At 59.8% G+C, this 115343-nt stretch carries 110 protein-coding genes, 6 tRNA genes and 1 pseudogene (1 of these 117 running past the window's edge); 33 read left to right on the forward strand and 84 right to left on the reverse strand.

Annotated elements, in window-relative coordinates; all coding sequences use genetic code 11:
- Positions 1–158 precede the first annotated feature (158 nt).
- From GTU76_RS23205 to GTU76_RS23325, 25 genes are all read right to left on the reverse strand, one after another.
- Positions 159–1157, reverse strand: coding sequence for an ADP-ribosylglycohydrolase family protein (locus GTU76_RS23205; RefSeq protein WP_180699700.1), 999 nt, complete (start codon positions 1155–1157; stop codon positions 159–161).
- The gene (locus tag GTU76_RS23210) at positions 1154–1867 is read right to left on the reverse strand and encodes a GntR family transcriptional regulator (protein ID WP_175553513.1); all 714 of its coding nucleotides are present in this window, start codon (positions 1865–1867) and stop codon (positions 1154–1156) included. The genes GTU76_RS23205 and GTU76_RS23210 overlap by 4 nt, the downstream gene beginning before the upstream one ends.
- 245 nt (positions 1868–2112) lie before the next feature.
- Positions 2113–3081 (reverse strand): L-arabinose ABC transporter permease AraH, encoded by a 969-nt coding sequence (araH, locus tag GTU76_RS23215; protein ID WP_026000669.1) that lies wholly within the window; start codon positions 3079–3081, stop codon positions 2113–2115.
- Positions 3082–3093: 12 nt separating this feature from the next.
- Positions 3094–4641, reverse strand: coding sequence for an L-arabinose ABC transporter ATP-binding protein AraG (gene araG / locus GTU76_RS23220; RefSeq protein WP_180699701.1), 1548 nt, complete (start codon positions 4639–4641; stop codon positions 3094–3096).
- Between the two features lie 53 nt (positions 4642–4694).
- Entirely contained in the window at positions 4695–5699 is a 1005-nt protein-coding gene (locus GTU76_RS23225) for a substrate-binding domain-containing protein (RefSeq protein WP_016986016.1), read from the reverse strand.
- Between the two features lie 136 nt (positions 5700–5835).
- Positions 5836–6654, reverse strand: coding sequence for an SDR family oxidoreductase (locus tag GTU76_RS23230; RefSeq protein ID WP_180699702.1), 819 nt, complete (start codon positions 6652–6654; stop codon positions 5836–5838).
- A gap of 271 nt (positions 6655–6925) precedes the next feature.
- On the reverse strand, positions 6926–7801 hold the full coding sequence (locus tag GTU76_RS23235; protein ID WP_180699703.1) for an SMP-30/gluconolactonase/LRE family protein: 876 nt from the start codon (positions 7799–7801) through the stop codon (positions 6926–6928).
- Between the two features lie 131 nt (positions 7802–7932).
- Positions 7933–8649: a FadR/GntR family transcriptional regulator gene (locus GTU76_RS23240; RefSeq protein WP_180699704.1), complete on the reverse strand. Its 717-nt coding sequence runs from the start codon at positions 8647–8649 to the stop codon at positions 7933–7935.
- Positions 8650–8842: 193 nt separating this feature from the next.
- The gene (locus tag GTU76_RS23245; RefSeq protein ID WP_175553509.1) at positions 8843–9403 is read right to left on the reverse strand and encodes a DUF1285 domain-containing protein; all 561 of its coding nucleotides are present in this window, start codon (positions 9401–9403) and stop codon (positions 8843–8845) included.
- Between the two features lie 15 nt (positions 9404–9418).
- Entirely contained in the window at positions 9419–10024 is a 606-nt protein-coding gene (locus GTU76_RS23250; protein ID WP_007908280.1) for a DUF4823 domain-containing protein, read from the reverse strand.
- 171 nt (positions 10025–10195) lie between these two features.
- The gene (locus tag GTU76_RS23255) at positions 10196–11164 is read right to left on the reverse strand and encodes a GTP 3',8-cyclase MoaA (protein ID WP_016986021.1); all 969 of its coding nucleotides are present in this window, start codon (positions 11162–11164) and stop codon (positions 10196–10198) included.
- A gap of 137 nt (positions 11165–11301) precedes the next feature.
- A complete protein-coding gene (locus GTU76_RS23260; protein WP_016986022.1) occupies positions 11302–11940 on the reverse strand; it encodes a TetR/AcrR family transcriptional regulator in 639 nt (212 codons plus the stop codon).
- A gap of 350 nt (positions 11941–12290) precedes the next feature.
- On the reverse strand, positions 12291–13082 hold the full coding sequence (locus tag GTU76_RS23265) for a TatD family hydrolase (RefSeq protein WP_180699705.1): 792 nt from the start codon (positions 13080–13082) through the stop codon (positions 12291–12293).
- 15 nt (positions 13083–13097) lie between these two features.
- The gene (locus GTU76_RS23270; RefSeq protein WP_007950801.1) at positions 13098–13454 is read right to left on the reverse strand and encodes a PilZ domain-containing protein; all 357 of its coding nucleotides are present in this window, start codon (positions 13452–13454) and stop codon (positions 13098–13100) included.
- 42 nt (positions 13455–13496) lie between these two features.
- On the reverse strand, positions 13497–14480 hold the full coding sequence (locus GTU76_RS23275; RefSeq protein WP_180699706.1) for a DNA polymerase III subunit delta': 984 nt from the start codon (positions 14478–14480) through the stop codon (positions 13497–13499).
- Positions 14473–15105 carry a dTMP kinase gene (tmk, locus tag GTU76_RS23280; RefSeq protein ID WP_180699707.1) on the reverse strand — a complete coding sequence of 211 codons (633 nt, stop codon included), beginning with the start codon at positions 15103–15105 and terminating at the stop codon, positions 14473–14475. Before tmk ends, GTU76_RS23275 begins: the two co-directional genes overlap by 8 nt.
- A gap of 19 nt (positions 15106–15124) precedes the next feature.
- A complete protein-coding gene (gene mltG, locus GTU76_RS23285) occupies positions 15125–16300 on the reverse strand; it encodes an endolytic transglycosylase MltG (protein WP_180699708.1) in 1176 nt (391 codons plus the stop codon).
- A gap of 3 nt (positions 16301–16303) precedes the next feature.
- The gene (pabC, locus tag GTU76_RS23290; protein ID WP_180699709.1) at positions 16304–17119 is read right to left on the reverse strand and encodes an aminodeoxychorismate lyase; all 816 of its coding nucleotides are present in this window, start codon (positions 17117–17119) and stop codon (positions 16304–16306) included.
- The gene (gene fabF, locus GTU76_RS23295; protein WP_175553503.1) at positions 17119–18363 is read right to left on the reverse strand and encodes a beta-ketoacyl-ACP synthase II; all 1245 of its coding nucleotides are present in this window, start codon (positions 18361–18363) and stop codon (positions 17119–17121) included. Before fabF ends, pabC begins: the two co-directional genes overlap by 1 nt.
- A 111-nt stretch (positions 18364–18474) precedes the next feature.
- Positions 18475–18711: an acyl carrier protein gene (gene acpP / locus GTU76_RS23300; RefSeq protein WP_003442511.1), complete on the reverse strand. Its 237-nt coding sequence runs from the start codon at positions 18709–18711 to the stop codon at positions 18475–18477.
- A 196-nt stretch (positions 18712–18907) separates the two neighbouring features.
- Positions 18908–19651, reverse strand: coding sequence for a 3-oxoacyl-ACP reductase FabG (gene fabG, locus GTU76_RS23305; protein ID WP_007908254.1), 744 nt, complete (start codon positions 19649–19651; stop codon positions 18908–18910).
- 16 nt (positions 19652–19667) lie between these two features.
- A complete protein-coding gene (fabD, locus tag GTU76_RS23310) occupies positions 19668–20606 on the reverse strand; it encodes an ACP S-malonyltransferase (RefSeq protein ID WP_016986029.1) in 939 nt (312 codons plus the stop codon).
- Between the two features lie 122 nt (positions 20607–20728).
- Positions 20729–21739, reverse strand: a complete 1011-nt coding sequence (plsX, locus tag GTU76_RS23315; protein WP_180699710.1) for a phosphate acyltransferase PlsX — start codon at positions 21737–21739, stop codon at positions 20729–20731.
- Between the two features lie 4 nt (positions 21740–21743).
- Positions 21744–21926: a 50S ribosomal protein L32 gene (gene rpmF, locus GTU76_RS23320; RefSeq protein WP_003179396.1), complete on the reverse strand. Its 183-nt coding sequence runs from the start codon at positions 21924–21926 to the stop codon at positions 21744–21746.
- A gap of 13 nt (positions 21927–21939) precedes the next feature.
- Positions 21940–22467, reverse strand: a complete 528-nt coding sequence (locus tag GTU76_RS23325; protein ID WP_008086273.1) for a YceD family protein — start codon at positions 22465–22467, stop codon at positions 21940–21942.
- A gap of 105 nt (positions 22468–22572) precedes the next feature.
- Between GTU76_RS23325 and GTU76_RS23330 the strand changes: the two genes are divergently transcribed.
- Positions 22573–23151 (forward strand): Maf family protein, encoded by a 579-nt coding sequence (locus GTU76_RS23330; protein ID WP_175553502.1) that lies wholly within the window; start codon positions 22573–22575, stop codon positions 23149–23151.
- Positions 23152–23201: 50 nt separating this feature from the next.
- On the opposite strand, the gene sppA is transcribed toward GTU76_RS23330, so the two are convergent.
- The 3 genes from sppA to rluC are packed head-to-tail and all read right to left on the reverse strand — an operon-like array spanning position 23202 to position 25824.
- On the reverse strand, positions 23202–24191 hold the full coding sequence (sppA, locus tag GTU76_RS23335) for a signal peptide peptidase SppA (RefSeq protein WP_016986032.1): 990 nt from the start codon (positions 24189–24191) through the stop codon (positions 23202–23204).
- Positions 24192–24215: 24 nt separating this feature from the next.
- Complete coding sequence (locus tag GTU76_RS23340) at positions 24216–24878, reverse strand: HAD-IA family hydrolase (RefSeq protein ID WP_016986033.1); 663 nt, start codon at positions 24876–24878, stop codon at positions 24216–24218.
- Complete coding sequence (gene rluC / locus GTU76_RS23345) at positions 24865–25824, reverse strand: 23S rRNA pseudouridine(955/2504/2580) synthase RluC (RefSeq protein WP_034155359.1); 960 nt, start codon at positions 25822–25824, stop codon at positions 24865–24867. The genes GTU76_RS23340 and rluC overlap by 14 nt, the downstream gene beginning before the upstream one ends.
- A 699-nt stretch (positions 25825–26523) precedes the next feature.
- On the opposite strand from rluC, the gene rne reads away from it, so the two are divergent.
- Positions 26524–29766 carry a ribonuclease E gene (gene rne / locus GTU76_RS23350; protein ID WP_180699711.1) on the forward strand — a complete coding sequence of 1081 codons (3243 nt, stop codon included), beginning with the start codon at positions 26524–26526 and terminating at the stop codon, positions 29764–29766.
- Positions 29767–30048: 282 nt separating this feature from the next.
- On the opposite strand, the gene GTU76_RS23355 is transcribed toward rne, so the two are convergent.
- The 12 genes from GTU76_RS23355 to GTU76_RS23410 form a co-directional block, all read right to left on the reverse strand.
- Entirely contained in the window at positions 30049–30645 is a 597-nt protein-coding gene (locus GTU76_RS23355) for a nucleotidyltransferase family protein (RefSeq protein WP_175553499.1), read from the reverse strand.
- Positions 30642–31622, reverse strand: coding sequence for an XdhC family protein (locus tag GTU76_RS23360; protein ID WP_180699712.1), 981 nt, complete (start codon positions 31620–31622; stop codon positions 30642–30644). Before GTU76_RS23360 ends, GTU76_RS23355 begins: the two co-directional genes overlap by 4 nt.
- Positions 31622–33943, reverse strand: coding sequence for a xanthine dehydrogenase family protein molybdopterin-binding subunit (locus tag GTU76_RS23365; RefSeq protein WP_180699713.1), 2322 nt, complete (start codon positions 33941–33943; stop codon positions 31622–31624). Before GTU76_RS23365 ends, GTU76_RS23360 begins: the two co-directional genes overlap by 1 nt.
- Positions 33940–34410, reverse strand: a complete 471-nt coding sequence (locus GTU76_RS23370; RefSeq protein WP_180699714.1) for a (2Fe-2S)-binding protein — start codon at positions 34408–34410, stop codon at positions 33940–33942. The genes GTU76_RS23365 and GTU76_RS23370 overlap by 4 nt, the downstream gene beginning before the upstream one ends.
- 245 nt (positions 34411–34655) lie before the next feature.
- Positions 34656–35675: a UDP-N-acetylmuramate dehydrogenase gene (gene murB / locus GTU76_RS23375; RefSeq protein WP_180699715.1), complete on the reverse strand. Its 1020-nt coding sequence runs from the start codon at positions 35673–35675 to the stop codon at positions 34656–34658.
- On the reverse strand, positions 35672–36136 hold the full coding sequence (locus tag GTU76_RS23380; RefSeq protein WP_016986041.1) for a low molecular weight protein-tyrosine-phosphatase: 465 nt from the start codon (positions 36134–36136) through the stop codon (positions 35672–35674). The genes murB and GTU76_RS23380 overlap by 4 nt, the downstream gene beginning before the upstream one ends.
- Positions 36136–36900: a 3-deoxy-manno-octulosonate cytidylyltransferase gene (gene kdsB / locus GTU76_RS23385; protein ID WP_180699716.1), complete on the reverse strand. Its 765-nt coding sequence runs from the start codon at positions 36898–36900 to the stop codon at positions 36136–36138. Before kdsB ends, GTU76_RS23380 begins: the two co-directional genes overlap by 1 nt.
- Entirely contained in the window at positions 36897–37082 is a 186-nt protein-coding gene (locus GTU76_RS23390) for a Trm112 family protein (RefSeq protein ID WP_003174668.1), read from the reverse strand. Before GTU76_RS23390 ends, kdsB begins: the two co-directional genes overlap by 4 nt.
- A gap of 21 nt (positions 37083–37103) precedes the next feature.
- The gene (gene lpxK / locus GTU76_RS23395; protein WP_016986043.1) at positions 37104–38114 is read right to left on the reverse strand and encodes a tetraacyldisaccharide 4'-kinase; all 1011 of its coding nucleotides are present in this window, start codon (positions 38112–38114) and stop codon (positions 37104–37106) included.
- On the reverse strand, positions 38114–38542 hold the full coding sequence (locus GTU76_RS23400; RefSeq protein ID WP_007908223.1) for an ExbD/TolR family protein: 429 nt from the start codon (positions 38540–38542) through the stop codon (positions 38114–38116). The genes lpxK and GTU76_RS23400 overlap by 1 nt, the downstream gene beginning before the upstream one ends.
- Positions 38539–39174: a MotA/TolQ/ExbB proton channel family protein gene (locus GTU76_RS23405; RefSeq protein WP_007908216.1), complete on the reverse strand. Its 636-nt coding sequence runs from the start codon at positions 39172–39174 to the stop codon at positions 38539–38541. The genes GTU76_RS23400 and GTU76_RS23405 overlap by 4 nt, the downstream gene beginning before the upstream one ends.
- 101 nt (positions 39175–39275) lie before the next feature.
- A complete protein-coding gene (locus tag GTU76_RS23410) occupies positions 39276–41510 on the reverse strand; it encodes a DNA internalization-related competence protein ComEC/Rec2 (RefSeq protein ID WP_180699717.1) in 2235 nt (744 codons plus the stop codon).
- Positions 41511–41646: 136 nt separating this feature from the next.
- Here GTU76_RS23410 and GTU76_RS23415 point away from each other — a divergent pair, with 136 nt between their 5' ends.
- Positions 41647–42165 (forward strand): DUF2062 domain-containing protein, encoded by a 519-nt coding sequence (locus GTU76_RS23415; protein ID WP_175553492.1) that lies wholly within the window; start codon positions 41647–41649, stop codon positions 42163–42165.
- A 91-nt stretch (positions 42166–42256) separates the two neighbouring features.
- On the opposite strand, the gene GTU76_RS23420 is transcribed toward GTU76_RS23415, so the two are convergent.
- The 4 genes from GTU76_RS23420 to GTU76_RS23435 all read right to left on the reverse strand — a co-directional run bounded on the left by GTU76_RS23420 (position 42257) and on the right by GTU76_RS23435 (position 45415).
- Entirely contained in the window at positions 42257–43036 is a 780-nt protein-coding gene (locus tag GTU76_RS23420; RefSeq protein ID WP_008087860.1) for an ABC transporter permease, read from the reverse strand.
- Positions 43033–43965, reverse strand: coding sequence for an ABC transporter ATP-binding protein (locus GTU76_RS23425; RefSeq protein ID WP_180699718.1), 933 nt, complete (start codon positions 43963–43965; stop codon positions 43033–43035). The genes GTU76_RS23420 and GTU76_RS23425 overlap by 4 nt, the downstream gene beginning before the upstream one ends.
- Before the next feature lie 123 nt (positions 43966–44088).
- On the reverse strand, positions 44089–44712 hold the full coding sequence (locus tag GTU76_RS23430) for a glutathione S-transferase family protein (RefSeq protein ID WP_016986046.1): 624 nt from the start codon (positions 44710–44712) through the stop codon (positions 44089–44091).
- A 43-nt stretch (positions 44713–44755) separates the two neighbouring features.
- Positions 44756–45415: a transglutaminase-like domain-containing protein gene (locus GTU76_RS23435; RefSeq protein ID WP_180699719.1), complete on the reverse strand. Its 660-nt coding sequence runs from the start codon at positions 45413–45415 to the stop codon at positions 44756–44758.
- Between the two features lie 248 nt (positions 45416–45663).
- Between GTU76_RS23435 and GTU76_RS23440 the strand changes: the two genes are divergently transcribed.
- Positions 45664–48111, forward strand: a complete 2448-nt coding sequence (locus GTU76_RS23440) for an acyl-CoA dehydrogenase (RefSeq protein ID WP_180699720.1) — start codon at positions 45664–45666, stop codon at positions 48109–48111.
- Between the two features lie 74 nt (positions 48112–48185).
- Positions 48186–48593 carry a PA2817 family protein gene (locus tag GTU76_RS23445; protein WP_016986049.1) on the forward strand — a complete coding sequence of 136 codons (408 nt, stop codon included), beginning with the start codon at positions 48186–48188 and terminating at the stop codon, positions 48591–48593.
- Positions 48594–48655: 62 nt separating this feature from the next.
- On the opposite strand, the gene GTU76_RS23450 is transcribed toward GTU76_RS23445, so the two are convergent.
- Positions 48656–49654: a LysR substrate-binding domain-containing protein gene (locus tag GTU76_RS23450; RefSeq protein ID WP_180699721.1), complete on the reverse strand. Its 999-nt coding sequence runs from the start codon at positions 49652–49654 to the stop codon at positions 48656–48658.
- Between the two features lie 90 nt (positions 49655–49744).
- Between GTU76_RS23450 and GTU76_RS23455 the strand changes: the two genes are divergently transcribed.
- The 3 genes from GTU76_RS23455 to GTU76_RS23465 all read left to right on the forward strand — a co-directional run bounded on the left by GTU76_RS23455 (position 49745) and on the right by GTU76_RS23465 (position 51872).
- The gene (locus GTU76_RS23455) at positions 49745–50371 is read left to right on the forward strand and encodes an alanyl-tRNA editing protein (protein ID WP_175553488.1); all 627 of its coding nucleotides are present in this window, start codon (positions 49745–49747) and stop codon (positions 50369–50371) included.
- A gap of 90 nt (positions 50372–50461) precedes the next feature.
- The gene (locus tag GTU76_RS23460) at positions 50462–51232 is read left to right on the forward strand and encodes a 2OG-Fe(II) oxygenase (RefSeq protein ID WP_016986052.1); all 771 of its coding nucleotides are present in this window, start codon (positions 50462–50464) and stop codon (positions 51230–51232) included.
- Position 51233: 1 nt separating this feature from the next.
- Positions 51234–51872: a LysE family translocator gene (locus tag GTU76_RS23465; RefSeq protein WP_016986053.1), complete on the forward strand. Its 639-nt coding sequence runs from the start codon at positions 51234–51236 to the stop codon at positions 51870–51872.
- Positions 51873–52000: 128 nt separating this feature from the next.
- Here GTU76_RS23465 and GTU76_RS23470 read toward each other — a convergent pair.
- From GTU76_RS23470 to GTU76_RS23495, 6 genes are all read right to left on the reverse strand, one after another.
- A tRNA-Gly gene (locus GTU76_RS23470) sits at positions 52001–52076 on the reverse strand.
- Positions 52077–52078: 2 nt separating this feature from the next.
- A tRNA-Glu gene (locus tag GTU76_RS23475) sits at positions 52079–52154 on the reverse strand.
- A 57-nt stretch (positions 52155–52211) separates the two neighbouring features.
- Positions 52212–52287: transfer RNA gene (locus tag GTU76_RS23480), tRNA-Gly, on the reverse strand.
- A gap of 3 nt (positions 52288–52290) precedes the next feature.
- Positions 52291–52366, reverse strand: a tRNA-Glu gene (locus tag GTU76_RS23485).
- A gap of 104 nt (positions 52367–52470) precedes the next feature.
- Positions 52471–52546 (reverse strand) — tRNA-Gly (locus GTU76_RS23490).
- A gap of 2 nt (positions 52547–52548) precedes the next feature.
- Positions 52549–52624 (reverse strand) — tRNA-Glu (locus GTU76_RS23495).
- Between the two features lie 384 nt (positions 52625–53008).
- Between GTU76_RS23495 and GTU76_RS23500 the strand changes: the two genes are divergently transcribed.
- Positions 53009–53767: a hypothetical protein gene (locus GTU76_RS23500; protein WP_016986536.1), complete on the forward strand. Its 759-nt coding sequence runs from the start codon at positions 53009–53011 to the stop codon at positions 53765–53767.
- A gap of 894 nt (positions 53768–54661) precedes the next feature.
- Here the strand turns inward: GTU76_RS23500 and GTU76_RS30645 are convergent.
- The 4 genes and pseudogenes from GTU76_RS30645 to GTU76_RS23515 all read right to left on the reverse strand — a co-directional run bounded on the left by GTU76_RS30645 (position 54662) and on the right by GTU76_RS23515 (position 59091).
- Positions 54662–55543: a methyl-accepting chemotaxis protein gene (locus GTU76_RS30645; RefSeq protein ID WP_409077501.1), complete on the reverse strand. Its 882-nt coding sequence runs from the start codon at positions 55541–55543 to the stop codon at positions 54662–54664.
- A 27-nt stretch (positions 55544–55570) separates the two neighbouring features.
- A pseudogene (locus GTU76_RS30650) lies at positions 55571–56680 on the reverse strand (HAMP domain-containing protein); the annotation flags it as partial.
- Positions 56681–56738: 58 nt separating this feature from the next.
- The gene (locus GTU76_RS23510; RefSeq protein WP_016983634.1) at positions 56739–58139 is read right to left on the reverse strand and encodes an aminotransferase-like domain-containing protein; all 1401 of its coding nucleotides are present in this window, start codon (positions 58137–58139) and stop codon (positions 56739–56741) included.
- A gap of 190 nt (positions 58140–58329) precedes the next feature.
- Positions 58330–59091: an SDR family oxidoreductase gene (locus tag GTU76_RS23515; RefSeq protein WP_016983635.1), complete on the reverse strand. Its 762-nt coding sequence runs from the start codon at positions 59089–59091 to the stop codon at positions 58330–58332.
- A gap of 95 nt (positions 59092–59186) precedes the next feature.
- Here GTU76_RS23515 and GTU76_RS23520 point away from each other — a divergent pair, with 95 nt between their 5' ends.
- Complete coding sequence (locus tag GTU76_RS23520; RefSeq protein WP_016983636.1) at positions 59187–59324, forward strand: hypothetical protein; 138 nt, start codon at positions 59187–59189, stop codon at positions 59322–59324.
- Entirely contained in the window at positions 59321–60325 is a 1005-nt protein-coding gene (locus GTU76_RS23525; RefSeq protein ID WP_175553486.1) for an NADP-dependent oxidoreductase, read from the forward strand. The genes GTU76_RS23520 and GTU76_RS23525 overlap by 4 nt, the downstream gene beginning before the upstream one ends.
- 125 nt (positions 60326–60450) lie before the next feature.
- Here the strand turns inward: GTU76_RS23525 and pyrF are convergent, their stop codons facing one another.
- Positions 60451–61149 (reverse strand): orotidine-5'-phosphate decarboxylase, encoded by a 699-nt coding sequence (gene pyrF, locus GTU76_RS23530; RefSeq protein ID WP_175553485.1) that lies wholly within the window; start codon positions 61147–61149, stop codon positions 60451–60453.
- Between the two features lie 296 nt (positions 61150–61445).
- Between pyrF and GTU76_RS23535 the strand changes: the two genes are divergently transcribed.
- The 3 genes from GTU76_RS23535 (at position 61446) to xopAW (ending at position 64332) form a co-directional block, all read left to right on the forward strand.
- Positions 61446–62195 (forward strand): response regulator, encoded by a 750-nt coding sequence (locus GTU76_RS23535; RefSeq protein WP_016983639.1) that lies wholly within the window; start codon positions 61446–61448, stop codon positions 62193–62195.
- Positions 62195–63244 (forward strand): sensor histidine kinase, encoded by a 1050-nt coding sequence (locus tag GTU76_RS23540; RefSeq protein ID WP_180699723.1) that lies wholly within the window; start codon positions 62195–62197, stop codon positions 63242–63244. The genes GTU76_RS23535 and GTU76_RS23540 overlap by 1 nt, the downstream gene beginning before the upstream one ends.
- A 236-nt stretch (positions 63245–63480) precedes the next feature.
- The gene (gene xopAW, locus GTU76_RS23545) at positions 63481–64332 is read left to right on the forward strand and encodes a XopAW family type III secretion system calcium-binding effector (RefSeq protein WP_016983640.1); all 852 of its coding nucleotides are present in this window, start codon (positions 63481–63483) and stop codon (positions 64330–64332) included.
- A gap of 651 nt (positions 64333–64983) precedes the next feature.
- Here xopAW and GTU76_RS23550 read toward each other — a convergent pair.
- The 4 genes from GTU76_RS23550 to GTU76_RS23565 all read right to left on the reverse strand — a co-directional run bounded on the left by GTU76_RS23550 (position 64984) and on the right by GTU76_RS23565 (position 68685).
- Positions 64984–66036, reverse strand: coding sequence for an AI-2E family transporter (locus GTU76_RS23550; protein WP_016987468.1), 1053 nt, complete (start codon positions 66034–66036; stop codon positions 64984–64986).
- 69 nt (positions 66037–66105) lie between these two features.
- A complete protein-coding gene (locus GTU76_RS23555) occupies positions 66106–66912 on the reverse strand; it encodes a DUF4892 domain-containing protein (protein ID WP_016987467.1) in 807 nt (268 codons plus the stop codon).
- Between the two features lie 115 nt (positions 66913–67027).
- Positions 67028–67882, reverse strand: a complete 855-nt coding sequence (locus tag GTU76_RS23560) for an alpha/beta hydrolase (RefSeq protein ID WP_180699724.1) — start codon at positions 67880–67882, stop codon at positions 67028–67030.
- Entirely contained in the window at positions 67879–68685 is an 807-nt protein-coding gene (locus tag GTU76_RS23565; RefSeq protein ID WP_038367530.1) for an alpha/beta fold hydrolase, read from the reverse strand. The genes GTU76_RS23560 and GTU76_RS23565 overlap by 4 nt, the downstream gene beginning before the upstream one ends.
- Before the next feature lie 220 nt (positions 68686–68905).
- Between GTU76_RS23565 and GTU76_RS23570 the strand changes: the two genes are divergently transcribed.
- Entirely contained in the window at positions 68906–71884 is a 2979-nt protein-coding gene (locus GTU76_RS23570; RefSeq protein ID WP_175553483.1) for an RHS repeat-associated core domain-containing protein, read from the forward strand.
- A gap of 1 nt (position 71885) precedes the next feature.
- Here the strand turns inward: GTU76_RS23570 and GTU76_RS23575 are convergent, their stop codons facing one another.
- From GTU76_RS23575 to GTU76_RS23595, 5 genes are all read right to left on the reverse strand, one after another.
- Positions 71886–72329, reverse strand: coding sequence for a hotdog fold thioesterase (locus tag GTU76_RS23575; protein ID WP_180699725.1), 444 nt, complete (start codon positions 72327–72329; stop codon positions 71886–71888).
- Positions 72330–72360: 31 nt separating this feature from the next.
- Positions 72361–74016 (reverse strand): AMP-binding protein, encoded by a 1656-nt coding sequence (locus GTU76_RS23580; RefSeq protein ID WP_016987462.1) that lies wholly within the window; start codon positions 74014–74016, stop codon positions 72361–72363.
- A gap of 203 nt (positions 74017–74219) precedes the next feature.
- Positions 74220–74672 (reverse strand): phosphohistidine phosphatase SixA, encoded by a 453-nt coding sequence (gene sixA / locus GTU76_RS23585; RefSeq protein WP_016987461.1) that lies wholly within the window; start codon positions 74670–74672, stop codon positions 74220–74222.
- Positions 74669–75016: a DUF4389 domain-containing protein gene (locus GTU76_RS23590; protein ID WP_180699726.1), complete on the reverse strand. Its 348-nt coding sequence runs from the start codon at positions 75014–75016 to the stop codon at positions 74669–74671. Before GTU76_RS23590 ends, sixA begins: the two co-directional genes overlap by 4 nt.
- Before the next feature lie 21 nt (positions 75017–75037).
- A complete protein-coding gene (locus GTU76_RS23595; protein ID WP_064391581.1) occupies positions 75038–76063 on the reverse strand; it encodes an NAD(P)H-dependent glycerol-3-phosphate dehydrogenase in 1026 nt (341 codons plus the stop codon).
- Between the two features lie 196 nt (positions 76064–76259).
- Between GTU76_RS23595 and GTU76_RS23600 the strand changes: the two genes are divergently transcribed.
- The 6 genes from GTU76_RS23600 to GTU76_RS23625 all read left to right on the forward strand — a co-directional run bounded on the left by GTU76_RS23600 (position 76260) and on the right by GTU76_RS23625 (position 83793).
- Complete coding sequence (locus tag GTU76_RS23600) at positions 76260–78383, forward strand: TonB-dependent receptor domain-containing protein (RefSeq protein WP_180699727.1); 2124 nt, start codon at positions 76260–76262, stop codon at positions 78381–78383.
- A 1-nt stretch (position 78384) separates the two neighbouring features.
- Complete coding sequence (locus GTU76_RS23605; RefSeq protein ID WP_180699728.1) at positions 78385–79317, forward strand: ABC transporter substrate-binding protein; 933 nt, start codon at positions 78385–78387, stop codon at positions 79315–79317.
- The gene (locus GTU76_RS23610) at positions 79314–81218 is read left to right on the forward strand and encodes an ATP-binding protein (RefSeq protein ID WP_180699729.1); all 1905 of its coding nucleotides are present in this window, start codon (positions 79314–79316) and stop codon (positions 81216–81218) included. Before GTU76_RS23605 ends, GTU76_RS23610 begins: the two co-directional genes overlap by 4 nt.
- Before the next feature lie 247 nt (positions 81219–81465).
- The gene (fabA, locus tag GTU76_RS23615) at positions 81466–81981 is read left to right on the forward strand and encodes a 3-hydroxyacyl-[acyl-carrier-protein] dehydratase FabA (protein WP_003227150.1); all 516 of its coding nucleotides are present in this window, start codon (positions 81466–81468) and stop codon (positions 81979–81981) included.
- 11 nt (positions 81982–81992) lie between these two features.
- Complete coding sequence (fabB, locus tag GTU76_RS23620; protein ID WP_008087472.1) at positions 81993–83213, forward strand: beta-ketoacyl-ACP synthase I; 1221 nt, start codon at positions 81993–81995, stop codon at positions 83211–83213.
- A 391-nt stretch (positions 83214–83604) separates the two neighbouring features.
- Positions 83605–83793 carry a hypothetical protein gene (locus tag GTU76_RS23625; RefSeq protein ID WP_007917473.1) on the forward strand — a complete coding sequence of 63 codons (189 nt, stop codon included), beginning with the start codon at positions 83605–83607 and terminating at the stop codon, positions 83791–83793.
- Positions 83794–83863: 70 nt separating this feature from the next.
- Here GTU76_RS23625 and GTU76_RS23630 read toward each other — a convergent pair whose 3' ends face one another.
- The 8 genes from GTU76_RS23630 to GTU76_RS23665 form a co-directional block, all read right to left on the reverse strand.
- On the reverse strand, positions 83864–84406 hold the full coding sequence (locus tag GTU76_RS23630) for a DUF2058 domain-containing protein (RefSeq protein ID WP_016987455.1): 543 nt from the start codon (positions 84404–84406) through the stop codon (positions 83864–83866).
- 25 nt (positions 84407–84431) lie between these two features.
- The gene (gene mazG / locus GTU76_RS23635; protein WP_180699743.1) at positions 84432–85265 is read right to left on the reverse strand and encodes a nucleoside triphosphate pyrophosphohydrolase; all 834 of its coding nucleotides are present in this window, start codon (positions 85263–85265) and stop codon (positions 84432–84434) included.
- A 147-nt stretch (positions 85266–85412) separates the two neighbouring features.
- Complete coding sequence (relA, locus tag GTU76_RS23640) at positions 85413–87656, reverse strand: GTP diphosphokinase (protein ID WP_007917476.1); 2244 nt, start codon at positions 87654–87656, stop codon at positions 85413–85415.
- A 101-nt stretch (positions 87657–87757) separates the two neighbouring features.
- Positions 87758–89134 (reverse strand): 23S rRNA (uracil(1939)-C(5))-methyltransferase RlmD, encoded by a 1377-nt coding sequence (rlmD, locus tag GTU76_RS23645; RefSeq protein ID WP_180699730.1) that lies wholly within the window; start codon positions 89132–89134, stop codon positions 87758–87760.
- On the reverse strand, positions 89134–90036 hold the full coding sequence (gene cysM / locus GTU76_RS23650) for a cysteine synthase CysM (protein ID WP_180699744.1): 903 nt from the start codon (positions 90034–90036) through the stop codon (positions 89134–89136). The genes rlmD and cysM overlap by 1 nt, the downstream gene beginning before the upstream one ends.
- 107 nt (positions 90037–90143) lie before the next feature.
- Positions 90144–91169, reverse strand: coding sequence for a PDDEXK nuclease domain-containing protein (locus GTU76_RS23655; protein ID WP_016987450.1), 1026 nt, complete (start codon positions 91167–91169; stop codon positions 90144–90146).
- A 185-nt stretch (positions 91170–91354) separates the two neighbouring features.
- On the reverse strand, positions 91355–92779 hold the full coding sequence (locus GTU76_RS23660) for a sensor histidine kinase (protein ID WP_180699731.1): 1425 nt from the start codon (positions 92777–92779) through the stop codon (positions 91355–91357).
- On the reverse strand, positions 92766–93488 hold the full coding sequence (locus tag GTU76_RS23665; protein ID WP_180699732.1) for a response regulator transcription factor: 723 nt from the start codon (positions 93486–93488) through the stop codon (positions 92766–92768). The genes GTU76_RS23660 and GTU76_RS23665 overlap by 14 nt, the downstream gene beginning before the upstream one ends.
- Positions 93489–93707: 219 nt before the next feature.
- Here GTU76_RS23665 and GTU76_RS23670 point away from each other — a divergent pair, with 219 nt between their 5' ends.
- Together GTU76_RS23670 and GTU76_RS23675 are read left to right on the forward strand one after the other, a co-directional pair.
- Entirely contained in the window at positions 93708–96458 is a 2751-nt protein-coding gene (locus GTU76_RS23670) for a response regulator (protein ID WP_026000779.1), read from the forward strand.
- 82 nt (positions 96459–96540) lie between these two features.
- Entirely contained in the window at positions 96541–97530 is a 990-nt protein-coding gene (locus GTU76_RS23675; RefSeq protein WP_016987446.1) for a 2-hydroxyacid dehydrogenase, read from the forward strand.
- Between the two features lie 12 nt (positions 97531–97542).
- Here the strand turns inward: GTU76_RS23675 and GTU76_RS23680 are convergent, their stop codons facing one another.
- Positions 97543–97995, reverse strand: a complete 453-nt coding sequence (locus GTU76_RS23680) for a hypothetical protein (RefSeq protein ID WP_016987445.1) — start codon at positions 97993–97995, stop codon at positions 97543–97545.
- A gap of 133 nt (positions 97996–98128) precedes the next feature.
- On the opposite strand from GTU76_RS23680, the gene GTU76_RS23685 reads away from it, so the two are divergent.
- Both GTU76_RS23685 and GTU76_RS23690 read left to right on the forward strand, forming a co-directional pair.
- The gene (locus tag GTU76_RS23685; protein WP_016987444.1) at positions 98129–98563 is read left to right on the forward strand and encodes a hypothetical protein; all 435 of its coding nucleotides are present in this window, start codon (positions 98129–98131) and stop codon (positions 98561–98563) included.
- On the forward strand, positions 98563–98967 hold the full coding sequence (locus GTU76_RS23690; protein ID WP_175553475.1) for an META domain-containing protein: 405 nt from the start codon (positions 98563–98565) through the stop codon (positions 98965–98967). Before GTU76_RS23685 ends, GTU76_RS23690 begins: the two co-directional genes overlap by 1 nt.
- A gap of 252 nt (positions 98968–99219) precedes the next feature.
- Here the strand turns inward: GTU76_RS23690 and GTU76_RS23695 are convergent, their stop codons facing one another.
- Positions 99220–99687: a TlpA disulfide reductase family protein gene (locus GTU76_RS23695; protein WP_016987442.1), complete on the reverse strand. Its 468-nt coding sequence runs from the start codon at positions 99685–99687 to the stop codon at positions 99220–99222.
- A 113-nt stretch (positions 99688–99800) separates the two neighbouring features.
- Between GTU76_RS23695 and arsC the strand changes: the two genes are divergently transcribed.
- The 3 genes from arsC to GTU76_RS23710 are packed head-to-tail and all read left to right on the forward strand — an operon-like array spanning position 99801 to position 101175.
- Positions 99801–100154: an arsenate reductase (glutaredoxin) gene (gene arsC, locus GTU76_RS23700; protein ID WP_180699733.1), complete on the forward strand. Its 354-nt coding sequence runs from the start codon at positions 99801–99803 to the stop codon at positions 100152–100154.
- A complete protein-coding gene (gene wrbA / locus GTU76_RS23705) occupies positions 100151–100747 on the forward strand; it encodes an NAD(P)H:quinone oxidoreductase (protein WP_016987440.1) in 597 nt (198 codons plus the stop codon). Before arsC ends, wrbA begins: the two co-directional genes overlap by 4 nt.
- 2 nt (positions 100748–100749) lie before the next feature.
- Entirely contained in the window at positions 100750–101175 is a 426-nt protein-coding gene (locus GTU76_RS23710; protein ID WP_180699734.1) for a DUF2069 domain-containing protein, read from the forward strand.
- A gap of 90 nt (positions 101176–101265) precedes the next feature.
- Here the strand turns inward: GTU76_RS23710 and GTU76_RS23715 are convergent, their stop codons facing one another.
- Positions 101266–101940 carry a DNA-3-methyladenine glycosylase I gene (locus GTU76_RS23715; protein WP_180699735.1) on the reverse strand — a complete coding sequence of 225 codons (675 nt, stop codon included), beginning with the start codon at positions 101938–101940 and terminating at the stop codon, positions 101266–101268.
- A 150-nt stretch (positions 101941–102090) separates the two neighbouring features.
- A complete protein-coding gene (gene ttcA, locus GTU76_RS23720; RefSeq protein WP_123453360.1) occupies positions 102091–102915 on the reverse strand; it encodes a tRNA 2-thiocytidine(32) synthetase TtcA in 825 nt (274 codons plus the stop codon).
- Between the two features lie 289 nt (positions 102916–103204).
- Here ttcA and GTU76_RS23725 point away from each other — a divergent pair, with 289 nt between their 5' ends.
- Both GTU76_RS23725 and GTU76_RS23730 read left to right on the forward strand, forming a co-directional pair.
- On the forward strand, positions 103205–103807 hold the full coding sequence (locus tag GTU76_RS23725; protein ID WP_007917515.1) for a Yip1 family protein: 603 nt from the start codon (positions 103205–103207) through the stop codon (positions 103805–103807).
- A 127-nt stretch (positions 103808–103934) separates the two neighbouring features.
- Positions 103935–104429, forward strand: a complete 495-nt coding sequence (locus GTU76_RS23730; protein WP_180699736.1) for a SprT family zinc-dependent metalloprotease — start codon at positions 103935–103937, stop codon at positions 104427–104429.
- 108 nt (positions 104430–104537) lie between these two features.
- On the opposite strand, the gene GTU76_RS23735 is transcribed toward GTU76_RS23730, so the two are convergent.
- Together GTU76_RS23735 and GTU76_RS23740 are read right to left on the reverse strand one after the other, a co-directional pair.
- On the reverse strand, positions 104538–105719 hold the full coding sequence (locus tag GTU76_RS23735; protein ID WP_180699737.1) for a CaiB/BaiF CoA transferase family protein: 1182 nt from the start codon (positions 105717–105719) through the stop codon (positions 104538–104540).
- A 143-nt stretch (positions 105720–105862) separates the two neighbouring features.
- Positions 105863–107197: a dicarboxylate/amino acid:cation symporter gene (locus GTU76_RS23740; protein ID WP_175553469.1), complete on the reverse strand. Its 1335-nt coding sequence runs from the start codon at positions 107195–107197 to the stop codon at positions 105863–105865.
- Positions 107198–107548: 351 nt separating this feature from the next.
- Here GTU76_RS23740 and GTU76_RS23745 point away from each other — a divergent pair, with 351 nt between their 5' ends.
- Positions 107549–108547: an AraC family transcriptional regulator gene (locus tag GTU76_RS23745; protein ID WP_180699738.1), complete on the forward strand. Its 999-nt coding sequence runs from the start codon at positions 107549–107551 to the stop codon at positions 108545–108547.
- A 315-nt stretch (positions 108548–108862) separates the two neighbouring features.
- Here GTU76_RS23745 and GTU76_RS23750 read toward each other — a convergent pair whose 3' ends face one another.
- The 3 genes from GTU76_RS23750 to GTU76_RS23760 form a co-directional block, all read right to left on the reverse strand.
- Positions 108863–110209 carry an ATP-binding protein gene (locus GTU76_RS23750; RefSeq protein WP_016987433.1) on the reverse strand — a complete coding sequence of 449 codons (1347 nt, stop codon included), beginning with the start codon at positions 110207–110209 and terminating at the stop codon, positions 108863–108865.
- Positions 110206–110883 (reverse strand): response regulator transcription factor, encoded by a 678-nt coding sequence (locus GTU76_RS23755; protein ID WP_016987432.1) that lies wholly within the window; start codon positions 110881–110883, stop codon positions 110206–110208. Before GTU76_RS23755 ends, GTU76_RS23750 begins: the two co-directional genes overlap by 4 nt.
- A gap of 147 nt (positions 110884–111030) precedes the next feature.
- Positions 111031–111633: a hypothetical protein gene (locus GTU76_RS23760; RefSeq protein WP_180699739.1), complete on the reverse strand. Its 603-nt coding sequence runs from the start codon at positions 111631–111633 to the stop codon at positions 111031–111033.
- A gap of 143 nt (positions 111634–111776) precedes the next feature.
- On the opposite strand from GTU76_RS23760, the gene GTU76_RS23765 reads away from it, so the two are divergent.
- The gene (locus tag GTU76_RS23765) at positions 111777–112568 is read left to right on the forward strand and encodes a dienelactone hydrolase family protein (protein WP_016987430.1); all 792 of its coding nucleotides are present in this window, start codon (positions 111777–111779) and stop codon (positions 112566–112568) included.
- Between the two features lie 150 nt (positions 112569–112718).
- Positions 112719–113444, forward strand: coding sequence for a 4'-phosphopantetheinyl transferase family protein (locus GTU76_RS23770; protein ID WP_219342237.1), 726 nt, complete (start codon positions 112719–112721; stop codon positions 113442–113444).
- 116 nt (positions 113445–113560) lie between these two features.
- Here GTU76_RS23770 and GTU76_RS23775 read toward each other — a convergent pair whose 3' ends face one another.
- Together GTU76_RS23775 and GTU76_RS23780 are read right to left on the reverse strand one after the other, a co-directional pair.
- Entirely contained in the window at positions 113561–115171 is a 1611-nt protein-coding gene (locus tag GTU76_RS23775; RefSeq protein WP_180699741.1) for an ATP-binding protein, read from the reverse strand.
- On the reverse strand, positions 115168–115343 hold the 3' portion of the coding sequence (locus tag GTU76_RS23780) for a response regulator (RefSeq protein WP_016987427.1). The gene runs 547 nt beyond the window's last position; only the last 176 of its 723 coding nucleotides appear in the window; its start codon lies off the right edge, out of view; it ends in the stop codon at positions 115168–115170. Before GTU76_RS23780 ends, GTU76_RS23775 begins: the two co-directional genes overlap by 4 nt.

Raw genomic sequence — 115343 nt, forward strand, 5'->3', positions numbered from 1 at the left:
TAGCCCGCAAGCTTGCCCGGGTGGTATTTGCTCTGCTGAAAAATCAGAGCGAATACTCACCTAAAGCCGTTTAGGGGCTAGGCATGAACCATAGAATCTCCCACAGGGATCACGCCGTATCTGTGGGAGCGAGCTTGCTCGCGAAGGCGTCAGCCCAATCAGCGCAAAGCCAACAGCCCCTGCACCAACGGCTCAAGCTCCAGATGATTGACGACCTTCACCGTGTCGATCATCGGCGCCGGCCAGCTCTCAAGACCCAGGCAGGCCCCAAGCATCGCGCCAAGAATCGCCGCGATGGTGTCAGTGTCACCGCCAAGACTGGCGGCCATGCACAGCGCCTCGAACGCGCTCATCTCACCGACCGCCACTTGCTGTGCCAGTGCGAACGAAACCACCACCGACTCCTGCGACGCCACCGAAGTACCGATCACGTCGTAGAGCAGATCCGCGAGCAAAGCCTTGTCGCTGTCGACACTGATGGTGCGCGCCCAACTGATGCGCGAGGCAATGCGCCCACCGGCCACCCAGTGCCCGTGTGATTCCGCTTGTTGAGCGATTTGCTGACCGAGGTTCAACGCCTCACCCAGGTCCATGCCATTGATGCCAGCGGATACCACCGCCGCCACCGCCGCCGCACTGGAAATCCCCAGTGTGGTGTTGTGCGTGACCTGGCAGGCCTGCACGACCGCTGCGATGAATCGCTGAGGGTCGGCAACATCCGCCGCGATTCCCACTGGCGTAATGCGCATCGCTGCGCCGTTAGTAGTGCCGTAGCGCCCGGCCTCTTCCGGCGAGTGCCCGGCGAGGATCATTTCGATGGCGCGTTTGGTCGACGGCCCGAGCAAGTCCTGCGAGCCCTTGGCCTGCATCTCGGCTTCCCACTCGATCAAGCGTTGCGCGAGGATCGCCGGTTCGATGCGGCCCTTGCCTTCGACCAGCAACTCGCCGACCAGAATCGCCTGCTCGGTGTCGTCGGTGATTGAGCCTTTGGGCATGTTCGCTGCGATCGGTTGCAGGGGGCCGGCTTCCTGCAGATCGGTAATCTGGCCGAAGCGGGTCTTGATCGTTTCGCGGTTCAGCGATTGCGTCGGCATGCCCAGCGCATCACCGAGGGCCAGGCCATAGAAAGCGCCGAGAGCACGGTTGAGCGCAGTCATTTCGATTCTCCAAATTGCAGGTGCAGACGGAAATGCACCGGGTCGAGTAGGCTTTCGACCTGCTCCATGAAGCGGTTCTGGCGGTCGTAGGTGGTGCGCAGCGCTTTGAGGAATACCGTGCCTTCAGGCCGGCCGAGCAGTGCGGCGTCTTCGGCATTCAGCGGTTCGGCGCCGATCCATTGATCGCCACGCTCACCGATGTAGCCGTAGGCGGCCAGAGTGATGGTCAGGGAGTTGTCGATCAGACCGACGCGCGGCAGGCTTTCCAGGCCGCCGGTCGCTGGCATCAAAGAGCGTTCGAGGGACACCAGCGTACCGTCGTTGGAGCGGCGGCGACGGTCGAGGGTGATGAATTGGTCTGTACCGAAACGCGAGAACAGATCCGGACGGGTCACGGCTTCCAGACGCAGCACTTCGGTGTTGATCAACACGCCGCTGTCGGCCAAGGCCTGCGCCCATCCGCTGCGCTGGTCGAGCACCACCCCGTCGAAGGTGACGATGGAGCCGACGCCGCTTTGCGTGGCGATGTATTTGCGCCGTTTCAGTTCGGCCAGCGCTTCACGCAACGTGCCTCGGCTGACTTGGAATTCTTGAGCCAACTGATGCTCGCCAGGCAACAGAAAGCCGTCCTCCATGAGGCCGCTTTCGATGCGCCGGACGAGTTCGTCGACCACCCGTTGTTTCTTGTCAAATCGTACCTGTCTAATCATGTACAAATTGATAACCGAAACGGGTGAGGGTGAGCAAGGGAAATTTAGGGGAAGAGACAGAAGGTTGAAAGTCAAAGGCACCCTCACCCTAGCCCTCTCCCGGAGGGAGAGGGGACTGATCGAGGTGTTTATTCGAATTACATCGACCTGAAATATCCAGTCGAACTCAGGTTTGAAAAGCTAGGAGATCTGCTCCCTTTCCCCCTCTCCCTCTGGGAGAGGGCTGGGGTGAGGGGCTCTTGATCTTAGCGTTGCTTCAGACGGTCAATCACAACGGCCAGCAGCAGGATCGAACCACGAATCACATACTGATAAAACGTATCGATATTCTTCAAGTTCATCGCATTCTCAATAATCGCCAAAATCAACACCCCGGCAATCACATGCCGAATCATGCCGATCCCGCCACTCAACGACACCCCGCCCAACACACAAGCCGAGATCACCGTCAGCTCAAATCCCTGACCAATCATCGGCTGCCCCGAGGTCATCCGCGACGCCAATATCACCCCGGCCAACGCACCAATCACACCATGCACGGCAAAGATAATGATCTTGGTCCGGTCAACGTTCACACCCGCCAGCAACGCCGCTTCCTGGTTGCCACCGATGGCCATGGTGTTGCGCCCGTAGGTGGTGTAATTCAGCAGCCAGCCAAAAAACAGAAAGCAGACGATGGTGATCAGAATCGGCACCGGCACACCAAACAACTGGCCGTTACCAAAAACGAAGAACGATTCCTGCGACACACCCACCGCTTTGCCATTGGCAAAAATGTAAGCCAGACCGCGAACAATCTGCATGGTCGCCAACGTCGTGATCAAGGCATTGACGCGCAGCTTGGCAATCACAATCCCGTTGATCAACCCGACAATCAGGCCCATCACCAACGCCGCACTGACACCCAGAAACACGCTATTGGTGTCACGCATCACCACCGCCGCAACCACCCCGGCGCAGGCAATCACCGAGCCCACCGACAAGTCGAAATGCCCCGACGCCAGGCAGTACAACATGGTGCACGCGGCGATCCCGGTGGTGGAAATCGCCAGGCCCAGACCACGCATGTTCAGCGGCGAGAGGAAGTTATCGATCAGCAGCGTACAGGCTACGAAAATGCCCACAGCCGCCAGCAGCATGACCCAGTCATCAAGGAAGCGCCGCATGTCCAGCGGCTTGCGCTCTTTGGGCAGGGTTTCGTTTTGGGTTGTCATCATAGTCACCTCTCAGTTCGCCACGCCGTCAGCGCGGTGGCGCGGCAAAGCCAGTTGCAGCAGGTTGGATTCATTGGCCTGGTCGCGGCTGATTTCGCCGCGCAGGGCGCCTTCGCAGAGCACCAGAATGCGGTCGGAAATGCCCATCACTTCCATCAGGTCGCTGGACACCACAATCACCGAAATGCCCTCGGCGGCGAGGTTATGGATGATCTGGTAGATCTCGGCCTTGGCGCCGATATCGATGCCGCGCGTCGGTTCGTCGAGCAGCAAAACTTTCATCGGCATCGACAACCAACGACCGAGAATGGCCTTCTGCTGATTGCCGCCGGAAAGGAATTTGATCTGTTGCCCGGCGTGTGGCGTTTTCACCTTCAGCGCCTTGATCTGTTTGTCGGCGTTGCCCTTTTCCCACAAGCCGCGAATCAGGCAACCGAGGCCAGAATTGGCCCCACGTGCACTGATGTTGATGTTCTCGGCAACGCTGGCCAGCGGGATGATGCCTTCCTTCTTGCGATCCTCCGGACAGAGCAAAATGCCCGCCGCAATCGCGTCGCGCGGTGAGCGCAGTTTCAGTTCATGACCGCGCAATTCGAGGCGTCCAGCGGTGTTGCGTTCCAGCCCGCTGAGCAGCCGAAACAGCTCGGTGCGCCCCGCCCCGACCAGTCCGAACAAACCAAGGATTTCACCTTTGTGTGCCTCGAAACTGATCGGCTCGCGCAGACCCGGGCCGAGCAGGCCGGAGACCTTCAGGGCCACTGCGCCGCGTGGACGATGGCGGTAATCGTAGATGTCCTGAATGTCGCGCCCGACCATGCAGGTCACCAGTTGATCGTGGCTCAACTGGCTCATGTCTTCGAAGGTGCGCACGTAGCGACCGTCCTTGAACACCGTCACGGCGTCGCAGATGCGGAACACTTCTTCCATGCGATGCGAGACGTAGAGCACCACTTTGCCCTCGTCGCGCAGGCGGCCGATGATCGCCATCAAGCGGTCGATTTCGCGGGCCGAAAGGCTGCTGGTCGGTTCATCGAAAGCGATCACATGGGCGCCGCGCGACAGCGCTTTGGCGATTTCCACCAGTTGCCGCTGACCGAGGGACAAGCGCCCGACCTTGGTTTGCGGGTCGATTTCGTCGGCCAGGCCTTTCAGGCAATTCAGCGCTTGCTGGCGCAGTGTGCTGCGATTGATCAAGCCGAAACTGGCCGGCAAATGGCCGAGAAACAGGTTTTCAGCGACGGTCATTTCCGGCACCAGATGCAGCTCCTGGTGAATCACCGCGACGCCGCTGCCGATGCTGTCAGCGGTCGACTTGAACGCCATGGTCTGCTCGCCGATCTGCAACTCGCCGCTGCTCGGAATGTAGGCACCGCCGAGGATTTTCAGCAGGGTCGATTTGCCGGCGCCGTTCTCGCCCATCAAGGCATGAACCTGGCCCGGATGCGCGACGAAGCTGATGGCGTCCAGTGCCTTCACACCGGGAAAGGTTTTGCCGATCCCGTTGAAGCGCAGGCTGCCGCTGGAGCTGTGTTGTGCTTGTGTCTGTACTTGCGCGTGCATAAAGCCACCTCTTCACACCGAAAAACGGCCCGGCTGCCCGGGCCGTCGCGGCATCAGTTCCACAGGCCGATTTTTTCCAGCTCTTGCTTGAAGTTCTCGCGGGTGATCAGGGTGACGTCGTCCATGGCGGTGTACTTCGGCGGTTCTTTGCCGGTGGTGACCCACTCGTACATCATCTCTGCGGTCTTGTAGCCTTCGATGTGCGGGCTTGGCAGCATCGAACCGAAGAAACCGCTGTTGGGCTTTTTCAGTTCGCCGATGGCGTCAGTGCCGTTGATGCCGATGCCGATCACGTTGGCCGCGGCAAAACCGGCGGCTTCGGTGGCGCGTACGCCGCCGAGCACGGTGTTGTCGTTCATGCCGCCGATGATCAGGTTTTTCGCCGCGCTCGGCAGTTTCACCAGTGCCGAGTTGGTGGCGTCCATGCTGCCCGGTACGTCGAGGGTTTTCAGCGCAGCGAAGAGGATGTGATCCTTCGGCAGGCCGGCGTCTTCAAGGGATTTCACCGAGCCGTCGGTGCGTTTCTTGCCGGTGTCGAGTTCGTTGTAGGTGTTGACCACCGCGTAGGTGTCTTTCCAGTCCCAATTACGCTTCTTCGCTTCGGCAACCATGGCGTTGCCCTGCTTCTGGCCGACTTCGAACGCGGCCATGCCGAGGTACGGCACGTCTTCCATGAATTTGCCGTTGGCGTCGACGAAACGGTCATCGACGGCAATCACTTTCAGGTCATTGAGTTTGGCTTTGGCCATGATTGCCGGGCCGAGCGAGACATCCGGCGGGCAGATCACGAAACCCTTGGCGCCGTTGGCGGCAAGGCTGTCGATGGCCGAGAGGGTTTTCTCACCGTCCGGCACAGCGATCTTGATCAGTTCGAAGCCCTTGTCTTTGGCGGCTTTCTCGGCGAAGGCCCACTCGGTCTGGAACCACGGCTCTTCCGCCTGCTTGACCAGAAAACCGATTTTCACGGTATCGGCAGCGAGCAGCGCACTGCTCAGGCTGAACGCGGTAACCGCCAGGGCGGTACTGCACAGGGTACGAATCCCGAAACGACGTTTCATAAGCTGACTCCTTGTTATTTTTTTTGAGCAATGTTTGAAAAGCGTTAAAGCGTGTTCCTGCAAAATCTTCTGACAATAGTCATATCGTATGATGATTGGATTGCAAACGGATTTATCCGCGTGAAAGCCATTGCGCTCAGTCGTGGTACATCACCGAGCGCCCACCATCGATGGTGATGCATGACGCATTGATGAACGGCGCTTCATCACTGGCCAGAAACACCGCAGTCATTGCCACTTCGAGCGGCTGACCGATGCGTTTCGGCGGATGCAGATCGAAAGCGCGCTGACGTTCGGCGTGCGGGTCGGCGAAACCGTTCCAGTAATCGACGTTCAGCTGCGTTTCGATATACCCCGGGGCGATGGCGTTGACGCGAATGCCTTTCGCCGCGTACTCGATGCCGAGCGCGCGGGTCAGGCCGAGCAAACCGTGCTTGGCCACCGGATACGGGAAGCAGCCGGGAATGATGTGGCTGGAATGGGTCGACGCGATGTTGATGATGCTACCAACGCCCTGCTCGATCATCTGCGGCAGCACCGCTTTGCAACCGAACCAGGCGCCATCGAGATCGATGGCGAAGCAGCGATGCCAATCTTCTTCGGTCATTTCCAATGGATCGCGGAACACGTTGACTCCGGCGCAGTTGACCAGCACGTCGATGCGCCCGTGCAGCTCAACGGCGCGCTTGGCCATGGCGTGCAGATCGTGCTGACGCGAGACATCCGCCTTCAGCGCCTGCACATCAAAGCCCTGCTCGCGCCAGTGCGCGGCAACCTGTTCAACCTTCTCGGCCTGAATATCGCTGATGACCAGTTTCGCTCGCTGCGAAGCGAAAGCAGCGACGATGGCTTCGCCGATGCCTTGCGCAGCACCGGTCAGCAGCACGACCTTGTTTTTCAGTCGCTCGCCCTTCGGCGGCGCGGGCACCGGCGGCAGGGAAAGGGGTTCAGCCATGGAACAGGACTCCTGTTTCGCGAGCACAAAAAAACCGGGCATCTGCCGATGTCCGGTCTGGAAGGCGGTTTGAACGAAACAGGCAGGCGCGGCCGACAGCTTGGGGCCGTTGCGAGACGCGGACTCCACACGGGAGTGCGATAGACATTCGCTGCATCACTTCACCTGTTTTGTTCTTTTTAAGTGTGAGTGCGTGTTACTGCTGCTGCCGACTATAAACCCGACCGCCAAATAATCTCAATATATAATTTTGCATCCCATATTTTGGGATTTAATCTGCAAAGCGTGTACAGATTTTTCCTGCAACATCAACGCGCATTGTCAGTACCGCGCCATCCAGTGGATGGTTGTGCGGGCTCTTGGCGCTGGTGATGAACAGGGTTTTCAGGTCTTCACCGCCGAATACACAACTGGTCGGGCGGCTGACGGGCAGGTCGATTTTGCGGTCGACCTTGCCGTCAGGCGTCAGGCGCAGCAGGCAGGTGCCGTCCCAACGGGCATTCCACACATAGCCTTCGGCATCCATCGCCGAGCCGTCCGGGCCGCCCTGCTGGTCGGGACCGTACCAGACTTGTGCGGCATCGAGATGGCCGTCGGTGTGAATGAAGTAGCGATGCAGCGTGCTGTCCATGCTGTCGCCGAACAGCAGCGTGGTGCCGTCGTCGCTCCACAGCAAAGTGTTGGGAATCCCCAGATTGCGCAGTAAGGGTGTGACGCGTTTATCCGGATCGATCCGGAACAGGCCACCGGAACGACGGCTGATCGGCAGGTCTTCGCCCTGCTCGCCGATGTTGTTTTGCATGGTGCCGAGCCACAGATGACCTTGACCATCGCAGCGTGCTTCGTTGGGGCGATTGCCCGGTTGCGGATCGGCGACGCAGAACAGCGTCAGACGTGGTTCTAGGCCCGGAGAGTCGAGATCGAGACGGTAGACGCCACTGCTCAGGGTCACCAGTGCATCGCCGCTGGCGCAGGGGATGAACGCGGAGACGTGCTCAGGCATCTGCCAGATCTGTACATTCTGGCCAATCAGGCGTAGGGCCTGTTTGCCAGCGATGTCTACCCAGTACAGCGCCTGGGTTGGCGCGTCCCAGAAAGGGCCTTCACCGAGCTGAGCGCGGTGTTGGGTCAGGGCGGTCCACGGCATATGACGGTCTCCATTGTTCTTGTTTTTGCTGTAGGAGTGAGCCTGCTCGCGATCGCGGTGGACCAGTCGAAGCTACTTTGCCTGATACGACGCTATCGCGAGCAGGCTCACTCCTACAGGGGATTTTTTTGTTAGCTGGCTTTTCTGTCGGCCATGACTTTCGGGTAAAAGCGTTTGATCGCCAGATCCGCGTTGTCGATCAGGGTCATGCACGCCCACACACCGCGCGCGGAATCGCGGGCGGCGATGGCATCCGCCATGTCTTTGTGGATCGGCAAAGTGCGGCGCAGTTCATCCGGGTCGGCCGCAGAAACTTCAAACGACACAGCGAGCAACGCGCCGAGCGCCGGAACCATTTGTTCGATGAATTGATTGTGGCTGGCCGCGAGGATGCATTCGTGGAAGACCTGATCGGCGCGATTGTAATCGGTGCCGCTGTCGACCGCGCGCTCAAGGGCGTTATAGGCCAGTTGCACCGCTTCGATCTGGTCCAGCGTCGCCCGCTCACACGCCCAGCGCACAGCCATGGGTTCGATGGTGCGGCGCAGGTCGAGCAAGTCATCGACGAAGTTTTCCGGCAAGCCATTACGCGACAGCCAACCGACGACCTGCGGATCGAACAGGTTCCAGCGCCGCACCGGCAATACGCGGGTGCCGACTTTCGGCCCGACTTCGAGCATGCCTTTGGCGACGAGGGTTTTGATCGCTTCGCGAATGACCGTGCGGCTGACCCCGAGCTGTTCGCCCAGATCGGCCTCGACCTTGATGGTCTGCCCCGGCTTGACGTGGCCAGCGGCAATCCAACTGCCCAGCCAGTCAACGGTCGACGCATGAAAGCTGCTGGACATGAACACCTCAAAGCGGATCGCAATGGGTGAACACGCTAATCATCATATGATTAACAGTCAATCAGGATTTTTCAGACGCGCCACAAAACCAAATGTGGGAGCGAGCTTGCTCGCGAAGGCGTTTTGTCTGCCAGCCTAGATATTGACTGGCAGAACGCATTCGCGAGCAAGCTCGCTCCCACAGGGTTCGGATTTAGGGTTCGAGGCCGATGCGGAAAAACTCGCCACCGCTCCACACACCGAGCCAACGCTGCCCGTCGACCTCGCGGCTCACCGCCAGCTCCACCAGTTGATAGAACACATTGCGATGAATCAGCGCTTCAAGGTTGGTGCGCACATGCACGTAAGGCGCAGGCTCCTGCGTCGCCGGATCAATCTCGACGCGGATCGGATGCTCCGGCCCGGCCTCGGCGGTTTCTTCAACGTTGGTAGTAAAGCGCAACAACTGCGCCTCCCCTACGCCTTCAACCTCGACCGCAATCGCCACAAACGGCGCATCATCGACCTTGATCCCGACCTTCTCGACCGGTGTGATCAGGAAATAATCATCGCCATCGCGGCGCATGATCGTGGAGAACAATTTGACCATCGGCTTGCGCCCGATCGGCGTACCCAGGTAATACCAGGTGCCGTCGCGGGCGATGCGCATGTCGATGTCGCCGCAGAAGTCCGGGTTCCACAAGTGCACCGGCGGCAAGCCTTTGGTTTTGGGGATCTGTCCCAACAGGTCATTGGCTTTCTGCGGGCCACTCATGGCGTTCTCCTTGAATTATTGGTCGCCGACTCCCAACAGGCTGCGCGCGTACTGTGCCAGCGGCGGGCCGATCAGGTCTTCGGGCTTGCTGTCGTGGAACGTCAGTAAACCGCCACGACTCTTGATGCGTGCAGTATCAATCAAATACTGGGTGCTGGTCTCGATCAACATGATCTGAATCACGCCGCCATCGATGCCGAGGCGATCGACCGCCTCCTCATCTAGCCATTCATCGGAGTTGCCGATGCGGTCGTCAGCCTTGGCGAAACGCGTGTACAGCAGATAGTGCGCACCGGCATCGCGAGCTTCGCCCATCGCCTGATCGAGGCCTTCCGGCGCGCGAGCACGGCGGACCATCGGGAAGTATTCGACGAAGCCCTTGAAGGCTTCTTCAGCTACCACGTTCGGGCGCGGGTAAGAACCGCCCGGCGGCGCAAAGGCGCCTTGGGCGATGTAGATGAACGAGTCCGGCTGAATGCGGAAGTTGTTTACACGACGGCTGTCGCTGTGATCCAGCAGGCCCGCGTCGCTCATCTGGTAGCGAGTGCCTTCGGCCATATCGCTGACAGTCATACAGCCGCCAAGCGCCAAAACGGCCAGCAGCAAAACCAGGCTACGCATCCTATTCCTCCAGAGGCCGGTGACGGAAAACCGGCGAATGGCCGTTGGATGCAGCTTTTGCGCCAGCTCTGGTTCTTCGTTGATTGATAAATCGTATTCGCGAGCAAGCTCGCTCCCACATTCGAAATGCATTCCAAATGAGGGAGCGAGCTTGCTCGCGAAAGCGGTTGTTCAGCCGCCGATGATTTTCATGATGGTCGCGCCGCCGGAGAACGCCACTTCCTGCTTGTCCCCCAACGCCTTGACCAGCAAACGCTGGAGCGCCGGCAGCGCCTGATGGCGCGGCTTGTCGAGCAAATCGCCGACATAGTGACGGTTGCTCGACGACAGGCAGCCATGCAGCCAACCGGTCGATGACAGACGCAAACGCGAGCACGTCCGGCAGAACGGTACGCTTTCGTTGGCGATCACACCGAAGTTGCCCAACCCCGGGATCGCATAGCGCACGGCCGTGGCGTCTACGGGGGCATCGGTTTGTGCGTACTCATAACGTTCGCCAATCAGCTCCAGCAACTGCTGCAGGCTGACGAACTGTTGCAGGAACGCATTGTTGTCCTTGGCCAGGTGGCCCATGCGCATCAGCTCGATGAAGCGCAGTTCGTATCCGCGTTCCAGGCAGTAATCGAGCAACGGCATCACCTGATCAAGGTTCTGCCCGCGCAACGGCACCATGTTGACCTTGATCTTCATCCCCGCCGCCTTCGCCTGATCCATGCCGTCGAGCACGGTGGCCAGATCGCCGCCACGGGCGATGCTGCGGAACGCTCCGGCGTCGAGGGTATCGAGGGACACGTTGATCCGGCGCAGACCGGCATCCACCAGCAGCGGCAGTTTCTTCGCGAGGAGTTGGCCGTTGGTGGTCAGACTGATGTCTTCCAGGCCCATCTTGCCGACAGCGGTCATGAACGATTCGAGTTTGGGACTGACCAGCGGCTCACCGCCAGTGATGCGCAGCCGTTCAATGCCGGCGGCTTCGATCAGATACGCCACGCCACGAGCCATGGCTTCGGCCGACAATTCATCCTGCGCAGCCACCAACCGCTTGCCGTTGGGCACGCAGTAAGTACACGCGTAATTGCAGGCTGAAGTCAGACTGATCCGCAAATTGCGAAAACGCCTGCCTTGACGGTCAACGATCATGATCACTCCGGCGAAAGAATTTCGAGCCGCTAAAACTTGACTCACAAATCAAGTTTTAGCAAGCCCTATGCCTGAGTATATTCCTGCGGTACTGCGTCATGTAGCGAAATCATGGCGCAATAAGGCTGCTGAATGGCTCAGCTGCTTGGCGTTTCCGGGTCACGCTTGCGTTTGTTGCCCATGCGCACGCCGATGTCCATCAGGAACTGGAAGAAACCTTCCTGATCTTCCAGCACATTGCTCCAGAACGGCGAGTGATACAGCGCCACAGCGCCGTGCACCAGCGCCCAGGCCGCGCAGTAGTGGAAGTACGGCGGCACGTCTTCGAGCTTGCCTTCGCTGATGCGGCCCTTGATCAACAAGGTCAGGCGTTCGAAGTTCGAGGCACGGATCTTGTGCAGCTCCTCGACCATCTCCGGCACCTGATTGCCCTTGACCACCTTCTCTTCGAGGCGGTCGAACAGGCGATAGCGCTGCGGGTCGCGCATGCGGAATTCGAAGTAGGCGCGGGACAGCGCTTCCTTGTCCTTGTCGACATCGGCTGAATGCAGCAGCTCGTTCAAATCACGCTCGTAATCGAGCATCAGGCGCAGATAGATCTCGGCCTTGGATTTGAAGTGCTTGTAGATCGTGCCTTTGCCGATACCCACGGCATCAGCAATCATCTCGACGGTGACACTGTCTTCACCTTGGTCGAGGAACAGCTTGAGCGCGGTATCGAGAATTTCTTGCTCGCGGCGACGAAACTCACGGACCTTACGGGGTTCTTTGTGCATAAGAAAAGGTCTGAAGGGTCAAAATTCGAAGCCGCGTATTATGCCTAACTTGCGCAAAAATGCACGGATCATCGACCATATCTGTGTTTCATGTTCGTTTTGAGAACGTTTTGGGCGCAATGAGAACTCAACTGAAGCAAACGTATTCCAAATTTGTTTAAAAACCCCGACCGGCTCACTGGACTGCACGCCAGACTGATCAATACTTGAACTGTCGGGCGACATCTCCCCCAAGTGTCGCGCCGATAAAGGTACCAAGGGACCGCGTGCCTTTGTTTTACTCCTAATGGTCTTAACCCGGATTCACCCCCCAGAACCCGGGTTTTTTTTGCCTGCGATTTGGCAATCGGCTACACGGCAGATTTAACACTCGCCAGCGGGAACAGGCGCTTGAAGTTCTCGGTGGTCTGCTCGGCAAAACGCTCGTAGTTCTCACCGCGCAACATCGCCAGGAATTCCGCCACCTCGCGCACGTATTGCGGCAGGTTGGGCTTGCCGCGATAAGGAATCGGCGCCAGATACGGTGAATCGGTTTCCACAAGCAGACGATCCGCCGGAACCTTGCTCGCGACATCGCGCAACGCATCGGCATTGCGGAACGTGACGATGCCGGAAAGGGAAATGTAATAACCCATGTCCAGCGCAGCCTTGGCCATGTCCCAGTCTTCGGTGAAGCAATGCAGCACACCGGCCTGAGGCAAGGCCGCATCGCGCAGCAACTCAAGGGTATCGGCACGGGCGCCACGGGTGTGGATGATCACCGGTTTGCCAGTCTGCTGCGCCGCCTGCAGGTGCAGACGGAATGACTCCTGCTGCAGTTCGGCGGCTTCCGGTTCGTAGTGATAGTCGAGGCCGGTTTCACCGATCGCCACCACTTTCGGGTGATTGAGTTCGTGCAGCAGCCAGTCCAGCGCTGGGGCCGCGCCCGGCTTCACATCCAGCGGGTGCACACCCACCGAACAATCAACGTCGTCATAACGCTCAGCCAGGGCTTTGACGTCGGCAGCGTTGTCGGCGCTGACGCCGATGCACAGGAAGTGCCCTACTCCGCGCTGCCGGGCTGCATCGAGTGCAGCATCCAGCGAACCGTCATGGGCGGCGAGGTCGAGGCGATCAAGGTGACAATGGGAATCTACGAGCATAAAAAAGACGGCTACTTACATCGTATGAGTGGGACGGTCGGATTTAAGGGCTCCGGCCAGATGGGTTTCGATGCGACTGCGCGCGGTGTTGTCGCCATCGTTGAACTGCACGCCGACACCGGCGGCGCGATTGCCCTGCGCACCTTTGGGCGTGATCCAGGCGACCTTGCCGGCCACCGGAATTTTCTCGGCCTCGTCCATCAGGTTGAGCAGCATGAACACCTCGTCGCCCAACTTGTAGCTCTTGTTGGTCGGGATGAACAAGCCACCGTTCTTGATGAACGGCATGTAAGCGGCGTAGAGCACCGACTTGTCCTTGATGGTCAGGGACAAAATGCCGTTGCGTGGCCCCGGGCTGACGGGTTCATTCATGTTGACCTCCACTGCTGATGTTCAGAGTCTAGGTACACATTCTTATCTTTGACCAGGCAATCCCGCCCATTGCACCAACAACGCCTCCAGCAGCAACGCCGGATTGAGGTTGGCCTTGCTCATGACTTTCTGGCGCTGGGCGAGAATCCAGTCCTGAATCTCCAGCACTTTGCCCTGCGCACTTTTCTGCGCCAGGTACTGCACGACTTTACGCATGTCGGCCAGACCGAGACCTGCTTCATCCTGAGTCAATTGATACCGCAGGATCAGGCTCGACCAATCGCAGAACCAGTCGAACAGGCGCAGCATCGGAATGCTTTTCCACTCTTCGGCCAATTGCGTCGGCGATTGCTGCTGCTTGAGCAACTTCTTCACGCCTTCGACCACTTGCGCACGCTGTTCGCGCACGCCTTGGGATTGCAAACTGACCGCCATCAACGGCGAACCGGCCGCCAGCGTCAGCAATTCGACACGCTCGTCTTCGGAGCAATCCGGCAGCGCATGAGCCAGCCATTGCAGGCTCATTGCCTCGCCCGGCAACGGACAGGCTTGCTGCACGCAACGGCTTTTGATGGTCGGTAGCAAACGGCTGGTCTGATGGCTGACCAATAGCAAAACCGTATCGCCGGACGGCTCTTCAAGGCTTTTCAGCAAGGCGTTGGCGGCGTTGATGTTCATCGACTCGACTGGCTCGATCAGCACCACTTTGCGCCCGCCCAGTTGCGCGGTTTGCACCACGAAACTGACCAGATCACGCACCTGATCAACCTTGATGGCCTTGTCGGCTTCTTCCGGTTCGAGGATGTAATTATCCGGGTGACTACCGGCCTTGAGCAGCAGGCAGGATTTGCACTCGCCGCAGGCTTGCGGCGTCGGCCGCTGGCACAACAAGCTGGCCATCAGGCGTTCGGCCAACGCGCGTTTGCCGATGCCCGCCGGGCCGTGCAGCAGATAGGCGTGCGCGTGCTGCTTACGCCCGGCCAGTTGCTGCCAGAGGCTGTCCTGCCACGGGTAGGCCTCAGCCACGGGCCAGCTCCAGCAAATTCGGAATCAGGGTATCCAGCGATTGTTGAACCTTGACCAACGGCTGACCGGCATCGATGCGCACATAACGCGCAGGATCCGCTTCAGCACGCTTGAGGAAGGCACTACGCACGGCCTCGAAAAACGCCCGGCCTTCCAGCTCGAAACGATCCAGACGGCCACGGGCACTGGCGCGGGCCAGACCGATTTCCACCGGCAGATCGAAAATCAGCGTCAGATCCGGGCGCAGATCGCCTTGCACGAACGCTTCCAGCGCCGCGATGCGCTCCAGCGACAAACCACGACCGCCACCCTGATAGGCGTAGGTCGAATCGGTAAAGCGATCACACAGCACCACCGCACCACGGGCCAGCGCCGGGCGAATCACTTCGGCCAGATGCTGGGCGCGTGCAGCGAACACCAGCAACAGCTCGGTGTCGGGGTTCATGACTTCGTCGGCCGGGGCCAGCAGCACATCGCGAATCCGCTCGGCCAATGGTGTGCCGCCTGGTTCGCGGGTCAGCACGACTTCAATACCGGCGGCGCGCAGGCGCTCGGCGAGGTATTCGCGGTTAGTGCTTTTGCCGGCGCCTTCCGGGCCTTCCAGGGTAATAAACAAGCCAGTCACAGGCAGTCCTTAATCAACGTCATTGCGTGTTTTGTGGGGCGGCGGCTTCTGGAGCGGGCGCAGGCTCCTGCGGCGCAACTTGTGGCAACGATTCCGGCGCTGTATCCGGAGACGCTGCCGGAATCGCTTCCTCGTTGGCGGGAGCGGCTTCAGGCGTTGTCGCTGGCGCCGGACTGGAGCGGTAATCGGCACGTCGCTTGAGCTGATACTCACGCACCGCATTGTTGTGTGCATCCAGATCATCGGAGAACACATGGCTGCCATCGCCACGTGCAACGAAGTACAGGCTGGTGCCGTCCACCGGATTCAGCGCTGCGTGAATCGCTTCACGCCCGACCATCGCGATCGGCGTCGGCGGCAAGCCGGGGATCACATAAGTGTTATACGCCGTCGGCTCTTTCAGATGCGCGCGGGTCAACTTGCCGGTGTAGCGATCGCCCAGACCATAGATGACGGTCGGATCGGTCTGCAACTGCATGCCCAGGGCCATGCGACGCACGAAGACCCCGGCAATCTGCCCACGCTCCTGCGGCACGCCGGTTTCCTTCTCGACCAGCGACGCCATGATCAGCGCTTGATACGGTTCGGTATACGGCAGATCGGCAGAACGACTCTCCCACTCTTTCGCCAAAACTTCATCGAGACGATCGAAAGACTTCTTCAGCAGCTCGGCATCGGACATGCCGCGCACGAAGCGGTAGGTATCGGGGAAGAAACGCCCTTCCGGGAACAACCCTTTATGACCAATCTTCGCCATGACGTCGCTGTCGCTCAAACCGTTCAGGGTCTGTTCGATCTTTTCGTCTTTGGCCAACGCCGCGCGCACTTGATGGAAGTTCCAGCCCTCAACCAGCGTCAGGCTGTACTGAACCACGTCGCCACGCTTCCACAAGTCGATCAGGCCGTTAACGGTCATGCCCGGCTGCATGCGGTATTCACCGCTGTGGATCGGGGTGCCCGCGAGATTGAAGCGCCAATAGACCCGCAACCAGAACGCGTCCTTGATGACGCCATCGGTTTCGAGTGAAAGGAAAGTGCGGGTCGGTGTAGAGCCTTTCGGCACATCCAGCAGTTCTTCCTGCTTGATGTTCAGAGGCTGTTCCAGTGCAGAGTGAATCTTCCAGGCGCTGGCGCCCAGCAACAGCCCTGCCAGAACCAGTCCGGTTTCCAGCAGCAGCAAAAGTTTACGTCTCACAAATCAGGCATCCAGTAGGGCGCGGGCAATGGTTTGCAGTTTACGGGTGAGCGGGCCAACCGGCCAGCTCAGTGCAGCACAGGCGCGTACCGGCCAGACGCCATACACGCTGTTGCAGACAAATACTTCATCGGCCCATTGCAGCTGTTCGAGGCTGATGTCGGCGATTTGCGTGGGGATGGCCAATGACTCGGCCTGAAACAATATTTCGGCGCGCATCACCCCGGCGACACCGCAACGCTTCAGATCCGGCGTTATCAGCACACCGTCGCTAACCAGAAACAAATTGCTGAACACACCCTCGATCACCCTACCGACCTGATCCAGCATCAAGCCTTCGGCGTGTTCGCTGTCCTGCCATTCGGCACGGGCGAGAACCTGCTCCAGGCGATTGAGGTGTTTGAGTCCGGCGAGAAGCGGCTGCTTGGACAGTCGCGTGTTGCATGGAAACAGGCGAACGCCTTGTTCAGCATGCACAGCAGGATAAGCCGCCGCAGGATTGCCTTGCAGAATGCGTCGGCCCGGCGCTGCGGGATCTGGCGCATAACCGCGCAAACCGTCGCCACGGGTGAGGATCAGCTTGAGCACGCCCTCGCCCATCGCTGCCGCATAGCTCAGCAGCTCATGGCGGATCTGGTCGATATCGGCGGCGATGGCCAGACGCGCACAGCCATCGGCCAGACGCGCCAGGTGCCGATCCAGCAGGATCGGCTGGCCGCTACGCACGGCGATAGTCTCGAAAAGACCATCACCGTAAGCCAGGCCGCGATCTTTCAGCGACAGAGTGTCAGCCGGTTGACCGTCGACCCAGCAGTCCATCAGCCTGCGAACCGGCGGAATGCCAGGGTGCCGTTGGTGCCGCCAAAACCGAAGGAGTTGGACAGGACGACATCGATGTCCATGTTTCGCGCGGTGTGCGGCACGAAATCGAGATCGCAGCCTTCATCCGGCTCATCGAGGTTGATGGTCGGCGGCGCTACCTGGCTGTTGATCGCCAGCACGCTGAAGATTGCTTCAACTGCGCCCGCCGCACCCAACAGGTGACCGGTCATCGATTTGGTCGAGCTGACTGCCAGCTTGTAGGCGTGCTCGCCGAACACCGACTTGATCGCGTTGGCTTCGGCGAGGTCACCAGCCGGAGTCGAGGTACCGTGGGCATTGATGTACTGCACTTGATCGATGTTGATCTTCGCATCACGCAGTGCGTTGGTGATGCAGCGTGCTGCACCGGCGCCGTCGGCTGGCGGCGAGGTCATGTGGAAGGCATCGCCGCTGGTGCCGAAGCCGATCAGCTCGGCGTAGATGGTCGCGCCGCGCGCCTTGGCGTGCTCCAGCTCTTCGAGAACCAGTGCACCGGCACCGTCGGACAACACGAAACCGTCACGACCCTTGTCCCACGGACGGCTGGCGCGAGTCGGCTCATCGTTGCGGGTCGACAGCGCACGGGACGCACCGAAGCCGCCCATGCCCAGGCCGCACGCGGCCATCTCGGCACCGCCGGCAATCATCACGTCGGCTTCGTCGTACATGATGTTGCGCGCCGCCATGCCGATGCAGTGCGTACCGGTGGTGCATGCAGTGGCGATGGCGTAGTTAGGTCCCTGTGCACCCAGGTGGATGGACAGGAAACCGGAAATCATATTGATGATCGAGCCTGGTACGAAGAATGGCGAGATTCGACGCGGACCCGTCTCATGCAGGGTACGGCTGGTTTCTTCGATGTTGGTCAGCCCGCCGATACCCGAACCCATGGCCACGCCAATGCGTTCACGGTTGGCGTCGGTGACTTCCAGACCGGCGTTGCGCACGGCTTGAAAGCCTGCGGCGAGACCGTACTGAATGAACAGGTCGAGCTTGCGCGCTTCCTTGACCGACAGGTATTCCTCGACATTGAAGCCCTTTACCGAGCCGCCAAAGCGGGTGGAATAGGCAGAAAGGTCGGTGTGTTCGATCAGACCAATGCCACTGCGGCCAGCCAGAATGCCCTGCCAACTGCTCGGCACATCCGTGCCCAGTGGCGACAACATACCCATACCGGTGACTACGACGCGTCTACGCGACACAGCACTCTCCTTTTTCAAATGACGACGACTTTGCATCAGGCCTAAAGAAAAAACCGCACGCCATGATGGCAGTGCGGTTTTTCCATGACAGCAAACAACGATTACAAGCTATTACGCCTGATGGTTAGTAACGTAATCGATTGCAGCTTGTACAGTAGTGATCTTCTCAGCTTCTTCGTCAGGGATTTCGGTCTCGAATTCCTCTTCCAGAGCCATCACCAGCTCAACGGTGTCAAGGGAGTCGGCACCCAGGTCTTCTACGAAGGAAGCGGTGTTGACCACTTCTTCTTCTTTAACACCCAGTTGCTCGGCAACGATTTTCTTGACGCGCTCTTCGATGGTGCTCATACCTTGTTTTCACTCCTAATGGACAAATTCAGGCAGCTGGCCAGTGGGTAAGTGTATAGAAAGACTTTTCAGTTTTTCAACTGAAAGCTTCACTCCTCAAACCCTGCAGCCCTCTGCCTATAAATAGATTGCAGCTTTATAACGGATTTTAGACAGCTCGTATGACATTTTTTTGAAGCAATCCGTCACATTTTACTTACATGTACATCCCACCGTTCACCGGGATTGTAGCCCCAGTGACGTATGCCGCACCGTCGGATGCAAGAAAAGCGACCACAGACGCGATCTCTTGAGCTTGTCCCAGACGACCCAGCGGAATCTGCGTCTGCAAGGCTTCACGCTGTGCTTCAGGCAGTTCGCGGGTCATATCGGTGTCGATGAACCCAGGGGTTACCGAGTTGACCGTAATCGAACGCGAACCGACTTCACGCGCCATTGCACGGCTGAAACCTTCCAGACCGGCCTTGGCGGCTGCATAGTTTACTTGGCCAGCGTTGCCCATGGCACCCACTACCGAGCCAATACTGATAATTCGACCCCAGCGAGCCTTGGTCATGCCGCGCAGAACGCCCTTGGACAGGCGGAATAGACTGTTCAGATTGGTATCGATCACGTCGTACCACTCATCGTCTTTCATGCGCATCATCAGGTTATCGCGGGTGATGCCGGCATTATTGACCAGGATCGCCACTGGCGCACCGAACTGCTCCTGAATGCTCGCCAGCACTGCGCTGACCGATTCATCGCTGGTCACGTTCAGCTCAAGGCCAGTGCCCTGAATACCGTTTTCCTTCAGGGTTGCAGCGATACGCTCAGCGCCCGAAGCGGAAGTCGCGGTGCCAATAACGATGGCGCCCTGACGACCCAGCTCCAGTGCGATAGCCTGGCCGATACCGCGGCTTGCACCGGTGACCAGTGCAACTTTACCTTGCAGACTCATGCAAGTTTCTCCTGATTCAGGCTTGCGCTGCGCGAGCGGCAGCGAAAGCGTCTGGGGTATTGAGGTTGGAAGTCGCCACGCCTTCGGCGCAACGCTTGTTCAGACCGGCCAGGACTTTGCCCGGGCCGCATTCGACCAGATTGGTCGCGCCCTTGGCGGCCAGAGTCTGTACCGACTCGACCCAGCGCACTGGCTTGTACAGTTGTTCGAGCAGATCACGCTTGAGGGTTTCCAGATCGGCCGGCACTTGCGCGCTGACGTTCTGTACCACCGGGATCTGCGGCGCCTGCCAGTCGATGGCGGCGATGGATTCGGCGAAGCGCTCGGCGGCCGGGCGCATCAGTTCGCAGTGCGACGGCACGCTCACCGGCAGCGGCATGGCGCGCTTGGCACCACGCGCCTTGCAGCCTTCAATGGCGCGCTCAACGGCAGCCTTGGCGCCGGCAATGACCACCTGGCCCGGAGAGTTGAAGTTGACCGCACTGACCACGTCGCCTTGCGCAGCTTCAGCGCAGGCCGCCAGCACGTCAGCGTCTTCCAGACCGAGGATGGCAGCCATGCCGCCCTGCCCGGCCGGAACCGCTTCCTGCATCAGTTGACCACGGCGCTCAACGAGCTTGACCGCGTCAGCCAGCGTCAGGCTGCCAGCAGCAACCAGCGCGCTGTATTCACCCAGGCTGTGACCGGCAACGAATGCCGGACGCGCACCACCTTCAGCCAGCCACAGACGCCACAGAGCGATCGAAGCGGTCAGAATGGCCGGTTGGGTTTTGTCGGTTTGATTGAGCAGCTCTTCCGGGCCCTGCTGGGTCAGTGCCCACAGGTCATAACCCAGAGCCTCAGAGGCCTCTTTGAAAGTTTCGAGGATCAACGGATATTCCGCGCCCAGCTCGGCCAACATGCCGAGGGACTGCGAACCCTGTCCTGGAAAGACGAATGCGAGGGAAGCAGACATGTAACAAGCCCCTAATGATCTTGTCGTCGGAAAATGACGTCCCGTTGGGGACGCAAGAAACTGACAGTTGGATGGCCCTTTGAACCGGGCGGTCACATTTAAGCATTGTCCGACGAAAACGCCTAAGACAACAAATCCTCCAGACGACCGTGGAGGCGTTCGGGAAGATTCTCCTGAATCTCGATCAGCGCGCGCTGAATCGCACTCTGAAAGCCCTGAACCCCGGCCGAACCGTGACTTTTCACAACAATGCCCTGCAAACCGAGAAAGCTTGCGCCGTTATGTCGCGCCGGCGCCAGATCGGCCTGCAAGCGCTTCATCAGCGGCAACGCCAAAGCCCCCACGGCACGGGAGACGAGATTTCTTTTGAACAACGCTTCAATGCGCGCAGCAATCATCGTCGCCAGCCCTTCGCTGGACTTGAGCAGGATGTTGCCGACGAATCCATCACACACCACCACATCAGCTTCGCCACGATACAAGCCGTCGCCTTCGATAAAGCCGATGTAGTTGATGCCGCGAGCAGCCTGCAACAGCGTCGCCGCCAGCTTGACCTGCTGATTGCCCTTGATGTCTTCGGTGCCGATGTTCAGCAGCGCGACACGCGGGCGATGGATGCCCAGCGTCTGCGCCGCCACCGAGCCCATCACCGCAAACTGCAGCAGATGTTCGGCACTGCAGTCGACGTTGGCGCCCAGATCGAGCAACTGGCAATAACCCTTCTGCGTTGGAATCGCCGCCACCATCGCCGGCCGATCAATACCCGGCAGCGTCTTCAGCACAAACCGCGACAACGCCATCAATGCACCGGTATTGCCAGCACTGACACAGGCCTGAGCCTTGCCATCGCGCACAAGTTCAAGGGCGACACGCATCGACGAATCCGGCTTGCCACGCAAGGCCTGGGTCGGCTTTTCGTCCATGGTAATGACTTCACTGGCCGCAACAATCGCCAGGCGCGCGCGATCAGCAGCCGATTGGCCGTGGATCAATTCTTCAAGAAGGGAGGGTTGACCGACGAGGGTCAGGTGCAGCGAGGGCGTAGCAGACAGACAAGCAAGGCTGGCCTGAACAATGCTGCGGGGACCGAAGTCCCCGCCCATTGCGTCAATCGCGATGACTTGAGCGGACAAGTGATTACTCGTCAGCGCCCTTGTCGATCACTTTACGGCCACGGTATACGCCTTCTGGCGATACGTGGTGACGCAGGTGAACTTCACCAGTGGTTTTTTCTACAGACAGGGTGCTAGCCTCGAGAGCGTCGTGCGAACGGCGCATGTCACGGGCAGAGCGGGATTTTTTGTTCTGCTGAACAGCCATAATTGATTAACTCCTAAACGTTTGGGTCACGCTTTAACTGCGCCAATACACTGAACGGGTTGGACCGCGTTGACTCGTCCTCGCTCGGTTCGGGCTCATCGAGACCCGCCGGCTGCTGGCATTCTTCCGGATGATGAGCAGGCACAATGGGCAAGGCGAGCAGAAGCTCCTCCTCGATCAGTGACTGCAGATCCAATGGATCTTCGCCCAGTTCCAGCACGTCATAACCTTTCGGCAACGACTGGGTATTCGCACCCTCTTTCACCACAGCATAACTGCATTCGCTGTGGATCGGCAGGGTGACCAGCTCAAGACAACGCTGGCAAACCATTTTGACCTCGGTGTCGATAAAGCTGTGGATCACCACAGATTTACGTTCATCTCGCTCAAAAACGAATTTCGCCTGCACCGTACCGACATCGTCGGAAAGCGGGTCGCAGAGTCTCTTCAAATCGGCCAGCAGCAGTTCACCTTGAAGGGTGGTGCCACGGTCAGCCAATTTGCGCGGGTCAACGTGAGGTGGAATCGGGTCATTCAACATAGGCGCAGCATTATAGGGATGCACCCACCCATGTCAAAGGAAATTGTGCCCTGTCCGTCACTTGCGTGCCTCCGCTAGAATTCGCATCTGCCTCAGGAGACGCGAATGCTGCCTTTATTACTCGCTTCAAGCTCGACCTACCGCCGGGAATTGCTCGCCCGCCTGCACCTGCCGTTCGTCTGCAGCTCGCCGGATATCGATGAAAGTCATCGCCCGAACGAGTCAGCCATCGAACTGGTCAAACGCCTCGCCGAGCAAAAAGCCCGCGCACTGGCCGACAGTCATCCCGCTCATCTGATCATCGGCTCGGACCAGGTTGCTGTGCTCGGCGAGCAGATCATCGGCAAGCCGCACACCTTCGAGAAGGCTCGCGAGCAACTGCTGGCCGCGAGCGGCGCCAGCGTGACCTTCCTGACCGGCCTGGCCCTGCTCAACAGCCAGACCGGTCAGTGCCAGATCGACTACGTGCCATTCACCGTCCACATGCGCACACTGGATGAAGCACGCGTCGAACGTTACTTGCGCATTGAACAGCCTTACGACTGCGCAGGCAGCTTCAAGGCGGAAGGCCTTGGCGTGAGCCTGTTTCAATCCACCGAAGGCCCTGACGCCACCAGTTTGATCGGCCTGCCGCTGATTCGCTTGATCGACATGCTGCTGGCCGAAGGCGTGCAAATCCCCTAATCCACAAAAAACCGGCCATCAAGGCCGGTTTTTTATTTAACTGCGACTTTTTAACGCAACGAAGGCCCGTGGAAACCCATCCACATCGCCAACTGCTCAGCCACACTGGCGCCAAGCTTCTTCGAGAAGCGATCGAACGGCGACTCCTGAACGGTGAAGTCCACCAGCTCTTTCTCGCCAATCACATCACGCGCCACCGAACTGGCATTGCCCAGACCATCGATCAAGCCCAGCGGCAGCGCCTGCTCGCCCGACCAGACCAGCCCAGAGAACAGCTCCGGATGATCTTTGTCCTTCAGGCGATCACCACGACCCTGCTTGACGCTATTGATGAACTGCTTGTGCGTGGTATCGAGCACGCTCTGCCAGAATGCCGTTTCTTCAGGTTTCTGCGGCTGGAACGGATCGAGGAACGATTTGTGCTCGCCCGAGGTGTACGTACGACGCTCGACACCCAGCTTCTCCATGGTGCCGACAAAGCCATAACCGGCCGCCGTCACACCAATCGAACCGACCAGGCTCGCCTTGTCGGCATAGATCTGATCCGCCGCGCTGGCGATGTAATAGGCACCGGACGCCCCCAGATCGGAAATCACCGCATACAGTTTGATATCCGGATGCAGGCCGCGCAGACGCTTGATCTCGTCATACACATAACCCGATTGCACCGGACTGCCGCCCGGGCTGTTGATCCGCAGGATCACACCCTTGACCTTCTTGTCCTCGAACGCCGCCCGCAGGCTGCCGACAATATTGTCGGCGCTGGCCGGCTCTTTATCGGCGATCACGCCGGTGACGTCGATCAGCGCGGTGTAGTTCGGCCCGCGCGTGGCACTCTTTTCCATGTCCATCAGCGGCGTGAACAGAATCAGCGCCACAAACAGATAAACAAACGTCAGCAGTTTGAAGAAAATTCCCCAACGTCGCGAACGGCGCTGTTCCTGCACACCGGCCAGCAGGGTCTTTTCCAACAGCTTCCAGCTTTTCTCGTCACCGCCGTCGGCACTTGCCTTGGCCGGTGCTTTCCATTCGTCGGTCATGCCATCCACCCCAGCAAAAACGTATTAAGCCTGCTGTCCCAGCCAGGCATGCAATTCGCAAAAACGGTCGATCGACAGGCGCGGCTCGAACTGCTGCAGCGACTCGATCGATTGCGCGCCATAACTGACCGCCACCGAATCCATCCCCGCATTGCGCGCCATCAGCAGATCAAAGGACGAATCCCCGACCATCAGCGCCTGCTCCGCACGCACACCACAATGCGCAAGGATCTGCTCCAGCATCAGAGGGTGCGGCTTGCTCGCAGTTTCATCGGCAGCACGGGTGATATCGAAATAATCTTCCCAGCCATTGGCCTTGAGCACCCGATCCAGCCCCCGGCGATTCTTGCCGGTGGCGACAGCCAGGTGATAACCCTGCTCGCGAAACGACGCCATCGACTCGACAACACCTTCGAACAACGGCGAAGGCACAGCCTCTGCAGCGATGTAGTGATCGGCGTAATACTCGCGAAACAACGTCATTTCGGCATCGCTGATTTCGGGATACAGCGTACGAATCGCCTCGGGCAAGCCCAGTCCAATGATGCCTTTGACGGCAAAATCATCGCGCAACTCGAAACCGGAGCGCCCGGATGCGGAATGCATGGCCTCGACGATCCGATGGATGGAATCGGCCAGGGTGCCGTCCCAATCGAAAATCAGCAGCTTGTAATCAGATGGGCGCACTCAATCGCTCCACGGTCTTGGCCCACATTTCATCGACCGGCGCCTGCAAGGTCAGCTTGCCGCCATCAGGCAACGGCACGGTCAGCATGTAGGCGTGCAGGAACAGGCGCTTACCACCCAGATCGCGGATTTCCTTGGTGAAATCCTCGTCGCCATACTTGCTGTCACCAGCAATGCAATGGCCGGCATGCAAGGTGTGCACGCGAATCTGGTGGGTTCGACCGGTAACCGGCTTGGCCTCGACCATGGTGGCGAAATCACCGAAACGGCGCAGCACCTTGAACATGGTCAGGGCTTCTTTGCCTTCGTCATTGACTTCGACCATGCGCTCGCCGGAACGCAGATTGCTCTTGAGCAATGGCGCACTGACTTTCTTGATCGAGGTCGCCCAGTTGCCGCGAACCAGCGCCATGTAGCGCTTGTCGACGCCATCGCCGCGTAATTGCTCGTGCAAGTGGCGCAACATGCTGCGCTTTTTGGCGATCATCAGCAGGCCGGAGGTGTCGCGGTCGAGACGGTGAACCAGCTCCAGCTCTTTGGCATCGGGACGCAACTGACGAAAGGCTTCGATCACGCCGAAATTCAAGCCACTGCCACCGTGAACCGCAATGCCAGCGGGCTTGTTGATCACGATCAGGGCTTTGTCTTCGAAGACAATCGAGGCTTCCAGGCGCTGCAACAAGCCTTGGGCGAGTGGCACCGGCTCATCACGCTCAGGCACGCGAACCGGCGGCACGCGCACGATATCACCGGCCTGCAGCTTGTATTCGGGCTTGATCCGACCTTTGTTCACACGCACTTCGCCTTTGCGCAAAATGCGGTAAATCAAAGTCTTGGGCACGCCTTTGAGCCGGGCGAGGAGAAAATTGTCGATTCGTTGGCCGGCATACTCCGGCGAGACTTCAAGCAATTGAACGCCTGGAGTCGAAGGGGCAGTAGTTGTCATGCCGCGGATGATAACAATTTTTATGGAATTGAAGCACTTAATCATTGCTGCTATAGTCGCGAACGCCGCCAAAAGCGGCCTGGACAGAGGAACCACGGTCAAAAACCGGCCCTGACCAACGCAATTCACCAGGACGCGAGGCCGTCCTACGGGGCTTTTGCTACGTAACGGTGGAGTTTTCAGTTGCAACGAGCGCAGGTGACATGAGGCCTGAATTACACCGCCGAGCAGAGTTTTAACTCGCCTGGCAGGCACACATTCAAGGCCAGTTCACAAAGTGCAGTCAGCTGCAGATGACCCCGAGCGAATGCTTCGGAAACAACGCCTGAATTAGCCATGATGCGTGACCTCCCCTTTCGGAGCTCACGGTAAATGCCAACCCGCTGCGGATTCTGCGCGCGGCAGCACCCGAATTATCAGGGATACGTGTAGGGTGGAGATGCACAACCGCTGGACTGTGTAGCAATAGGCTTTATCAAGACGCTTCATCTCGTCCACAGCCGCTGGTTGATTCCTCCTCCTGACTGAGTGCTTAAGTAGCCACAGCAAGCAGGACGCGTACGTCGCTATATCGGCCCAATTGGCCGCATATCGCTGGACACGGGAATGGCCAACCACTCCCGACGCACCTGACACCGACCGTGAGAAGTCGTGTGTGCCGAACGCCGTTTCCGGCAGCCCGGAAACCGACGGTACTACATGAAAAGAATGCTGATTAACGCAACTCAACCCGAAGAGTTGCGTGTTGCACTGGTAGATGGCCAACGCCTCTACGACCTGGACATCGAATCCGGTGCACGCGAGCAGAAGAAGGCCAACATCTATAAAGGCCGCATCACTCGCATCGAACCAAGCCTTGAGGCTGCCTTTGTCGATTTCGGCTCCGAGCGCCACGGCTTCCTGCCCCTCAAAGAAATCTCCCGCGAGTACTTCAAGAAAGCCCCTGAAGGTCGCGTCAACATCAAGGACGTCCTGAGCGAAGGCCAGGAAGTCATCGTTCAGGTCGAAAAAGAAGAACGTGGCAACAAGGGCGCCGCCCTGACCACCTTCATCAGCCTGGCCGGTCGTTACCTCGTGCTGATGCCGAACAACCCGCGTGCCGGCGGTATCTCCCGTCGCATCGAAGGCGAAGAGCGCAACGAACTGCGTGAAGCGCTGAACGGTCTGGTTGCACCGGCCGACATGGGTCTGATCGTGCGCACTGCCGGCCTTGGCCGCAGCAGCGAAGAAATGCAGTGGGACCTCGATTACCTGCTGCAACTGTGGACCGCCATCAAAGAAGCCTCGCTGGATCGTTCCGCGCCATTCCTGATCTACCAGGAAAGCAACGTGATCATCCGCGCCATCCGCGATTACCTGCGCCAGGACATCGGCGAAGTGTTGATCGACAGCGTTGAAGCCCAGGACGAAGCTCTGACCTTCATTCGCCAGGTGATGCCGCAGTACGCCAGCAAGATCAAGCTGTACGAAGACAGCGTTCCGCTGTTCAACCGTTTCCAGATCGAAAGCCAGATCGAGACCGCTTTCCAGCGCGTCGTTGAACTGCCTTCCGGCGGCTCCATCGTTATCGATCCGACCGAAGCTTTGGTGTCCATCGACATCAACTCGGCGCGCGCCACCAAAGGCAGCGACATCGAAGAAACCGCCCTGCAGACCAACCTTGAAGCCGCCGAAGAAATCGCCCGTCAGTTGCGCCTGCGCGACATCGGCGGCCTGATCGTCATCGACTTCATCGACATGACCCCTGCCAAGAACCAGCGCGCCGTGGAAGAGAAAGTCCGCGAATGCCTGGAAGCCGACCGCGCTCGCGTGCAGATCGGCCGCATCTCGCGCTTCGGCCTGCTGGAAATGTCCCGTCAGCGCCTGCGTCCATCGCTGGGCGAAAGCAGCGGCATCGTCTGCCCGCGTTGCAACGGCACCGGCATCATCCGTGACGTTGAATCGCTGTCGCTGGCCATCCTGCGCCTGATCGAAGAAGAAGCCCTGAAAGACCGCACTGCCGAAGTGCGCGCTCAGGTGCCGATCCCGGTCGCTGCGTTCCTGCTCAACGAAAAACGCAACTCGATCACCAAGATCGAACTGCGCACCCGTGCTCGCATCATCATTCTGCCGAACGACCACCTCGAAACCCCGCATTTCGAAGTTCAGCGTCTGCGTGACGACAGCCCGGAAGCCGCGACCAACCAGTCCAGCTACGAAATCGCTGCTGCCGCTGCCGAAGTCGAAGAAGTCCAGCCAGCCGCTGCGACCCGCACCCTGGTTCGCCAGGAAGCCGCAGTCAAGACGGCTCCGGCCCGCGCCAATGCTCCGGTTCCGACCGAAGCCGCCGCCCCTGCCGCTCCAGCACCGGCCCCGGTTGCCGCGCCTGAGCCAAGCCTGTTCAAAGGCCTGGTGAAATCGCTGGTCAGCCTGTTCGCCACCAAAGAAGAGCCAGCAGCTCCGGTTGTAGTTGAAAAACCAGCCAGCGAGCGTCCGGCCCGTAACGAAGAACGTCGCAACGGTCGCCAGCAGAGCCGCAACCGTAACGGTCGCCGTGATGAAGAGCGCAAGCCGCGCGAAGAACGTGCACCGCGTGAAGAGCGCGCCCCACGTGAGCCGCGCGAAGAGCGTCAGCCACGCGAAGCCCGTGAAGTGCGTGAGCCGCGTGAAGCCCGTACCGAAGCTGCTCCGGCCGCTCGTGAAGAGCGCGCGCCACGTGCACCGCGTGAAGAACGTGCACCACGTGCTCCACGTGAAGATCGCAAGCCACGTGGCGAGCGTGAAGAGCGTGTACGTGAACTGCGCGAGCCACTGGACGCCGTTCCAGCCGCTGCAGCTGCCGTAGCCGTTACTGCTGAAGAGCGCCCGGCCCGTCAGCCACGCGAAGAGCGCGCACCGCGTCCGCCGCGTGAAGAGCGTCAGCCACGCGCCGAGCAGGCCGCTGCTGCCGTCGCTGAAGAAGAAGAAGTGAACAGCAACGAAGAGCAACTGCCGGAAGACGGTTCGGAGAACGCCGAAGGCGATCGTCCACGTCGTCGTTCGCGCGGTCAGCGTCGTCGCAGCAACCGTCGTGAGCGTCAGCGTGATGCCAACGGCAACGTGATCGAAGGTTCGGAAGAATCCGAAGCCGGCGAAAACGCTGAAGAGCCAAGCACCGCCGATCTGGCTGCAGGCCTGGCTGTTACCGCAGCCGTTGCCAGCAGCGTGATCAGTGCTCCGGCGGAAGCCCAAGCCCACGAGCAAGCTGAACGCGCCACCGCCACTGTGCAGGAAACTGCTGCAGTGGAAGCGCCGGTTGTTGAAGCAACTACGCCAGTCGAAGTGGTTGCTGCTCCGGAAGTCGAAGTAGCACCGGTGCAGGAAACTCTGCCTCAAGTCGAGCCAGCGCCAGTTGTGTTCGCTGAGCCGGTGGTTGAAACCGTCGCTGAAACCGTGACCGAAACCGTGCGTGAAGTTCGTGAAGAACAAACCGCCTTCAACTGGGTTGCCGAACCAGCTGTTGCTGAAACACCAGCGCCAGTGGTTGAAGCACCGGTTGTTCAAGCGACAGTGTTCGAAGCACCTGCGGTTGAAGCTCCTGTGTTTGAAGAGACCAAAGTTGCCGAGCCAGTGGTTGTTACTGAACCAGCACCGGTTGTCGAAGCACCTGTCGTTGCCGAAGCTCCAGCTCCAGTGGTTGAAGCACCGGCTCCGGTCAGCGCTCTGACGCCAAGCGGCCGCGCGCCAAACGACCCCCGTGAAGTACGTCGTCGCAAGCGTGAAGAAGAGCGCCTGCAGAAGGAAGCCGAACTGGCTGCCGCTGCTGCTCCTGTTGCTGAAGTGGTCGAGGCAGCGCCTGCCCCGAACGCTGAAGAAGCGGTTGTCGAAGCAGTGATTGCTGAAGCACCACGCTCCGTTCAGGACGCGGTCGAGCAACACCATGAGGCCGAGGAAAAAGAACACGAGCCTAAACCTCTCGTGTAATTTCCAAAGCCGTTAAAAAGCCCCGCCTGATTATTCACGGGGCTTTTTTATGCCTCGATTTTTTGTGGTGGACTCCAGATCCAACCCCCTCACCCCAGCCCTCCCGAAACGTCGGACCGCCCCCGAGGGGACGAGGGGAAAGGGAGCCGATTTGCGCGGTTTTCAGATCTTGAGTTCAACTGGATATTTCAGGTCGATGTACCTCGAAAGAACTCCTGGATCAGTCCCCTCTCCCTCTGGGAGAGGGCTAGGGTGAGGGGCTCTTAGGAATTTACGCAGCTCTCAAGACGAAGCAAAAACCAAAGCCTCAGGCACATCGATATCCCACAGAATGCCCGGATCATCGACAGCAACCTCCACCACCCTGCCCTGCCTGAACAACGGCCGAGCCCCGCGATCGCCACTCAAAGCCTGCAACCCCGCACCAAACGAACGCCCAAACCCCACCGGATGGCCAAACTCGCCACCCTGCACAGGCACGCTCACCGCATCGTCGGCAATCGCCGCAACGACTCGTTCGATACTCGACGGCAAGATAAACGGCATATCCCCCAGTACAATCAACCAGCCACCGGCATCCGGGCAAGCCGCGACGCCAGCGGCAATGCTGTCCCCCATCCCGCTCGATTCAATCGAGACCACGTCACAGCCATAAGCCTGCGCCATGCGCATCGCCTGTGGCCGCGCCTCGGTCGTCACCAGCACACGCTTGTCCAGACTGACCGGCAGATTCAACAGCACCTGCTCAATCACCGAACGCACCGCGCCATCACGCCCGGTGCAGTCCGCCAGCAACTTGTCCTTATCGGCGCCGGCCACCTGGCGAAAGCGACTGCCCTCGCCCGCTGCCAGCACAATCACTGCAATGGATCGACTCATGCGTCCTCCAAAGTTTTCTTCTGCTTCAACTCGACGCCGTTCTTGATCGCGACGATTTCCGCCAGCAAGGACAAGGCAATTTCCGCCGGCGAATGACTACCGATGTGCAGACCGATCGGGCCGTGCAAACGATCAATAGCCGCTGCTGACAAGCCTAGCTGAGCCAGATTCTCCCGGCGCTTCTGACTGTTGACGCGCGAACCGAGCGCGCCAACATAGAAGGCTGGCGAATCCAGCGCGGTGAGCAGCGCCATGTCATCCAGACGCGGATCGTGAGTCAACGCGACAATCGCCGTGCGCTCATCGGTCTTAATGCTCAGCACCGCGTCATCCGGCATGCCCGGAACGAAGCGACCGTGGTGCTCCTCCCAACCGTAGACGAACTCGGTGCGCGGATCGCAGATCAGCACCTCAAAATCCAGCAACCGCGCCATATCCGCCACGTAACGCGACAACTGCCCGGCGCCGATCAACAATAAACGCCAGCGCGGACCGTAGATCGCTCGCAGGGTTTTGCCGTCGAATTCCAGCGCGTCGGACTTGCCGGCCGGCGACAGAAGCACTTCACCGGTTTCGATGTTCAACTCGCGAGCGACAATCTCGTGAGATTCGCAACGGCTCAGTAATTCGGCAACCCAGCCAGGATCACCGACGCGCTCTTCGGTCAGGCGCAACGTGCCGCCACACGGTAAACCAAAGCGCGCCGCCTCCTCTCGCGTGACGCCATAGGTGATCAACTGCACCGGCGGCCCGGCGCTGGCGATCCGCCCATCGTGCAAACGAGCAATCAAGTCATCCTCGACACACCCACCCGACACCGAACCGATCACCACGCCATCCTCACGCAGCGCCAACATGGCGCCCGGAGCCCGGGGCGCAGTGCCCCAGGTCTGCACCACGCTGAACAGCACCACCCGCTGTCCGGCGCGGCGCCACTCGAGGACGCTGCGCAGGACATTGAGGTCGACACTGTCCATTACGCCTCTGCCTTCTGCCAGCCCTGCAACTGATAACGTACCGGCAGATTGCGGATGCGCTTGCCGGTGGCGGCGAAGATCGCGTTACACAAGGCCGGAGCAATCGGTGGCACGCCCGGCTCGCCGACACCGCCCAACGGCACGTCGCCCGGCGGCGTCACCAGATGCACGGCGACTTCCTTCGGCGCCAGCGACATGCGCGCCACTTCATACATATGGAAGTTGTCCTGCTGGACCTTGCCGTCCTTGAAGCTGATTTCGCCCAGCACCGCGTTGCCCAGGCCCATCACGCAAGCGCCTTCGAACTGCGAGCGAATACGTTCAGGGTTGATCTGCGGCCCGCAATCCACGGCGATATCGGCCTTGTGCACGATCAGCGTGCCGTCGTCCTTGACCTCGACTTCGATCACCGCTGCCACATAGGTGACGAAGCTGTAATGCACAGCCAGCCCCAGACCACGGCCCTTGGGCAGTTTGCGTCCCCAACCGGCAGCCTTCGCGGCAGTTTCCAGCACGGTGCGCATGCGTCCGGTGTCGATCGGATAACGCTCGGGAGACTCGCCGTAGTTCCACTCTTCGCTCAGCGTGCGCGGATCGATCTGCCGATCCGGACCGAGCAGTTTGACCTGGTACTTGAGCGGATCCTCGCCAGCCTTGTGCGCCAGTTCATCGACAAAGCTCTGAATCGCGAAACCATGGGGAATGTTCGACACCGAGCGATACCAGCCGACCCGCGTGTGTACCGTCGCTTCGGGGTTTTCCAGACGCACATTGGGAATCGCGTAAGCCATGTTGGTGAAGCCCATGCCCAATTCGAACGCCGCTTCATGATTCATGCCCGGCGCGAACAACGCGGTGATGCTCGGCGCCACGGTGCGATGCAACCAGCCCGACGGCATGCCGTCCTTGCCCACGCCAGCTTTCAGATACTCGGCGGACACGGTGTGGAAATATGAGTTGTGGATGTCATCTTCACGCATCCACTGCACCCGCACGGCCTTGCCGGGGAACTCTTTGGCGAGGATCGCCGCTTCGACGACGAAATCCGGCTTGGATTTGCGCCCGAAACCACCGCCGAGCAGCGTGACATTGAAGGTGACATTGTCGAACGGCAGCCCAAGACGCTCGGCAATGCGTTCGCGGGTGACTTGGGGTGCCTGACTCGGCGCCCACGCTTCGCAAACGCCGTCCGTGTAGCGAGCGATGGCGACCATTGGCTCCATCGGCGCCTGCGCCAGATGCGGTAAATAGTAGGACGCCTCGAGGGTACTGGCAGCGCCGCTCAGAGCCTTGTCGATATCGCCGGTGTTGCGCACCACTTTGCCGGGCTTGAGCGAAGCGGCTTCGAGCTCCTTGCGATAGGCAATCGAGTCGTAACTGGCGTTCGGGCCGTCGTCCCACTCGATTTTCAGCGCTTCGCGGCCCTTGATCGCGGCCCAGGTATTGCTCGCCACCACGGCCACACCGCCTAACGGCTGAAACTCCGAAGGCAGCGGACGACTTTCGATCTGCATTATTTTGAGCACGCCGGGGACTTTCAGCGCGGCGCTGTCATCCAGCGATTTGACCTTGCCGCCGTACACCGCCGGACGGGCGATGGTGGCGTACAACATGCCATCGAAATGCACGTCCGCGCCGTATACCGCGCGACCGTTGACGATGTCGTCGCCATCGATGGCTTTGGTGCCTTCCTTGCCGATGTAGCGAAACTCCGACGGCTGCTTAAGACGCAAGCTGTCCCGTGCCGGTACTGCCAACGCACTTGCTGCGGCGGCTAGCTCGCCATAGCCCAGCTCACGGCCAGACGGTTTGTGAATGACTTTGTGCAACTGCGCGTGGCATTCGCCGACCGGCACTTTCCACTGCGCAGCGGCGGCCTGTTCAAGCATCGTACGGGCTGCCGCGCCACAACGCCGCATCGGCTCATACCAATGGCGCATGCTGCGCGAACCGTCGGTGTCCTGGTTGCCGAAACGCACTTCATCACCCGGCGCCTGCTGCACTTTGACGTGCGCCCAATCGGCCTCCAGCTCATCAGCGACAACCATGGTCAGACTGGTGCGCACGCCCTGGCCCATTTCCGAACGGTTGCACACAACGGTGACGGTGCCGTCGGCGGCGATGCTGACGTAGACCTTCGGATCATCAATCCAGCCGTTGGGCATGCCATCGGCGCCGAACTGTTTCGGTTTGTCTTCGGCCAACGCATCCTGCCAGCCCCAACTCGCCGCCAGTACCAGTGCACCGGTGGCGCCGACGCCTTTGAGAAAACCACGACGGCTGAGATTGCTCAGGGCGAAATCATTCGGAAGACGGCTCATGCTTTCGCCTCCTTCAAATGCGTGGACGCCTGACGAATAGCGATTTTGATCCGGTTGTAGGTGCCGCAGCGGCAAATATTGCCAACCATGGCCTCTTCGATCTGCTCGTCGCTCGGGTTCGGGTTGGTCTTTAGCAACGCGGTGGCCGACATGATCTGCCCGCCCTGACAGAAACCGCACTGCGCGACGGCTGTGTCGAGCCAGGCTTGCTGGACGATCTGCCCGACCGGATCAGCATGAAGATTGTCGATCGTGGTGACGTTCTGGCCGATCACCGAGCCGATCGGCGTGATGCAACTGCGGGCCGGCAAGCCATCGATATGAATGGTGCAGGCGCCGCACAGGCCCATGCCGCAACCGAATTTGGTGCCGTTGTAACCGGCGACATCACGAATCGCCCACAACAGCGGCATGTCTTCAGTGACATCGAGGGGATGGTCTTGACCGTTGAGTTTCAGGGTAATCATGGGCACGCCCGCATATTTTTAGTGGTTATGGGGTCGAGCAATCTGCCGCCGTTGAATCGGCGGTGGTTCACGCAGATCGACTCAGGCTAATCAGGCTCTCTTGTGCCGACGGGAACGCCTGCACCGGGCCTTTGGTGGAGCAAATGACGGTTATCGTTAGCTCGCTAAGTTAACCCAGCGTTAACAAAAAAGCCCTGCACTTTTTAATCAGTGCAGGGCCTTGGATGTGCTTTGAAAGCGTAGTCTCAATAGCGGTTAGGCTCCATCTCCAGCTCGACATTGAAACGTTCGGCAATGTCTTTCTGAATGCGTTGCGCCAGATCGAGCAGTTGCAGGCCGGTCGCCGTGCCGTAGTTGACCAATACCAGCGCCTGCAATTTATGTACGCCGGCATCGGCCTTACGGAAACCTTTCCAGCCGGCACGCTCGATCAGCCAACCCGCCGCCAGTTTCATCTGCCCGTCCGGTTGCGCATAGGCCACCACATCCGGATGCTGTTCTTTGATCTGCGCGACGATGGCCGCAGACACCAGCGGATTCTTGAAGAAGCTGCCGGCATTGCCAAGCACCGCAGGATCCGGCAGTTTTTCACTGCGGATGCTGCAAATCGCTCGACTGACATCGGTCGGCGTAGGCTGCTCGATCCCCTGCTCACTCAGGCGCTGGCGCACCGGACCGTATTCCAGATGCAGATGCGCGACGCGATCGAGCGTGAAACGCACACGTAGAATCAGCCAGCGCCCAGGCTGCTGCTTGAACAGGCTGTCGCGGTAGGCGAAGTTGCATTCTTCGAGGGTGAAATCGTGCAGCTCGCCGGTCTGACGATCCAGCGCGGTGAGGCCAGCGAAGACATCCTTGATCTCGACGCCGTAAGCGCCAATGTTCTGCATCGGCGCAGCGCCGACAGTGCCGGGGATCAGGCTGAGGTTTTCCAGTCCGGAAAAGCCCTGCGCCAGGGTGTATTGCACAAAGGGGTGCCACGGCTCGCCGGCCTCAGCTTCGATCACCACGCGGCTGCCGCCATCGCTGATCACACGAATCCCGCGCGTCGCCATGCGCAAGACCAGCGCAGGGATATCCGCAGTCAGCAGCAAGTTGCTGCCCCCGCCGATCACCAGCAACGGCACGTCGTGAGCCGTGGCATACGCCAGCGCTTCACGGACATCGGTATCGCTATGGGCTTCGGCGAACAGTTGCGCGCGGACATCGACGCCAAAACTGTTGAACGGTTTCAGGGAAACCTGCGGTTGCACCTGCAAACTCATAGCCGGCCCTTCACTTCGATCAACAATTGGTCACAGGCCGCTTCAATCAGATCCAGTACCTGCTCGAAACCCTGATCGCCGTCGTAATAAGGATCCGGCACTTCATCGACAACACCGGCGTAGCGACGCAGAAACAGGTCCAGCTCGGCTTTGCCGGTGGACGGCTGCAATGCCTTGAGGTTACGCAGGTTGCTGTTGTCCATCGCCAAAATCAAGTCGTAACTGGCGAAGTCGGCCCGGCTGACCTGTTGCGCGCGTTGCGCCGACAGGTCATAACCACGCACTTTGGCGGCAGCTTGGCTGCGCTTGTCCGGCGGATTGCCGACGTGCCAGTCACCGGTGCCGGCGGAAGCCACTTCGACTTGATCCGCCAGCCCCGCTTCACGCAGTTTGTGCCGCAACACGCCTTCGGCCGTGGGCGAGCGGCAAATGTTGCCCAGGCATACAAACAGAACGCGCATCAGGCCCCCAGCAGGCGACGAACGCGCTCGAGATCTTCAACCGTGTCGACGCCGGTTGGCGGTGCGATCAGCGCGTCGGCAACGTGAATGCGCACGCCATGCCACAGGGCACGCAGTTGCTCGAGGGATTCAGTGTTTTCCAGCCAGCACGGGCCCCAACTGACGAAGTCCTGAAGGAAACCGGCGCGGTAGGCATAGATGCCGATATGGCGACGGTATGGCACGCCCTCCGGCAATTGCTCGCGGCTCTTGGCGAACGCGTCGCGTGCCCACGGCAGGGTCGCGCGGCTGAAAGTCAGCGCCAGACCGTTGAGGTCGCTGACGACCTTGACCACGTTCGGATTGAACAGGGTTTCCACGTCCTCGATCGGCTCGGCCAGCGTGGCCATGCGCGCTTCAGTGTGAGCGGCCAGATTGGCGGCAACCTGATCGATCACGCTCGGCGGAATCAGCGGCTCGTCACCCTGCACGTTGACCACGATCGCGTCAGGCTCAAGGCCCAGTTTCGCCGCGACTTCGGCCAGACGATCAGTGCCGGAATTATGGTCTTCACGGGTCAGCACCACTTCGGCGCCAAAGGCCTTGCAAGCCTCGACGATGCGCGCGTCGTCAGTCGCGACCACCACACGAGTGGCGCTGCTTTTGCTCGCCTGCTCCCAGACGTGCTGGATCATCGGCTTGCCGGCAATGTCCAGCAGCGGCTTGCCCGGCAAACGGGTCGAGGCGAAACGCGACGGGATGACAACGGTGAAGGCAGTGGTCATTTATCCAGACGCTCGTCGGTGGTCAGGGTGCGGGCTTCGCTTTCGAGCATCACCGGGATGCCGTCGCGGATCGGGTACGCCAGACCGGCGCCCTTGCTGATCAACTCGGTCTTGTCGGCGCTGAGCTTGAGCGGGCCTTTGCAGATCGGGCACGCGAGGATATCGAGCAATTTGGTGTCCATGAACATTCCCTGAGTAAAGAGTTAAGGCAAAAGCCGATCGGGCAACAGGCGCATCAGATGTGTGTCAAACCAGGCCACGAAGGCCGGCGACGGCACGGCATCGACGGCCAGATACCACCAGTCGGCAGCAGCAAAAGAGCGGCACTTCACCGCGTCTTTTTCGGTCATCACCAACGGCAATGAAGGTGTGAAATTCAAGGCTTGCACGCTGTATTCGGCGTGATCGGCAAACGCATGTGGGATTGCTCGCCAGTCTAGCGCCTCGAGGGTATTGAAGAAACGTTGCGGATTGCCGATTCCGGCGACGGCGTGCACGGCCTGGCCTGCTGGAAAATGATCGAGCGGTTTACGCTCGCCGCTGTGCAGATTGACCAGAGCAGTGGGTTGCAGATGGAAAGCGAAACCGTCGTCGCGATCTTCAGTGGCACCGTTGAACAGCACGCCGTCGACGCTTTGCAGGCGTTCGATCGGCTCGCGTAAAGGCCCGGCGGGCAGGCAGCGCTTATTACCGAGGCCGCGAGCAGCGTCGATCAGCACCAGCTCCAGATCACGCGCCAGACGATAATGCTGCATGCCGTCATCGGAGAGGATCAGATCCAACGGTTCACTGGCGAGCAACGCTTTGACGGCCGCGCTGCGATCGGGATCGATCATCAGCGGCACGCCAGTGCGCTGCACGATCAGCAGCGGTTCGTCACCGGCAATGTCGGCGGTTTGATCGGCCTCAACGCGCCAGGGCAATTGTGGCGGCTTAGCACCGTAACCGCGACTGACCACACCGACGCGCAATCCGCTGCGCCGGCAATGTTCGATCAGCCAGAGAATCATCGGCGTCTTGCCGGTACCGCCGACGGTGATGTTACCCACCACAATCAACGGCACCGGAGGCTGATAGATCTCGCCTTCACCGTCGAGAAAGCGCTGGCGCTTACCCACCACCACGCGGCGATAGAGCATTTCCAGCGGCCGCAGCAGCGTCAGGGCCGGGTGCCCCTGATACCACGCAGCGAGCAAACGATCGGACAGGCTCATCAGGATTTGGGCGCCGCCTCGACCGTGGTCATGCGCAGATGGCTGAAACCGAGCTTGCCGGCCGCGTCCATGGCGGTGATCACTGATTGATGCTGAGTCTTGCCGTCGGCACTGATCGACAACGGCATATTGGTGTCGCCGTTGGATTCTTTCTGCATGGCTTCCATCAAAGTCGCCAGATCATTTTTCGGCAAAATCTTGTTGTTCACCGAAAACACGCCCTCAGCGCTGATGGCCACGTCAATCTGCTTGAGTTGCTGATCTTCGGCCGGCGAGCCACTGACCGCTTCCGGCAAATCGACACGCAACTGGGTTTCACGGGTAAACGTGGTGGTCACGACGAAAAACAGCAGCAGAATGAACACCACGTCGATCAGCGACGCGAGGTTGATATCGATGGTTTCCCGAGGCTTGCGACGGAATTTCACGCGCGGCCCTCGGCCAGATCGACGTCACGGTCGCCCTGCACCACTTCAACCAGTTTGATCGCTTCCTGTTCCATGCCCACCACCAGTTCATCGATGCGGCGTTGCAGGAACCGGTGGAAGAACACCGCCGGAATACCGACCATCAGACCCGCAGCCGTGGTGATCAGCGCTTTGGAAATACCACCAGCCAATACCGAAGCGTTGGTGGTCATGCCTGAGCCAGTAAAGGCGCTGAAAATGTCGATCATGCCCAGCACCGTGCCCAGCAGACCGAGCAACGGCGACATGGCGGCAATGGTGCCCAGCGCATTGACGTAGCGTTCGAGTTCGTGAATGACCCGGGCGGCGGCCTCTTCGATGCACTCTTTCATGATCTCGCGACCATGCTTGGAGTTGGCCAGACCGGCAGCGAGGATTTCCCCCAGCGGCGAATTGGCGCGCAATTCCTTGAGTTTTTCTTTATTGAGCTGCTTGTCCTTGATCCACACCCAGACCTGGCCCAGCAGATGCTCGGGGGTGACGCGACTGGCGCGCAGGGTCCACAGGCGCTCGGCGACGATCGCCATGGCCGCGATGGAACTCAGAATGATCGGCAACATCATCCAGCCGCCGGATTTGACCAATTCCCACACAGTGACAGTCCCCTCGAAAAAGTGCGCCACTTTACCATACCGATCCGCGATTAAGACCCGCCGCTCCGACGACCGTGAGGTGGCATCCATGCTGGCACCGATCAACGGGCGAGTGCCGGCGGATCGCGCCAGAAACGCCGCTGTTGACGCATCGTCCACGGCGGTTTGAAGCGGCCCAGTTGCAGATGAATGGCGCCCTGCTCGGCGCTGTCGTAAATGCGCAGGCCCTGTTTCCGATAACGCGCGAGCACGGTTGGGTGGGGATGGCCAAATGAATTGCCATGACCTCGCGAAATCAGCACGGACTCTGGCTTCAAGACGTTAAGCAGCGCCATCGACGATGAACTGCGGCTGCCATGGTGAGGCGCTTGCAGCCAGTGCGTCGGGGCAACCAGCGGACTGTCGAGCAGCGAGCGTTCGGCGTGGGTGTCGATATCGCCGGTCAGCAGCAGGCGCTCGCCATTGGCCTCGATCTGCAATACGCAGGAACGCTGATTGCTGTCGCGGGCATCCGCCCACTGCCAGAGTTGAAAACGCACGCCGTCCCACTGCCATTGCCGGCCGCTTTCGCAGGCTTCGGCGCGCAACTGCGCGGGCAATCCCGCCGGGTCGCCGCTGATCACTTGATCGACGGTCAGACCACGGGTGATCGCCAAAGCGCCGCCAGCGTGATCGGCGTCCGCATGGCTGAGCAGCATCAAATCGAGTTTTTCCACATTGAGTTTGCGCAACGCGGGCAGCACCACCCGCTCGCCGAGATCGAAATCGCCAAAACGCGGCCCGGCGTCATACAGCAGCGCGTAATGACGGGTGCGGATCAGAATGGCCAGGCCTTGGCCGACATCGAGTTGCCAGATATCGGCCACCCCTTCATCCAGGCGCTCGCGTGGCGGCACAACCAATAGCAACAGCAATGGCCAGCCCAGCGGGCGCATCGGCACACCGCGCGGCAACAGCAACAACACGGCACCGAGGCTGCCGAGCAACCAGACCCAGCCCGGCACGGCGGCGGCTGTCCATGCCGGCCACTGCCCGGCAATCACCGCCAAAGCGCGAAACAGCGCGTCGATCAAACCGCCGGCCAGCCACAAAAGACCTTCCCCGACATGCGGCACCGGTAACATCAGCGTGCCGAGCAGTGCCGGCGGCAACGCCACGAGGCTGACCCAAGGCACCGCCAACAGATTTGCCAATGGCCCGCTAAGGCTGATCGGCAGATTCAGTGCCAGCAACACCGGGCACAGACCGATGGCTATCAACCATTGCGCCCGCGTCCAGGTTTGCCACCAACGCCACCCACCCAAGCGGCCACCAAAGGTAAAAATCAACACTGCTACGGCCGTAAAGGACAACCAGAAGCCGGGGCGCAGGCTGGCCAGGGGATCGAACAAAAGTACCGCATTGAACGCCAGCAACAACGGCCACCACGCACCAAGATGACGAAAGCGCAGGCGCCACAACAGTACCAGCCCGACCATCACGCAGGCGCGCTGTACCGGCACGTCGAAACCGGCAAGGAGGCCATAACCGAGCGCAGCCGCGAATGCCAGGCCGCAGGCCCACGGCAGCCAGGGCCAGCGCAGCGGCCACAGGCCAAAGCGGGCCAATCCGCCGACGAGCATGTACATCTCCGCTGCCAGCAATCCAATGTGCTGCCCGGAAATCACCAGCAAATGCACAGTGCCGGTGTCCTGCAGAATCTGCCAGTCCTCGCGACTGAGCCCCGAGCCATCGCCCAGCACCAACGCGGCCAGCGCTCCGTTACGTCCCTGTGCATCTACACTCAGCAAACGCTGCCGAATACTGTCGCGCCAGGCCCAGCGCGCTTCGCTCAGGCACTGGCCGTCCTTGATCGTGCCGGTCGCACCGATGCGTTGCGCCAGTAACCACGCCTCGTAATCGAAAGCGTCCGGATTGAGCAAACCACCCGCACGCTTGAGCTTGACCGCCAGACGCCAGCGCTCGCCACTGTTGACCGGCGGCCCGCCGTACCACGCGAGCCGCATCAGCGTTGGCAGTTTTTCGTGACGCGAGCGCGCATCAGCCAGTTCGAAACGCACCACGCCTTCACTGTTCTGCGGTAAACCGACGACCCGCCCTTCGACCCACCGGGTTTCTCCATCCAGCCCGGCCGGCAAACGATCATTCAACGCCCACTGCGCACCGACGCTGGCCCACGTGAAGCCAAACAGCAGAAACGCCAAGGGATAGCTGCGAAACGGCAGCAGCATCAAAGCCACGACCAGCAATAACAGCATCAACCAGACCGGCGGTAATGCCGGCATAAAAACCGGGGCCAGCAGACCGACTGCCAGCGCCATCATCCCTGTGCGCATAAGCCCGTCCTTGAGAGTCCCGTACTTAGGCATAGCGGGTGTCGGGCACGGACGCCGTCAACAATTGTCACAAAGTCTGAATGGGCGCTTCGTAGAATCCAGACATACTTGCCGCCTTAACCGACCGAGAAGCCTTATGCCCCGGCGCTTATTCAAACGTTACATGCCCGATCCGACGAGCATCAGGGAACACAAATCCTTACGCTTTCTCGGCAAGTTGCTGCATGACCCGAACCTCTGGCACCTCAATCGCCACTCGGTCGCGCGGGCAATGGCCGTCGGTTTGTTTGCCGCATTCCTGCCGATTCCGGCGCAGATGCTGGTCGCGGCCGCGCTGGCGATCACCGTGCGGGGGAACATGCCGATTGCGGTCAGTCTGGTGTGGCTGACCAATCCGATCACCATGCCGGCGGTGTTCTTCTGCACGTATCAGGCCGGGGCGTTTTTGATGGACGTGCCTGCCCGGCATCTGCCGGACGAGTTGACCTGGGAGTGGATCAGCGGCGAGTTGTCGACGTTGTGGCAGCCGTTTCTGCTCGGCTCGGTGGTGGTGGGACTGGTACTCGGCGCCCTCGCCTACTGCATTGTGATGATGTATTGGCGCTGGTGGGTGGCGCGGCAATGGGCGCGGCGCAAGAAAAACAGAATGCGCTGAATGCAAAACGGCCTCCGCAGTGGGAGGCCGTTTTGATTTGTGGCGTTTGCATTCGCGAGCAGGCTCGCGAAGAAGTCGACGCGGTTCTGGATCAGGTACGCATCCCGCGTCCACTCACCAGCAACCGTGCGCAACCGAGATACAGCACCACCGTCGCCACCAGCATAAAGGTGATCGCGATGCCGATCTTGATATCCGACACACCGAGAATGCCGTAGCGGAAGGCGTTGACCATGTGCAGCACCGGGTTGGCCAGCGACACGGTCTGCCAGAACGGCGGCAACAACGTGATCGAGTAGAACACCCCGCCCAGGTACGTCAGCGGCGTCAGCACAAAGGTCGGGATAATCGAAATATCATCGAAGTTGCGCGCAAACACCGCGTTGATAAAGCCCAGCAGCGAGAAGATCGTCGCCGTCAGCACCACCACCAGAATGGTCACACCCAGGTGATGCACCTGCAAATGGGTGAAGAACAGCGACAGGATCGTCACAATCACGCCGACCATCAGACCACGCAACACGCCGCCGATGGTGAAGCCAATCAGAATTGTATGAGGCGAAACCGGCGAGACCATCAATTCCTCGATCGAGCGCTGGAACTTGCTGCCGAAGAAACTCGAGACGACGTTGCCGTAGGAGTTGGTGATCACCGACATCATGATCAGCCCCGGCACGATGTACTCCATGTAAGTGAAGCCACCCATGTCGCCGATTTGCCGGCCGATCAGGTTACCGAAGATCACAAAGTACAGAACCATGGTGATAGCTGGCGGCAGCAGCGTCTGCGGCCAGATCCGCGTGAAGCGTTTGACCTCGCGGTAAACAATGGTTTGCAGGGCGACGAGGTTGGGACGGAATTCGGAACTCATACCGCCACCTTCGACAGATTTTTCTCCACCAGGGACACGAACAGTTCCTCAAGGCGATTGGTTTTGTTACGCAGGCTCAATACTTCGATGTTCTGCTGCGCCAACTGGGTGAACAACGCCGTGATGCCCATGGATTTGTCGACCTGGACTTCCAGGGTATGGCTGTCGATCAACCGGGCCGGATAACCGAGTAGTTGCGGCGCGGCGTGCAAGTGGTGTTTCAGGTCCAGCAAGAAGGTTTCCACGTGCAACTGGCCCAGCAATTGTTTCATGCTGGTGTTCTCGACGATGGTGCCGTGGTCGATGATGCCGATGTTGCGGCACAACTGCTCAGCCTCTTCCAGATAGTGCGTGGTGAGGATGATGGTGATGCCTTTCTGGTTCAGTTCGGTGAGGAACGTCCACATCGAACGGCGCAGTTCGATATCGACGCCTGCGGTCGGCTCATCGAGGATCAGCAGACGCGGTTCGTGCACCAGCGCACGGGCAATCATCAGGCGCCGCTTCATGCCGCCGGACAACGAACGCGACGGCACATCGCGCTTGTCCCACAGGCCGAGCTGGGTCAGATATTGCTCGGCGCGTTCCTTGGCAACTTTCGCCGGAATGCCGTAGTAACCGGCCTGAGTGACGACGATGTCGAAGGTCTTTTCAAACTGATTGAAGTTGAATTCCTGCGGCACCACGCCGATCGAGCGCTTGAGCTGCGCAGGATTCTTGTCCAGGTCGTGACCGAAGATATTCACCGTGCCGCTGGTCTTGTTGACCAGGGTCGAGAGAATGCCGATGGTCGTGGATTTGCCAGCACCGTTGGGGCCGAGCAAGGCGAAAAAGTCACCTTCGGCGACGTCCAGATCGATACCACTCAAGGCCTGGAACCCGTTGCCGTAGGTTTTGGTTAGCTGCCGGATGGACAGAGCGGAACTCATATCTGATTTACGCACCATTGAAGGAAAAAAGGAGACGGCGGCGAAAGATCGAACCGCAGCGCAAGTGCGCAATGGTGCTTGCCGCCGCCGCACAAGTACAGTCAAGTGTGTCGATAGTAGGTATTAAGTCAACGCGGTCATAACGGCTTTTTTATAAGCCGGACGCTGCTTCAAGCGCTCGTACCAGGCTTGCAGATGCGGCTGCGGGGCGCGTTCGATGGGCATCTCGAACCAGGCATAAATGAAACTGCCCAGTGGAATGTCGCCCATGCCGATTTCTTCACCAGACAGGTAAGGTTGGCTGGCGAGCGCCTGATCGGCCATGTTGAGCAGCTCGTTGCATTCCTTGATCGCGGCGTTGATGGCCGCCCAGTCCTGCTTCTCCGCCGGCGTGCGCAACACACCCCAGAACACCGTGCGGAAAGGGCCGGCAAAACTCGACGTGGTCCAGTCCATCCACTTGTCAGCGATGGCGCGTGCTTGCGGATCCGCCGAATACCAATGGCTGTCGAGGGCATGTCTGGCCAGCAGATAGCGAACGATGGCGTTGGATTCCCAGAGTACAAAACCGTCGTCCTCAATCACCGGCACCCGCCCGTTCGGGTTCATCGCCCGGTACTCGGGTGTGTCGACCACGCCGAATGCGCCACCGGCATCGATCGCCTCGTAGGCCAGGCCGAGCTCTTCAGCAGCCCACAACGGCTTCCTGACATTCGATGAGTTTTTCCGTCCCCAAATCTTCAGCATGACCGCCTCTTTTCAAATGAGTGGGCAGGCAGCATACGCCGGATCAGACGCGGCTCAAATCACTCTGCATATCGCCCAGCAATGGTGGCTGCTGATCAGTGAACAGATGCGGATAGCACTTTTGCAGATGTTCGAAGAAGAACGTTTCCGGGACATCGGCGAATTGTCCGTGATCGACCAAGTACTCCATCAACTGTGCACCGTCGCGGTTGAACGGGTGGAAAACGCTGTCATTGATACCGTCGAATTCCAGCGGCGCAACGTTGAACAGCTCGCAGAGCTTCTGGTTGAACGCCGGCGTGGCCTTGACCCAGCGATCATTGAGAAATAACTCGGTGTAGCCGTGCATGGCGAACATGTCGCTTTTCAATAACTCGAGCAGACGCGGGGTCGACAGGTGATTTTTCACGTCGGCCAGACCGATCCGCGCCGCGATTCCGCAATGCCGAGCGCAGCCCGCCAGCAGCGTGGCTTTCGGTACGCAATAACTCTCCCCCGTCGCCAGCGCATAACTGCCGCGCAAGGTCTGTGGATCACGGCTGAAGGTGTAGGGGTTGTAGCGCACCGCCTCACGCACGGCGTAATAAAGACTGATCGCCTGCGCGAGCGGATCGCGGCTGGCGCCGCGATGCTGTTCGGCGAACTCCACCACCGCCGGGTGGTCACTATCGATGAAGCGGCCGGGATTCAGATACTCGTGCATGACGACAATCTCCTGGGTGAGTCCCGAGTCTAGCGACAGCTTCAGCACAGAGATAACGACGTTTCGGCCAAACTTGGACGCAAAGACGCGGGATCAGCGAACGATTTCCCACACGTGTTGCCCACCGAACCTACGAAAACCATCCGGGGTTTCCCACGATTTTAATCACCTTGGTCTGACCACCCGGTTTTACAGATGCCGTCTAAGCTCTGGAGGGTCGATTTGCCTTGGTTCACGGAGGACTGAATATGCTGTTGTTGTGGATACTGGTTTTGATCGTCGGCGTGGCGTATCTCGCCCACCGGCGTATTTCGCCTCTGCCCGCGTTGGGCATCGTTGCCGTCTACCTTTTGGCGATGGGGATATTCAGTCACGCACCGGGCTGGTTGTTGCTGATGTTCTGGGTCTTGCTGGCGGTGGTCGCTGCACCGTTGCTGCTGCCCGACCTGCGCCGTAAGCACTTCACCGCGCCGCTGTTCAACTGGTTCCAGAAAACCCTGCCACCGATGTCGCAGACCGAACGCGACGCGATCGACGCCGGCACCGTGTGGTGGGATGGCGAGCTGTTCAGCGGCCGTCCGGACTGGGACAAACTGCTGGCCTATCCCAAGGCGCAACTGAGCGAAGAGGAACAGGCGTTCATCGACGGCCCGACAGAGGAACTCTGCGCGATGGTCACTGACTGGCAGATCGGCCAGTCGATGGACCTGCCACCCGAAGCCTGGACACACATCAAGGAACATGGCTTCTTCGCCCTGATCATTCCAAAAGAGTTTGGCGGTAAAGGCTTCTCGGCTTACGCGCACTCGCAAGTGGCAATGAAACTGGCGACCCGCAGCGGTGACCTCGCCTCCACTGTCATGGTGCCGAACTCACTCGGCCCGGCCGAACTGCTGCTGCATTACGGCACCGACGAGCAACGCAATCACTACCTGCCACGCCTGGCTCGCGGCGATGACATTCCCTGCTTCGCCCTCACCGGCCCGCTCGCGGGTTCCGATGCCGGGGCGATGCCCGACACCGGGATCATCTGCAAAGGTCAATGGGAAGGTCAGGAAGTCATCGGTCTGCGCTTGAACTGGGAAAAACGCTACATCACCCTCGGCCCGGTCGCTACCCTCCTCGGCCTGGCTTTCAAGGCCTATGACCCGGAACATCTGCTCGGTGACAAGGAAGACCTCGGCATCAGTCTCGCGCTGATCCCGACCGATACCGCCGGCGTGGAAATCGGTCGTCGTCACCTGCCACTGGGCGCTGCGTTCATGAACGGCCCGAACTCCGGCAAGGATGTGTTCATCCCGTTGGATTTCCTTATCGGCGGTCAGGAAATGCTCGGTAAGGGCTGGATGATGCTGATGAACTGCCTGTCGGTCGGCCGTTCTATCTCGTTGCCAGCCGTCGGCACCGGCGCAGCCAAGTTCACCAGTCTGGTGACCGGTCAGTACGCGCAGATTCGTGAACAATTCAACGTACCGTTGTCGGCGTTTGAAGGCATTCAGGAAGCCATGGCACGCATCGGCGGTAACGCGTGGATGATGGACGCGGCGCGGATGCTCACCGCCAACGCGGTGGACCTCGGCGAAAAACCCTCGGTGCTGTCGGCGATCCTCAAGTATCACCTGACCGAGCGCGGTCGCGAGTGCATCAGCCACGCCATGGATGTGCACGGCGGCAAGGCGATCATCATGGGCCCGAACAACTACCTCGGGCGCAGCTGGAACGGTGCACCGATCTTCATCACCGTGGAAGGTGCGAACATCCTGTCGCGCAACCTGATGATCTTCGGTCAGGGCGCGATTCGCTGCCATCCATTTGTGCTCAAGGAAATGGCGCTGGCGGGGCGTGAGGACAAGGATCAGGCGCTGAAAGAGTTCGATGGCCTGCTGCTCAAACACATCGGTTTCGCCGTAAGCAACGCGGCCAGCACGCTGGTGCTGAACCTCGGTTTCGGTCACTTCGAACACGCGCCGGGCGACAAGATCAGTCAGGGTTACTTCCGCGCCCTGAACCGTCAGGCAGCGGCGTTCGCCATGCTCGCCGACTTCAGCATGATGCTGCTGGGAGGCGAACTGAAACGTCGTGAACGTCTGTCGGCACGCTTGGGTGATGTGCTGAGCAACCTGTATCTGGCCTCTGCCGCACTCAAGCGTTACCACGATCTGGATTCGCCGGCGTACATGGAACCGTTGTTCCGTTGGGCGATGGAAGAAAGCCTCGGCCAAGCGGAACGGGCGCTGGATGAATTGCTGCGCAACTTCCCGAACAAAGTGTTTGGCTGTCTGCTGCGCGTCATCGTCTTCCCGTTTGGTCGCCGTCACAAAGGCCCGTCGGACAAACTCGGGGCCGAAGTGGCGGGCGTCATTGGTCGCGCCAAGGGTGATCCGGCCCTGGAAGAACTGCTTGCCGGTTGTTATCGCCCGCAGTCGGCAGACGATGCCGTCGGCGCGCTGCAACACGCCAGCGATCTGCTGCATGCCGCGCAACCGTTGCACAAAAAACTGCACACCTCGCTGAAAAGCGGTCAGGTCAAACCGGCCGCGGGTGAACACGCCATCGATGCAGCACTTGAGGCCGGGGTGTTGCAACCGATGGAAGCGCAGAGTCTGCGCGATGCCGAAGCGGCACGGCGCAAGGTGATCGACGTCGATGATTTCGACAAAGAGGAGCTGGCGCTGGCAGAGGGCAAAGTCCGCTGATCCTGACAAGCATGTCCAAGAGGGCGCAGGAGCTTTATACTCCCGCGCCCGTTTTGCTCTTGAGGACTTATCTCGTGTCCAACGTCGTTGCCGATCATCTTGTTTTGCTCGACCACCTGCGCAGTATCCTGGTCGCCGTAGGTGAGGCCGAACAGGTTCCCGAAGAAAGCCATGCCTTGTTCCTGGAGCGCTTCGACGAACTGCTGGCATCGCTGCCGATCGATCCGATCGAAAGCCAGTACCTGGGCCAGGACATCCTGACTCAAGTGATTACCCGTTACCCGCAGATCGCCCACCTGATCCCGCGCGATCTGCTGTGGTTCTTCGCAGGTGACTGCCTGCACTACCTGGCCGATGAAGAGATCGACCTGTATCAGGCACTGGAAGAACGCCGCTTCGAAGCTGAACAGAACGACGAACCGTTCGACTGGAATCAGGAAAAACAGCTGCTGGCGATGTCCGCTCAGGACAGCAAGCACTGATTTTCACCCGGTCATGAAAAGGCCCGCATGGTGAACCATGCGGGCCTTTTTTTGCGCTGGCGTTAGAGCAGGCCTTCGCTTTCGGGCAATTCATACGCCATCGCTGCGTTACTCACACCACCGGACTTGCCCGGCTTGCTCAAAGTCGGCTCTTTCTCCAGGCACTCCACCAGATAGTCGATAAACACCCGTAGCTTGGGTGGCAAATAACGCGTCGGCGAATGCAACAACCACAGTCCACCGTGATAAGACGCAAGAAAGGTCCAGTCCGGCAATACCTGTACCACCAACTTTTGCTCAAGCGCATAGCGAGCGGTGAAGTAAGGCAGACTGCCGATACCGATGTGCTGTAACACCGCGCCCAAGCGCACACCGGTGTGATTGGCGGCATAACGCCCGCGGACACCCACCGTCACCGCTTTACTGCCCTTCTTGAATTTCCAGCGAGCATCGCTGGGGGTTTCACCCAGATAAATACAGCTGTGATTGAGTAAATCATGGGGGTGAAACGGTGTGCCGTGTTCGGCCAGATATTGCGGTGTGGCACAGAGCAAATGGTCGATGGTCAGCAGTTGCCGCCCGACCAGCCCTGCCGGCGGCCGATCGGTGATACGAAACGCCAGATCGACATGGTCGTCGATCAAATCGACTTGGCGATCTTCCAATAGCAACTCGACATCAACCTTGGGATAACGCCGCAGAAACTCGGGCATGTGCGGATGAATCACAAACCGCCCGACTGCTTTTGGCACGCTGACCCGCACCAGCCCTTCCGCTTCATGGGTGAACTGGCCACTGATTTCCATCACTGACTTGGCCGCGCTAACCATCTCCTGACAACGCTTGAATACCTCTTCGCCGCCATCACTCAAACGCAGCTTGCGCGTAGTGCGCTGCAACAGTCGCGTGGCCAAGGCTTTTTCCAGCCGCGAAATACTGCGACTGACCGCCGACGGCGATGAACCCAGTTGCCGAGCCGCTTCAGAAAAGCTGCCGGTCTCCACGACCTTCACGAAGATTGCCATCTCACCGAGCAGCGGGAGCGGAAGATTTATGCTCACAGCGCACAAGTCCTTTGATGTTTTAACGGATTATCACGTTATTACACGATTCATATAATAAAAATAGAAATTTAAATAAGGGCATGGAATATGACGCTTCGCCTCTTTTTCCATAGTGATGACCTCAAGGCTAATGTAGAAGTCCTCGACTGCACGCCCCACGAGAACGAATTTGCCGTAGTGCTGCGCGCCACCCTGTTCCATCCGCAAGGGGGTGGCCAGCCCTGCGATACCGGCTGGATCGATGAGAGCCAGGTATTACGCGTCGTACAGGAACCGGACCGGATCGTTCATTACGTCGACCGCCCCGTAAAGCTCGGCATGACCTGTATCCGGGTCGATGGAGAACGCCGCAGCTTCAACACCCGCATGCATTCGGCCGGCCACCTGATCGGACATTTCGTTCAGGCCATGGGCTGGATGCCGATCAAGGCACACCACTGGCCGAATGAAGGCCGAGTGCAATTCAAACCCGGCGATGCTGCGCAGGAAGTCGACACCGAGACAGTCCAACACGGGATCGATCATTGGATCGAGCACGACCTGCCCCGCCTGACCTCGCTACGCGAAGGCGCGCGGGAAATCGGTTTTGGTGAGCTGCCGGCCTACGGTTGCGGCGGCACCCATGTACGTAGCCTGAAGGATCTGGGCACAGTCACGATCGCGTCCCTTTCGCAGAAGAAAGGCACGTTGTCCGTCCACTACAGCGTGGATTGAGCATTTCGGGCGCTGCCTCACGCAGAGTCCGACGCCGGGGGAACCGCATTCGCCGGTTCCGTTGACTATCGATAGATGGACCTAAAAACAATGATGCTAGACGTCGAGCGTCTCGATGAGACGTGCATAAAAAAACTGGCCAACGAAGAAGTCCTCGCCATCCGCGTCAAAGGTTTTTTGCCTGAGCCGCTGGCCATTCAGATTGGCAACAAAATTCTTGCTCCAGGCTTTGAGGGTTACATCAACGCGCCCAGTATCGGCCGCATCGGCATGGCTTTTTACGAGGCAGAAAACCAGCCGCTGCTGATCGAGGACTACTTCGAACGAGCCACCAGCAACATCGCGGAACTGCGCGATCGCTGCGCCCCCTATTCCTCGCCGATCGATACCTTGCGCTGCATGCTCGACGAATCCTGGCCGGCGGGTGCGCATCTGGAAAATCTCTACGGTCGGAAAATGTACGTCGGCCTTTCGCGAGTAGTGAAACCTGGCGTGTGCTTCCTGGCCCATCACGACATCTTCGCCAAGGACGCCCCGGACAGTTTCCAGGCCCGCAGCCTGGAGGCGCAGTTCGCCTGCAACGTCTATCTGAACATGCCGACCGAGGGCGGTGCGCTGCAGATGTGGGACGACGACATCACCCCGGATCAATTCGACGAGATGCGTGGCGACAGTTACGGCATCGAACCGGCGCTGCTCGGCCCACCCGCGCTTGAAGTCAGACCGCAACCCGGCGATTTCATCATGTTCAATTCGCGGCGCATGCACTCGGTGACGCCGGGCGTGGCAGATCCGCGCTTGAGTCTTTCCTTTTTTGTCGGCTATCGCGGCAATGCTTCACCCCTGACCTACTGGAGCTGAGATGTATTCGAATTATCTGGGCGAGTTTCTGGCGCTGGCTACTATTCACTTTCTGGCCGTGGTTGCTCCCGGTCCGGACTTCGCAGTCACCATTCGCCAAAGCGTTCGATTTGGCCGACTGGTGGGGATCTGTACGGCGCTGGGTATTGGCGCGGGAATTTCCGTACACGTGCTATACACACTGCTTGGCGTGGGCGCATTGATGCACACCACCCCGTGGTTGCTGACCGTCGCCAAAGTGATTGGCGGTGCCTATATCCTGTATCTGGGTGTCAGCCTGCTGCGCAGCAAGCCGAAATCGTCCCTTGAAGGTGAAAAGACCAGCGAGGAGCCGGTGGTTGAACAAACCCTGTTCAAAGCGTTCAGTACCGGTTTCCTGACCAATGCAACCAACCCCAAGGCCACGCTATTTTTCCTGGCCATCTTCACCACGATCATCAGCGCTGAAACACCTCTGCAAATCCAGGCGTTCTATGGTTTGTGGATGTGTTTTGTAAACGCGCTGTGGTTCGTGATCGTGGCGCTGTTTTTCTCAAGCAGCAAAGTACGCCTGCTGTTCATGCGCATGGGCCATTGGTTCGAACGCACCATGGGCGTAGTGCTGATTCTGTTTGCCGGCCGACTGATGCTGTCCTGGTAAGCAGACGCCAACCTGCAAAAAGGCCCGCCGAATCGTTTCGGAGGGCCTTTTTCTTGATGCCGGATGACATGACCACAAATCGCGCGCATACAAAAACGCCGCTCTGTTGAGCGGCGTTTTTGTAAATATGGAGCGGGAAACGAGACTCGAACTCGCGACCCCGACCTTGGCAAGGTCGTGCTCTACCAACTGAGCTATTCCCGCAATGGCGTCCCCTAGGGGACTCGAACCCCTGTTACCGCCGTGAAAGGGCGGTGTCCTAGGCCACTAGACGAAGGGGACACAGGCTACAACTTTCACTAATAAAAACGCCGCTCACTGAGCGGCGTTTCTAGAATTTGGAGCGGGAAACGAGACTCGAACTCGCGACCCCGACCTTGGCAAGGTCGTGCTCTACCAACTGAGCTATTCCCGCAAATGGCGTCCCCTAGGGGACTCGAACCCCTGTTACCGCCGTGAAAGGGCGGTGTCCTAGGCCACTAGACGAAGGGGACACGCTACCCGGAACACATGGTGTGTGTTTCGGTGTCCAGATCCGTATCCGAAGACTTGGCTCTGGTTTCACTCAGCACCGCCCGAAAGCACTGCTGTTTAAAATTGGAGCGGGAAACGAGACTCGAACTCGCGACCCCGACCTTGGCAAGGTCGTGCTCTACCAACTGAGCTATTCCCGCATTGGCGTCCCCTAGGGGACTCGAACCCCTGTTACCGCCGTGAAAGGGCGGTGTCCTAGGCCACTAGACGAAGGGGACACACTACAACATTCACTCCCTGCCGCGCTTCGCTGTGTGCTTTACGCTGCAAGTGGCGCGCATTCTATGGATGGATTGAGAAGTCGTCAACCCCTTGATATAAATTTATTTAAATCAATGACTTCGACCTGCTTTACGGCGGCAACCGGGCTTTTCCGTCGCCCGACCATTGACGCCTATATTCCGCCACTCGCCAAGACGTTATAGTCCACCGCACAGTGATGGCAATCTGCACCCGCAGCGCCAGCATTCATATAAGCAGCGTGCGGCCGATACAGATTGAACCTGCCGAACCAACCAGTCGAGCGGCGCTAGGCGGTTAAATGCCCAGCCACTACACTCGCATGCGAACCCTATAAAGAGGTCTTACCGGTGACACCACTCATGATCACCCTGCTTGTCATAGCCGGGATCGCAATTCTGATCGCCATTGGCTACATGAACCATGTGGTGGAAAACAACAAACTGGAGAAAGCCCGCACCAAGGTCGAACTCAACGACCGCCTGCGCCGTTGCGGCGAACTGACCGAGACCTTCCCGGGCCAGTTCATGACCCCGGCACTCAAACTGCTGCTGACCCGTCTGGAACTGAACGTCTGCCAGCGCCTGCTGAACCTGGAAAAAACCAGCGCCACCACTAAAGCGCGCATCACCGAACTGAGCGCACTGGTCGCCCAAGGTGAATCGATTCCGGTCAACAACCCACCGGCACCGATCCTGACCGAAGCCAAAGCCAAAGACGTGCGCTTCCTGCTCGAAGCCCTCCACGGCCAAATCACCCGAGCCGCGCACGACGGCTTCCTGCCACCGAACGAAGCCAAGCACTGGATCCGCGAAGTCCGCCACATTCTGGTGCTGCTGCACATCGAATTCTTCAACAATCTCGGCCAACAGTCCCTGCAACAAAACCAACCCGGCCAGGCCCGCCTCGCCTTCGAACGCGGCGTGCAATACCTGCGCAAACAGCAGGATCCACAGATGTATGCAGAACAACTGCAATACCTGGAAAAACTGCTGGCCCGCGCCAACGCCCAGGTCATGGATAAAATTGCACCGGTTGAAGGTGAAGAGAACCAACTGACTGCCGGCCTAAAAGATGTCGAGGCCGATGCGGACTGGAAGAAGAAAGTGATCTACGACTGATTGCAGATGTTGAGAGAAGCCACCGAGAGGTGGCTTTTTTGTGGGCTCGCGGGAGTGAACACGATAGACAACCGGTGAATGAGAGGCCGCTTTCGCGAGCAAGCTCGCTCCCACAAGGTTTGAGTACATCCGGCAGAGATGGGTTGGCTGCCAGACCGCGATCGCGAGCAGGCTCACTCCTACATTGGGATTGAGTACATGCGGCAGAGATGGGTCGGCTGCCAGACCGCGATCGCGAGCAGGCTCGCTCCTACATTGGGATTGAGTACATGCGGCAGAGATGGGTCGGCTGTCAGGCCGCTTTCGCGAGCAGGCTCGCTCCTACATTGGGATTGAGTACATCCGGCAGAGATGGGTCGGCTGCCAGACCGCGATCGCGAGCAGGCTCACTCCTACATTGGGACTGAGTACATCCGGCAGAGATGGGTCGGCTGTCAGGCCGCCTTCGTCGGAACGCCGCCCGGAGCAAGCTCGCTCCCACAGAAGATCAAGAGCAGACCGCGCATCGCTTCCGCTTCTCACCACTCAACAGGATGAGCGTTAGCTCGGCTGCAGCTTTTGATCTTGATCTGAAAGCCCGTCGGCAGGCTGAGTGGAGGGATTGATCCGGGGGTGGGAGCGCAGCGACCGTTCGACGAAGTCGAACACATCGAGAGGAGGTGCAGCGAAGCAAACCGTAGGCGATGCCCCCCCCCGGATGAATCCCGGAGCGAAGGAACCCCGAGCTTTAGCGAGCGGGCCGAACGTCAGGGCAAAGCGTTTTGGTTACTTTTGGGCGTCTGCAAAAGTGACCCGCCGTGAGGGCGGAACCGCCAGCCGCAGCACCCGAAGCAACGGATATATCCCAAAAACCCCAAGAGCATGGTCGGCCCAAAGGCCGCCAAGCCCAAAGCGTCAAAGCCGAAAATGCCCAACCATTCCGCGCAACTCACTCCCCAACTGCGCCAGCTCAACACTCGAAGCCGCATTCCCGCGCATCGCGATCGACGACTGATCCGCACTCGCACGAATACTCGTCACACTGCGATTGATCTCCTCCGCCACCGAACTCTGCTCCTCGGCCGCCGCCGCAATCTGCTGATTCATCTGCTGAATCAACGACACCGCCACCGCAATACTCCCCAGCGCACTCTCGGTCTGCAACGCATCACTGACCGCCAGCTTCACCAACTCCCCGCTGTTCTGAATCTGCTGCACCGAAGCATGTGCCGCCGAACGCAACGCACTGACCAGCCGTTCAATTTCCTCAGTCGATTGCTGCGTGCGTCGAGCCAGCGCGCGCACCTCATCGGCCACCACCGCAAAGCCCCTGCCCTGCTCACCGGCCCGTGCCGCCTCGATCGCCGCATTCAACGCCAATAGATTGGTCTGCTCGGCGACGCTTTTGATCACCCCCAGCACCGTGCCGATATTCTGAATTTCCGCACTGAGGCTTTCGATGCTGGAACTGGCCGACGTCGCCGAATCGGCCAATTGTTCGATCCGCACCATGCTCTGGCGCACCACCTGCTGGCCACTCTCGACCTTGTCGTCCGCCGTTTGCGCGGCCAGCGCCGCCTCTTCGGCATTGCGCGCGACGTCATGCACAGTGGCGGTCATCTGGTTCATCGCCGTGGCGACCTGCTCGGTTTCTTCCTTCTGGCTGCTGACCTCAAGGTTGGTCTGCTCGGTAACCGCCGACAGTGATTGCGCCGAACTGGCCAGTTGCTCGATCCCCGCCTGCAACCCGCTGACAATCGCACTCAGTCCCGCGCCCATCTGCTGCATCGCCAACATCAACTGGCCGATCTCGTCACGCCGGGTCACCTCCACGGTCGCACTCAAGTCACCGGCGGCAATCTGCTGGGCGACCTGAATCACGCTGCGCAATGGTGCGACGATCAGTCGAGTGATCAGCCACGCAGCCAACAATCCGACCAACAGCGCCAGCGCCGATGAACCAATGATCAGCAACGAGTTTTTCTTCAGTTCCGCCTGCATCGCGCCGTCTTCAGCGACATAAGCCTGATTCACCCGCTCGACCACTTGGTCGGCACGCTGGTGCAATTGCTCGTAGACGGTTTTTTCCTGCGCGAGCAAACCCGTGTATTCGGCCAGCTTGTCGTTGAAACCGGCGATATGCCCGGACACTTCATTGAGCACGGTCAGGTAACCCTCGTCCTTGACCGTGGTTTTCAGTTCTTCGGCTTGCGCCTGAGCCTGCGCGGCCTGTTCGATATTGCCTTTGCCGGCACTGTCGGCATCGCCCTTGCGGCTTTGATCGAGGCGGATCCGCGCTTCGTTCATCGCTTGCAGCATCAACCGCGACACCTGACTGACCTGGTTGGCCTGCTCAATGAACTGCGCTCCGTCCTTGCCCTCGGTGTCCTTCAAGGTATACGCACCGTCGTCGGCAAGTCCGGCCTGCAACACATCGAGGTTATTGGCCACACTGGACACCGACCAACTGGCCATTTCCAGTGCGAGGTCCTTGGCCTGGGTCAACGACACAAACTCATCGAACGCTTTGCGATAGGCCGCCAGCGATTGCTCGACATCGGTCATCACCGGCACATTGGCCGGCGTCTGCACCTTGAGCTCGTTGGCCAGGGCATTCAGCCCGTCCACACCTTCACGCAGGGCATCGGCGGTTTTCGGATTGCCGCGCAAAGCATATTCCTGCTCGAGCAGGCGCACCTTGAGCAGGCCACTGTTGAGCGAGGACATCTGTTTCAGCCCGTCGAAACGCTGACTGATGGTTTGCAGGGACCAGACGCCAATGGCCGCCACCAGCGCGGTCAGGAGCAAGACCAGTACAAATCCGATACCCAGTTTTTTTGCCATACCGAGGTTGGCAAAACGTCCTTGCATGGCCGAAATCATTGCGCGTAGTCCCCTGCCATTGTCAGTAGAGCGAAGAGTCGCAACGGCCATCCACCGGCACAAGTCTCTGGCGTCGGAATAATGGCAAAAAGCTACGTCTGCGTCGTTTTCAGAACGCTTGAGGTCGATCCGAACCGGTGTGGCGAAAAAACTGCCGGGCGCGCGGATCGCAGGCGTATGCCACGTTGATGCGCAGCCAGTCGCCCGACTCACCGCTGGGACTGAAGGCATCAGGCGCGGACAGCAGCACGCCACAGCGTTGAGCCTGCCGACGTACACGCGCATGATCGCTCATGCGCGAACGCGCCCAGATGAACAACCCGCCAACAGGCTTGCCGAAAACCTCCCAATCAGCGTCCTCCAGCGCCTGCAGCGCGGCGGCACGATCGGCATTCAAGCGTTGGCGCTGGCGCTGCACCAGTTTGCGGTAAGCGCCGCTGACCATCAGGCTGGCCAGCACCGCCTCGGTAAACCTCGAAGCCCCCAAACCGCTGATCATCTTGACCTGAGCCAGTCGCCTGACCATTTCGCTGTCGGCGAAGACGAACCCGACTCGCAACGAACTGCTCAGTGTCTTGGAAAAACTGCCCACATAGATGACCCGTCCCTCATCATCCAGCGCCGCCAGTCGCGTACCGTTGCCCGTATGCAAATCCGCATAGACATCGTCTTCGATCACGCGCAAATCATAGGCCTTGCTCAGTTGCAGGATGCGTTGGGCCACACTCGCCGACAGGCAACTGCCGGTGGGGTTGTGATGATGGCTGTTGATGAACAATGCGCCAGGCCGAAACTGTTGCAGCAAAGCCTCCAGCGCTTCGATATCCGGCCCGTTCGGGGTACGACACACCTCGAGCATCCGCACGCCATGCAGGCGCAGGAGATCGAACAGCGGCGCATACCCTGGCGTCTCGACCACCACGCAGTCTCCGGCCTTGAACAAGGTGCGCACGATCAGATCCAGCGCGTGGCTGGCGCCGCAGGTACTCAACAACTGAGAACTGCGCGCCTCGATACCGAACAGCTTCAGACGCTTGACGATCTGCTCGCGCAACGCCGGTAGTCCCAAAGGCGTGCTGTAGTTGAACAGGCTGGCCATATCGGTGCGCGCCACCTCGCGCAGCGCGTAGCTGAGGTCGTCCGGCTCGCGCCAGCTTTGCGGCAGACCACCGGCACCCAGCTTCAACCCCCCGGCGGCCTCACACACTGCATCACACCAGGCATAACGGCCCTCGAATGGCGCCAGTTCATCATCGGAGCCCTGTGTCGACGGCGAGGCGGCGACAATGAACCCGGTGCCTTGGCAGGCGCTCAGAACGCCCTGCGATACCAGCCGTTCACACGCCTCGACAACACACGACTGACTGAGCAGATTATCCCGCGCGATTTGCCGCACGGAGGGCAAACGGGTGGCCGGCGCTACGCCACTTTGCAGGATCCACTCAGTCAGTCCGTCAACAATCTGCTGCACGACCGGCACCATTGCCTGTCGATCAATTCTCAATTCCATGAGCAAGCAAACTCCTGTCCGTTTTGCTGGCGGCAGTAAATCACAGCCGCGCCGGACAGGCTGTGCGACAACACCGCCAAAAGCGACCGTTCTAACCGTTTGATACACATTGTTTAAGGGGCTTCACGGAACTGACCGCGATCCATAAAAAAGCCCGCAACGAATGCGGGCTGTTTTTATTGCGCTTTGTTCAGAACGCGGTAACGCCGCCGTCGACTGCCAGCGAGTGGCCGGTGGTGAATGCTGCACCGTCGCTGCACAGGTACAACACAGCGCTGGCGATTTCCTCGACTTTACCGATGCGCCCGACCGGGTGCATGGCATTGGCGAATTCGCCCTTCTTCGGATCGGCCTCATAGGCGCGACGGAACATGTCGGTATCGATCACCGCCGGACACACAGCGTTGACGCGGATTTTCTTCTTGGCGTATTCGATGGCTGCCGATTTGGTCAAACCGATCACCGCATGCTTCGACGCCGCATAGATGCTCATCTTTGGCGCCGCGCCCAGCCCGGCCACTGAGGCGGTATTGACGATCGCCCCGCCGCCCTGAGCCAGCAACAGCGGCAGTTGATACTTCATGCACAGCCAGACGCCCTTGACGTTGACGCCCATGATCGCGTCGAACTCGTCCATCGAGCCGTCGGCCAGTTTGCCTTTTTCGATTTCGATGCCGGCATTGTTGAAGGCGTAGTCGAGACGGCCGTAAGTATTGATCACCTCGTCCATCAGATTTTTCACTTCGCTTTCGACGGTCACGTTGCAGCGTACGAAGGTCGCTTCGCCACCGGCTGTACGAATCAGTGCCACCGTGCCCTCGCCCCCAGCCGCGTCCAGGTCAGCGACCACCACTTTCAGGCCTTCGGCGGCGAACGCCTGCGCGGTCGCCCGGCCGATGCCGTTGGCCGCGCCGGTGACTACGGCAACTTGACCGGAAAACGTCATGCTCATTGTTATGTCCTCAAAGGGATAGCTGCAGGTGATTTGCAGCATAGCCATTGCGGTCTGCCGAGCGTCACCACTATCCAATGGCTGTTTAGGCGCCCATGCGTCGCAGTGATAAAACGGGCCAGGTGATCATCACTGCACTGGATCGACGTGCATTCGCCGCATCAGCCAACCTTGCGCCAATGCAGCCAAGCGTCTATCAACAAGACTTCATTCCGTTCGAGTGCCTGCCATGACCAACCAGACCAATCGCCAGTTCCTGCTCGCCCAACGCCCGGTGGGTGCGGCCAACCGCGAGACCTTCACCTATCAGGAAGTGCCGGTCGGCGAACCGGCGGCGGGTCAGATTCTGGTCAAGAACGAATACCTGTCCCTCGACCCGGCCATGCGTGGCTGGATGAACGAGGGCAAGTCCTACATCCCGCCGGTGGGTATCGGCGAAGTCATGCGTGCGCTGGGCGTGGGCAAAGTCATCGCCTCGAACAATCCGGGCTTCGCCGTCGGCGACTACGTTAACGGTGCCATTGGCGTGCAGGATTATTTCCTTGGCGAGCCAAGAGGTTTCTACAAGGTCGATCCGAAACTGGCCCCGCTGCCGGTGTATTTGTCGGCACTGGGCATGACCGGCATGACCGCTTACTTCGCCCTGCTGGATGTCGGTGCACCGAAGGCCGGGGATACGGTTGTGCTGTCCGGTGCGGCCGGCGCGGTGGGCAGCATTGCCGGGCAGATTGCCAAGATCAAAGGCTGCCGCGTGGTTGGCATTGCCGGCGGCGCCGACAAATGCAAATTCCTCATTGATGAGTTGGGTTTTGACGGCGCCATCGACTACAAGTCCGAAGATGTCGTGGCCGGGCTTAAACGCGAATGCCCGAAAGGTGTCGACGTGTATTTCGACAACGTCGGCGGCGATATTCTCGATGCTGTGCTCAGCCGTCTGAACATGAAAGCGCGGGTAGTGATTTGCGGCGCGATCAGCCAGTACAACAATAAAGAAGCGGTCAAAGGCCCGGCCAACTACCTGTCGCTGCTGGTCAACCGTGCGCGGATGGAAGGCTTTGTGGTGATGGATTACGCGGCGCAATACGCCAGCGCCGCGCAGGAAATGGCCGGCTGGATGGCCAAGGGGCAGCTCAAAAGCAAGGAAGATATCGTCGAAGGCCTGGAGACCTTCCCGGAAACGCTGATGAAATTGTTCAGCGGTGAGAACTTCGGCAAGTTGGTGCTGAAGGTTTAAGGCCAGCACAAAACAAATGTAGGAGTGAGCCTGCTCGCGATAGCGGTGTGTCAGTCAACATTAACGTTGTTTGACACACCGCTATCGCGAGCAGGCTCACTCCTACAGGGTTTTGCAGTGTTTGTTTAGGCGATTTCGGCTACAACCGACGCCAGCGCCTGTGCCGGATCAGCCGCCTGGCTGATCGGACGGCCAATCACCAGGTAATCGGAACCGGCATCCAGCGCCTGACGCGGGGTCAGAATACGGCGCTGATCGTCCTGCGCGCTGCCGGCCGGACGAATCCCCGGAGTCACCAGTTGCAGCGACGGATGTGCGGTTTTCAGTGCCGTGGCTTCCAGCGCCGAGCACACCAGACCGTCCATCCCAGCCTTCTCGGCCAGTGCCGCCAGACGCAGCACTTGTTCCTGCGGCTCGATATCCAGACCGATACCGGCGAGGTCTTCACGCTCCATGCTGGTCAGTACGGTCACGCCGATCAGCAGCGGTTGCGGGCCGCTGCGCTTGTCCAGCTCTTCCCGGCAGGCAGCCATCATGCGCAGGCCACCGGAGCAATGCACGTTGACCATCCACACGCCCATCTCGGCAGCGGCTTTCACGGCCATCGCGGTGGTGTTGGGAATGTCGTGGAATTTCAGGTCGAGGAATACTTCAAAACCCTTGTCACGCAGGGTGCCGACGATTTCCGCGGCGCAACTGGTGAACAGTTCCTTGCCCACTTTGACCCGGCACAGTTTCGGGTCCAACTGGTCGGCCAGCTTCAGTGCGGCGTCACGGGTGGGGAAATCCAGGGCGACGATGATAGGAGTCTGGCAGGCGGACATGAATGGGCTCTCAGGCAGGTCGAAATCGGCGCGCATTGTAGCGGAACCGGCGGCGGCGCGGCACCCGATGATCGGTAAATCGTCGCGCCGACCGTGATCAGCATAGCGCTCGCTGCTATTGTGTCGACTCCGATACACAACCGACATGCCGCCAACACGCACCCGCGCTAGCCTCGCCAGCCGCAACACGTCCTTACATCAGCACTTCCCGCCTCACGGCCGGACGCCTATGCTGAAACCACCACCTCGCAGCCCATCTTTTGTGGTTGGCGGCCTACTGGCAGATGAACAGCCTCATGCACAACACCCAAATGACCGCGACGGATGAGCCTAAAGACGACAAGCGCTGGAGCATTCGTGCGCTGATCGTCGACGATGACGTGCCGATCCGCGAGCTGATGATCGACTACCTCGCGCGCTTCAACATCCACGCCAGCGGCGTCACCGATGGCGCGGCGATGCGTCAGGCGCTGCTGGCTGAGCATTTCGATGTTGTCGTGCTCGACCTGATGCTGCCCGGTGAAGACGGCTTGTCGCTGTGCCGCTGGCTGCGCGCCGAATCGGACATCCCGATCCTGATGCTCACCGCCCGCTGCGAACCGACCGACCGTATCATCGGCCTGGAACTGGGCGCCGATGACTACATGGCCAAACCGTTCGAACCGCGAGAACTGGTCGCGCGCATCCAGACCATCCTGCGCCGGGTGCGCGATGATCGTACCGAGCAACGGGCGAACATACGCTTCGACAATTGGCGCCTGAACAGCGTGCTGCGCCAGTTGATCGCCGACGATGGTCTGGTGGTGCCGCTGTCCAACGCCGAATTCCGTCTGCTCTGGGTTTTCATCGAGCGTCCGCGCCGGGTGCTCAGCCGCGAGCAATTGCTCGACGCGGCCCGGGGTCGTTCGATCGAAGCGTTCGACCGCAGCATCGATCTGCTGGTGTCGCGCCTGCGGCAGAAACTCGGTGACGACCCGAAAGCGCCACAGTTGATCAAAACCGTGCGCGGTGAGGGTTATCTGTTCGACGCGCGAGACATCGGCTGATGCGGGCGCGCTTCGACACGCTGTTCGGGCGCCTGTTTGGCGTGCTGTTCGTGGCGATCGTCCTCGCGCACCTGCTGGCGTTCACCTGGTTCCGTCTCTACGGCCCGCCCCCGCCTCCGCCGCCTCCGGAGTTCTCCCAAGGCGCCAACGGCCAAGCAATGGCGCAAGACCCGCGCTACCCGCCACGGCCACCGCGTCCGTGGTTCGGTGGCCCGGTGGTGCCGCTGACCTTTCAGTTCATCACGCTGATGATCGCGGCCTGGTACGGCGCCAAACTGCTCAGTCGCCCGATCCAGCGCCTGAGCGACGCCGCCGAACGCCTCAGCGAGGACCTCGACAGCCCGCCACTCGACGAGTCCGGCCCACGGGAAGCACGACAAGCCGCCTACACCTTCAACCTGATGCAGCGGCGCATTCGCGAACAGGTGCAGCAGCGCGCACGAATGCTCGGCGCCGTGTCCCACGATCTGCGCACACCGCTGTCACGCCTGAAACTGCGCCTGGAAAACATCAGCGATGAAAAGCTGCAAGGCCAGATGCGTCAGGACCTGGACGACATGATCGGCATGCTCGACGCCACCCTCACCTACCTGCACGAACAGCGCACCAGCGAAGCCTTGCAGTTGATGGATGTGCAGGCGCTGGTCGAATCGCTGTGCGAAAACGCTCAGGACCAGGGCGCCGACGTGCAGGTCAGCGGCCACTGCGCGCCGTTGCCGGTGCAGCCGATGGCGCTGCGTTCGTGCATCAACAACCTCATGGACAACGCCCTGCGTTACGCCGGGCAGGCGCGGATTGAACTGCAGGATCAGCGCGAACAACTGCTGATCCGCGTGATCGACCACGGCCCGGGGATTGCCGAGGACATGCGTGAAGCAGTTTTTGAACCGTTCTATCGCCTGGAAGGCTCGCGCAATCGCAACTCCGGCGGTGTGGGACTGGGCATGACCATTGCCCGCGAGGCGGCGCAGCGTCTGGGCGGACAGCTCAACCTTGAGGAAACAGCCGGCGGAGGCCTTACCGCCATCATTCGCCTGCCGCGCCCTTGAGAACACCACCGACCAACTCTGGGAGCGAGCCTGCTCGCGAAGGCGTCAGCTGATCCAACATCTCTTTTGAATGTACTGCCCTCTTCGCGAGCAGGCTCGCTCCCACAGGGGTTCAGCGGTGCTCATTGCATCGTGTGTACCCACCGGTACAAACCCCACATACGCCCGACAACTTGCGCCTTGACGCTGCATAAGCCGGTACACCCACCGGTTTGCCATTCCAGGGAGTGAGTCCAATGATCGGTAGCGTCAGCAACTACACGAGCTATACCAGCACCAGCAGCACCTCCACGCAAAACGCCCGCAGCCAGCAACTGCAAAAAGAACTGTTCGCCAAACTCGACAGCAACGGCGACGGTGCGGTGGATCAGGACGAACTGAAAAGCGCCTTGTCGCAGAAGTCCGACGACGGCCTGTTGGTCAACCTGAGCAAGCAATTTGGCGATCTGGACAGCGACGACAGCGGCAGCCTCAGCGCCGAAGAAATGACCGCCATGGCGCCGCCTTCGCCAAACGATCAAGCACCAGACACCGACCTCGCCGACGCCCTGATCAGCGCCCTCGACAGCGATGGCGACGGCGCCATCAGCAGCGACGAATTGAGCAGCGGCCTGACCAGCGCCGGCAGCACTGCCGACAGCAACGAACTCTTCTCCGCCCTCGACAAGAACAAGGACGGCACCGTCAGCCAGGACGAACTCACCGCCAGCCTGACCCCGCCCCCTCCGCCGCCGCCACACATCAACAGTGACGAACTGTTCAGCCAGCTCGATGCGGATAGCGATGGCAGCGTGACCGCGACAGAACTCAGCAGCGCATTGCAATCCAGCAACAGCGCGACTTCAACCACCAGCACCTACACCAGCGCCGCACTGCTCAAAGTACTCGACAGCGACAGCAGTGGCGGCGTGAGCAGTGATGAACTGAAAGCGGCTTTACAGGCCGGGCGTGAACGACCGGACGAAGAACAGACGGCATCGACCCAGAGCACGACAGAAGCGCTGAATCGCATGATTGCCAATTTGAGCAAGCAATACTCGCTCGATAGCGCAGCGCCGGTGGGCAAGTATTTGAATGTGGCGACTTGAGTCGACGCCCCTCACCCTAACCCTCTCCCAGAGGGAGAGGGGACTGATCGAGGTGTTTGGACGAGTTACGCCGACGTGAAATACCGAGTCGAACTCAGATTCTGAAACAGCTCAAAAGCCCCTCTCCCTAACCCTCTACCAGAGGGAGAGCGGACTGATCGAGGTGTTTGGGCAAGGTACGCCGACGTGCGATACCGAGTTGAACTCAGATTCTGAAAAGCTCAAAAATCGGCTCCCTCTCCCTCCGGGAGAGGGCTGGGGTGAGGGGAAAATCCACCACAAATCCAAAGCCGAACACCCGCTCTTCGCCAATAGGCCGAGTGTCAGCTCGCCTGCTTTTGATCTTGATCCACGGGCGACGTCGGAAGGCTGAGTGGAGGGATTGATCCGGGCGTGGGAGCGCAGCGACCGTTTGGCGCAGCCAAACACAGCGAGAGGAGGTGCAGCGAAGCAAACCGTAGGCGCTGCGCCCGGATCGATCCCGGAGCGAAGGAACCCCGAGCCCCAGCGAGCGGGCCGCACGTAGGAGCAAGCCTTTTGGGTTACCATTTCGGCGTTTGGAAAAGGTGACCCGCCGTCAGGGCGGAACCCTAAGCAGCCGTTACCGCAGCAACGGATATTCCCCCAAACCCAAACCCAACCCCAAAACCGCTAGCGCCGCTCCTCAACCCGCCCCTGACTCTTGCTCCAATCCGTCAACAAACTATAAGCCACCGCCAACAACGTAGGCCCGATAAACAACCCGATAAACCCAAACGCAATCAACCCGCCAAACACCCCAAGCAACACAATCACCAACGGCAAATTCCCGCCGCGACTGATCAGGTACGGCTTGAGCACGTTATCCACGCCACTGATGATGAATGTCCCCCAGATCCCGAGAAACACCGCCATCCCATACTCACCCTTCCACGCCAGCCAGGCCGTGGCCGGCACCCACACCAACGGCGGCCCCATCGGAATCAGACTGAGCAGAAACGTCACGATCCCGAGCACCAACGCCCCCGGCACCCCGGCAATCAAAAACCCGATCAACGCCAGAACCGCCTGCGCCGCCGCCGTGCCGATCACTCCGTTGACCACCCGCTGCACCGTGCCAGCGACCAATTCGATGTAATACCCGGCGCGATCACCGATCAAGCGCTCCAGCAGACTGTGCACAAATGCAGCCAGCCGCGGCCCGTCACGATAGAAAAAGAACACAAAGACAATGCTCAGGGTCAGCTCGAGGATCCCGCCGCCGATCTGCGCACTGCGCGCCAGCAGCCAGTTACCGACCTGCCCCAGATACGGCTTGACCGACACCATCAGCGCCGCACCTTGCTGATCAATACTGTTCCAGAGTCCGACCAGTCGCTCACCGACCAGCGGCACCGTGCCCAGCCACACCGGCGCTTCCGGCAGACCGTCGACCTGCACATCCTTGATAAACGCCGTGGCATCGCGCACATGATCCGCCAGGTTGAACCCCAGCCACACCAGCGGCGCCGCCACCAGCAGCATCCAGCCCAACGTCAGAATCGCCGCAGCCAAGGACTCACGGCCATTGAGCCAACGGGTCAACAGGCGCATCAGCGGCCAACTGGCAAATGCCAGCACCGCGCCCCAGAACAGCGCCGACCAGAACGGCGCCATCACCCACAGACTGGCACCAAACAACACCAGCAACAGGATCTGCACCAGCAGGCGATCGTTATTGAGCATGTAAGGTCTCGAAAAAGTCAGTCAGGCAAAGAGTAGGCGAACACACGGTTCGTGCTCGCCTGAAACAGCTTAACGCAACAGATCGATACGCAGGCCAGAGCCTTCGACACTGCCGGTTTCCATACGCGCCGCGCGCACGCCCTGATTGATCAGCGCCTGTCGCCACGCCTCGGCTTTCGGCCCGGAGACCGTTACGCGCAAAGTCGTATCAAGGTTCAGGCCACGGGAAATCAGGCGTAGCCACGTGTCGTCCGGGTCATTCACGCGATCAGGAAAATCCAGTTCACCGGTACTTTTGAGTTGACGCAACAGAGTCGCCGAGGTCGGCAGCAACTCGCCCAGCGGTGCCACTGCTTCGAACTGTTCGACATGCAGGTAGGCTTTGCGATTGCCGCGAGTGATGCTGTAAAGCGCCACCAGCGTGTTGTCCCGCGGCGCTGCCAGCCTCAGCAGCAGATAAGCCTGTTGCTCGTCGGCGCCATACAATTTGGCGTTACCGAACACCTCGTTGGCCCACAGGCTGCTTTCGCCGCAATCACGAGCCTGGCACCAGAACAGCAATTCGGCGTCCTGCTTTTGCAAGGCTTCGCGGGCAGCGGTGAAGGCTTCGGTGGCGGAATGTTCGGGTGGCAACTCGTAGGTCACCGACGTGGTTTGGCCGCGAGCGGTGACCTGGCCATCGAAACGCAGCTGGCCACTGATCTTGCGGATCGAACCCAGCGGATAGATCCGCTCAAGCTCCACGGGCGGGCGGTAGTCGACGATCTGTGCATCGGCCAGACGCGGCACGATCTGCAGATCCTGACTGCCCGGCACATCGGCGGCGAACGAAACGGTACTGAAACAGCACAGTGCCAACAGACTGAGTGACCGCATAGTCAGGCTCATCGGATCGGCATGACTGGGTAATTCGAGGTCGCAGCGGTGTAGAAATCCATCGTGGTTGTCTCCCATTTCAACCCGACCAGCCTCGACAGTTGCCCGCAGCAAGTCAAGGAATGGCGAAGAAGCGATTGAAACAGTCTGCGACAAGGTTCGCTCCGGCCTCGTCATTCAGGTGCAAATGGTGCCCGCCCGCCAACTGTTCCCGGCTAAAGGGTAGACGTTCCAGCAGCTCGGGATGTTTGGCCAGCATGCCCTCAGCCGCGACCACCAAGTGCGCCGGGCAACTGACTCGAAGCGCGAACGCCATTGCTTGTTCCTGGGTCAGGCGCAGCGGCGATGGCAAGGTCAGGCGATTGTCGGTGCGCCAGGTGTAACCGCCCGGCACCGGCATCAACCCACGTTGAGCCAACAATTCGGCGGCCTCTCGACTGACCGCCACCAGCCCCTTCATCCGTGCTTCGATGGCGCGGTCGAGGGTGTTGTAAACCGGTTTGCGCTTTTCCCGCAGATCCAGTTGTGCTTGCAGGGCCATGCCCATACGTTCAGCGGCATTTTCGCCTTTGTCTGTAGGAGGAATGACACCGTCGATCAGTGCCAAATGACTGATGCGTTGCGGCAACGACCCCGCCAGCACCAGCGAAACAATCGCGCCCATGGAATGCCCGAGCAGGCCGAAATGCTTCCAGCCCAGTTGCTCGGCGACTTGCAGCACGTCATGGGCGTAATCCCACAGTGCATAACCTGCGCCGTTTGGTCGATGCCCGGAATGCCCGTGCCCGGCCATATCCAACGCGATGATGCGCAAGCCTTTGAGCTTCGGCGCCAAACGGGCAAAGCTGTTGGCGTTGTCGAGCCAGCCATGCAGGGCGATGACTGGCAAACCGTCCTCGGGACCGAACAAATGCGCGGCCAGTTCGATGTGCGGCAAGCTCAGGCGCACTTCTTCGAAGGTCGGGCTCATGCGCAATCCTTGTCCTGACGGTTTTCCCAACGGGTAAACAGGTTCTTCAACAACCGTGCGGTGTCCTGCGGACGCTCAAGCGGGAACATGTGCCCGCCAGGCATGCTCAGCGCTTCGCCTTGGGCCAGACGCGAAACAAAACGGGTGTGATGGCGCATGACCACGCGACTCTTGTGCCCACGTACCACCGCCAGCGGCACCTGTAATTGCCGGGTGCGGCCAGGACTGGTGTGCGGCACGCCACGATAGATGCTGATCTCGGTGGCCGGGTCGAAACGCAAGCGCAGTTTGTCGCCAACCTGATGCAAACCGTGTTGCAGGTAGGCATCAAAGCATTCCGGGTCGAAACCACGGAACAGTGTCTTGCCAGCGAAATAGCTGCGCGCACTGTCGAGATCGGCGAATTCTTCACGGCGGCCAAGGGTGCGGCCCGCCGGGGTCAGTTTGTCGATGAAGCCAAAACGCTTGGCCGCGCGGATCACCCACTGATCGGTACGAGTCAGCACCGGTGAATCGAGCATCACCACGCCACGATACAGCTCAGGGCAACGCAGCGCCGCGTGCAAATGCAGGACGCCGCCGAAAGAATGGCCGACGCCCCACACCGGCTGATCCTGCTGTTGCAAATGGTGGATCAGCTCATCAACCAAGTTGTACCAGTTGTCGTCCGCCGGAAAACGCGGGTCATGAGCATGCTGCTCCAGATGCGCAACCCGGTACTCGGGCGCCAGCGCCGCGAACAACTTGCCGTAGGTTCCCGAAGGGAAGCCGTTGGCGTGGGCGAAAAAGATCGGTTGCGACATGCCGGTAAATCCAATGAGCGGGAAATAGGGTGTTGATTGTCCGTAAGACCGTGTCTTACAGCAATGACCGTAACTGCCAGGAATGATGACAGTCGCGCCACGGCTATACCTTATCCACCGCCATGAATGTGCAGGTGTCAACTGTCAGTTCTGTCAGTTGACAGGTGTTGCGCGCGGCCCGATAAGAAACTCGTCCTCATTGACCCGATTGCCGGCCCCCATGACGCACGCTCAGACACCCGCCATCCAAGTGATCGACCCGCGCGGGCTGGTACTGCGCAATGTGAGTTATCACCGTCGTGACAGCAACTCGACGCCTGAGGCTTACATCACTCAACAGGCTCATGATGCAGCCGGTCGGACGGTGCTCAATCGCGACCCCAGACTGTTCCTCGAGGACATGCCTGCGAACCAACGCAATGTATTCAGTCTGTCGAGCGCCTTGCTCTTGAACGAAAACACTGACGCCGGCTGGCGCTTGAGCCTGAACGCAGAAGACGGCATTCACCTTGAAGGCTGGGATCAGAAGCGCAACCACAACCGTACCCGCCATGACGCCCTGCGACGACCGAGTGCCACGTATGAGCAATCAGAGGGAGAACCTGAGTACTGCACCGAACGCTTCACTTACTTTACCGGCCCAGTTGATGACGACCATAACCGTTACGGCCGATTGATTCGGCATGACGATACGGCAGGCACACTGCACTTCTCTGACTTCACGATGAGCGGCCAGCCTCTGTATTTGCAGCGAACCTTCTGCGTTGATCCCGGATGGACAGTGAACTGGCCGGAATCAGCAGCCGATCGCGATGTATTTCTGGAAGAGTGCCCCGCAACGACCCAATTCAGCTACAACCCCATCGGTGAACTGATTACCCAAACGGATGCAATGGGCAACCAGCAAACGCTGGTGCAAGATCTGGCAGGCCAATTGAAGGAAATTCGCCTGAAAATGGCGACAAAAGGCGACAGTCAGACACTGGTCAGCGATATCCGCTACAACGCATTTGGCCACATCGAACAACAGCGCGCCGGCAATGGCGTGGTATCCAACGCAACCTTCGGCCGTGAAGATGGCCGACTGCAACATCTGGGCTGTCGTACAAGCGAGGGGACCGTCCTGCAGGACCTGACCTATGACTATGACGCTGTCGGCAATATCACCCGTCTCGCCGATAACGCAGTGGCCGTCATCCATCACCGTAATCAGCGCACCGAAGCTATCTGTCACTACCGCTACGACAGCCTTTCACGTCTCATCGAAGCCAGTGGCCGGCAGATTCGCAACGCTCCCGGCGGACCGCAGCTGCCAGCATTTGTCTCCCCCGCCGACCCGGCACAGCTGGAAAACTACACACGAACCTACACCTATGATGCCGCCGCCAATCTATTGTTGATGGAGCATCGCGCCGCCAGTGGCAGCCGCACCGAACGCACGGTTGTCGCCTGCTCCAGCAACCGTAGCCTGGCGCAAAAGTCCACCGGCCAGCTCCCCGAGGAGCAGGAAATTGCCGCCGCTTACGATGCCAATGGCAATCGCATGTTTCTTCAGGATGGACAGGATCTGCAGTGGAGCCGGCGCAATGGCTTGCAACAGGTTGATCAAGTGGTTCGGGAAGATGGACCGAATGATAGCGAGTGTTATGTGTATGACGCAGGCGGACAACGCCAGCGCAAGATCCGTCGGACTTACACAGGCTCCGTGCAACGGCTCAATGAAACCCGTTACCTGCCAGGTCTGGAAATTCGCATCACCGCGGATCAGTGCGTCCATGTCCTCACGATCAAGGCCGGTCGTGCGACGGTGCAGGTGTTGCACTTTGAAAAACCGCCCCCGCACCGCATGCCTCAGGATCAACAACGTTACGGCTTCAGCGACCAGCTGAATTCCAGCACCCTGGAACTGGATGCGCAGGCTCAGCTCATCTCCCGTGAAAGCTATTATCCCTACGGCGCGACCTGCTGGTGGGCAGGACGCAGCCTGGTTGAGGCAAGCTACAAAACTCTGCGTTATTCGGGCAAAGAACGCGATGCGACGGGATTGTATTACTACGGATTTCGTTACTACGCACCGTGGCTTCAGCGCTGGCTGAATGCGGACCCGCTCGGCGTGCAAGACGGGTTGAACCTGTTTGCCATGGTGCACGGCAACCCTGTCGGACACGTGGATTTTCAGGGACTGGTCACCGTCAGAGAAGGAACCGGCGCGGCGCTCGCTACCTTTGTCCGGGATGGGTTAAGTGCGTTGGCTGGAAACGCGATGCGATACTTTGCAGCTCAAGGGTTGACACAATGGGCATCCGATTCGGACGCGCATCCAGATCCCGGGATAAACCTGGGATTGACCATCGCAGGCGCCACCACTGGCGCAGTGGCTGGGGGTGCCATGGGTATTGGTGCAGGCAGTCGCATTGCAAGCAGTCGTAATCATGGGCGCACGGCCCAGATCATCATGGCCACAATCTTTGGCGTCGCGGGCGCGTCAGCGGGAGCGGCCGCCCCTCTTTATGCCTATTGGAACGACCCGCAAGCCTTGAACCTCACAGCCATCAGTATGCTTTCCAGCGTGCCGGGTAGCATGACAAGGGAAACAGGCCAACGTGCGCTCGCCAACGTAGGCCCCAGCGTCACAATCGCGCCTTCGGCCACTACCACAGGCATGCGCATGGCTTTCTACGGCGCAGTGCTTTTCGCTGATGGCGCGCTCGGGTCCAACCTCCCGGCCAGCCTGGAAATCTCTGCAAGTGCAGTCGTCGAAGGCCTGGACGGGGTGTCCATCACTACGATCAATGCATTACGCGGAGGTAACTACCACAGTCCGGACCACCCGGCCCTTACTCTACCGAACACTGCTGAATGGTTGTACGGCGTATTGACGCGCACCGCCGGCTCGACGTTGACGGCCTCATTGACATTGCTTGCGGAGCCTCTGACAGACGCTATTGACAACTCCAACCTGCGCTCGGCCACTGTTGCCAGTCTGGCAACGCCCACCGAGGCACGAACCTACCTGGGACAACATGTACAGCGCGGCGCTTTTGAGCTGGCAAGGGCCGATGATGCCAGTTTCATTCTCGACCGTTTCACTCCACCGAACAGCGAGATAAGGAATACACCCGCTGGCAACCATCACCCTGAGTCATACGAGTTGCCCAACCTGCGCGTAATCAGCATGCAAACGCACAACGCTTTTTGACTCATTGTGAGGGAGGTGTCTGCCCCAACGGCACCACCGCCATGGTCAGCCGCGACACACAACTGGCCTTACCCTCATCGCTGGTCAAGCGGATATCCCACACATGCGTGGTGCGACCAATGTGAATCGGCCTGGCCACCGCCGTCACCCGGCCACTGCGCAAGCCGCGCAAGTGGTTGGCGTTGATTTCAAGGCCGACACAATAAAACTTGCTGGCATCGATGCACAGGTAACTGGCCATCGAGCCGACGGTTTCCGCCAGCACCACCGACGCGCCGCCATGCAGCAAACCGTAGGGCTGATGGGTGCGATGGTCGATGACCATGCTCGCAGTCAGCGACTCTTCGTCGAACGCTTCGAAGCGAATGTCGAGCACTTCGCCGATGGTGTTCTTCTGGATCGCGTTCAACTGCTCGATGTCGGGAGTAGTACACCACAAGCTCATCGCAGACTTCCTTGGTTGTTTTAGTGGTCGCTCAATCCTGCCACAGCACTGCCTCGCTGCGCTCGCTCCATTCTTCGAAGCGCGCACCGTAAGTGTCTTCGATGACGTTGCGCTTGATCTTCAGGGTCGGCGTGAGAAAGCCGTTCTCCACCGCCCAACTGTCCTTGACCACCACCAGTCGGCGCAGGCGTTCGTGCTTGTCGAGTACGGCGTTGACCTCTTCGAGGAGTTTTTCCAGGCTCGAATGCAGACTCGCCCGGCCCTCCTCCTGATTGACGCTCGAGAGCACGCACAACCCCAACGGTGCACTCAAACCGTCCCCCACCACGCACACCTGTTCGATCCGCGAATGCACGGCCAAGCGGTTTTCAATCGGTGCCGGGGCGACGTATTTGCCCTTGCTGGTCTTGAAGATTTCCTTGAGTCGGCCGGTCAGGCGCAGGCGCCCTTCGGCATCCTGCTCGCCCTTGTCGCCTGTGCGCAGAAAACCGTCCCCGGTGATCGTCTCAGCGGTTTTCTGCGGTTCCTTGAAGTAACCGAGCATGTTCGCCTGACTGCGTACCTGCACCTCGCCCGACTCATCGATACGCACCTCGACATCCGGGCAAGGCTTGCCGATCCAGCCCTGTTTGTACTGCCCCGGCAGGCAGATGTGCGAATAGCCGCAGCTCTCGGTCATGCCGTAGACCTCCAATACATCGAGGCCGAGTTTCTGATACCAGGCGAGCAAGGTCTGCGGCACCGGTGCAGCGCCGGACAACGCTACGCGCAAGGCGTCCAGCCCAAGGCCGGCCAGGACTTTGTGCCCGACCCGTTTGCCAATGAATGGCAGGCCGAGGAGAAAATCCAGACGCTTCGCCGGGATCTTGCTGTACACGCCCATCTGGAATTTGGTCCATATCCGCGGCACACCGAACATCGCGGTCGGCCGAGCTCGCTGCAAGTCAGTGATAAAGGTCTCGAGGCTCTCGGCAAAGAACACTGTCTGCCCGGTGTAGATCGACGCCAGTTCCACGAACATGCGCTCGGCGACGTGGCACAACGGCAAGTACGAGAGCAATCGATCATTCTCGTTAAGCCCGAACAATTGCGTGCCGCGCGTTGTGGCGAACCCCAAATTGGCAAAACTGTGCATCACGCCTTTGGGCAGGCCGGTGGTGCCCGACGTGTAGATGATCGTCGCCAGTTGCCCGGCGGCCGGGCGCGGATCGTCCTGAATCGGTGAACTGCGCTGCAGGTCGGCCCAACTGAAATCGAAATCCCCGGGCGGGTGCAGCGGCAGGCTGATGGTCGGCAGATCCGCCGGCACGCCTTTGGACATGCCCGGCCAGTCGTCGAGCTTGCCGATGAAGGCCAGGACGCTTTCCGAGTGATTGAGCACTTGCGCAACGGAGTCGGCGGTGAGGTTGGGATACAGCGGAACGGAGACGTGCCCGGCCATCCAGATCGCCAGGTCGGCGATGATCCAGTGCGCGCAGTTTTTCGAGATCAGGGCGATGTGACTGCCTTGCGGCAACTCACGGGCGCGCAACCAGTGCGCGGCGCAGCGGGCCTGATGGCCGACGTCAGCCCAGCTCAGCGTTTCGACCTGACCGCCGCCGATGGGTTGCACAAGAAAGCGCTGGCGCGGGTGCCGGGCTTCACGTTCGTAAAACACGTCCAGCGGCAAACGGAAGGCGGCAGACATGCGACTCGCTCCTGTTTTTTGGGTCTGGAGCAAGCGTAGTCAACCAAGCAAGTGCTTGGTTGGAATTTTCAAACAAATAATTTCATGGGAGTTGCAGAAAACAATGTGGGAGCGAGCTTGCTCGCGAATGCAGTGTGTCAGACACATAAAGGGTGAATGACACGCCGCTTTCGCGAGCAAGCTCGCTCCCACAAGGGCCAGCGTTACGGATGTTTAAGGCTGTTGAGGGTCATTGAGCCGATCAGCAACTCAGGGCTTTCCAGTTCAGCCAACCCGGCAGTGCTGACCTTCTCCGGCGGATGCCCGGCGCCATGCTGCAGATAGCTCAGCAAATTGCCCACCAAAGGGTTGTGGCTGACCAGCAGCACGTTGCTCACCGACACCAGTTGGTCAGTGACCTTGTCCGGATCAACCTCCGGCGTCAGCCACTCGACCGTGCGAATCTCCGGCTCGAAACCCAGCGCTTCGCGCACAATCTGCGCGGTCTGCTGCGCACGCAGATAAGGGCTGGCGTAGATAGCCGTCAGCGGCTGGCCGATCAACCGGGCGGCGCTGCTCAAGGCTTCTTTGCGACCGTGCTCGGTCAGCTCCCGTTCGGAATCGGGGCACGAGCCGTAAGGCACGGCCTCACCGTGACGCAATACCCAGAGTTTCATAGCTTGGGTTCCTCATCTCGGGCCGGGTGCGGTGTCGGCGGCACGGTGTGCGGCGCTTCACCTTCCGGTGTACGCGGCGTTGGCCAGTCGGCGAACGGCCAGGGTTTCTGGTCGCTGTGAAAACTGCCAAAACGGCCGATCTGCGCCAGGAACTGGCTCAGACTGTCGCCAAAATTCATCAGGCTGGCGCTCGGGGCGCCATAGATCAAACGATAGATCAGTTGCACCAATACCACCGCACCGAGGATGAACTGCGCCACTTGCCAGACCAGCACGTAGACGATCATCCACAACACCCGCAGGAGGATGGATTCGTACTTGGCTTCGGTTTTCGGATCGTTCATGGCTTGCTACTCCGGGGTCACTCAGTTGAAACCACTGGTGGAAATAAAATCGACGTCGGTTTTCGGCTCGGCTCGCATCAGTAGACCGATCACCTGCTCCAGCGTGCGTCCTTCGAACAGGATCGCGTGCAGCCCGGCGACCAGCGGCATGTACACGCCGACTTCCTGGGACTTGGCCTTGAGCACTTTCAGCGTGTTGACGCCTTCGGCGACTTCGCCAAGACGCGACACCGCTTCGTCGAGGCTCAAGCCCTGACCCAGCGCGAAACCGACCTGATAGTTGCGGCTCTTCGGCGACGAGCAAGTGACGATCAGATCGCCAACACCGGCCAGGCCGAGGAAGGTCATCGGGTTCGCGCCCTGATTCACGGCAAAGCGGGTCATCTCGGCGAGGGCGCGAGTGATCAGCATGCTCTTGGTGTTCTCGCCCATCTCCAGCGCCACCGCCATGCCGGCGATGATCGCGTAAACGTTTTTCAACGCCCCGCCCAACTCGACGCCGAAACGGTCGGCACTGGCATAAACACGGAAGGTTCGACCATGCAGCGCGGCTTGCACTTGTTTACAGAGCTCCTCGTCTTCGCTGGCGACCACAGTGGCGGTCAGGGCGTGCTCGGCAATTTCCCGCGCCAGGTTTGGCCCGGACAACACGCCGATGCGCGCTTGCGGGGCGATCTCTTCGAGAATCTGGCTCATCAGCTTGAAAGTCTGTGCTTCGATGCCTTTGGTCAGGCTGACGAGCATCTTGCCGCTCAGGCGCTCGGCGTGGGCAGCGAGCACTGTGCGCAATGCGCTGGACGGCAGCGCGACGAAGCACAAATCGCAGGCGTCGAGGGTTTCCTGCAGGTCGGTGACGGCGGTCACGCCCGGCAGAATCTTGATGCCTTTGAGGTAACGCGGGTTTTCGCGATTGACCCGGATGGCCTCGGCCTGCTCGGGATCACGCATCCACTGCCGGACTTGATGGCCGTTCTCGGCCAAAAGATTGGCCACGGCGGTACCAAAACTTCCGCCTCCCAGGACCGCAATCGGGCGCTGTTCAGTCATATGCAATCCGTTAATCCATACCAGTGGCGATGGCGGCATTATACGGGGCGGCCAACGCGCGGCCAGCCCCAGCAACAATTACCGACACTTGTAGGAAGAAGACCAATAAAACCTAGGAAAATGCCTGCAACGTGACTGGAAAAGTCACTGCCCTCGGTTAACATGCGCGCCAATTCTTCACTATCAAGGTTGTGTCGTGTCTTTTGGCTCTTCGTCCCCGCGTTCGTCCGTCTTACTGGCGCTGCTGTTCAGCCCGCTAGTGCTGGCGGACGACCTGTTCATGGACAACGAAGCACTGCCGCAGGTGCTGACGGCCACGCGCCTGAAACAGACGCCGGCGGAAGTGCCGGGGAGCATGACCGTACTCGACAGCGAGTTGATCAACGCCAGCGGCGCCCGCGACATCAGCGAACTGCTGCGGCTGGTGCCGGGGATGATGGTCGGCAACATCAGCGGCAATCAGGCGGCGGTCAATTATCACGGCACCAACGCCAGCGAAGCGCGACGCATGCAAGTGTTGATCGACGGCCGCTCGGTGTATCGCGCCGGTTTGTCCACGGTGGACTGGAGCGATATTCCGGTGGCGATGGAAGACATCGAGCGCATCGAAGTCTTTCGCGGCCCGAACACCGTCAGTTACGGCGCCAACGCGCTGATGGCGGTGGTCAACATCATCACTCGGCACCCGGCAGACAGCCACGGCACGCGGTTGAAGTACACCCGTGGTCAGCGTGGCATCAATGATTTCTATGCCAGCCAGGGCACTGGCTGGAATGGCGGCGATCTGCGCCTGTCGCTGTCCGGTCAGGAAGATGACGGCTTTGACAGCGATCGCAGCGGCGCCGACTACCGTGACAGCCGCCGCTTGAACCGTTTCAGTCTTGCGGTCAGCCACACCCTCAGCGATAACCAGAGTCTCGACTGGCAGGTCAACGCCAAGGATGGGACCAACCAGCGACCGTACACCTACCGCCCGGTGTTCTCCGGGATTACCGCCGCCGGGAACAATTCCGACGTGGTGGCCAAGGATTACGCCGGTTCGGTGCGCTGGAACCTCGACATCAATCCCGAACACAGCCTTTATATACAAGGTTCGGCGCAACACTGGGATCGTCAGCAAACCTGGCGCGCCTGCGATGCCGAGGTGTCGTTCAGTCCCGAGTTGACGCAACTGTGGCAACTCAACCCGAATTACACCGAACGCCTGGCGCGCAACATTACCCGTTTCACCGGCCCCGGCGCGGCGCCCGGCACACCGCAGGAAATGGCCCTGGCCAATCAGGTGCTCGATCAGTGGCGCAACGGTGCCAGTAGAACCCTGTGCGGCGACATCGACCAGAGTGCCCGCGAATCGCGCTACGATCTCGAACTGCAGGACACCCTCAGCCTGTCCGACAGCCTGCGTCTGGTCAGCGGCATGAACTATCGTTACGACCGCGCCGACTCCGAAACCTACTTCAATGGCACGCTGGACGACACCACGTGGCGCGCGTTCGGCCAACTGGAATGGCGCGCCACGGAACACTGGCTGTTGCAGGGCGGTGCGATGTTTGAAAACACGCAACTGATTGGCAGTTCGCTGACCCCGCGATTTGCCGTCAATTACCTGATCAACCCGCGTCATGGTCTGCGCGCGGTGTACTCGGAGGCGATCCGTTCGCCAGACATGTTCGAGAACAACGTCAACTGGAGCTATCAGGTCAGCAACCTGCGACCCTCGGCCTATGGTCAGTCGTCGGCGCGTTACTTCGTCAAGACCCGCGGCCCGGGCGATCTCGATCAGGAGCACATGCGCTCGCGGGAACTGGGTTACAACGGCTATTTCGCCGAACTCGGTCTGGCCCTCGATGTGAAGCTGTTCTACGACGAGATCACCGGGATGATCAGTGAGCCGCTGCGCAACAATCAATACATCGCCAGCAACGCCAACAGCTCACGGTTTCGCGGCACGGAAACCCAGCTCGACTGGCGCGTGAGCCTCGCCGACCGCTTGCGCTTCACCTACGCCTTCGTCGATGCCGAGGCGAGCAATCCGTTGGATCAGCAGTTCACTTCACGCAACAGCGGTTCGGCCGGTTGGCTGCGCGACTGGGGCCATGGCTGGAACAGCGCCCTCTTCTATTACGGTGACAACGCGCTCAACGGTTACCGCTTCGAACGGGTAGACACGCGCATCGCCAAACGCATCGCGCTGGGCAAAGCGCAGCTGCAACTGGCCGGCGTGCTGCAACAGCGTCTCGACCACGAGCCGACCACCTTCGTCGACAATAATTACGACGAGCGCCGAGTGATGTACTTCAGTGCCGAGCTGGAGTTCTAGGATGCGCTACGGGCCGTCACGGAAGCTGCCAACCTTTGGCCACTGGCTGGCCGGGGTGTGTCTATTTCTGACCGCATGGCTGCATGGCGTGGCGGTGCAGGCCGCCGATATTCTGTTGACCGGCGCCGAGGAAAGCCCCGGCGTGCAAGCGTTCGTCCAAGCGCTGAGCGAATTGCGCCCGACCGACAACGTGCGCTTCCAGCCACTGGCCAGTCTGCCGGCACCGGGCAAACTGCCCGCCAGCCTGCGGCTGATTCTGCTCGATCTGCCGAGTCTCGACTGGCGTCTGCAAGAACCCCAAGGCCCGGCGACGCTGGTATTACGCATCAGTCGCCTGCAGGCTCGCCAGCGTCTCGGCGGCACGCAACCGGCGCATCTGAGTTTGCTCTGGAGTGATCCGCCACTGGGCCGTCAGTTGCAATTGATCCGGCGCATTTTGCCGCAGGCCCGGCGGATCGGCGTGCTGTTCGATGAGCACAGCGAATTCCTTCTCAAGGAACTGAATCTCGCCGCCGAACAGCTGAACCTGCAAGTCGTCAGCCAGCGCTGGGACAACACCCACGACAGCCGTCCCCTGCAAGCTGTACTGAAAAGCAGCGATGTGTTGCTGGGGCTCGACGATCCCGATCTGTACAACCCGAAAACCGCGAAAAACCTGCTGCTCAGCAGCTACTCACGGCAGGTTGCGCTGGTCGGCCCCAATGTCGCCTTCGTTCGCGCCGGCAGCCTTGCCAGTACGTACAGCGATCAGAACGACTGGCTGGCGCTGCTCGATCAATTGCTCGACCAACCAACGGCCAATTGGCCACGAGCGCTCTATCCCGCACGTTTTAAAGTCTCAAGTAATGCGCAGGTCGCTCGTTCACTGGGTATCGAACCGCTGAATGACGCATCTGTTGCCAGCGCACTGGCTGAAGGAGAACGCCGCCCATGAGTTTCCGTCGCCGTTGGGACATCAATACCCGCACCCAGCTGATCAGCCTGGGCCCGGCGCTGTTGCTGACCTTGCTATTGATCAGTTTCTTCACGTTTGTGCGAATTCAGGATTTGCGTCAGGAACTCAATCACACCGGCCAATTGATCGCCAACCAACTGGCGCCCGCCACCGAATACGGGGTGATTTCCGGCAACAACGAAGTGCTGGAAAGCCTGCTCAAAGCCACACTGGCCACGCCCAACGTACGTTTTCTTGAAGTGCAGGACAGTGCCAACCGGATTCTGGTGTACGTCGAACAACCTGCCGCTGCGCACAGCCGGCCACATCAGGTCGAGGTGTTCCAGGCCCCGGTGCGCCTGCAACGCATCGCCCTGCACAATGATTTCTTTCAGGACGGCAAGGTCAACAATGGCGGCGCCAGCGAGGACTATCTGGGCCGGGTGATCGTCGGCCTGTCCAACGATGCCTTCAGCCAGCGCCAGCAGGAGATTCTGCTCAAGGCCGGGATTCTCGCGCTGTTCGCCCTGCTCTTCACTTTTGTGTTGGCACGGCGCCTGGCCGGCAGCCTGTCGCAGCCGATCCGCGATATCGGCGATGCGGTCAAGGCGATTCAGGACGGCGACTATAAAACCCCGCTGCCGATCGTCGATGACACCGAACTGGGCGCGCTGTCGCAGCACATCAACAACCTCGCCCAGGCGCTGGAACAGGCCAGCCGCGAGCAGCATCAAGCCATGGCGCAACTGATCCAGACCCGTGAAGAAGCGGAAAAGGCCAACAATGCCAAATCCGACTTTCTGGCGATGATGAGCCATGAATTGCGCACGCCCATGAACGGCGTACTGGGCATGCTGCAATTGCTGGAAACCACCGAGATGACCGAGGAGCAGGTCGAATACGCCGCCCTCGCCTCGGAGTCCACCGAGCACTTGCTGAAAGTCATCAACGATATTCTCGACTTCTCGCGCATCGAACGTTCCGAGCTGGAACTGGAACACATTCCGTTTAATCTCGCCGAACTGATCGGCGCCTGTGCGCAGTCGTTCCAGCACAGTGCGGTGCAACGCGGCCTGGCTTTGAATCTGCGGATACCGGACGACATGCGTGGTTTACAGGTGCAGGGCGATCCGACGCGGATCCGGCAGATTCTGGTCAACCTGGTCGGCAACGCACTGAAGTTCACCGAGCAGGGTCGGGTCAGCATCGAGGCGCAGTGGCAATCGCTGGATCATGAACTGCTGTGGTTCACCTGCTCGGTGCGCGACAGCGGCATCGGTATTTCGTCAGAAAGCCTGGAGCTGATGTTCAACGCCTTCCAGCAGGCCGACAGTTCGATCTCACGGCGCTACGGCGGCACCGGCCTCGGTCTGCCGATCGCCCGTACGCTGGCCGAACGCATGGGCGGCACCTTGCGTGCGCAAAGTGAGGAAGGTCGCGGCTCGGTGTTCACTCTGGAAATCCCGCTGGCACTCTATAAACAGACGCTGCTGACATTGGCCGCACCGCGCGCGCTCAATGGCAAGGGTCATGGTGAAGGCCGCAACGTCTTGCTGGTCGAAGACAATCCGGTTAACCAGACGGTTATCGAAGCGATGCTGCGCAGTCTGGGCTTTACTGTCAGTGTCGCCACCGATGGCGCACAAGCGGTGCGCAGTGCCGAGGGCAGCGACTTTGAAGTGATTCTGATGGATTGCCGGCTGCCGATTATCGATGGCTATGAGGCCACCCGGCAGATCCGTTGCCTGCCCGGACGCAGCGACGTGCCGATCATCGCACTGACCGCCAATGCCTTGCAGGGCGACCGCGAAACCTGTCTGTCGGCGGGCATGAACGATTACCTGGCAAAGCCGTTCAAACGTAATGATCTGCAGCAGATTCTGCAGCGCTGGGTGTCGTAGTGTGGGCCTTTCGACCATCTGCGACTGGCGTGAAAAGCGAAAGTGCGGCAGTCTTAGGCACCCGAACGAGCCTCAAAAGGGGCTTGAATAAAAATTTCAGTGCACAAGTGTACATTCATGTCCTTGGTGCTGTGACTTTCACCACAACGCAATAGTCTATGAGTAGGCTGCCGGTTCGAGGCATGAACGCTTCGAACGGTCGGGAAGATTTGCCCCACCTGCCGCATGGGATTATTGAGGAGCTCGCATGACCAAACAAAACGCCTTTACTCGGGAAGATCTGCTGCGCTGCAGTCGCGGTGAGCTGTTCGGCCCAGGTAACGCGCAACTGCCCGCCCCGAACATGCTGATGGTTGATCGCATCACTTTGATCAGCGAAGAAGGCGGCAAGTACGGCAAAGGTGAATTGGTCGCCGAGCTGGATATCAACCCTGATCTGTGGTTCTTCGCCTGCCACTTCGAAGGCGATCCGGTAATGCCGGGCTGCCTGGGTCTGGATGCCATGTGGCAACTGGTCGGCTTCTTCCTGGGCTGGCAAGGCCTGCCGGGCCGTGGCCGTGCGCTGGGTTCGGGCGAAGTGAAGTTCTTCGGTCAGGTCCTGCCGACCGCCAAGAAAGTCACTTACAACATTCATATCAAACGCGTCCTCAAGGGCAAGCTGAACCTGGCCATTGCCGATGGTTCGGTGACTGTCGACGGTCGCGAAATCTACACCGCCGAAGGCCTTCGCGTCGGCGTGTTCACCTCCACTGACAACTTCTAAGGGTTATTCGCATGCGCCGCGTCGTTATCACTGGTCTGGGCATTGTTTCGTGCCTGGGCAATGACAAAGAGACCGTCTCCGCTAACCTGCGTGCAAGCCGCCCTGGCATCCGGTTCAACCCGGAATATGCCGAAATGGGTCTGCGTAGCCAGGTTTCCGGCTCCATCGACCTCAACCTTGAAGAGCTGATCGATCGCAAGATCTATCGCTTCGTCGGCCACGCAGCGGCTTACGCCTACCTGGCCATGAAAGACGCCATTGCTGACTCCGGCCTGACCGAAGAGCAAGTGTCCAACCCGCGTACTGGCCTGGTCGCCGGTTCCGGTGGTGCTTCCACGCTCAACCAGATGGAAGCGCTGGACATCCTGCGCGAGAAAGGCGTGAAACGCGTTGGCCCATACCGCGTAACGCGGACCATGAGCAGCACCGTTTCCGCTTGCCTGGCCACGCCATTCAAGATCAAGGGCCTGAACTACTCCATCGCTTCTGCCTGCGCCACCAGTGCTCACTGCATCGGTACCGCCATGGAACAGATCCAGATGGGCAAGCAGGACATCGTCTTCGCCGGTGGCGGTGAAGAAGAGCACTGGAGCCAGTCGTTCCTGTTCGACGCGATGGGCGCTCTGTCCAGCAAGCGTAACGACACCCCGGAACAAGCTTCCCGTGCCTACGACAAAGACCGTGACGGTTTCGTCATCGCGGGCGGTGGCGGCATGGTCGTGGTTGAAGAGCTGGAACACGCTCTGGCCCGTGGCGCCAAGATCTATGCCGAAATCGTTGGCTACGGCGCAACGTCCGACGGCTACGACATGGTTGCCCCGAGTGGCGAAGGCGCGATCCGCTGCATGCAGATGGCGATGTCCACCGTTGATACCCCGATCGACTACCTGAACACCCACGGCACCTCGACTCCGGTCGGCGACGTTGCGGAAATGAAAGGTGTGCGTGAAGTGTTCGGCGACAAGGCACCTGCGATCAGCTCGACCAAGAGCCTGTCCGGTCACTCCCTGGGCGCCGCCGGCGTTCACGAAGCGATCTACTGCATGCTGATGATGGAAGGCAACTTCATTGCCGGCTCCGCCAACATCGACGAGCTGGATCCAGAAGTGGCCGATCTGCCAGTGCTGACCAAGACCCGCGAGAACGCCACCATCAACACCGTGATGAGCAACAGCTTCGGCTTCGGCGGCACCAACGCCACGCTGGTACTGAAGCGCTGGGAAGGCAAGTAATTCCCCCCGCTTGAGCCACACATGAAAACGCCCCGACTGGTTCGGGGCGTTTTTTTTCGCCTGCAGAAAACTCATGGCCGACACAAATCCCCTGTGTAGGAGCTGCCGAAGGCTGCGATCTTTTGACTTTGATTTTTAAAAGACAAGATCAAAAGATCGCAGCCTTCGGCAGCTCCTACACAAGGGTTCGCATGGGTCTGAAAATGAAACTTCTGTCATGAAACTTACCGCCCTGCGACCGAATGTCGCGGTTTGCGCGGGCTGCAGCACTGTTGCAAAAAACGCAACAACACCTTGCACAAATCAGCCGTTTACTTAGCAGGCTAACAAACTCTATAAAAGAGTCCTGCACACGCCTTGCTGCAGATAACTTGAGATTTGGAGCTAGCAGATGACTGTAAAAGTAACTGAACGCGACGATTCACACATGTCCCACGAAGGCGTAGCCGCCGGTATCCGCATCTGGGACGTGCATCAACAAGACTTGCTGGTCGGCATGTTCCACAACGAGATCGACGCCCACAATTACAAGGCCGAACTGGAAGTGCAAGAACAGCAACGGGATCTGAAATCCGCCTGATTCAACCACAGCATTGAAAACGACAAACCCCGCCATGAGCGGGGTTTGTCGTTGTTACAGCTTTATCGATTTACCACATCAGATCATCAGGGATCTGATACGCCGCGTACGGATCGTCCTCGGTGCTGACCTCTTCGGTCTGCACGTTGAGCTGGACGATGCGTTGTGGATCGCGCTCCTGGATCTTCAGGGCCGCTTCACGCGGGATCACTTCGTAACCGCCGGCATGGTGCACGATCGCCAGCGAACCGCTGCTGAGCTTGTTGCGCATCAGCGTGTTGACCGAGATACGCTTGACCTTCTTGTCATCGACGAAGTTGTAGTAGTCCTCGGTGGTCAGCTTCGGCAGACGCGAGACTTCGATCAGTTGTTTGACCTGAGCGGCACGCGCCTTGGCTTCGGCTTTCTCTTTCTGCTGACGGTTCAGCTCCTGGTCACGCTTGACCTTCTCGGCCATGGCTTCCTGGGCTGCACGCTGCTGCGAGTCATCCAGCTCGATCTGGCCTTTGTGCGCCAGACGCTGCTGCTTCTGCTTGTCCTTGCTGACCTGCTTGGCCTGCTTTTGGTTGACCAGGCCTGCTTTGAGCAACTGGTCGCGAAGGGAAATACTCATGGGACTTACTCACTTGGGCAGTTGCTCAGCCGCAGCTGGGCGCATTCTTTTCCTGACGTTTGGCTTCACCCCACAGGGCGTCCAACTCTTCGAGGGTGCAATCTTCTATGGGACGGTGGGTGTCGCGCAATGCCTGTTCGATAAATCGGAAACGTCTTTCGAACTTGCCGTTGGCGCCACGCAGTGCCGTTTCCGGGTCGACCTTCAGATGCCGGGCCAGATTGACCACGGAAAACAGCAGGTCGCCGATCTCGTCAGCCACGGCGACGGGATCGTTTTCCGACATGGCTTCGAGGACTTCATCGAGTTCTTCGCGCACTTTGTCGAGCACTGGCAAGGCGTCCGGCCAGTCGAAACCGACCTGCCCTGCGCGTTTCTGCAACTTGGCGGAGCGCGACAAGGCCGGCAGCGTTGCCGGCACATCGTCGAGCAGTGACAGTTGCTCGGGCGTGGCGGATTTCTCGGCGCGCTCTTCGGCCTTGATCTCTTCCCAGCGTTGTTTGACCTGTTCTTCGCTCAAGCGCGGAACATCCAGCGGCGCGTACAGATCACCGGTGGGGAACACGTGCGGGTGACGACGGATCAGCTTGCGGGTGATGCTGTCGATCACGCCGGCGAATTCGAAGCGCCCTTCTTCCTTGGCCAACTGGCTGTAATAGACGACCTGAAACAGCAGATCGCCGAGTTCGCCCTGCAAATGATCGAAGTCGCCACGCTCGATAGCGTCGGCCACTTCGTAGGCTTCTTCAAGCGTGTGCGGGACGATGGTCGCGTAGGTTTGCTTGATGTCCCACGGGCAACCGTACTGCGGATCGCGCAGCCGGCTCATGAGGTGGAGCAGGTCTTCAAGGCTGTACATCATTTCACTCACTACATAGATCCCTGTGGGAGCGAGCTTGCTCGCGAAGGCGGACTTTCAATCACATCAATGCTGGATGCGATACCGTCTTCGCGAGCAAGCTCGCTCCCACATTGGATCGGCGTTCACATTCGAAATCGTCGATGTTCAAGGCGTACGGTTACGCCGCGTTTCGATGATGTTCGGCAACTGCGAAATCCGCCCGAGCAACCGCCCCAGTGCATCCAGACCCGGGATCTCGATGGTCAGGGACATCAGCGCAGTGTTGTCTTCCTTGTTCGAGCGGGTGTTGACCGCCAGCACGTTGATCCGCTCGTTGAGCAGCACCTGCGACACATCACGCAGCAGACCGGAACGGTCGTAGGCGCGGATGACGATGTCGACCGGATAGGTGAGCACCGGCACCGGGCCCCAGCTGACCTGAATGATCCGCTCCGGCTCGCGCCCGCCCAGTTGCAGCACCGAGGCACAGTCCTGACGGTGAATGCTCACGCCACGGCCCTGAGTGATGTAACCGACAATCGCGTCGCCCGGCAGTGGCTGGCAGCAGCCGGCCATCTGCGTCATCAAGTTGCCGACGCCCTGGATCTGAATGTCGCCGCGCTTGCCCGGTTTGTAACCGGTGGCTTTGCGCGGAATCAGCTCCAGCTGTTCGTTGCCACGTTCCGGCTCGACCAGTTGCTGTGCGAGGTTGACCAGTTGCGCCAGACGCAGGTCGCCAGCACCGAGGGCAGCGAACATGTCTTCGGCGGTTTTCATGTTGGCCTTGTCGGCCAGCTTGTCGAAATCCACCGCTGGCAGGCCGAGGCGCGTCAGTTCGCGCTCGATCAGGGTTTTACCGGCGGCAACGTTCTGATCGCGCGCCTGCAATTTGAACCAGTGAACGATCTTCGCCCGCGCCCGCGAGGTGGTGACATAACCAAGGTTGGAGTTCAGCCAGTCGCGGCTCGGCGTGCCGTGCTTGCTGGTGATGATCTCGACCTGTTCACCAGTCTGTAGGCTGTAGTTGAGCGGTACGATGCGCCCGTTGATCTTCGCGCCACGGCAGTTGTGGCCGATCTCGGTGTGCACGCGGTAGGCGAAGTCCAGCGGCGTCGCGCCTTTCGGCAAGTCGATGGCGTGACCGTCGGGGGTGAAGATGTAGACCCGATCCGGTTCGATATCGACGCGCAGCTGTTCGGCCAGACCACCGATATCGCCCAGCTCTTCGTGCCACTCGAGGACCTGACGCAGCCAGGAGATTTTCTCTTCGTAGTGGTTCGAGCCGGATTTGACGTCGGTGCCTTTGTAGCGCCAGTGCGCGCAGACGCCGAGTTCGGCTTCTTCGTGCATCGAATGCGTACGGATCTGCACCTCAAGCACCTTGCCCTCAGGGCCGATCACCGCCGTGTGCAGCGAGCGGTAGCCGTTCTCTTTCGGGTTGGCGATGTAGTCGTCGAACTCTTTCGGGATGTGCCGCCACAAGGTGTGGACGATGCCCAGCGCGGTGTAGCAGTCGCGCATCTCCGGCACCAACACGCGCACCGCACGCACGTCGTAGATCTGGCTGAATTCCAGCCCCTTGCGCTGCATTTTGCGCCAGATCGAATAGATGTGTTTGGCCCGGCCGCTGATGTCGGCGTCGACGCCGGTGGCCTGCAATTCGTCCTTGAGCTGGGTCATCACGTCAGCGATGAAACGCTCGCGATCAAGCCGTCGCTCATGGAGCAACTTGGCGATCTGCTTGTATTGATCGGGTTCGAGATAACGGAAGGACAAGTCCTCCAGTTCCCATTTGATATGACCGATGCCGAGGCGGTGCGCGAGCGGCGCGTAGATGTCGAAGACTTCGCGGGCGACGCGGTTACGTTTTTCATCGTCGGCGGTTTTCACCGCACGAATGGCGCAAGTACGTTCGGCCAGTTTGATCAGCGCGACGCGTACATCGTCGACCATCGCCACGAGCATCTTGCGCAGGTTTTCCACCTGCCCTTGCGTGCCCATGACCATCGACTGGCGCGGACTGAGGCTGGCACTGATCGCCGCCATGCGCTGCACGCCGTCGATCAGCTTGGCGACTACCGGGCCGAAGCGCTGGCCGACGGCCGCGAGTTCGATCTGGCCTTCGCGTACGCCGCGATACAGGACCGCCGCGACCAGCGAATCCTGATCGAGCTTGAGGTCGGCAAGAATCTCGGCGATTTCCAGGCCCGTACTGAAACTGCCGGAGCCTTCGGCCCACAGATTCTTCTTGGCATTGGACTGTTGTTCGGCCTCGCGAGCGAACTCGCAGGCTTCTTTCAAGGCTTCGCGATCCAGTGCCAGATCGACACTGACCGCGTGATCGAGCCAAGCCTCGAGATTGATACTGCCGTCAGTGTTGATCGGCTGGTGTGCTCTCACCTGTACCATCTTGCTTTACCTTCCCTACGACGCAGATTCAATGCGTCAAATCGCTGATCCTTATTGTCCGTTTGCGCTCGCGGGGCTAAAGCGAGCGCTGCGCGGACAGATCAGACGGATTCAGACGAGCCATCCTGGCTCGCTTCAAATAACGCCATGGCCTCGACATGTGCCGTCTGAGGAAACATATCGAGAATCCCGGCACGTTTTAACCGGTAGCCCTGCTTGATCAATTCGACCGTATCGCGCGCCAGAGTTGCAGGGTTGCACGACACATACACCAACCGTTTGGCACCCAGGGTCGCCAGCTTGCGAACCACCTCGAAAGCACCGTCACGCGGTGGGTCCAAGAGTACCGCAGAAAAGCCGTTTCCGATCCACTGGGCATCGCTCAAAGGCTGGGATAAATCGGCTTGAAAAAACTTTGTGTTATGCAAATTGTTACTAGCGGCATTGGCTTCGGCGCGATCGACCATCGTCTGCACGCCTTCAACTGCCACCACTTCGCGCACGGCTTTGGCCAGCGGCAAAGCGAAGTTGCCCAGGCCGCAAAACAGATCCAGCACGCGTTCATCGCGACCCGGTTTCAGCCAGTCCAGTGCCTGCGCCACCATTGCCTCGTTGACGCCGGCGTTGACCTGGATAAAGTCGCCCGGCCGGTACGCGAGATCCAGACCCCACTGTTCCAGGCGATAGCCCAGCGACTGGCTGGCATCGACCGGTTGCGGCTCGCCTTCACCATGCAGCCACAATTGCGCTTCATGGAACTGGCAGAAGTCCTTGAGGATGGTCAGATCCGCTTCGGACAGCGGCGCCATGTGCCGCAGCAGCACCGCCAGTGACGAGCCGCTGAACAACTCGACATGCCCCAACGCTTGCCGCTTGCTCAAACGACGGAGCATCTCCGGTAAACGGGTCATGATCGGTTGCAAGGGCTGTACCAGCACCGGGCATTCGCTGATGGCGACAATGTCCTGACTGCCAGCGGCGCGGAATCCGACTTCAAGCTGCTTCGCTTTCATGTCCCAGCGCACGGCGATCCGGGCGCGGCGGCGATAGCCGAACTCGGGACCGGTCAGCGGTGCTGCCCACTCTTGCGGTTCGACACCGGCCACACGCGACAATTGCTCGGCGAGCATGCGCTGTTTCAGGGCAAGCTGTTCGCTGTGGGGCAAATGCTGCACGCTGCAACCGCCGCAACGGCCGGCGTGCTGACACGGTGCCGGGCGGCGCAGTTCGCTGGCCTTGAACACGCGTTCGGTGCGCGCCTCGACCACTTTGCCGTGGGCGCCGAGCACCCGCGCTTCGACCTCTTCACCGGCAAGGGCGCCGAGGACGAACCAGGTTTTGCCTTCGAAGAACGCGATACCGCGACCGTCATTGGCCAGGCGTTCGATGCTCAAACGCTGCTTTTTCCCGGTCGGAATTTGCGCAGCCTTGCTACCGCCGGTGGGCTGAAAGCGCAGGCCTCTCTCGTGCTTGGCCATCAGTTGGGCGCGTCGAAAATGCCGGTCGACAAGTAACGGTCGCCACGGTCGCAGATGATCGCGACGATCACCGCGTTTTCAACTTCTTTGGACAGGCGCAGCATCGCTGCCACCGCACCGCCCGAGGACACGCCACAGAAGATGCCTTCTTCGCGGGCCAGACGCCGGGTGACGTCCTCGGCTTCGCTTTGCGCCATGTCGACGATACGGTCGACGCGGTCGGCCTGATAGATCTTCGGCAGGTATTCCTGCGGCCAGCGGCGGATACCCGGAATGGCCGAGCCTTCCATCGGTTGCAGACCAACGATCTTCACGCTGTCGCTCTGCTCTTTCAAGTAGCGCGAAACGCCCATGATGGTGCCGGTGGTGCCCATCGAACTGACGAAATGGGTGATGGTGCCCTGGGTCTGACGCCAGATTTCCGGGCCGGTGGTGGTGTAGTGCGCCTCAGGATTGTCGCCATTGGCGAACTGATCGAGCACCTTGCCACGGCCTTCGGCTTCCATCCGCTGGGCGAGGTCGCGGGCGCCTTCCATGCCTTCTTCCTGGCTGACCAGAATCAGCTCGGCACCGTAAGCGGTCATCGCCGCTTTACGCTCGGCGCTGGAGTTGTCCGGCATTATCAGGATCATTTTGTAACCCTTGATCGCCGCAGCCATGGCCAGAGCGATCCCGGTGTTACCCGAGGTCGCTTCGATCAGCGTATCGCCGGCGTGGATCTGCCCGCGCAACTCGGCGCGAGTGATCATCGACAACGCCGGACGGTCCTTGACCGAACCCGCCGGGTTATTCCCTTCGAGCTTGAGCAATAGGGTGTTGCTGGTAGCACCGGGCAGGCGCTGCAAACGCACCAGCGGCGTGTTGCCGACGCAATCGGCGATGGTTGGGTACTGCAAGGTCATGGCGTATTCGCAATCCAGACGTGCGGGGGCGCCTATCATACCGGCAAACCCGCGCAGGCCATATCACGCAAAGTGCGGTGCTTATGGTTTATGGGAATAAGCAGTCGTTACTCGCTATTTTCTGTGTGCGCCGTATCCAGTGCATAAAACTCATGCAACTTGGCTTGCAGCAATTGTTTATCCGGCAAACAGGTTTGATATTCCGCTATCAATGCGGGCGAGAGACTGCGATTGAGGGCGTACTCGACGACCTCATCTTCCTTGCTTGCACACAGCAGAACACCGATGGCCGGATTTTCGTGAGGCTTGCGGACATTGCGATCCAGCGCCTCCAGATAGAAATCCAGCTTACCGAGGTATTCCGGCTCAAAACGGCCGACCTTGAGTTCAATGGCTACAAGGCAATTGAGCCCTCGGTGAAAGAACAGAAGATCGAGAGAGAAATCCCGACCGCCGACCTGCAGTGGATATTCGGAACCGACAAAGCAGAAATCGCGACCAAGTTCGATCAGGAACTCCTTGAGGCGAGATAGCAGGCCTTGGTGCAGATCGGTTTCAGAGTGAGCGCCGGGCAGATCGAGAAATTCGACCATGTAGGAATCGCGGAATATCTCGAGAGCATCGGGATGGGTTTGCTGCAGTGCCGCGGAGGCTTTTGCCGGGTCGGTGACGCTTCGCTCAAACAAAGCTGCTTTGAGCTGCCGCTCCAGCTCACGTCTCGACCATTGCTCTCGAACGGCCATTCGTACGTAGAACTCGCGCTCCTCTGGTCGTTTGCATTGGCTGAAAATGGTCAAATTGTGCGACCAGGACAATTGTCGCACCAGTGGTGCGACTTTTTCTTCGGCGTGATAAAGCTCATAAAACTGGCGCATACGAAACAAGTTCGAACGAGTAAAACCTCGTAATCCCGGTTGTGTCAGAGCCAAATGTTCAGCCAATTGGCCCACCACGGAATCCCCCCACTCCGCCTGCTCAATCTTTCGACTGATGTGCGCCCCCACCTGCCAATAAAGCTCAATCAGTTGAGTATTGACCGCCTGCATGGCCTGATGTCTGGAACGGTGAATCAGCGCGAGCACTTCGTTGAAGCGTTCGCCATCGGGGCTGCTGATAAGGCTGGATACAGTCATGCACAATTCCTTGAAGATCAGGGGGAAGCACGAGCCTAACCCCTTCAGGAAGCTTGAAATGACCGCCGATGCAGCTTGGGAAATGTCGTACAAAAAAAGGCGAGCGCTCCCGCAAAACCGGAGGACTGGCCACCCGAATGGACTACATCGCGAGCAGGCTCACTCCTACAGAAGCGCTGAGGCACTCAGACGATCTGCGGCGAACCGAGATCCAATGTGGGAGCGAGCCTGCTCGCGAATGCGTCAGGCGGCGCGAAATCACCCTCAGCGACCAAGCGCAAATTCAACCGCAATCCCGCCCCGCCATTCTCCGCCCAAATACTCCCGCCCTGACGCTGCACGGCATTGCGCGCGATGCTCAGCCCCAAGCCAAATCCACCATCTCCGGGCCGCGAGCCGTCGAGTCGGGTGAACGGCGAGAAGATCCGTTCCAGATCCCCTTCCGCTACGCCGCCGCCCTGATCTTCCAGCCACAGGTGCCAGTAATCGCCATCGCGCCGCCCATCAAGCCGGACGATCCCACCCGCCGGCGAATGCCGAATCGCGTTACGCAGAATGTTCTCCAGCGCCTGCGCCAGCGTGTTCAGATTGCCCCGCACCCAGCACGACGCTTCGACCGCGCACTGCAACCGCAAACTCGGCCAGCCGCTTTCGTAGCAGGCGTTATCCGTGAGCATTTCCCACAGGGCCTGGATCTGAATCGCCTCGTCAGGCAGTGGCGTACGGTCGGTATCGAGCCAGGCCAGTTGCAGGGTTTCCTCGACCAGTCGCTGCATACCGTCGACTTCGCGACCAATGCGCTCGCGCAGTTGCGGCAGGCCTTGTTCACTTTCGCTGGCCACGCGCAAGCGGCTCAACGGCGTGCGCAATTCGTGGGACAGATCACGCAGCAGTTGCTGTTGCAGGGCGACTGTAGATTGCAGGCGCTCGGACATCGAGTCGAACGCCCGGGCCAGTTCACCGAGCTCATCCGGGCGCTGGGTGATGCCGCTCGACAACCGCACATTCAACTGGTCGGCGCGCCAGGCGTTGGCCTGTTCGCGCAAGTTGTTCAGCGGCACTACCAGAAGACGATAGAGACCGACGCACAGCAGCAAAGTGAACAACCCCGGAATCACGCCGTTAGTGATGACGCGCCAGAACACGCGATATTTACCCGGCAGGAATCGCTCGGGCAATTCGATCACCAGGCTGCCGGCGGAAGGCTCTTTAGGGAAAGGTATGCGCAGCCACGGCCGATTCTGTTTGTGAATCGGCCAGTCGAGACCACGCAGGAAAGTCAGATGCTGGATCTCCTGATCATTCAGCGGATCACTGCTCAGCGACTGCAAATTGCCACCGATAACGCCGACCCAACTGGCTTCGCGCAACTCCATGCTCTGCAACCAGTCATCGACACCGCTGCGTCCGCCGCGCTGCCATGCTTGCTCGGCTTGCATCGCATAACGTGAAAGGGTGCCGCGCGCCTCGTCGGAGAGGAACTGGTTGCGCTCCTCCATATAACGTCCCCATGACCAGCTCAACCAGATCATCAGCAGACAAAATGCGACCAGCAGAAACGCCAGTTTCCAGAACAGCGAATGCCGCCCCGGCAGTTCAGACCGCTTCATCAGCAGCACTCAAGACGTAACCCTTGCCCCAGACAGTCCGCACTTCACGCTCGGTGTAACCGATGGCTTTGAGTTTGCGGCGGATCTGGCTGATGTGCATGTCGAGACTGCGATCGTGGGCCGCGTAGCCGCGCTGCAAAACGTGCTGATAAAGGAACGCTTTGCTCAGCACTTCCTCATCATTGCGGTTGAGGGTTTCCAGCAGACGGTATTCGCTACGGGTCAGCCCGGCGGGTTGCTCGCGGAAAAACACCTCGCACTGTTCGTCATCGAATCGCAGCGTACCGACCGCCACTGGCGCCGCGTGCACGGCCGGGCGCCGATCCAGCGCGACCCGACGCAGAATCGCTTCGATGCGCACATGCAGCTCAGCCATGCTGAAGGGTTTTGGCAAATAGTCGTCGGCGCCCAGACGGAAACCGCTGATGCGATCCGCCTCGGCACCGAGGGCCGACATCAACAGCACTGGCGTCGAATGGCTCTGGCGCAATTGCGTCAGCACATTCAGACCGTCCATGCCCGGCAACAGGATATCCATCAGCACCACATCGAATGGCTGACGCCTGGCAATACTCAGGCCTTCCTGGCCGTTCTGGCACCAGGTCACCTGAAAGCCGCTGCGGCCCAGATGTTCGTGAACATAGGCGCCGAGAACCGGATCGTCTTCGATGGAAAGAATGCGTGGTTGGCCAGCGGAAACAGGAGTCATGAGTATCTGCAAGTAATTCTCAGTTGAGAGCGATTATTCAAGATTGCCGGACAGCGGGCAACTCAAGGTTGACCCACCTGACCAACGAGCACCCGCGCCCTGCCCCATCGCGACAGCATTTTTCCGAAGATTGCCTGCGAGCAAATCGCTACACTGCGCCCATGTCGCGTGCCGGATGCACGCATGAGTCAACAGATCAGCGGGATGCAGGAGATAGGCGTGCTCAAGAAACTGGGAATCAAAGGTCGCGTGTTGTTGCTGACCTTGTTGCCAACCAGCCTGATGGCGCTGGTGCTGGGTGGTTATTTCACCTGGACGCAGCAGTCCGACTTGCAGAGCCAATTGATGCAGCGCGGCGAAATGATCGCCGAGCAACTGGCGCCACTGGTGGCACCCGCCATGGGTCACGGCAACAATGATCTGCTTGAGCGCATCGCTACGCAGTCCCTTGAACAACCGGACGTGCGCGCGGTGACTTTCCTCGCCCCGGATCGCTCACCGCTGGCCCATGCCGGCCCGACCATGCTCAATCAGGCGCCCAGCGGCGACAGCGCGCATTTGCAACGGCGCAGCGGCAATGACGCAACCCGTTACCTGATGCCGGTATTCGGCAAGCATCGCAATCTTGCTGGCGAACTGATTCCGGAAGAGTCCGACCGCTTGCTCGGCTGGGTCGAACTGGAACTGTCGCACAACGGCATGCTGCTGCGCGGTTATCGCAGTCTGTTTGCCAGCCTGCTGTTGATTGCCGCCGGTCTGGCAGGCGCGGCGCTGCTGGCATTGCGCATGGGCCGCACCATCAACCGTCCGCTAAGCCAGATCAAACAAGCCGTCGCGCAACTCAAGGACGGTCATCTGGAAACGCGTCTGCCGCCGCTCGGCAGTCAGGAGCTGGACGAACTGGCGTCGGGCATCAACCGCATGGCCGGCACCCTGCAAAATGCCCGCGAAGAACTGCAGCACAGTGTCGATCAGGCCACCGAAGACGTCCGGCAGAATCTGGAAACCATCGAGATCCAGAACATCGAACTGGACCTTGCGCGCAAAGAGGCGCTGGAGGCCAGCCGGATCAAATCCGAGTTTCTCGCCAACATGAGTCACGAGATCCGCACGCCGCTCAACGGCATTCTCGGCTTCACGCACCTGTTGCAAAAAAGCGAACTGACCCCGCGCCAGCTCGACTACCTGGGCACCATCGAAAAGTCCGCCGACAGCCTGCTGGGGATCATCAACGAGATCCTCGACTTCTCGAAAATCGAGGCCGGCAAACTGGTGCTCGACCATATCCCGTTCAACCTGCGTGACCTGCTGCAGGACACCCTGACCATCCTCGCCCCCGCCGCTCACGCCAAACAACTGGAGCTGGTCAGTCTGGTCTATCGCGACACGCCGCTGTCGCTGGTCGGTGACCCGCTGCGCCTGAAACAGATCCTCACCAACCTGGTCAGCAACGCCATCAAGTTCACCCGCGAAGGCACCATCGTCGCCAGAGCGATGCTGGAAGAAGAACACGAAGACAGTGTGCAGTTGCGTATCAGTATTCAGGACACTGGCATTGGCTTGTCCACTCAGGACGTGCGTGCCCTGTTCCAGGCATTCAGCCAGGCGGACAACTCGCTGTCGCGCCAGCCGGGTGGCACCGGCCTGGGGCTAGTGATTTCCAAACGCCTGATCGAACAGATGGGCGGTGAAATCGGCGTCGACAGCACGCCGGGCGAAGGCTCGGAGTTCTGGATCAGCCTGAGCCTGCCCAAGACCCGTGACGATGCCGAAGACTTGCCCTCGGCGCCGCTGCTCGGACGCCGGGTGGCAGTCCTGGAAAACCATGAACTGGCGCGTCAGGCCTTGCAGCATCAATTGGAAGACTGCGGCCTCATTGTCACGCCGTTCAATACCCTGGAAAGTCTGACCAATGGCGTCACTGGCGCGCATCAGACCGATCAGGCGATTGATCTGGCGGTGATCGGCATCACCAGCAACGACATGCTCCCCGAGCGCCTGAATCAGCATATCTGGGATCTCGAACACCTCGGCTGCAAAGTGCTGGTGCTGTGCCCGACCACCGAACAGACGCTGTTTCATCTGTCGGTGCCCAACCCGCACAGTCAGCTGCAAGCCAAACCGGCCTGTACGCGCAAATTGCGTCGGGCGTTATCCGATCTGGCCAATCCCCGCCAACCGCGCACCGAGCCGGGCGAACCGTTGTCGAGCCGCGCGCCGAAAGTGTTGTGCGTCGACGACAACCCGGCCAACCTGCTGCTGGTGCAGACCCTGCTCGAAGACATGGGTGCCAAGGTGCTCGCAGTGGAAAGTGGCTACGCGGCGGTCAAAGCGGTGCAGAGCGAATCCTTCGATCTGGTGTTGATGGACGTACAGATGCCGGGCATGGACGGTCGCCAGAGCACCGAAACCATTCGCCAATGGGAAAGCGAGCGACACTGCACGCCGCTGCCGATTGTCGCCCTCACTGCCCACGCCATGGCCAACGAAAAGCGTGCGCTGCTGCAAAGCGGCATGGACGACTATCTGACCAAACCGATCAGCGAGCGGCAACTGGCGCAGGTGGTGCTGAAATGGACCGGTCTGGCCTTGCGCAATCAAGGGCCGGAGCGGACCAGCGAAAATTCCGCTGGCAATGAGCTGCCGGTGCTCGATCACGAGGAAGGTTTGCGCCTGGCCGCCGGCAAGGCTGATCTCGCTGCGGACATGCTGGCCATGCTGCTCGCCTCACTGGAAGCTGACCGCGAAGCCATCCGCGCGGCGTGCGAAAACCGCGACCAGAACGCCTTGATCGAGCGCGTCCATCGTCTCCACGGTGCCACTCGTTATTGCGGCGTACCGCAATTGCGCGCGGCCTGCCAGCGCAGCGAAACCCTGCTCAAGCAGGGCGACCCGAAGGCCGTGGCAGCGCTGGAAGAACTCGAGCGCGCGATCAACCGTCTCGCGGCGCAAGCGAAGATCAGCGCCTGATCCACGGCAATGTCGATCAACGCCAGCACCGCTAAAATGAGCTCGGGTGATTCAATCCGTGTCGATGTTCCAGGAGGATTTCATGCGCACGATCGTTTTCAGCAGCCAGACCTACGACCGCGACAGCTTCCTCGCCGCCGATTGCCCGACGGGTATCGAACTGCACTTTCAACCGGCGCGGCTCAGCCTCGATACGGTGGCGCTGGCCGACGCACATGAAGTGGTCTGCGCCTTCATCAATGATGACCTCAGCGCGCCAGTGCTGGAGCGTCTGGCTGCAGGTGGCACACGCCTGATTGCCTTGCGCTCGGCGGGTTACAACCATGTCGACCTGCCTGCGGCGAAACGTCTGGGTCTGGCCGTCGTACGCGTGCCGGCCTACTCGCCACACGCGGTGGCCGAACACGCTGTGGCGCTGATCCTCGCCCTTAACCGTCGTCTGCACCGGGCCTATAACCGCACCCGTGAAGGCGATTTCAGCCTGCATGGCCTGACCGGTTTCGATCTGGTGGGCAAAACCGTCGGTATTGTCGGCACCGGGCAGATCGGCGCGACCTTCGCCAAGATCATGCACGGCTTCGGCTGTGAGTTGCTGGCCTACGATCCGTTCCCGAACCCGGATGTACTGGCGTTGGGTGCACGCTATCTGAGCCTGCCGGAACTGCTCGCGCAGTCGCGGATCATCAGCCTGCACTGCCCGCTCAACGAGCAAAGCAAACACCTGATCAACCGCGACTCACTGGCGCACATGCAAGCGGGCGCCATGCTCATCAATACCGGTCGCGGCGGCCTGGTCGATACCCCGGCATTGATTGACGCCTTGAAGGAGGGCCAACTCGGCTATCTGGGCCTGGATGTCTATGAAGAAGAGGCGCAACTGTTTTTCGAGGATCGCTCCGACCTGCCCTTGCAGGACGATGTGCTGGCGCGGTTGCTGACCTTTCCGAACGTGATCATTACCGCGCATCAGGCCTTTTTGACGCGTGAAGCATTGGGCGCAATTGCCGCAACGACCTTGCACAACATCGCGACCTGGGCGGCGGGGACGCCACAGAACCAGGTCGAGGGCTGAAATTTTTTCAGCTTATTTCGGTGAAAGCGAAGACGCCAGAATCAGCAACGCCAGCCAGCCGAAGCCAAAAAAGCGCTGTTTCATTGAGTGGCCGTAGCGCAGCAGGAACCAGACGAAAACCATCGGCAGCAGGAAGATCATGATCTTCAGCCAGCCTTCCACCGGACGACTGCCGTCGGCATTGGCCTGCTCGGCAACAGGTTGCTCGGTGGGCGGCTGGCGCCGACGCCGCGCGGCGGCCGGCATGACTTTCGGCAAAGGTTGCGGTTCAGGCGCTGGAGCACTGACTTCGGGCACTGCCTTGTTACGCGGCAGACTGCCGAACGAGATTGTCGCAGCCTGTATGGGCGCGGCTGCGGTCTGCGCGTGTTCTGTTTGCTCCGCCATTGGAGCCCCACAATGAATGCACGCGTTGGCCTCGGAGCTGATGCTCTTCTTGCATTCATAACATTCGATCAGCGCCATGTTCCGTTCCTTCAGAGTCGAGGCCGGCAGTTTGCCATGAGCGTCGCTTCATTTGAACCGGATCGAAGGTCACACGCGCGCATCATTCTGCAATCAAGCCCGTGCTAGCATGTCGCGCATATTTGGAGGACCCATGGTCGAACACGATTTCCGCTATACCCTGATGAACCCGCAACACACCCTCACCGAATGCCGCGCCCTCGTTCCGGGCCGCTATCAGGTCACCGGCAATGGTGGCTCGATTCGCATCGGTGACGCCTTGTTGGTCACCCTCAAAGGCAGCAAGGACTTGTCCATGCGCCTGACCGTTGAAACCGTCCGCCACCTGATCAACCCGCCGGGCCAATGGACCGCGATGACTACAGGTCCGGTGTTCGGCGAGCTGGCGATCTACACCTGGCAGGTCAACTGCGACAGCTGCGCCAAAGAGCTGAGCTTCGAATTCGCGGTAGACGCCAAACTCGGCAAAACCGCCGAGAAACCGGCTGCCACCGCACGTATCGCCGAGCTGGGCTGGAAAGCCGTTGGCGACAAGCACCTGTGCCCGAAATGCCAGGAGCCTGCGTGATGAAACGCCTTGCCCTGACCGCGCTGGTTGGTGCCGGCCTGGTGGGTTGCGCCGCCGAACCTGTGCAACTGCAACAGAACCGCAGCTACATTCTGGAGTGGATCGGCGAGCGACCGTTGATGGATTACAGCCATTTGACCGTGACCCTTGGCGATGATGGTCGCGCCTATGGCAACGGTGGCTGCAACCATTGGTTCGCGCCGTACACGCTGGAAGGTGACAAGCTGACCTTCGGCAAGATCGGCAAGACCCGCAAACTCTGTGCACCGGCGCTGATGGAGCAGGAGCAACGCTTCCTGCAGGCGCTGGAGCATGTCGAGCGCTGGGACATCTCGCCGATCGAGCAGATGCGTTTCTGGCCGGCGGAAGGCAAGCCGTTGCGTTGGTGGCTGGAAGAAGGCTAAAAAGCCCTCACCCTAACCCTCTCCCAGGGGGAGAGGGGACTGATTGGGGGATATTGGGGAGCTACGCCGACCTGAAAGGCCTATGCCGAATCCATAATCGACCGGATTTTGCTTTGGCGACCCCATAATCGACCTGATCTTGCTTTGGCGAATCTACAATCGACTCGATCTCTCAGGTCGATGTAACTCGCCAGACACCTCGGTCGGCCCCCTCTCCCTCTGGGAGAGGGCTGGGGTGAGGGGCTTTTGACGTTACTTGGTCGCCTGCAGAGCCTCAAGCTTGGCCATCACCCCCGCCGCCGTCTGCTCCCCCATCAATTGCTCACGCACCTTGCCCTTGTTGTCGATGATGTACGTCACCGGCAATGCTTCACTGCGCGGCAACTCGAACAGTTCCGCCGGATCCTGCGCCAGCACGGTGAACTTGATGCCGAGCTTCTCGCTCGCCTCTTTCAGTTCCGCGCCCTGCACATTGTCGAAATTGACCCCGAACACGCCGACATTCTTGCTCTTGAGCTCATCAGCCAAATGGTTGAGCTCCGGGATTTCCGTGCGGCACGGGCCACACCACTCGGCCCAGTAGTTCAGCACTACCCATTGTTTGTCCAAACGCTCGGACGCAACTTTCTGACCATTCTGGTCGATCCCGTAATCATTGCCGCAGCCCCCCAGCATCAACGCCCCGATTATCGTCAATGCCGCTGCCAATCGCCGTGTCATGTCGTGTTCCTTGTGAAAATTTGAAGGCGCCTGCGACCCATTGCCTCCGAAGGTTCTGGATTGCGCGCTGCACAGTTAGAATAGCCGCCACTTTACGCCAGAAGCGACCCGCCATGACCGATCTGACGCTTTATCACAATCCGCGCTGCTCGAAATCCCGCGGCGCACTGGAGCTGCTTGAAGCCCGCGGCCTGACCCCGAACGTCGTGCGTTACCTCGAAAGCCCGCTGAATGCGGCGCAAATCAAGGCTCTGCTCGGCAAACTCGGAATCAGCGCGCGCCAATTGCTGCGCAGCGGGGAAGATGAATACAAAATGCTTCAGCTGGCTGACGACAGCCTCAGTGAAGCGCAATTGATCGACGCCATCGCCCAGCATCCAAAACTGATGGAACGGCCCATTCTTGAAGTTGGCGACAAAGCCGTCATCGGTCGTCCGCCGGAAAATATTCTGGAGTTGTTGCCGTGAGCGCGCCGTACATTCTGGTGCTGTATTACAGCCGCAGCGGCTCGACCAACGAGATGGCCCGACAGATTGCCCGTGGTGTCGAGCAGGCCGGCCTCGAAGCGCGTTTGCGCACGGTGCCGGCGATCTCGACCGAGTGCGAAGCTGTGGCTCCAGACATTCCAGACGAAGGCGCGCTCTACGCCACCCTCGATGACTTGAAGAACTGCGCCGGCCTCGCCCTCGGCAGCCCGACGCGTTTCGGCAACATGGCCGCGCCGCTGAAATACTTCCTCGATGGCACCAGCAACCTCTGGCTGACCGGTGCGCTGGTCGGCAAACCGGCCGGCGTGTTCACCTCCACCGCCAGCCTGCACGGCGGTCAGGAAACCACCCTGCTGTCGATGATGCTGCCGCTGTTGCACCACGGCATGCTCATCACCGGTCTGCCGTACAGTGAATCGGCGTTACTGGAAACCCAGGGCGGGGGCACGCCTTACGGTGCCAGTCACCACGCCGGGGCTGACGGTAAAAAAGGTCTCGATCAGCACGAAGTGGCGCTGTGTCGTGCGTTGGGTCTGCGGCTGGCCAAGACTGCGCAGAAACTGGAGGGCTGACAGTGGCGAAGAAGCCGAAAATCCTGCCCGCCGTCGAGTGGCTGGAGCCGCGCGTCAAGGCAATGCGCATCATCAGTCTGCTGAGTTTTTTCGCCTTGGGCGGATTGCTCGCAGCCTACTATCTGATTTTCGCTGACCTGCACGGCGCGCGGCCGTGGGTGATTCTGCTGGTCGAACTGATCCCGTGGATCATCCTGGCGCCCGCGATGATCGTGGGCAGCGCCCGTGGGCACTCGTGGATGTGCTTTGTGGTGAATCTGTATTTCATCAAAGGCGCACTGGCGGCGTATGACCCGAACCGGCAGTGGTTTGGCGTGCTGGAAATGGTCGCGAGCCTGGCGGTGTTCTGCTCGGCGCTGTTGTATGTGCGCTGGCGCTATCAGTTGAATCGCAAACTGGCGGGTGAAGGCGAGATCTCCGTCGCCTGATGGAAAAAGATCGCAGCCTTCGGCAGCTCCTACATTTGGAATGCATTCCCCTGTAGGAGTGAGCCTGCTCGCCAATGAGGCGACCCGGTTTTAATGGTTGACGGTGTACGCGAGCATCATCGAAATCTGGCTCATCGCCCGTCCGCCGCTCTGCTCATGCCACTGGTTGAACGCATCCTGCACGATCGCCAGATCGCGCAGACTGGTCGGCACCTTGTCGACGATCTTCTGTGCATTCAGCGCCGCGACCACGTCGTAGCTCGGCACAAAGGTATCCTTGCCGACCATGCGCAAAAAACGTGGCGCCGACAGCCCGCCCAGCTGATGACCGTGCTTTTTCAGGTAGGTCCACAGACCGACGATATCGGTCACCGGCCAGTCGGCGATCAGCGCGCCAAAACTGCCCTTGTCTTTCTCGACATCGAGAATGAACTGCGCATTGCGCGGCACGCTTTTCAGTTTGCCGAGATGGCGAATGATCCGCGCATCCTGCATCAGACGCTCGAGATGCTCGGCACTCATCAGCACGACTTTTTCCGGATCGAACTTGAAGAACACTTCCTCGAAGGCCGGCCACTTGGCGTCGACCAGACTGTGCTTGAGGCCGGCACGGAACACGCGCAGGGCCATGGTCGAGAGGTAGCGGTCGTCGCTGATCTTGCGCAGTTGCGCCTGGGTCTTGGGAACGGGCAGATGGGCTTCCAGTTCAGCCGCCGAACCGAAACGGTTCAGACAGTATTCGTGCAGCCACTTGTAATCGCGCATGCCCTCTCCTGGGAATTGAAAATGAAATTTTACCTGTGAACACAAAACACTGTGGGAGCGAGCTTGCTCGCGAAAGCGGTCTGTCATTCAACACGGATGTCGGCTGACACGACGCCTTCGCGAGCAAGCTCGCTCCCACATGGATCGGGTTTACAGATTGACGACGTTGACGAAGCGCGAAGCTGCGGTCTCGTCGATCTTCAGGCTGGTGAAGTCGAACAGGTTGCGGTCGGCCAGTTGCGACGGGATCACGTTCTGCAGACTGCGGAAGATGCTTTCAGTTCGACCCGGGGTCTTGCGCTCCCAGTCCTGGAGCATTTCCTTGACCACCTGACGCTGCAGGTTTTCCTGCGAACCGCAGAGGTTGCACGGGATGATCGGGAATGCCTTGAAGTCCGAATACGCCTGAATGTCTTTCTCGTTGCAGTACGCCAGCGGACGGATCACCACGTTGCGGCCGTCGTCGGCGCGCAACTTCGGCGGCATTGCCTTGAGGCTGCCATTGAAGAACATGTTGAGAAAGAACGTCTCGACGATGTCGTCACGGTGATGCCCGAGGGCCATCTTGGTCGCGCCGATTTCATCGGCAAAGGTGTACAGCGTGCCGCGACGCAGGCGTGAGCACAGCGAGCAAGTGGTCTTGCCTTCCGGGATCAGTTCCTTGACTACCGAATAAGTGTCTTTCTCGACAATGTGGTACTCGACGCCCAGCTCTTTCAAATAAGCCGGCAGCACGTGCTCAGGGAAACCCGGCTGCTTCTGGTCCATGTTCACCGCGACGATCTCGAACTTGATCGGAGCAACCTTCTGCAGGTGCAGCAGCACATCGAGCATGGTGTAGCTGTCCTTGCCCCCGGACAGGCAGACCATGACCTTGTCGCCGTCTTCGATCATGTTGAAATCGGCGACCGCTTCGCCGGCCAGGCGGCGCAGGCGCTTTTGCAGTTTGTTCTGGTTGACCGTAAGAGTGCCCATGACGCGAAATCCGTGAGGTGTGACGAAAGGCCGGCATTTTACGCAAAAACCCCGGCGTTGTGGGCACAGGTTGTCGTCGCCCAGGTTTGCATTCCTTACAGACCCCAAGGCGATTAAGCCCTGTGTTTACAGCGCGATTTGCTCTAAGCCCCTAATACCTGTGCGGGTAAGTCCTTTCTATACTGCGACATAAGGTCGCACACAATCTGAAGACCTGTATTTGCTCGGCCACCTTGGCCCGTAGGCGCTCCGTTGGGGGGCGATGGCAATAACAAGAGGAGTGACTGGCATGATCCATCACGTAGTGGGACTTTTCACCCACCCCGATCAGGAATGGAAGGAAATCCGTGGCGACCAAGAGGAAAGCATCAGCCACATGTACCTCACCCACACGCTGATTCTGGCGGCGATCCCCGCTGTTTCGGCGTTTATCGGTACGACACAAGTCGGCTGGGTGATCGGCAACCGCGCGCCGGTGATGCTCACCGTCGAAAGCGCGATCTGGATGACGGTCATGTCATATCTGGCCATGCTCGGCGGTGTCGCGGTCATGGGTGCCTTCGTGCACTGGATGGCCCGCACCTACGACGCCAACCCGAGTCTGGCCCGTTGCGTGGCGTTTGCCACCTACACCGCGACACCGTTATTCGTCGGTGGGCTGGCGGCGCTGTATCCGCATATGTGGCTGGGGATGATCGTCGGTACGGCGGCCATCTGCTACACGGTGTATCTGTTGTATGTGGGGCTGCCGACGTTCATGAACATTCCGTCGGACGAAGGTTTTCTGTTCTCAAGCTCGGTGCTGGCGGTGGGTCTGGTGGTGCTGGTCGCCATCATGGCGTTTACCGTGATTGTCTGGGGGCTGGGCGTTGGTCCCGTCTATACGAACTGACTCGATAAGCCAATCAGAGGCCGCCGCAAGGCGGCCTTGTCGTTTGCGCGATGACCATTCGGCAGTTTGGCGATTCGCAAGTCCACGGCGTTGCGGCATACTCGATGCCTCTGGAGATCCATCAAGCATGCCCGAGCAACTCAATACCCGCGTCGAAGACTGTTACCAACTCGCTGAATCCTTTTTCAAACGTTCCTTCCCTCGCCCAGTTGTCAGCCTCAAGCTGCGCGGGCAAAAAGCCGGTGTCGCGCATCTGCACGAGAACCTGCTGCGCTTCAACCCGCAGCTGTACCGGGAAAACACCGAACACTTCCTCAAGCAGACCGTGGCCCACGAAGTCGCGCACCTGATCGCTCATCAGTTGTTCGGCGACCGTATCCAGCCCCATGGCGAGGAGTGGCAACTGATCATGCGCGGGGTTTACGAACTGCCGCCGGATCGCTGCCACACCTATGCAATCAAGCGCCGCAGCGTGACCCGCTATATCTACACATGCCCGTGCGCAGAAAGCGATTTTCCGTTTTCGGCACAGCGCCATAGTCTGGTGCGGCAGGGGCGGCGGTATTTGTGTCGACGCTGCCGCAATACCTTGGTGTTCAGTGGCGAGATGCGCGTCGAATAGTCAGTCTTCTATTGCCTGTTGTGGCCTCTTCGCGAGCAAGCTCGCTCCCACCTTGGAATGCATTCTCCTGTGGGAGCGAGCTTGCTCGCGAAAGGGTCGGTACAGGCACTAAAGAATCACTTTGGATGAACGCAATTCAGCAATCCGCTCAGTGCTAAACCCCAACTCGCCCAACACCTGATCCGTATGCTGCCCCAACACCGCGCCAACATGCCGCCGCGCCGGCAACGCTTCGGAAAACTTCAACGGACACGCTATCTGCGCTTGCGTCGTGCCATCCCCACGCGGCACCTGCGTCACCAATTCCCGCGCCCGCAACTGCGGATGGCTTACCGCCTCCCCGAGACTCAATACCGGCTCAACACACGCATCGATCCCGGCAAACATCTCGCACAACTCAGCAAAGTCATGCTTTTCAAACTCGACCGTCAGCGCGTATTTCAACGCCCGCTGCTGCTCAGGCTTTGAGGACAAACCCTGCGCCGCCAACTCCGGCCGCCCCAGCGCCGTACACAGTTGCTGCATGAACCCCGGTTCCAGACTGCCCACCGACATCCAGCGCCCATCGCGGGAACGGTAGTAGTCGTAGAAACTGCCACCGTTGAGCATCTGATCTTCCCACTCCGGCTCTTCACCGCATGCCAGATAGCCGGCCCCGGCCATGGCATTCAGGCTGAACGCGCAATCGGTCATGCTCACATCCAGATGCGTGCCCTGCCCGGTTTGCTGTCGCGCAATCACAGCGGCCAACAAGCCAATCACCCCGTGCAGCGAACCACCGGCAACATCCGCCACTTGCATGCCCAGCGGCAACGGCCCGCTGTCGGCGCGGCCGGTGTAACTGGCCAGCCCCGCCAGCGCCAGATAGTTGATGTCATGCCCGGCGCGATCCTTGTACGGCCCGGTCTGGCCGTAACCGGTAATCGACACGTAAATAAGCTTCGGGTTGATCGCCTTCAGCGCTTCATAGCCCAGGCCCAGACGTTCCATCACACCGGGGCGAAACTGTTCCAGAACGATGTCGTGATCGCCCAGCAATTGCTTGACCACTTCCAGTGCTTCGGGCTGCTTCAAATCCAGCGCCAGGCTGCGTTTGTTGCGGTTCAGGTAGGCATGACTGGCCGAAACTCCGCCATCATGCGGCGGCAACACGCGCAGCAGATCCAGGCGCGTCGGCGACTCGATGCGCAGCACTTCAGCGCCCATGTCCGCCAGCAACAACGAGGCGAACGGCCCCGGCAGCAGCGTTGAGAAATCGAGGATTTTCAGTGAGGCCAGCGGTGCGGACATGGGCGAACTCCTTGGGCGATGCACTCAGCCTAGGCAGCGATGCCGCGCACGGCAATCACCGCAAATGTCAGCGGGTGTGACCGTTACGCTCAAACAGCAGGCAAGAAAAAACCCGCCGAAGCGGGTTTTTCATGAAGCGAGGGTTACTTGACGCTGCTAGGTGTCGGGCCTTCAGCCACACCCAGGTCATCTTCCGGACGGGTATCAGCGATACCACGACCGCCCGAGGCCAGCTCGGTTTGCAGCGTGTCGGTGTCCAGCTCTTTCACCCACTTGGCAACCACGATGGTCGCTACAGCGTTACCAACGAGGTTGGTCAGGGCGCGGGCTTCGGACATGAAGCGGTCGATACCGAGGATCAGCGCCAGACCGGCCACTGGCAGGTGACCTACCGCCGACAGGGTCGCTGCCAGCACAATGAAGCCCGAACCGGTCACACCGGCTGCGCCTTTGGAGGACAGCAGCAACACCACCAGCAGAGTGATCTGGTGAGTGATGTCCATGTGCGTGTCAGTTGCCTGAGCAATGAACACCGCGGCCATGGTCAGGTAGATCGCGGTACCGTCGAGGTTGAACGAGTAACCGGTCGGGATCACCAGACCCACTACCGATTTCTTCGCGCCCAGACGCTCCATCTTGATCAGCATGCGTGGTAGTACCGATTCCGACGACGAGGTGCCGAGTACGATCAGCAGCTCTTCACGGATGTAACGAATCATCTTCAGCACGCTGAAACCGTGCATGCGGGCGATGCCGCCGAGCACGATCAGCACGAACAGCAGACAGGTGATGTAGAAGCAGATCATCAGTTGACCCAGCTGCACCAGCGAGCCGACACCGTAAGCGCCGATGGTGAAAGCCATGGCACCGAAGGCACCGATTGGCGCGAGCTTCATGATCATGTTGATGATGTTGAACATCACGTGGGCGAAGCGATCGATGAAGTCGAGGATCGGCTTGCCGTAGGCACCCAGGCGATGCAAGGCGAAACCGAAGATCACCGAGAACATCAGGACTTGCAGGATGTCACCGGTGGCGAACGCGCCGACGATGGTGGTCGGGATCACGTTGAGCAGGAAGCCGACAACGCTTTGGTCAGCGCCAGCCGCTACATAAGAGGCGACTTTCGAGGCGTCGAGGGTGGCAACGTCGATGTGCATGCCGTTGCCCGGTTGCACAATGTTGACCACAACCAGACCGACCAGCAGAGCAATGGTCGAAACGATTTCGAAGTACAGGAGTGCGTAACCACCGGTCTTGCCGACCGACTTCATGTTCTGCATGCCAGCGATACCGCTGACCACGGTGCAGAAGATGATCGGGGCGATGATCATTTTGATCAGCTTGATGAACCCGTCACCCAGTGGCTTAACCGCGACACCGAACTGCGGGTAGTAATGACCGAGCGCAATACCGATGATGATTGCGATGATCACCTGGAAATACAGGGATTTGTACAGTGGCTGACGAGTCGTCATTGCAGATTTCCTCAAGAGCCTCGCGTGGCAACATCCATCTGTTGGCCGCGAAACCTGAATTGCGAACCCTCCTGCACTGGAGGGATTTGTTGTTGGAGCAGCGTTTTCCATCAGGGCCAAACGCACGCTTCTGTAGCTTGTATCGCAAACGTCGTGCCACTTTGGTGCGATTGCCTGCAAGCCTTTTGATATCAGGGATCACAGGTGCATGGATGTCACCATCCGGTTACTCAAGTGTGGCGGATTTCCGCCAACTCGCCGCTTCTCGTCCTACAATTTGGCGGAAATCCGCCTTGTAGGGGTGTCCAGCCGCCGGCTACCATCCGGCGCCTGAGTAAGGATCTGCCGTTTATGCGCGAACGCACCATTGCCAGTCATTTCGCCCGTGCCGCCCTCGGTGGCGCACGCCGCCAAGGGTTCGATTGTTCCGGCCTGCTGTTGCAACTGGGCATCAGCCCGGAGCTGCTCGATGAGCCACGCGCGCGCATTGCCCCGCAACAATTCACCCGGTTGATTCAGACCCTGTGGCTGGCGCTGGACGACGAATACCTGGGTTTCGGCAACGCCGCGAGCAAGCCCGGCAGTTTCGCCATGATGTGCCACGCCTCGATTCATTGCCGTAATCTGGAGAAAGCCCTACAACGCGGTTTATTGTTTTATAGCCTATTCCCCGAAGCCCCGCGCCTGAGCCTGACGCGCGAAGACGAATGGGTGCGCCTGAGCCTCGACGATTCACAGTTGTGGGATCCCGATCACTTTCTCACTGAGAGCCTGCTGGTGATCTGGCATCGCCTCGGCAGTTGGCTGATCGGTCAGCGGATTCGCCTCGAACAGGCGAGCTTCAGCTATCCACGCCCCGAGCATGGCGCCGAGTACGATCTGCTGTTTCCCTGCCCGCTGACCTTCGGCGCCGATCAAAGCAGCCTTTTATTCCACAGCCGCTATCTGTCTATGCCGCTGTTGCAGGACGAACGCACGCTCAAACATTTCCTCGAACGCTCCCCTGCCGACCTGCTCTCGCGCCCGGACGACGGCGACAGCCTGAGCAGCCGCCTGCGTCGTTTGCTCAGTCGCGACACGGCGCGCTGGCCGGATCTGGAAGCGGTGGCGGCGCACTTGCACATCAGCCCGCAGACCTTGCGCCGGCACTTGCGTGAGGAAGGCACGAGTTTTCAGGAATTGAAGGATCAATTGCGGCGGGATATCGCCATTTATCATTTGGGGCGGGCGGATCTGTCGTTGCAACAGATTGCCGAGCAGTTGGGGTTTTCCGAACCGTCGGCGTTTCATCGGGCGTTCAAGAAGTGGACGGGGTTGACGCCGGGGGCGTATCGGGCGCAGGAGCAGTGAGGCGCTAAATCAAAAGCCCCTCACCCTAACCCTCTCCCGGAGGGAGAGGGGACTGATTGGGGGATGTTCAAGATGTACGCCGACCTGAACGCTTTCTACTGAATCCATAATCGACTGGCTATTTAAGGTCGATGTAAACGCCAGACACCCTCCGGGAGAGGGGACTGATTGGGGAATGCTCAAGATGTATGCCGATCTGAAACTTCGCTACTGATTCCATAATCGACTGGCTATTTCAGGTCGATGTATAACGCCAGACACCTCGGTCGGCTCCCTCTCCCTCTGGGAGAGGGCTGGGGTGAGGGCAGCTTTTAATCACACCGCCGGAAAATGAATCCTGAACGCCGCCCCGCCCATCGGCGAATCACCCAGGGCCAACTTGGCGTTGTAGCTTTCGATAATGTCCTTGACCACCGCCAAGCCGATCCCCTGCCCCGGATGCTGGGCATCCAGGCGTTCGCCACGCTCCAGAATCCGCGCACGCTGATCCGGTGGCACACCCGGGCCATCGTCTTCCACGCACAGTTCAATCCCGGCGAGGGTCTCGCGCACGCTGATGCGCACTTCACCCAGACACAGGCGATAAGCGTTTTCCAGCAAGTTGCCCATCATTTCCAGCAGCGCGCCCTGCTCGATCGGCACGTAGCAATGCTCGGGCAGATCGAACGCCACGCGCACATGCTTGTCGCGATACACCTTGTCCAGCGTGTCGCAAAGGCTTTTCAGCACCGGTTGCAAGCGCACCTGATGTCGCACAAGTCCGCTTTTGCGCAAGCTCGCCCGTTGCAGTTGATAGCTGATCTGCTGACTCATGCGTTCGATCTGGCTTTGCAGCACCCAGGCCTGATCGCGTTCTTCGGGACGTTGAGCCATGTCCTCGCTGACGCCTTGCAACACCGCCAACGGGGTTTTCAGGCTGTGCGCCAGATCATCGAGAGAATCGCGATAACGACTGCGCTGCTGGCGCTCGCTGTGCAGCAAACGGTTGAGCGAACCGGTCAGGCGCAGCAGTTCGCGGGGATGTTGTTCGGTGAGGCTTTCACGGGTGCCGCCTTCAATCTCATCGAGTTCCTGACTGAGCCGGCGCAAGGCTTTGAGGCCCCAGGTCAGGCCGATCCACAACAATGCCAGCAACACGAGCAAGGCCGCACCGAAGCCCAGATAGAGATTCTCGCGCAGGCCTTCGAGGGTGGTTTCGTATTCGCGCACCGGTTGCAGGGCAACGATGCTGAACGCCGCGCTTTTGCCGCCAAGCAATTTGACTTCGACGTCGTAGACGAAGAATTCCTGGCCGTTGGTTTCGCGGATCCGCGCGAACTCGTTACCGAGGCCGTCATAACGCGGCTTGTAGTTGATCTGCTCTTCCTGGGTGGCTTTCGAGCGCCAGACCAGATGCCCTTCGCGGTCGTAGATGTAGCCGAGCAAACGGAAATCGGTGAGGTTGAAACGCTCATCCGGCAACTGATTGGGCATCACCAGCCGACCGTTTTCGATGCGCGCGGCAGAGATCAGCGTGGTCACGTCCGAGGCCAGGCGTTGTTCGATCGAATCCTGCAACGCGAGGCTGAACGCGCCTTGCATCGCCGGGAGCAAGGCGAGCATGAACAACACCGCCAACGTGGTGGCGGCGAGCATCAAGCGAACGCGGAGGGAACGAATCAAGTGCAGCGCTCATTGAACAAGTAACCGAGGCCACGCACGGTGTCGATCGGCTTGAACCCGGCCGGGCCTTCGAGCTTGCGGCGCAGACGGCCGACCAGCACTTCGATGACATTCGGATCGCGCTCGTCGTCGTCCGGATAGAGTTGCTCCATCAAGCGATCCTTGGGCACCACTTGCTGATGATGACGCATCAGGTATTCGAGGATGCGGTACTCGTAGGCGGTCAGCGCCAGCGGTTGCTCGTCGAGGGTCGCCTGTTTGCGATTGAGGTCGAGCAGCAGCGGCCCGGCGACGATGGTCGACTGGGTGAACCCGCTGGAGCGACGCAGCAAGGCATTCAGACGCGCGTCGAGTTCTTCGAACTGGAACGGCTTGACTACGTAATCGTCGGCACCGGCAGCGAGGCCTTCGACCTTGTCCTGCCAGTTGCCGCGCGCGGTGAGGATCAGGATCGGGAAAGTCTTGCCGCCCGCGCGCAACTGACGAATCAGGTCAAGACCGCCCATGCCCGGCAGGCCGAGATCGATCACCGCCAGGTCAAAGTTGAACTGTCCGGTCTGGTACAGTGCCTCCTCGGCATTGGCCACGGACTCGACCACGTGACCGCTCTCCGTCAGGCGGGTTTGCAGGTGATGGCGCAACAGCGCTTCATCTTCGACGACCAACAGTTTCATGACTTCTCCTAATCACTTGAAATCTCCACAACCACTGTGGGAGCGAGCTTGCTCGCGAAGGCGGTTATTCAGTCAACGATGATGTTGAATGAAACATCGCTTTCGCGAGCAAGCTCGCTCCCACAGGGTTCCAAGGCGATTCGCTCCTTAGAAATTGTAGTTGGCCGACAGGTAAGTCTGCGCGCTGCTGGTCAAATCCAGCGAGCCTTGCTTGCTGCCGCCGCGCTCGCTCATTTCGGTGCTGGCGTTGCTGCGCAGGTAACGGTAACCGAGTTCGACCGAGGTGTTCTGCGATACTTGTTGCAACACACCCAACTGACCACCGACGGCGTAACCGATATCACTGTCGCGGCTGAAGCCTGGCGATTCCTGAGTCAGCTTGGTCAAACCCGCCGTCGCACCGCCGAACAACTTGGTGCTGCCACCCACCGGGTAGAACAGATCGTAGCTGCCCAACAGGTTTTCCTGACGCAGTTTAATGCCATTGTGCGAACCCGACACGTTGTCGTAGGTGGCGTAGTAGCGACCTTGGCTGTTTTGCTGACCGAGGCGCACACCGTAGGTATTGTTGCCGTCGATCGCGCCGGTGGCGTTCGGGTGATCGAGGTTGTTGTTCAGCGAGTGGGATTTGTTGATCTTGTCGCTGGTCTGGCCGAAGGTCAGTCCGGCGAAGTTCGAAGTGGTGTCGGCCTGGGCCGCGATACTGGCGCTCAATACGGTCAATGCCAGCAACAGTTTGTTAAAAGTCATGGGTATTTCCTCTTTCACAGTGCTGTTTGGGTATGGCGCAAGGTTACTGACCTGCCCCTGTACCGCCCCTGAACCGTCTCTGAACCTGACCTGAACCAAATGAACTAGGCTGATCTGACCTTTTATTGTCAGGAGACCCGACCATGCGCCTGTTCCTTACCCTCACCTTGCTGGCCGTCAGCAGCCTCACTCAGGCGGCGATCAAGACCGAAGAGATCCCCTACCAAAGTGCCGATGGCACCAAGCTGATCGGCTACTACGCCTATGACGACGCCATCAAAGGCAAGCGTCCGGGTGTCGTCGTGGTGCATGAATGGTGGGGCCTGAACGATTACGCCAAGCGCCGCGCGCGGAATTTGGCCGAACTCGGCTACAGCGCCCTGGCCATTGATATGTACGGCGAAGGCAAGAACACCGAGCACCCGAAAGACGCGATGGCGTTCATGCAGGCCGCGACCCAGGATGCGGCGGCCTCGAGCAAGCGCTTCGAGGCCGGGCTGAACTTGCTGAAGCAGCAGCCGCAGACCGACGTCAACAAAATCGCCGCCATCGGTTATTGCTTCGGCGGTGGCGTAGTGCTCAACGCCGCGCGGCAAAGTGAGCCGCTGGCAGGCGTGGTGAGTTTCCACGGTGCGCTGGCAACCAAAACCCCAGCGACGCCCGGCAGTGTGAAAGCGAAGATTCTGGTCGAACATGGCGCGCTGGACAGCATGGTCACGCCGGACAATGTCACCGCGTTCAAGTCAGAAATGGACAAGGCCGGCGCTGACTATAAATTTGTCAGCCTTGATGGTGCCAAGCATGGCTTTACCAATCCGGACGCTGATCGCCTGAGCCATGGTGAGCACGGTGGCCCGGACATCGGGTACAACAAGGCAGCGGATGAAAAATCCTGGGCGGACATGAAAGCGTTCTTGCAGAAAATCTTCAGCTGAACAGGAACACCACGGCGCGGCCTTCGCGAGCAGGCTCGCTCCCAAACTGGATCTATGTTGCCCATAAGATCCCCTGTGGGAGCGAGCCTGCTCGCGAAAGCCGCACCGCCAATCTCGACCTTGGCCCGACTAACCGGCAAAATGCCCGCCATGAATCTCACCCCTACCCTTCCCGCCTGCTGCACCGCGCTCGACAGCCTCTGGCCGTTGCCGACGGTGTTGCCCGACACCGTGCTGCTCAGCACCCATTTCGACCCGGCCCGACTGCTCGGCGATGACTTTCAGCGCAGCGCTGTTATCGCACCGCCAAGCATTCAACGTTCAGTGGCCAAACGTCAGGCAGAATTCCTCGCCGGGCGGATTTGTGCCCGCGCTGCGTTGCAGCAATTGGAAGGCACCGGCATGGTTCCGGCAATTGGCGAAGATCGCGCGCCAGTCTGGCCGGCGCACATCTGCGGATCGATTACCCACAGCACCGGCCGCGCGGCGGCGATTGTTGCCAACAAACAGCACTGGCGCGGTTTGGGCATGGATCTGGAAAACCTGCTCAACACCGAACGCGCCGAGCGCCTGGCTGGGGAGATTCTGACGCCACCTGAAATGCAACGCATGACGGCCGCATCGCGGGATCAACTGGCGTTGTGGGTGACGCTGACCTTTTCGGTGAAGGAGAGTCTGTTCAAGGCGCTGTATCCGATTGTGCAGCAGCGATTTTATTTCGAGCATGCTGAAGTACTGGAGTGGACGGAGGCCGGTGAAGTCCGGTTGCGCTTGTTGACGGACTTGTCTGCCGAATGGCGCAACGGCACTGAACTGGAGGCGCAGTTCGGGGTGCGAGATGGGCAGTTGTTGAGTCTGGTCAGCATTCAGGCCTGAAATCTTTCGGTGCCTGCAAGGGCCTCTTCGCGAGCAAGCTCGCTCCCACAGGGAACCGCATTTCAAATGTGGGAGCGAGCTTGCTCGCGAAGGCGGCATCACAGCCACCACAAACCTTACCGGCGTTCCTGATTCCTCGGCCAACTCAGGCTAAAACAAGCCCCGCCCAGGCTTTTGCTCTTGCCGATGATCGCCCGGCCGTCATGCCAGTGGATGATCCGCCGCACAATCGACAACCCCAAACCATGCCCACCCGACGCCCGTGTGCGGCTGTCGTCCAGACGCAGAAATGGCGTGAAAATCCGCTCCCACGCCACTTCCGGCACACCCGGGCCGTCATCCTCGACGTCGACGCGGCAGCGCAATTGCCCGACCTGATAACTCACCGTCACGCTCGAACGCGCATGACGCATGGCGTTGCTCACCAGATTCTGCAATGCGCGGTGCAGATAACGCGGCTCGGCTTCCACCCAGGCATCATCGTTATCCGCCGCAGACAGGCACAAACCACGTTGCACCGTGACCTCGGCGCGCAGCGGCGCCAACTCTTCGATCACCTGATTGACCAGGGCATCCAGATCGATGCGCTGGAAGGTCAGCGCCGGTGAGCCTTGCTCCAACCGCGCATAGGTCAGCATTTCATCGACCAATTTATCAAGGTCCTCGATGTCGTGATCCATGCCTTCGCGGTATTTCTCCAACGCTTGCGGCGTGGTCGCCGAGCCGATCATCTCCAGGCCGAAACGCAGGCGCGCCACCGGCGTGCGTAATTCATGGGACACCGCGCGCACCAATTCACGCTGGATCGCCAGCAACTGTTGCAAGTGCTCGGCCATACCGTTGAACGCTGACGCCAGGCGCCCCACCGAGTCGGCACCGCGCGCCGGCACACGGGTTTCCAGGCTGCCCTTGGCAATGCGCGTGGCCGCCGCTTCGAGACCGCGTAAACGCCGTTCGAGCTGACGCACCAACAAATAAACGATAAGGCCGATCAGACTCAGACCGAGTGCCGCAATCAGCACCAGCCATTCCGGCGGGTACGGGTTCATCTGATACAGCGGGCCGATCTCCAGCACCCACGGCGTGCCGACCATGCCGGCAAACACGCGAATCGAATCACCGCCCTTGCCCAGCGCCATCACCGTGTCGCCTTCGGCCACGCGGCGGCTCTGGTCTTCGTCCATGTCGGCGTCGTTCACCGTGACCAGGCGCAGATCGAAACCGAAGCCCTTCTCTTCCTTTATCTGCGCAAGACGCTTGGGCTGCTCGCCAACCGGCACGCGCACCAGTTCATCGGCAAGCAGGTAAATGGTCGCACGGGCCAGTTGCTCGCTGATCTGCTGCACTTCCCCTACCAACACAAGCTGCTCTTTGTCGCTGACCATTCGATAGACTTTCGCTGCGTGCGGACCAGTCTGCTCGACCAGCGCCTGGCCACGCTGCACGCGGGTGCGCTGGGACAGATCAAGATCGGTCTCGGCAAACTTCTTCAGTGCCAGCGGAATCCCCAGCAACCGCTCCCACACCAGCAACGCCCGATGGCGCTCGGTTTCGTTCATCGGTTGCAGATTGCCGGCCATCAGCGAAAACGTGCCGTGCGCGAGGCGCTCGCGATATTGCTCGCTGCGCACCTGATTGAGCAGGTTGAGCGCCAGCACGCCGAGCACCGCCACCAGAATCAAAGCGGCGCACATGCCGCCATAGATGCGCAGGAAGATCGAGTTCACAGCGGCAGGTCTACGCAGGCTTCCGGGACGAACAGGTAGCCTTTGCTGCGGATGGTCTTGATCAGGCGCGGATGGTCGGGGTCATCGCCGATTTTCGGGCGAATACGCGAAATGCGCACATCGATCGAACGGTCCTGACCGTCATAGCCAATGCCGCGCAGGGCGGTGAAAA

The organism is Pseudomonas crudilactis (genome assembly GCF_013433315.1).
GTDB lineage: Bacteria > Pseudomonadota > Gammaproteobacteria > Pseudomonadales > Pseudomonadaceae > Aquipseudomonas > Aquipseudomonas crudilactis.

Coding starts and splice junctions, on each gene's coding strand:
- mazG (WP_180699743.1), bottom strand. CDS start 85,265: ATGTACAGCCTTGAAGACCTGCTCCACCTCATGAGCCGGCTGCGCGAT.
- GTU76_RS23465 (WP_016986053.1), top strand. CDS start 51,234: ATGTATTCGAATTATCTGGGCGAGTTTCTGGCGCTGGCTACTATTCAC.
- GTU76_RS23380 (WP_016986041.1), bottom strand. CDS start 36,136: ATGCGCGTTCTGTTTGTATGCCTGGGCAACATTTGCCGCTCGCCCACG.
- GTU76_RS23435 (WP_180699719.1), bottom strand. CDS start 45,415: ATGCACGAGTATCTGAATCCCGGCCGCTTCATCGATAGTGACCACCCG.
- GTU76_RS23675 (WP_016987446.1), top strand. CDS start 96,541: ATGCGCACGATCGTTTTCAGCAGCCAGACCTACGACCGCGACAGCTTC.
- GTU76_RS23245 (WP_175553509.1), bottom strand. CDS start 9,403: ATGAGTGGCCCGCAGAAAGCCAATGACCTGTTGGGACAGATCCCCAAA.
- GTU76_RS23625 (WP_007917473.1), top strand. CDS start 83,605: ATGACTGTAAAAGTAACTGAACGCGACGATTCACACATGTCCCACGAA.
- GTU76_RS23415 (WP_175553492.1), top strand. CDS start 41,647: ATGCCCCGGCGCTTATTCAAACGTTACATGCCCGATCCGACGAGCATC.
- GTU76_RS23560 (WP_180699724.1), bottom strand. CDS start 67,882: ATGAGCCCGACCTTCGAAGAAGTGCGCCTGAGCTTGCCGCACATCGAA.
- GTU76_RS23210 (WP_175553513.1), bottom strand. CDS start 1,867: ATGATTAGACAGGTACGATTTGACAAGAAACAACGGGTGGTCGACGAA.
- GTU76_RS23360 (WP_180699712.1), bottom strand. CDS start 31,622: ATGGACAGTGTCGACCTCAATGTCCTGCGCAGCGTCCTCGAGTGGCGC.
- GTU76_RS23235 (WP_180699703.1), bottom strand. CDS start 7,801: ATGCCGTGGACCGCCCTGACCCAACACCGCGCTCAGCTCGGTGAAGGC.
- rlmD (WP_180699730.1), bottom strand. CDS start 89,134: ATGGCCAAGCACGAGAGAGGCCTGCGCTTTCAGCCCACCGGCGGTAGC.
- GTU76_RS23510 (WP_016983634.1), bottom strand. CDS start 58,139: ATGGAATTGAGAATTGATCGACAGGCAATGGTGCCGGTCGTGCAGCAG.
- GTU76_RS23370 (WP_180699714.1), bottom strand. CDS start 34,410: ATGATTACCCTGAAACTCAACGGTCAAGACCATCCCCTCGATGTCACT.
- GTU76_RS23660 (WP_180699731.1), bottom strand. CDS start 92,779: ATGAAGCGGTCTGAACTGCCGGGGCGGCATTCGCTGTTCTGGAAACTG.
- GTU76_RS23325 (WP_008086273.1), bottom strand. CDS start 22,467: ATGTTGAATGACCCGATTCCACCTCACGTTGACCCGCGCAAATTGGCT.
- GTU76_RS23225 (WP_016986016.1), bottom strand. CDS start 5,699: ATGAAACGTCGTTTCGGGATTCGTACCCTGTGCAGTACCGCCCTGGCG.
- GTU76_RS23755 (WP_016987432.1), bottom strand. CDS start 110,883: ATGAAACTGTTGGTCGTCGAAGATGAAGCGCTGTTGCGCCATCACCTG.
- GTU76_RS23730 (WP_180699736.1), top strand. CDS start 103,935: ATGCCCGAGCAACTCAATACCCGCGTCGAAGACTGTTACCAACTCGCT.
- GTU76_RS23605 (WP_180699728.1), top strand. CDS start 78,385: ATGCGCTACGGGCCGTCACGGAAGCTGCCAACCTTTGGCCACTGGCTG.
- sixA (WP_016987461.1), bottom strand. CDS start 74,672: ATGAAACTCTGGGTATTGCGTCACGGTGAGGCCGTGCCTTACGGCTCG.
- relA (WP_007917476.1), bottom strand. CDS start 87,656: ATGGTACAGGTGAGAGCACACCAGCCGATCAACACTGACGGCAGTATC.
- GTU76_RS23580 (WP_016987462.1), bottom strand. CDS start 74,016: ATGTCTGCCGCCTTCCGTTTGCCGCTGGACGTGTTTTACGAACGTGAA.
- rne (WP_180699711.1), top strand. CDS start 26,524: ATGAAAAGAATGCTGATTAACGCAACTCAACCCGAAGAGTTGCGTGTT.
- cysM (WP_180699744.1), bottom strand. CDS start 90,036: ATGACCTTGCAGTACCCAACCATCGCCGATTGCGTCGGCAACACGCCG.
- GTU76_RS23365 (WP_180699713.1), bottom strand. CDS start 33,943: ATGAGCCGTCTTCCGAATGATTTCGCCCTGAGCAATCTCAGCCGTCGT.
- fabA (WP_003227150.1), top strand. CDS start 81,466: ATGACCAAACAAAACGCCTTTACTCGGGAAGATCTGCTGCGCTGCAGT.
- pyrF (WP_175553485.1), bottom strand. CDS start 61,149: ATGTCCGCCTGCCAGACTCCTATCATCGTCGCCCTGGATTTCCCCACC.
- GTU76_RS23525 (WP_175553486.1), top strand. CDS start 59,321: ATGACCAACCAGACCAATCGCCAGTTCCTGCTCGCCCAACGCCCGGTG.
- lpxK (WP_016986043.1), bottom strand. CDS start 38,114: ATGAGCCTGTCCGATCGTTTGCTCGCTGCGTGGTATCAGGGGCACCCG.
- GTU76_RS23230 (WP_180699702.1), bottom strand. CDS start 6,654: ATGGCTGAACCCCTTTCCCTGCCGCCGGTGCCCGCGCCGCCGAAGGGC.
- arsC (WP_180699733.1), top strand. CDS start 99,801: ATGACCGATCTGACGCTTTATCACAATCCGCGCTGCTCGAAATCCCGC.
- GTU76_RS23500 (WP_016986536.1), top strand. CDS start 53,009: ATGATCACCCTGCTTGTCATAGCCGGGATCGCAATTCTGATCGCCATT.
- GTU76_RS23260 (WP_016986022.1), bottom strand. CDS start 11,940: ATGCACAAAGAACCCCGTAAGGTCCGTGAGTTTCGTCGCCGCGAGCAA.
- GTU76_RS23255 (WP_016986021.1), bottom strand. CDS start 11,164: ATGATCGTTGACCGTCAAGGCAGGCGTTTTCGCAATTTGCGGATCAGT.
- GTU76_RS23520 (WP_016983636.1), top strand. CDS start 59,187: ATGCGTCGCAGTGATAAAACGGGCCAGGTGATCATCACTGCACTGGAT.
- araH (WP_026000669.1), bottom strand. CDS start 3,081: ATGACAACCCAAAACGAAACCCTGCCCAAAGAGCGCAAGCCGCTGGAC.
- GTU76_RS23250 (WP_007908280.1), bottom strand. CDS start 10,024: ATGCGTAGCCTGGTTTTGCTGCTGGCCGTTTTGGCGCTTGGCGGCTGT.
- GTU76_RS23760 (WP_180699739.1), bottom strand. CDS start 111,633: ATGACTTTTAACAAACTGTTGCTGGCATTGACCGTATTGAGCGCCAGT.
- GTU76_RS23330 (WP_175553502.1), top strand. CDS start 22,573: ATGCTGCCTTTATTACTCGCTTCAAGCTCGACCTACCGCCGGGAATTG.
- GTU76_RS23665 (WP_180699732.1), bottom strand. CDS start 93,488: ATGACTCCTGTTTCCGCTGGCCAACCACGCATTCTTTCCATCGAAGAC.
- GTU76_RS23355 (WP_175553499.1), bottom strand. CDS start 30,645: ATGAGTCGATCCATTGCAGTGATTGTGCTGGCAGCGGGCGAGGGCAGT.
- GTU76_RS23715 (WP_180699735.1), bottom strand. CDS start 101,940: ATGCGCGATTACAAGTGGCTGCACGAATACTGTCTGAACCGTTTCGGT.
- GTU76_RS23740 (WP_175553469.1), bottom strand. CDS start 107,197: ATGACGACTCGTCAGCCACTGTACAAATCCCTGTATTTCCAGGTGATC.
- acpP (WP_003442511.1), bottom strand. CDS start 18,711: ATGAGCACCATCGAAGAGCGCGTCAAGAAAATCGTTGCCGAGCAACTG.
- GTU76_RS23765 (WP_016987430.1), top strand. CDS start 111,777: ATGCGCCTGTTCCTTACCCTCACCTTGCTGGCCGTCAGCAGCCTCACT.
- GTU76_RS23680 (WP_016987445.1), bottom strand. CDS start 97,995: ATGGCGCTGATCGAATGTTATGAATGCAAGAAGAGCATCAGCTCCGAG.
- GTU76_RS23575 (WP_180699725.1), bottom strand. CDS start 72,329: ATGAGCTTGTGGTGTACTACTCCCGACATCGAGCAGTTGAACGCGATC.
- GTU76_RS23695 (WP_016987442.1), bottom strand. CDS start 99,687: ATGACACGGCGATTGGCAGCGGCATTGACGATAATCGGGGCGTTGATG.
- GTU76_RS23565 (WP_038367530.1), bottom strand. CDS start 68,685: ATGTCGCAACCGATCTTTTTCGCCCACGCCAACGGCTTCCCTTCGGGA.
- GTU76_RS23265 (WP_180699705.1), bottom strand. CDS start 13,082: ATGCTCGTAGATTCCCATTGTCACCTTGATCGCCTCGACCTCGCCGCC.
- rluC (WP_034155359.1), bottom strand. CDS start 25,824: ATGACAACTACTGCCCCTTCGACTCCAGGCGTTCAATTGCTTGAAGTC.
- GTU76_RS23690 (WP_175553475.1), top strand. CDS start 98,563: ATGAAACGCCTTGCCCTGACCGCGCTGGTTGGTGCCGGCCTGGTGGGT.
- GTU76_RS23595 (WP_064391581.1), bottom strand. CDS start 76,063: ATGACTGAACAGCGCCCGATTGCGGTCCTGGGAGGCGGAAGTTTTGGT.
- GTU76_RS23205 (WP_180699700.1), bottom strand. CDS start 1,157: ATGACTGCGCTCAACCGTGCTCTCGGCGCTTTCTATGGCCTGGCCCTC.
- GTU76_RS23630 (WP_016987455.1), bottom strand. CDS start 84,406: ATGAGTATTTCCCTTCGCGACCAGTTGCTCAAAGCAGGCCTGGTCAAC.
- GTU76_RS23240 (WP_180699704.1), bottom strand. CDS start 8,649: ATGTCCAGCAGCTTTCATGCGTCGACCGTTGACTGGCTGGGCAGTTGG.
- pabC (WP_180699709.1), bottom strand. CDS start 17,119: ATGGACTGCTGGGTCGACGGTCAACCGGCTGACACTCTGTCGCTGAAA.
- GTU76_RS23610 (WP_180699729.1), top strand. CDS start 79,314: ATGAGTTTCCGTCGCCGTTGGGACATCAATACCCGCACCCAGCTGATC.
- GTU76_RS23390 (WP_003174668.1), bottom strand. CDS start 37,082: ATGGACACCAAATTGCTCGATATCCTCGCGTGCCCGATCTGCAAAGGC.
- GTU76_RS23455 (WP_175553488.1), top strand. CDS start 49,745: ATGACGCTTCGCCTCTTTTTCCATAGTGATGACCTCAAGGCTAATGTA.
- GTU76_RS23535 (WP_016983639.1), top strand. CDS start 61,446: ATGCACAACACCCAAATGACCGCGACGGATGAGCCTAAAGACGACAAG.
- GTU76_RS23745 (WP_180699738.1), top strand. CDS start 107,549: ATGCGCGAACGCACCATTGCCAGTCATTTCGCCCGTGCCGCCCTCGGT.
- kdsB (WP_180699716.1), bottom strand. CDS start 36,900: ATGACCACTGCCTTCACCGTTGTCATCCCGTCGCGTTTCGCCTCGACC.
- sppA (WP_016986032.1), bottom strand. CDS start 24,191: ATGACCGACGAATGGAAAGCACCGGCCAAGGCAAGTGCCGACGGCGGT.
- GTU76_RS23440 (WP_180699720.1), top strand. CDS start 45,664: ATGCTGTTGTTGTGGATACTGGTTTTGATCGTCGGCGTGGCGTATCTC.
- GTU76_RS23430 (WP_016986046.1), bottom strand. CDS start 44,712: ATGCTGAAGATTTGGGGACGGAAAAACTCATCGAATGTCAGGAAGCCG.
- GTU76_RS23770 (WP_219342237.1), top strand. CDS start 112,719: ATGAATCTCACCCCTACCCTTCCCGCCTGCTGCACCGCGCTCGACAGC.
- rpmF (WP_003179396.1), bottom strand. CDS start 21,926: ATGGCTGTTCAGCAGAACAAAAAATCCCGCTCTGCCCGTGACATGCGC.
- GTU76_RS23550 (WP_016987468.1), bottom strand. CDS start 66,036: ATGCTCAATAACGATCGCCTGCTGGTGCAGATCCTGTTGCTGGTGTTG.
- GTU76_RS23540 (WP_180699723.1), top strand. CDS start 62,195: ATGCGGGCGCGCTTCGACACGCTGTTCGGGCGCCTGTTTGGCGTGCTG.
- fabB (WP_008087472.1), top strand. CDS start 81,993: ATGCGCCGCGTCGTTATCACTGGTCTGGGCATTGTTTCGTGCCTGGGC.
- GTU76_RS23410 (WP_180699717.1), bottom strand. CDS start 41,510: ATGCGCACAGGGATGATGGCGCTGGCAGTCGGTCTGCTGGCCCCGGTT.
- GTU76_RS30645 (WP_409077501.1), bottom strand. CDS start 55,543: ATGTTGGCGATGCAGCAGATGGGCGCGGGACTGAGTGCGATTGTCAGC.
- fabG (WP_007908254.1), bottom strand. CDS start 19,651: ATGAGTCTGCAAGGTAAAGTTGCACTGGTCACCGGTGCAAGCCGCGGT.
- GTU76_RS23270 (WP_007950801.1), bottom strand. CDS start 13,454: ATGAATGAACCCGTCAGCCCGGGGCCACGCAACGGCATTTTGTCCCTG.
- xopAW (WP_016983640.1), top strand. CDS start 63,481: ATGATCGGTAGCGTCAGCAACTACACGAGCTATACCAGCACCAGCAGC.
- GTU76_RS23515 (WP_016983635.1), bottom strand. CDS start 59,091: ATGAGCATGACGTTTTCCGGTCAAGTTGCCGTAGTCACCGGCGCGGCC.
- murB (WP_180699715.1), bottom strand. CDS start 35,675: ATGAGTTTGCAGGTGCAACCGCAGGTTTCCCTGAAACCGTTCAACAGT.
- GTU76_RS23555 (WP_016987467.1), bottom strand. CDS start 66,912: ATGCGGTCACTCAGTCTGTTGGCACTGTGCTGTTTCAGTACCGTTTCG.
- GTU76_RS23425 (WP_180699718.1), bottom strand. CDS start 43,965: ATGAGTTCCGCTCTGTCCATCCGGCAGCTAACCAAAACCTACGGCAAC.
- GTU76_RS23590 (WP_180699726.1), bottom strand. CDS start 75,016: ATGAACGATCCGAAAACCGAAGCCAAGTACGAATCCATCCTCCTGCGG.
- GTU76_RS23725 (WP_007917515.1), top strand. CDS start 103,205: ATGATCCATCACGTAGTGGGACTTTTCACCCACCCCGATCAGGAATGG.
- GTU76_RS23460 (WP_016986052.1), top strand. CDS start 50,462: ATGATGCTAGACGTCGAGCGTCTCGATGAGACGTGCATAAAAAAACTG.
- GTU76_RS23570 (WP_175553483.1), top strand. CDS start 68,906: ATGACGCACGCTCAGACACCCGCCATCCAAGTGATCGACCCGCGCGGG.
- araG (WP_180699701.1), bottom strand. CDS start 4,641: ATGCACGCGCAAGTACAGACACAAGCACAACACAGCTCCAGCGGCAGC.
- GTU76_RS23735 (WP_180699737.1), bottom strand. CDS start 105,719: ATGTCCGCACCGCTGGCCTCACTGAAAATCCTCGATTTCTCAACGCTG.
- ttcA (WP_123453360.1), bottom strand. CDS start 102,915: ATGGGCACTCTTACGGTCAACCAGAACAAACTGCAAAAGCGCCTGCGC.
- fabD (WP_016986029.1), bottom strand. CDS start 20,606: ATGTCTGCTTCCCTCGCATTCGTCTTTCCAGGACAGGGTTCGCAGTCC.
- GTU76_RS23420 (WP_008087860.1), bottom strand. CDS start 43,036: ATGAGTTCCGAATTCCGTCCCAACCTCGTCGCCCTGCAAACCATTGTT.
- GTU76_RS23655 (WP_016987450.1), bottom strand. CDS start 91,169: ATGACTGTATCCAGCCTTATCAGCAGCCCCGATGGCGAACGCTTCAAC.
- GTU76_RS23685 (WP_016987444.1), top strand. CDS start 98,129: ATGGTCGAACACGATTTCCGCTATACCCTGATGAACCCGCAACACACC.